Raw genomic sequence first — 115,343 nt, 5'->3', positions numbered from 1 at the left:
GATGTGCTTCTGCGCATCGGCGCCGAGCTTACCCATGCCGGGAAGCTTGTCCATCAGCCCACCCATGCCGCCCATCTTGAGCATCTGGTTGAACTGGTCGCGCATGTCCTCGAGCGTGAAGCCCTTGCCCGAACGCACCTTGTCGGCAAGTGCCTTGGCCTTGTCGGCATCGACGGTTTCCTGCGCCTGCTCGACCAGCGAGACGACATCGCCCATGCCGAGGATGCGCGAGGCGATCCGATCCGGGTGAAATGGCTCGAGCGCATCGAGCTTCTCGCCCACGCCAAGGAACTTGATCGGCTTGCCGGTGACGTGACGCACCGATAGCGCCGCCCCGCCCCGCGCATCACCGTCGGCCTTTGTCAGGATCACGCCGGTCAACGGCAACTGCTCGTGGAAGGCTTGCGCGGTGTTGGCCGCGTCCTGGCCGGTCATCGAGTCGACAACGAACAGCGTCTCGATCGGATCGACCGCGCCGTGGATACGGGCGACCTCGCCCATCATCTCCTCGTCGACGTGCAGGCGACCGGCGGTGTCGACGATCAGCACGTCGTAGAACTTGAGCTCGGCCTCCTTGCGGGCGGCCTTCGCGATCTCGACCGGATCCTGGTCACTCGAGGACGGGAAGAAATCGACGCCGACCTGCTTGGCCACCGTCTCGAGCTGGTCGATCGCCGCCGGGCGATACACGTCCGCGGAGACGACCAGCACCTTTTTCTTCTGGTTGTTCTTGAGCCAGCGGCCGAGCTTGCCTGCCGTGGTGGTCTTGCCCGCGCCCTGCAGGCCGGCCATCAGGATCACCGCTGGCGGACGCGCAGCCAGGTCCAGCTCGGCGTTCTCCGAGCCCATCAGGCGAGTCAGCTCGTCGTTGACGATCTTGACGAACACCTGCCCCGGCTGGAGGCTCTTGGCCACCTCGGCGCCCACGGCGCGCTCGCGCACGTCCTTGATGAACTCGCGCACCACCGGGAGGGCGACGTCGGCCTCCAGCAGCGCCATGCGCACCTCGCGCAGGGCATCCTTGATGTTGTCCTCGGTCAGGCGGCCCTGGCCCTTCAGACCATCGAGCAGCCCACCGAGTCGCTTGGAAAGGTTGTCAAACATCGCTTGCCTCTCTCACTGCGGTGCACTCCGGCTCAATGCGGCGCACCGTGGAGCCGGCCGGCTCCCGCAACCCGATCAGGAACCCCGGCTGGCGCGCTTGCGCTCGTTCTCGGTCAGGTACTTCTTGCGGATCCGGATCGACTCGGGCGTGACCTCGACCAGTTCGTCATCGTCGATGAATTCCAGCGCCTGCTCAAGCGTGTAACGAATCGGCGGGGTCAGGGTGAGCGCCTCGTCGGTACCGGCGGCACGGACGTTGGTCAGCTTCTTACCCTTGAGGACGTTGACGGTCAGGTCGTTGTCGCGGGCGTGGATCCCCACGACCTGGCCTTCGTATACCTCGTCACTGTGACCGATCATCAGGCGACCGCGATCCTGCAGGTTGTACAGGGCATAGGCCAGTGCCTTACCGGTATCGGAGGCAATCAGCACGCCGTTGTTGCGCTGACCGACCATGCCCGACTGGTAGGGGCCGTAGTGATCAAAGACCGAGAACAGCAGGCCGCTGCCCTGCGTGGCGGTCAGGAACTCGGTACGGAACCCGATCAGGCCGCGCGACGGGATGATGAACTCCAGACGCACGCGGCCCTGGCCATCGGGTTCCATGTTGCGCATCTCGCCACGGCGTAGGCCGAGCTTTTCCATCACGCCACCCTGGTGCTGCTCCTCGATGTCGACGACCAGCTGCTCGTAGGGTTCCTGCTTCTCGCCGTCGACCTCGCGGACGATGACCTCGGGGCGCGAAACGCCCAGCTCGTAGCCCTCGCGGCGCATGTTCTCGATCAGCACCGACAGGTGCAGCTCGCCGCGACCGGAAACGCGGAACTTGTCCGGATCGTCGCCCTGCTCGACGCGCAGTGCCACGTTGTGCACCAGCTCACGCTCGAGACGTTCGCGGATCTGACGACTGGTGAGGAACTTGCCCTCACGGCCGGCAAACGGCGAGGTGTTGACCTGGAAGGTCATGGAGACGGTCGGCTCGTCGACGGTGAGCGCCGGCAGTGCCTCGACGTTTTCCGGATCGCAGAGCGTGTCGGAGATGTAGAGCGGGTCGACGCCGGAGAAGGCGATGATGTCGCCAGCCTGGGCTGTGTCGACCTCGACACGGTCGAGGCCGTGGAAGCCCATGATCTGCAGGATGCGGCCACTGCGGACCTCGCCCTCGCGCCCGACGATCTTGACCTGGGTGTTGGTCTTGACCCGGCCACGCTTGATCCGGCCGACGCCGATCACGCCGACGTAGGAGTTGTAGTCGAGGCTGGAGACCTGCATCTGGAACGGGCCGTCCGGATCGACGTCCGGGGCCGGCACGCGCTTGGTGATCGTTTCGAACAGCGGGGTCATGTCGCCCTCGCGGACGTCATCGTTCAGACCGGCATAGCCGTTGAGCGCCGAGGCGTAAACAATCGGGAAATCGAGTTGGTCGTCGCTGGCACCCAGACGATCGAACAGGTCGAAGACCTCGTTGATGACCCAGTCCGGACGTGCGCCCGGGCGATCGATCTTGTTGATCACCACGATGGGCTTGAGGTCGTGCTCGAAGGCCTTCTGGGTCACGAAGCGCGTCTGCGGCATCGGGCCGTCGACCGCGTCGACCAGCAGCAGCACGGAGTCGACCATCGACATGACCCGCTCGACCTCGCCGCCAAAGTCGGCGTGTCCCGGCGTGTCGACGATGTTGATGCGCCAGTCCTCACCCTCGGGAGACTGCCACTTGATCGCCGTGTTCTTGGCCAGGATCGTGATGCCCCGCTCCTTCTCGATCTGGTTGGAGTCCATGACCCGTTCACCGTGGTCGGTGCGGGCATCGAGGGTGCCGGATTGCTGCAGCAAACGGTCGACCAGGGTGGTCTTGCCGTGGTCAACGTGGGCGATAATGGCGATATTACGGAGATTGGCGATCACAAAAAACGGTCCAAGGGATTGAAATAAGGCGCGCAGTATAAACACAAAAGCCAAACCAACCGAGGCGGAAAACCAAAAGTCGGCAACAACCCCGCCAACATGGCCCGAACAAACGGGGCGTGGCCGTGAAGATCAGCAAAAACACGCTCTAGGTGATATACCTACGGGGTCCTGGTCGCCGAGTCCCCCAACTCGGGCATTCCGCGACACCATTTATAAGAACGAACGAGAACGCAGGGAGCCCTCCATGAGCACCACCCCCACTATCGGCAAACGCACGACGCTGCTGATGCCGGTCTTTCTGCCCGCGGTGATCGTCATCGCACTGCTGGTCATTGGCACCGTGATCAACCCCGATCGCGCCGGGGATGTCTTTGCCAAGGTCCTGGAATGGATCACCAACGATTTCGGTTGGTTCTACATGCTGGCCGTGGCGATCTTCCTGATCTTCTTCATCGCCGTGGCCATCTCGCCCTGGGGGCGGATCAAGCTCGGCCCGGACCACTCCGAGCCGGAATACAGCTTCCCGGCGTGGTTCGCCATGCTGTTTTCGGCCGGCTACGGCATTGCGCTGCTGTTCTTCGGCGTGGCCGAGCCGGTGCTCCACTTCGCCAGCCCACCCAACGGCTCGGCCGAGACCATCGATGCGGCCAAGCAGGCGTTGCAGATCTCGTTCTTCCACTGGGGCTTTCACATCTGGGCGATCTACGGCCTGGTCGGCCTGGTGCTGGCCTACTTTGCCTTCCGCCACGGACTGCCGCTATCGATGCGCTCGGCGCTCTACCCGCTGATCGGTGAGCGTATCCACGGACCGATCGGCCACACGGTGGACGTTTTTGCCATCCTCGGCACCATGTTCGGCATCGCCACCACGCTGGGCCTGTCCGTTGCACAGATCAACGCCGGCCTGAACTACCTGTGGCCGAACATTCCGGTGAACACCACCGTGCAGATCATCGCGATCGCCGTGATTACCGCCGCGGCTACCGTCTCGGTGGTCGCCGGCATGGACAAGGGGATCAAGCGCCTGTCGCAGTTGAACATGATCATGGCGATCGCCCTGGTGCTGTTCGTGTTCCTGATGGGACCGACCGTCTTCCTGCTCGAGGCCTTCGTCGAGAACACCGGTTTTTACCTCTCGAACATCGTCGAGCGCACTTTTAGCCTGCAGGCCTACGAGTCGAGCGACTGGATCGGCAACTGGACGCTGTTCATCTTCGGCTGGACCATCGCCTGGGCACCGTTCGTCGGGCTGTTCATCGCGAAGATCAGCCGTGGGCGGACCATCCGCCAGTTCGTGCTGGGCGTGATGTTCGTGCCGACGATTTTCACCTTCTTCTGGTTCACCGTGTTCGGCGATACCGCGCTCAACGCGATCATGCACGAGGGGGCCGATGCCCTGATCGGCCAGGTACAGACGGACAAGGCGATCGCCCTGTTCAAATTGTTCGAGATGCTGCCGCTCACACCGATCATCTCCTTCCTGACGATCGTGCTGATCATCACCTTCTTCGTGACCTCTTCGGACTCCGGCTCGCTGGTCATTGATTCGCTGGCCTCGGGTGGCGCGATCCAGACCCCGGCACTCCAGCGGGTCTTCTGGGCCGTGCTGGAGGGCGTGGTCGCCTCGGTGCTGCTGCTCGCCGGCGGCCTGGGCGCCCTGCAGACGGCCTCGATCACCGCCGCCCTGCCGTTCGCGATCATCATGCTGATCGCCGCGGTGGGCATGTGGCGCGCATTGCAGATCGAGGGGCATCGCGAGGTGAGCCTGCAGCACCACATGAATGCCGGTCGCCACGGCAGCCTCGGCGGGGTCGACAACTGGCGCAAGCGGGTGACCAACATGGTCAGCTTCCCGAAGCGCGAGCCGGTGGCCGCGTTCATCCAGAACGACGTGGTCGAGGCAATGGCCCAGGTGAGCGAGGAACTCAACGGGCAGGGTTGGCCGGTCGAGACCGATTTCGACGAGGAGCGCTGCCGTGCCCACCTGAGCGTCACCAAGACGGACACCATGGCATTCATCTATGAAGTGCGCCTGCGCGGCTACGCCAAGCCGGGCTTCGCCTTCCCGGAACAGGACCGCTCGCTCGACGGCGACAGCCACTACTACCGCGCCGAGGTCTACCTGCGCCGTGGTGGCCGTTCCTACAACATCTACGGCTACGACCGCGAGACGGTCATCAGCGACATCCTCGACCAGTTCGAGAAGTACATGCACTTCCTGCACACCTCCCCGGCCATCCTGCCGTGGAAGATGGAAGAGCATGACGACGACCTCCACACCCAGCGAATTCGTCAGCTGGGTAACGGCAAGGCCGGGCCGACCACCGATAGCTGATCGCCCCGCCGGGACGACGGTCGGACCGACCCACCAACCCGTCACGAGAGTGGCGGGTTTTTTTCGTGCCCACCGGTCGGCAAGACCTGCCGACGTCACCCGGCCACACCCTCCGCTCGGCGGCAGCCGAATGATAGAATTGGGACAAGATCCCCCCCCTGATCACGACGAGGCATTTCATGGCCCAACGGCTGGCTTTCACCAAGATGCACGGACTGGGCAACGACTTCATGGTGGTCGATGCCGTCAGTCGCCGCTTGCCGGTCGCCGAATGGCTGACCCCAACGCGCATTCAAGGCTGGGCCGATCGCCATTTCGGCATCGGCTTCGATCAGTTGCTGTTGATCGAGCCGCCGAGCGGCACGAAGGCCGATTTTCGCTACCGCATCTTCAACGCCGATGGCGGCGAGGTGGAACAGTGCGGCAATGGCGCGCGCTGCTTCGCACGCTTTGTGGCCGAACGTGGGCTGACCGATCGGCGCGAGATTCGCGTCGAAACCGCCGGCGGGCCGATCGTGTTGCATCTGACCGACGATGACCGCGTCCGGGTCGACATGGGCAGGCCTCGATTCGGCCCTGAGGCCATTCCATTCAAGCCGCCGATCACAGCAAGCGAATCGCCCTACACCCTGATGCTCAGCGGACAACCCGGCGGTCTCGACCGAGTCACGCTGGAGGCGGTCTCGATGGGCAACCCGCACGCGGTCCTCCAGGTAAAGGATCTCGAGAGCTTCCCGGTAGAGGCCGTGGGCACTGCACTCGAGGCACACCCGGCCTTCCCCCGACGGGTGAATGTCGGCTTTGTCCAGCAACATCGCCCCGATCACATCGCCCTGCGGGTGTTCGAGCGGGGGGCGGGCGAGACCCTGGCCTGTGGCACCGGTGCCTGCGCAGCCGTCGCCGCCGGCATTCGTGCCGGGCGGCTGCACTCGCCCTGCCGGGTCGACCTGCGCGGCGGAGCATTATCGATCGAGTGGTCCGGCCGCGAGGACGACTCGCTGTTCATGACCGGGCCGGCTACCTTCGTCTTCGACGGCGAGGTCGCGATCGACTCCACCGAATGACGACCGTCGCCACCGCATTGCCGAGCCCGGCACGCGGGGGTAAGGTAGACGCCTGAAAGGTCTGCGCGAATTCGACTCCGTTCTGCGGGGCCCCGCCTAAGTGGCATCGGATTCGCGCAGATCTGCCCAAGCGCCCGAAGAGGCGCCTGCAGCCAATAACCATCAAGGGATTACGCATGAGCGAGAACGTGGCCTTCGAACTTGCCGACACGGACGCCGAGGTCGACAACCAGCAGACACCGAGCGCCGAGACGGTGCTCGCCTACCTGCGCACCCACCCGGACCTGTTCCTCGAGCACCCGGAAATTCTCGATCACATCGAACTGCCCGGCCCGCCACAGCCGGTGGTCTCCCTGCACCACTGGCAACTGCGACGCTGGCGCGGCCAGGCACTTCATAATCGTCATGCCCTGGATCAGCTCCACCAGGTGGCCGCCGACAACGCCGAGGCCGATCGCCTGTTGCACCGCTTCTGCGAAGGGCTGCTGAACGCCACGGATCGTTCCCCGGCCACGCTGGAAAAACAGATCCAGGCCGACTTCGAAATCGACACGTGTCGCGTCGTGCCGCTGGCCGATCTCGACGGCGAGACCCGCAAGCTGCTGGCCGGCTGGCTGGACAACCCCACCCCGTTCTGCGGCCGCCCGCATGACACGGTGCGTGAGAGCCTGTTCGGTGACACGCTGCCGCAAACCGGCTCGGCCGCTCTGATCGCCATTCCCTCGAAGGCCTCCGGCCCCGCCCGCTACATCGTCGCCCTGGGGCGCCACCTGCCGGACGGCTTCAACCCCGCCCAGGGCACGCACTTTCTCGAGCAGATCGGCGAGCTCGCCGGCGCGTTTCTCGGGCAGGCCGCGAGCGACCACGACCGTCACTGACCGACGTGCCCGCCGCCCCGCTGACAACGGCCTTCGACCGGGCGACCGAGGCACTGGCCGCCGATCACCGACTCAACCCGCTCACCCGCAAGGCCTACCAGGCCTCGTGGTCGCGGCTGGCCGACCACCTCAACACCCTTGGTATCGAATCGAGTGCCACGGTCGACGATCGGTCACTGCGCCGTTTCCTCGCCGAGCTGGCCCGCTCCGGGCAATCACCCCGCTCAATCGCCCGCCATGTCAGCGCGATCAAGCGCCTGATGGGCTTCTGGCAACGCCTTGGCCTTGATTGCCCGGCCGACCCGCTGTTGCTCAAGGCGCCAAAGGCGCCCAAACGCCTCCCCGACGCCCCGGATATCGAGACGCTGGCCCGGCTGCTCGACGGCCCGCGCGCGCCTGCGAGCAGCTCCACGGACGAGGCGCCGAAGACCCCGGCGCAACGCCGTGCCGCGGAAATCCGCGCCTTGCGGGATCGCTGCCTGTTCGAATGGCTCTACGGCAGTGGCCTGCGACTGGCTGAACTGGTCTCCCTCGACCTGACCGACATCGACCTGGCCGCCGGGCAGGCACGGGTCACCGGCAAACGGGACAAGACACGCATCGTGCCGGTCGGTCGCCAGGCCCGTACCGCGATGCAGGAGTGGCTGACCGCGCGCCGCGAATGGGATCGGACCGGCACCGCGGCCGTGTTCATCAACGATCGTGGCCGGCGCCTGTCGGCCCGCTCCGTGCAGTTGCGTCTCAACCGCGCCTCTCGCCAGGCCGGGCTTGACGCCCCACTGCACCCTCACCAATTGCGTCATGCCTTTGCCACGCACGTGCTCGAATCCTCGGGCGACCTGCGCGCCGTCCAGGAGATGCTGGGGCACGAAAGCCTCTCGACCACGCAGATCTATACCCACCTCGATTTCCAGCACCTGATGGGCGTCTACGAACGCGCGCATCCTCGCGCCATGCGCCACGGCCGGGACAAAACCAGGAACGACACCCAGGGCGACGATGAGCCGGGTTGAAAAGCCCATCCATCGCCTACACTGTCTTCCCTTCAGATCGCCCTCTTCGGCCCAACCAATCAACCGGACCCGATCGTTTCCATGGCTCACCACGAAGAAACCCTTTACGGCACCACCATCCTCTGCCTGCGCAAAAACGGCCAGACCGTCATCGGCGGCGACGGCCAGGTCACGCTCGGCCACACCGTAGTCAAGGGTAACGCGCGCAAGGTGCGCACCCTGTACGACGGGAAGGTGCTCGCCGGGTTTGCCGGCGCGACCGCCGATGCCTTCACGCTGTTCGAGCGCTTCGAGGCCAAGCTGGAAAAGTACAGCGGCAACCTGCTGCGCTCGGCCGTGGAGCTGGCCAAGGACTGGCGCACCGACCGGATGATGCGCCGGCTCGAGGCAATGCTGGTGGTCGCCGATCGCAACGCGATGCTCACCATCAGCGGTAACGGCGACGTGATCGAGCCGGAGGACGCGCTGATCGCCATCGGCTCGGGGGGCGCCTATGCCCAGTCGGCCGCCACCGCGCTGATGCGTCATTCGGACCTCCCGGCCCGCGAGACGGTGGAAACCGCCCTGCACATTGCCGGCGACATCTGCATCTACACCAATCACAAGCTCACCATCGAAGAACTCGACTGATGAACCTGACACCCGCACAGATCGTCTCGGAACTCGACAAGCATATCGTCGGCCAACATGCCGCCAAGAAGGCGGTGGCCATCGCCCTGCGCAACCGCTGGCGTCGCCAACAGGTCGACGAGCCCCTAAAGAGCGAGATCACGCCCAAGAACATCCTGATGATCGGCCCGACCGGCGTGGGCAAGACCGAGATCGCCCGCCGGCTGGCCAAGCTGGCCAATGCGCCGTTCCTCAAGATCGAGGCGACCAAGTTCACCGAGGTGGGCTACGTCGGTCGCGACGTCGAATCGATGATCCGCGATCTTGCCGAATACGCCCTGAAGATGGTGCGCCAGGAGGCCATGGTCGAGGTGCGCGACCGGGCCAAGGTCGCCGCCGAGGACCGCGTGCTCGATGCCCTGCTGCCTGCCCCGCGCGACCCGTGGCAGAACGACGACAGCCATGGCCAGGAGGCCTACCGCAACACCCGCGAGAAGTTTCGCGACAAGATCCGCCGGGGCGAGATGGACGACCGCGAGGTGGAGATCGAGCTGCGCCAGGCCCCGGCCGGTATCGACGTGATGACCCCGCCGGGCATGGAGGAGATGGCCAGCCAGCTGCGCTCGGTGTTCCAGAACATGAGCCAGGACAAAACCCAGACGCGTCGCATGACCGTGGCCGAGGCGCTCGCCGCGCTGACCGACGAGGAGGCCGCGAACCTCGTCAACGAGGAAGAGATCCGCGCCGAGGCCGCCGACCGCGTCGAGCAGAACGGCATCGTCTTCATCGACGAGATCGACAAGGTCGCCAAGCGCGCCGAGCACGGCGGTGGCGAGGTCTCCCGCGAAGGCGTGCAGCGCGACATGCTGCCGCTGATCGAGGGCTCGACCGTCAACACCAAGGTGGGCATGGTGCGCACCGATCACATTCTGTTCATCGCCTCGGGGGCCTTCCACGTGGCGAGCCCCTCGGACCTGATCCCCGAGCTACAAGGCCGCCTGCCGATCCGGGTCGAGCTCGAGGCGCTCTCCAGCGATGACTTCGTGCGCATCCTCACCGAGCCGGATGCCGCGCTCACGCGCCAGCACACGGCCCTGCTGGCCGCAGACGGGTTAACCATCGAGTTCAGCGACGATGCCATCCGCCGCATTGCCGAGATCGCCTACGAGGTGAACCACCGAACCGAGAACATCGGGGCCCGCCGTTTGCACACGGTGATGGAACACCTGCTCGAAGAACTGAGCTTCGAGGCGAGCGGCGAGAACAAGACGCTCTCGCTCGATGCCGAGTTCGTCGAAGAACGCCTGGGCGAGCTGGCCCGCGACGAAGACCTCAGCCGCTACATCCTGTAAGGAAAAATCGAGGTATCGCATGGCAACCAACCCACCCGCACCGAAACAGATTCGCCTGGCCAAGGACCGCAGTGCCCTGAGTCTCGTCTTCCCAGACGGGGCAGCCTTCGATCTGTCTGCCGAGTACCTGCGCGTGTTCAGCCCTTCGGCCGAGGTACGCGGCCACGGCGGTGGCGAGATGATGCTGGTGCTGGGCAAGGAGCGGGTGAAGATCCTCGACGTGCAACCGGTGGGTCGTTACGCGGTCAAACTCGTGTTCGACGATGGGCACGACAGCGGCCTGTACGACTGGGGGCTGCTGCGCGAACTGGGTGACCGTCGAGACGAGCACTGGAACTACTACCTCGAGCGCCTTACAGCTGCGGGCATCGAGCGCGATCCCGAGCGTGCGGAACCTGCCGCACCTTACGATGTATTATCACCAAGCAGCCCCGCAACCAGCACGGCAACCCAGGCCAACGATTCATCGGGGTCATCGACGCGCGACTGAGCGGTCGACCCCGCATCCCTGACGAGAGAACCGACCATGACCGAGAAGACGCACTTTGGCTACCGGGAAGTCCCGCGCGAGGAAAAGTCCCGGCTGGTGGGTTCGGTCTTCGACTCGGTCGCCGCTCGCTACGACCTGATGAACGATGCGATGTCGCTGGGCATCCACCGCATCTGGAAACGCGTCGCGCTCGAGTACACGGGCCTCCGGCGCGGCGGTCAGGCACTCGACCTGGCATCCGGCACCGGGGACCTCGCCGCGCGCATGGCGCGAATCGTAGGCGACACCGGGCTGGTGGTGCTCTCAGACATCAACGCCAGCATGCTCTCGATCGGCCGCGAAAAGCTCGACGAACAGGGCATCTTCAACAACGTCGAGTACAGCCTGGCCAACGCCGAGGACCTGCCCTTCGAAAGCAATCGTTTCGACTGCGTGACCATCGGTTTCGGCCTGCGAAACGTCACCGACAAGGCCCGCGCACTGGGCGAGATGGCACGCGTGGTCAAGCCCGGCGGTCGCGTGGTGATCCTCGAGTTCTCCAAGCCGACCAACCCGCTAGTCGAGCGGGTCTACGACGCCTACTCGTTCTCGGCCCTGCCGGTGATGGGCAAGCTCCTGGCCAATGACGCCGACAGCTATCGATACCTGGCCGAGTCGATTCGCATGCACCCCGACCAAGAGACGCTCGAGCGAATGATGCTCGATAACAGTTTCGATCACGTCGACGTGCATAACCTCACCTTCGGCGTGGTCGCGATCCACGTGGGCTTCAGGTTTTGACGATGCCCCCGCGGCAACGCGGGATCGGCCGCTGGCTGATCCCGCTGATCGGCGTGGGTGCCCTGTTTGCCGCCCCGGTGGCTTGGTGGATCCAGACCTGGACGCCCGCCGATCGCCCGGCCCGACTGGCCGCCATCGACGTCGCCGACACCTTTAAGCGCAGCCCGCAGCTTGAACAGGTGCGTGATCGCGGCGTTCTTCGCGTCGCCACCCTGATCGAACCAACCCTCTACATCCCCGACAGCTACCGACCACAGGGGCTGGAATACGACCTGACGGGGCGATTCGCCGAGCGCCTTGGCGTTGACGTGGAGTACGTGGTGGTGCCGACCATCGAGGCCGCCTACGAGGCCGTGGCCGATAATCGGGTCGATCTCGCCGCTGCAGGGCTGGCTGTCGACCCGGCACGTATGCAACGTTTCCGTTTCGGGCCGCCGTACCTAACGGTCAGTCGCAAGCTCATTCACGCCACTGACCGGCCCGCTCCCAAGGGGCTTGCCGATATCGACGGCGCGACCATCACCTTGCCGACCGGCTCGGCGAGTCGCTTCTGGCTCGAGCGTGTCATCGCACAGGACGACACCGTCCGCCTCGACGTGGTCGAGGCGCAGGACAAGCTGGCGATCCTCGAGGGTATCCGTCATGGCGACATCGACTACGCGTTGGCCCTGTCGCATATCGCCCTGTTGGCACACAAACTCTCCGACGAGGTGGCCATCGGCCCGATCGTCGGCCCACCGGTTGCTCTGGCGTGGGTGTTCTCGCGACAGGCGGACGAGTCATTGCACCGGGTAGCGCGCCGTTTCTTCGCCGAAGCCCGCAGCGACCAGCAACTAAAGATGCTGGTCGATCGTCATTACGCCCAGTTCGAGCGACTCGACGAGTCGCTCTCGAGACGATTCCTGCAGGATTTGGAGACGCATGCCCGCCCCTATCTGGCCACCTTTAGACGAGCCGGAGAGCGTTACGAAATCGATTGGCGCCTGCTGGCCTCGGTCGGCTACCAGGAATCGAAATGGCAACCGGGCGCCGTGTCGCACCAGGGCGCCTACGGGGTCATGCAGATTGTCCTGCCCACGGCACGGGATCTCGGCTTGACCGATCCCACCGACCCCACCACGAATATCATGAGCGGTGCGAAATACATCGCTCAGCTGCGTGAACTCGTCCCTGAAAAGGCGATTGAACCCGATCGCACCTACCTGGCGCTGGCCGCCTACAACGTCGGCATCGGCCATCTCAGCGATGCCCTCGAGCTGACACGCCGACAAGGTGGCGACCCCACCCAGTGGGCGGACGTGCGCGAGCGCCTGCCACAGCTCTCCGATCCGGAGATCTACCGGGACATGCGGTATGGCTATGCCCACGGCAACGAAACCGTCAACTATGTCGAGAACATTCGTGCCTTCCACGACCTGATGATTTGGGTGGCCACTCGCAAGGATCTCCTCGCCGAACGACCCTAAACCTTCGTCTTCGCCTCCAATGGCGATAAAAAACGAGCAACCATGAAAAACGCCCGTCTCGCCAAGCGACACGGGCGTTTCTCGTTTTGGCATCAGCCCTGAGTCAAAGCTCCGCGACAATCGCCTCTAGCGCCCTGCCCGGGTCTGCCGCCGCCGTGATCGGTCGACCGATCACGAGGCTGGTCGCCCCGTTTGCCAACGCATCAGCGGGCGTGACCACCCGGCGCTGGTCGTCGCGGGCACTGCCTGCCGGGCGGACCCCGGGGGTGACTACCAATCCTGTCTCGCCGGGAAAGAGTGCGCGCATCGAGGCCGCTTCCCGAGCCGAACACACCACCCCGTCGAGACCGACATCGGCGGCCAATCTGGCAAGGCGCCCAACCTGAGCCTCGGCACCATCAGTCACGCCAACCTCGGCCAGATCGGAATCCTCCATCGAGGTCAGTACCGTCACGGCTATCAGGGCCGGGGCGTCCCCGGTGCCCCCAATTGCGTCCCGAGCCGCCTCGAGCATCCGGCGGCCACCGCTGGCGTGAACATTCACCAGGGCGACGTCCAGGTCGGCCGCGGCCCGACAAGCCTGGGCCACCGTGTTGGGGATGTCGTGGAATTTCAGATCCAGGAAAACCGGAAATCCACACTGACGCGCCCATTCCACCGCCCGCGGCCCGTGGGCCGTGAAGGCTTCCTTGCCAATCTTGATCCCGCAGAGCGACGGGTCGAGCGTGGAGAGCAATTCCCTGACCCGACCCTCTTCGGCGGCATCCAGCGCCACGTAGATACGCGGTTGGGAGCGATGGCGAGCCAACCTCAGTCCCCCTGCTTCACGGCCGCATTGACACGCTCACGCAATTCCTTGCCCGGCTTGAAGTGCGGCACGTACTTAGCCCCCAGCGAAACGGTCTCGCCGGTCTTCGGATTGCGACCCAGACGTGGGCGGCGATAGTTGAGCGAGAAGCTACCAAAACCACGGATCTCGATCCGGTCACCGGCACTCAACGCATCCATCATCTCGTCGAGCATCAGGCGTACCGAGGTCTCGATATCGCGCATGGGCAGGTACTGCTGGCGATCGGCCAGCCGTTCGATCAGTTCCGACTTGGTCATCGGTCAATCTCCGTTGCCGCCACGTGGGGCGCACAGCTAAGGTTTGGCAGAACTCCCCGGTGAACCGGGGGATTCCAAGGGAATTCGTGGCTTCCCGCTCGCCAATGGGGCCAAGATCGACCACCGAGGCGGACCGGCGGGGATAGCCATAAAAAACGCCATCACAAAGGATGGCGTTTTTCGGACACGACAGTTCCGAGTTACTCGGAGCGGCCGAGCTGTTCCTTGAGCAGGTCACCCAGGGTCGGCGACGAGGTGCTCGGCGCCTTGCTGAGCTCGTCCATCGCCTCGGCTTCCTCGGCGTGATCCTTGGCGCGGATCGACAGGCTGATCATGCGGTTCTTACGGTCGATACCCATGAACTTGGCCTCAACTTCCTCACCTTCCTTCAGGACGGTGCGGGCGTCGTCAATACGCTCGCGAGCGATGTCCGAGGCACGGATGTAGCCGTCGATGCCTTCAGCCAGCTCGACCACGGCGCCGCGGGCGTCGACTTCACGCAGCGTACCCTTGACGATGCTGCCCTTCGGGTTGTCGGCCGCCCAGTTGGACAGCGGATCGTCCTCGAGCTGCTTGAGTCCCAGTGAGATGCGCTCGCGCTCCGGGTCGATCGCGATGACCACGGCCTCGAGCTCCTCGCCCTTCTTGAACTGGCGCACGGCGTCTTCGCCCGGCTCGCTCCAGGACAGATCGGACAGGTGAACCAGGCCATCGATACCGCCGTCCAGGCCGATGAAGATGCCGAAGTCGGTGATCGACTTGATCTGGCCGGAAACCTTGTCGCCCTTGGTGTGCGATGCAGCGAAGGCATCCCACGGGTTCGGCTGGCACTGCTTCATGCCCAGCGAGATCCGGCGGCGGTCCTCGTCGATATCGAGGATCATCACCTCGACCTCGTCGCCGACGTTGACCAGCTTGCCCGGGTTGACGTTCTTGTTGGTCCAGTCCATCTCGGAGACGTGTACCAGACCTTCGACGCCATCCTCGATCTCGACGAAGCAGCCGTAATCGGTGATGTTGGTGACCTTGCCGAACAGGCGGGTGGAGGTCGGGTAGCGACGGGAGATGTCGCTCCACGGATCTTCGCCCAGCTGCTTGAGGCCCAGCGAAACGCGGTTGCGCTCGCGGTCGAACTTCAGCACCTTGACGTCGATCTCGTCACCGATGTTGACCATCTCGGACGGATGCTTGACGCGCTTCCACGCCATGTCGGTGATGTGCAGCAGGCCATCGATGCCGCCGAGGTCCAGGAACGCGCCGTAGTCGGTGAGGTTCTTGACGATACCGCGCAGAACCATGCCTTCCTGCAGCTGCTCGAGCAGCGCTTCGCGCTCGGCGCTGTACTCTTCCTCGACAACCGCGCGGCGGGATACGACCACGTTGTTGCGGCGCTGATCGAGCTTGATGATCTTGAACTCGATGTCCTTGCCTTCGAGGTAGGTGGTGTCCCGGATCGGGCGCACGTCGACCAGCGAACCCGGCAGGAATGCACGGACGTCGCCGAGTTCGACGGTGAAACCACCCTTGACCTTCCCGGAAATGCGGCCGGTGACGATTTCGTCGTCGTCGAAAGCCTTCTCCAGCTTCTTCCACGCACGGGCACGCAGGGCCTTTTCACGCGACAGGCGGGTCTCGCCGAAACCGTCCTCGACGGCATCGAGGGCGACTTCGACCTCTTCACCAACGCTGATGTTCAGCTCGCCGTTCTCGTCACGGAACTGATCGGTGGGGATGATACCTTCCGACTTCAGGCCAGCGTCGACGGTGACGTAGTCATCGTTGATGTCCACGACCTTGCCGTAGACGATCGAGCCCGCCTGCATGACGGCATTCTGGAGGCTTTCTTCAAAAAGCTGGGCAAAACTTTCAGACATTAATCCGCATTTCCAAAGGGTTGACGACTGGACGTTCCAATTGCTGTCCGTCGTGGTAAAAAAACACTGGCGTATCCGATCCTTGGGTTTGCCAGACAAACGGGTTGTTGAGCGGGCGGAATTGCCCGTACAAAAACACGAGTCAATGGCCCCGCCGTGTTGCTACGCGTCCCGATCGGCGAGCCGATCCTGGATGTAGCGCCACAGCGTGGCCTCCACCTCGTCGATGGAAAGGTCGCTGGAATCAACGACTAACGCATCTTCCGCCGGTTTGAGTGGCGCAACCGACCGATTGCGATCCCGCTCGTCCCGTTGACGAATCTCCTCGACGAGGGCGGTAAAACTAGCATCGAATCCATTCTCGATCAACTGCTTATAACGTCGATCGGCGCGCACCTCGGCGCTGGCATCGAGAAAGATCTTGGCGGGAGCCTCGGGGAAGACCACCGTGCCCATGTCACGGCCGTCGGCAACCAGCCCCGGCAACTTGGCAAAGTCACGTTGCCGCTGCAGCAGTGCCTCGCGTACCTCGGGGCGTGCGGCGATCTGCGAGGCGATCGCGCCGGTGGTTTCGGTACGCAGCTCCCGGCTGACGTTCTCATCGTTGAGAAACACATTGCCCTCTTCGTCGAAACGGCAGGCAAGGTAGCGCGCGATATCGACGATCTCGGGCGCCTGCGGCGCCAGGCCAGCATTTTGGCTGGCCAGCGCGGTCAGTCGATAGAGCGCGCCGGAATCGAGCATGCCGAAGCCCAACCGGGCAGCAAGCCGCCGGGCGATCGTGCCTTTGCCCGAACCACTGGGGCCGTCGATAGTGATGACCGGTACCATTGAATTCTCCTGATATTGCTGCGTTAGGCGACGTGTCACGGCGATCGGCTACCCACGATCCGTTGCGCAACCTGGCCCTTCGGCAAGGAACCCACCTCAAACCAGCAGGTGGGATTTCGCACGCCAGCCAACTGTCGCCACTTTTCCGACTGCGGTGCCGGGCGCGCGAGGCAAGGCATAACGGGGACGCACCCTTCGATCAACCGCAGGCCACTCGCAAAAACCCCGCAGGCTTTCCAGCCTCAGTGCCGCGAAAGCTCCAGGCAGCCACCGAGTCGGTTGAACAACTCGGCAAACCCCGGAAACGAGGTCTCGACGAACTGGCAATCGTGGATGGTGACTTCGCCACGAGCCTTGAGCCCGGCGACGGCGAATGCCATCGCGATCCGGTGGTCACCCTGCGCGTAGATGGTCGCCGACCCGAACGGCGTCGGCTCGCCGCGCCCCTCGATGATCATGCCGTCCTCGGTGGGGGTCGCGTCGATGCCGAGCTTCTGCAGGCCATCGGCCATCACCGCGATGCGATCGGATTCCTTGACCCGCAACTCCTCTGCCCCCGTCAGCACCGTCCGACCCTTGGCGCAGGCGGCGGCGACAAAGATCACCGGGAACTCGTCGATCGCCAGCGGCACCAGCGCCTCGTCGATCTCGATGCCGTGGAGCTCGGCGCTTTTCACGCGCAGGTCACCGACCGGCTCGCCACCCACCTCGCGACGGTTCTCGATACGGATGTCCGCGCCCATCGCCTGGAGGATATCGATCACCCCGGTGCGCGTCGGGTTCAGGCCCACGTGGGTGAGCAGGATGTCCGAGTCGGGGACGATGCTGGCCGCGACCAGGAAGAACGCTGCCGAGGAGATGTCGGCCGGCACCTCGAGCGCACGCCCAACCAGCCGTCGCGCGCCGGCATCGCCCTGGTCGATGCAGACCCGCGCCCCCTCACGCTGCATGCCGACACCCAGCCCCGAGAGCATGCGCTCGGTGTGGTCTCGGGTCGGTGCCGGTTCGGTCACGCAGGTGCGGCCCTCGGCGTACAGGCCGGCAAGCAACACACAGGATTTCACCTGGGCGCTGGCCATCGGCATGGCGTAGTCGATCGCCTTGAGCGGCTGACCGCCGTGGATCTTGAGCGGAGAACGCCCCTCGGGGCCGGATTCGATCCGTGCCCCCATGGCGGTGAGCGGGTCGATCACCCGTTTCATCGGCCGGCGCGACAGCGAAGCATCGCCCTCGATTACCGAATCGAAGGCCTGCCCGGCGAGGATGCCGGACATCAGGCGCATCGACGTTCCCGAATTGCCGACGTAGAGTGGCTTTTCCGGCTGTTTCAGGCCATGCAGCCCCACGCCCTCGATGGTCACCCGCCCGGACTCGGGGTCGGTGATGGAGACACCCATTGCCCGGAAACAGCGCAGGGTATTGAGGCTGTCCTCGCCTTCGAGGAAACCGCTGATCTCGGTGGTGCCTTCGGCCAGTGAGCCGAACATGATCGAGCGATGCGAGATCGACTTGTCTCCCGGCACCCGCGCCTCGCCCTCAAGCGCTTGAGCGACGGTGCTGCGATAGATCAGGGAAGCGGAATCATGAACTACGGTCATGGCGCGGTCATCCGGGGTTGGGCTGAAAAAGGATTGGTTCGGACAAGCCGGCGGGTCAGTGGCCGGACGTGTCTGTCTGGCTAACTCCGTTGGCCCCGTTAGCGTGGGCCACGGGATACAGGGCGTCGCGCACGGCCTTCGCCTCGTGGAAATAATGCTCGATCTGCTCGCCATCGGCGGATTCCAGCATGCCCCGCAGGCAGTCGAGCTCGGCGCGATAGTGGTCGAGCATCACCAGGATCTCGTCGCGGTTGTCGAGGCAGATATCCCGCCACATGACCGGATCGGAGCTGGCAATGCGCGTGAAGTCACGAAAGCCGCCCGCAGCGTAGCGAAAGACCTCATAGCGCTCGGCCAGCCGGGCCAGTGCCGAGACCATCGCGTAGGCGGCCGCATGCGGGAGGTGGGATGTGGCGGCCAGCACGTGATCGTGATGGGCCACCTCAAGCCGTTCGATACGGGCCCCGGTCGCCTGCCACATCGCCTCGATGCGGGCGACGTCCTCGGCGCGGTTTTCCTTGATCGGCGTGAGGATCACGCGATGGCCGCGGTAAAGATCCGCGGTCGCCGCTTCCGGCCCGCTGCGCTCGCGCCCAGCAATCGGGTGCCCCGGGACGAATCGGGCAAGTTGCCCGGCCGAGAGATGCGCCCGCGCCCGCTCGACCACCGCCCCCTTGACACTGCCACCATCGGTTACCAAGGCGTCATCCGGCAGGCAGGCCGCCAACTCGCCAAGTACTGCGTCCATCGCCTTGACCGGCGTGGCCAGGAACACCAGGTCCGCCCCCTCGACCGCCTCGGCAATCGAATCCGCCGGTCGGTCGACGAGGCCCAGCCGCTCAGCGGCCAGGCGGGTGTCGAGTCGGCGCGAATATCCGACCACCTCGCCCACCTCACCGCGCTCGCGCAAGGCCAAGGCCAGCGAACCACCGATCAGGCCGGTGCCGATCAGTGCCAGCCGGCGAAACATCATGCGGAGGGACCCTCGTCGGCCAGACGCGCCAACACGTCCTTTAGAGCGTCGATGGCACGGGCGTTCTGCTCGGCCGTCCCGATGGTGATACGAAGCGCTTGCGACAACCCGCCGCGAGCCTCCATGCCACCGAGCGGGCGGACGATCACACCCTCGCGCAACAGGGCCTCGAATACGCGCCCGGCTGCAAACGGCGTGATCACCGTGATGAAGTTCGCCCGACTGGGAACGAACTGCCAGCCGTTCGCCTCGGCGGCGGTTGCCCACTGGGCCAGGCCGGCCCGGTTGACCTCGCGGCTTCGGGCGATGAACTCGCTGTCTTCGAGTGCCGCTTCGGCGGCCCGTAGGGCGAGCGCGTTGACGTTGAAGGGATGACGTACGCGATCGAGCAGGCTGGCAATCGCCGGCTCACTGACCGCGAAGCCCACGCGCAGGGCCGCCAGGCCGAAGATCTTCGAGAAGGTGCGCGTCACCACCAAGTTCGGGTAGTGCGCGAGCAGCTCGATGCCGTTCGGGAAGGCCAGATCGTCGACGTATTCGGTATACGCTTCGTCGAGCACCACGACCACGTGCGATGGCACGGCATCGAGTAGCGCGCGCAGCTCGGCGGCCTCTACCCAGGTCCCGGTCGGGTTGTTGGGGTTGGCGAGGAACAGCACGCGGGTGTGCTCATCGACCGCCGCGGCCATCGCCTCGAGATCGGCACCAAAGGGCATCTCCCGGTCGTCGGCCGGGCGCGCCGGCACGACCTTCGCCGCGGCGCCGGCGGCCTGGGTGGCCAGGGCGTAGACGGCGAAGGCGTGCTCGGAGAACACGGCATTCACGCCCGGTTCGAGATAGGCGCGCGCGACCAGTTCGAGCACGTCGTTCGAGCCATTGCCCAGCGTGACCTGCTCCGGATTTACGCCGAAATGGCTGCCGATCGCTCGCTTGAGGTGGAAACCGCTGCCGTCCGGGTAGACGTGCAGATCGGCCAGCCCCGCTTGAATCGCCTCGACGGCGCGCGGCGACGGACCGAGCGGGTTTTCGTTGGAGGCGAGCTTGAGAACCTCCTCGATACCGTACTCACGCGCGACCTCCTCGGCCGGCTTGCCCGGCACGTAAGGCCGGATAGCCGCGACACAGTCGCGAACCCGCCCGAATGACAACTCGGTCTCCTTCACGCCCATCATTCGCCCCCCGGATGGCTGATCACCGGCACCGGGTAGGACCCCAGCACCCGCAGTTGACCGCAATGGGGGCGCAACCGCTCGAGTGCCGCCGCCACCGCCGACTCGTCACGATGACCGGCGATGTCGATGAAGAACACGTAATCCCAGACACGGTCCCGCGCCGGGCGTGACTCGATGCGCAGCACGTCGATACCGGCTTCGGACAGCGGGAGCAACAGCCGCGTCAGTGCGCCGGGCTCGTTGGTCACCGATAGCAGCAAGGCCGTCTTGTCGTTGCCCGAGGGCGCAACCGGCTCGCGGCCGAGCACGGCGAAACGGGTGGTGTTCTGGACGTTGTCCTGGATGTTCGAGGCGCGGACCACCAGCCCATGACGCTCGGCGGCGAACCTCGGCCCGATGGCGAACACCTCGGGGTCGGCCGCCGCCTGCTGGGCGGCGGCGCTGTTGCTCGACACCGCCATGCGCTCGATGCCGGGGAAATGGGCATCGAGCCATTCGCGGCACTGGGCCAGCGACTGGGCATGCGAGACGATCACGCGGGGCGTGCTGCCGGCATCCGGGTGCGCCATCAACTGCTGGTCGATGCGCAGGGCCACCTCGCCGCAGAGCAGCAGGTCGCTGCCGGCGAGCGAGTCGAGCGTGACCGAGACACTGCCCTCGGTGGAGTTCTCCAGCGGCACCACGCCGTAATCGACACTACCGGCGGAGACCGCACGGAACACCTCGGGGATGCCCGGCTCGAACTGCAGCCGCCCGCCGTGACCGAAGGCCGCCACCGCCGCCAACTCGGAGAAGGTGCCCGACGGCCCGAGGGTTGCGATCGAGAGCGGGCGCTCGTGGGCCAGGCAGGCCGACATGATCTCGCGGAACAGCCAGGCGACGGTCTCATCGTCCAGCGGACCGGGGTTGAGATCACGGATGCGGGAAAGCACCTGCGCCTCGCGCTCCGGCCGATAGAACGATTGCCCGGAATGATGCGCGGGATCGCGCTCCTTGATGAACGCGACCTGCTCGGCCAGGCGCGCGCGCTGGCTGAGCAGGTCGAGAATCTGCCGATCGACCGAGTCGATCAGCACCCGCACCTCGTCCAGGCTCTCGGGCAGTGCCGCGTCAGCCGCGGACTTGGCTTTCATGCCGCCCATGGGCCCGAACGGGGATCAGAGCAGGCGCAGGCGCAGAACGCCGTCGATCGCGGCGAGCTCGTCGCGGGTCTCGGCCGGCACCTCGCGGTCGACGTCCAGCAGGGTGTAGGCCACCTTGTCACGCGACTCGTTGACCAGGTGCTCGATGTTCACGCCGGCCTTGCCAAGGATGTGCGAGATCTGACCGACCATGTCCGGACGATTGAGGTTGGCGATCGCGATGCGCTGGGCACCCGAACGTGCCATCTGCACGTGCGGCATGTTGACCGCGTTCTTGATGTTGCCGTTCTCGATGTAGTCGCGGATCTGATCGGCAACCATGATCGCGCAGTTGTCCTCTGCCTCGTCGGTGGACGCACCCAGGTGCGGCAGGGCCAGGCACTTCGGATGGTTCTTGGTCAGGTTGGTCGGGAAGTCGCAGACGTAGGACAGGGCCTTGCCGTTGTCCAGCGCGTCGACCATGGCCTGCTCGTTGACGATGCCGGCACGGGCGAAGTTCAGGACCACGACGTTGTCCTTCATGAACGCCAGACGCTCGGCGTTGATCAGGTCACGGGTCGCGTCGATCAGCGGCACGTGCAGGGAAACGAAGTCGGCCTTGGCCAGGACCTCGTCGACACTGCCCGCCTGGTGGACGTCCGGCGACAGCTCCCAGGCGCGCTCGACGCTGATACCCGGGTCGAAGCCGATCACGCGCATGCCCAACGCCTTGGCCGAGTTGGCCACGCGTACGCCGATGGCGCCCAAGCCGATGATGCCCAGGGTGCGGCCCGGCAGCTCGAAGCCCTTGAAGTTCTTCTTGCCGGCCTCGGTCGCCTTGTTGATCTCCTCATCGGATCCCTCGAGCTTGCGCGCGAAGTCCCAGGCCGGGCCGATGTTGCGGATCGACATCAGCATGCCGGCAATAACCAGCTCCTTGACCGCGTTGGCGTTCGCGCCCGGGGCGTTGAAGACCACCACGCCCTTGTCGGTCATGCGGTCGACCGGGACATTGTTGACGCCAGCGCCGGCACGGCCGATGGCCAGCAGCGACTCCGGCAGGTCCATGTCGTGCATCTTGGCCGAACGGACCAGGATGCCGTCCGCGTCGTTCAGGTCGGCACCGATGTCGTACTTGTCGGTCGGCAGGCGCTCGAGGCCCTTGTTGGAGATGGCGTTGAGGGTGTGAATCTTGTACATGACGGATTCCTTGAAAACAGTTGCTGGCAGCGAGGCGAGCGAGGCTCAGCCGTGGCGCTTGGCGAAGTCGTTCATGAAGTGGATCAGCGCATCGACGCCGGCCTCGGGCATGGCGTTGTAGATGCTTGCGCGCATGCCGCCGACCGAGCGGTGACCGTTGAGCGTGACCAGGCCCTGACGACCGGCCTCTTCGAGGAAGGTCTTGTCGAGCGAATCGTCGGCCAGCATGAACGGCACGTTCATCCACGAGCGATAGGCCGGATCGACCGGGTTGCGGTAGAAGTCATTGTCGTCGATGGCCGCGTAGAGCTTCTCGGCCTTGCGCTGGTTGATCTTGCCCATCTCCTCGAGACCGCCCTTGGCGAGCAGGTGCTCGAACACCAGGCCCGCCATGTACCAGGCGTAGGTCGGCGGGGTGTTGAACATGGAGTCGGCTTCCGCCTGGGTGGCCCAGTCGAGCATGGCCGGGGTGGTCTCGCGCGACTTGCCCATCAGGTCCTCACGGACGATGACGATGGTCAGGCCGGCCGGGCCGATGTTCTTCTGCGCACCGGCGTAGATGACACCGAACTTGGAGACGTCGATCGGGCGCGACAGGATGGTCGAAGACATGTCCGCGACCAGCGGCACGTCACCGGTGTCGGGGATGTAGGGGAACTCCACGCCCGCGATAGTCTCGTTCGGGGTGTAGTGGACGTAGTCGGCATCCGGGGAGAACTTGATCTCGCCCTCGGCCGGCAGCGTGGTGAAGTTATCCGGCTTGGTGTCGGCGACGACGTTGACGTCGACGAAGCGCTTGGCTTCCTTGATCGCCTTGACCGACCAGTGGCCGGTGTTGAGGTAGTCGGCCTTGCCCGAGCCGTTGCCCAGGTTCAGCGGGATCGCGCCAAACTGAGTCGAGGCGCCACCCTGCAGGAACAGCACCTTGTAGTTGTCCGGGATGTTCATCAGCTTGCGCAGGTTCGCTTCCGCCTGCTCGGCGATGCCGACAAAATGCTTGCCGCGATGGCTCATTTCCATGACCGACATGCCGGTCCCCTGGTAATCGACCATCTCGTCCCGTGCGCGGGTGAGGACCTCGGTGGGCAACATCGCCGGACCGGCGCTGAAGTTGTAAACGCGAGCCATGACTACTCCTGAACAGAAACGGAAAACAAGCGACCGGGCGATATCTCGCCCGGTCTTAAATTCAATCGAAAACAGCCCGATCAAGCGGGCTGATTAGGGTGGCGTCCTTGGCCCCCGCGGGGATCACTCCTCCGCGTCCTGGTCCTCGATTTCCTCGTCGCCTTCGTCTTCCATGGCCGCGACTGGTTCGATCTGAACCAGGCGCTCGTCCTTGCCCAGACGGATGAGGGTCACACCCTGAGTATTGCGCGACAGGGAGGAAATCTGGGACACCTCGGTGCGCACGAGTGTACCGCGGTTCGAGATCAGAATCACCTCGTCGGACTCGCGCACCAGGACCGCGCCGACCAGCTCGCCGTTGCGTTCACTGGTATTGATCGCGATCACGCCCTGCCCGCCCCGGTTGTAGACGGGGAACTCGTCGGTGGGCGTGCGCTTGCCGTAGCCGTTCTCGGTGGCGGTGAGCACCTCGCCTTCGTCGACCACGATCAACGAGACAACGAATTGCTTGTCCTGCAGGCGAATACCGCGCACGCCCGCCGCCGTGCGACCCATCGACCGCACGTCTTCCTCGGCGAAACGCGTCGCCTTGCCGGCGTTGGAGAACAGCATGATCTCGCGGGAGCCGTCGGTCAGCGCCGCACCGATCAACCGGTCGCCCTCGCGCAGGTCAATGGCGATGATGCCCGCCTGGCGCGGCCGGGAGAAGTCGACCAGCGGGGTCTTTTTCACCTGGCCATTGCGCGTGGCAAAGAAAATGTAGTGATCGTCGACGAACTCGCGGATCGGCAACATGGTGTTGATGTGCTCGCCATCCTGCAGCGGCAGCACGTTGACCACCGGTCGGCCGCGCGCACCGCGGGCACCCTGCGGCAACTGATAAACCTTGCGCCAGTAGACCCGGCCGTAGTTGGTGAACATCAGCACCCAGGCGTGAGTGCTGGCCACCAGCAGCTGTTCGATCACATCCTCGTCCTTCATCCGCGTCGAGGCCTTGCCCCGGCCGCCGCGACGCTGACTGCGGTAATCGGTCAGCGATTGGGTCTTGATGTAACCCTCGCGAGAGAGCGTGACTACGCGGTCTTCCTCGGCGATCAGGTCCTCCATCGAGAGATCTTCGTAATCGACGATGATCTCGGTGCGACGGGGATCGGCGTACTCGTCCCGAATCCGCATCAGCTCGTCGCGGATGACCTGCATCAGGCGCTCTTCCGAGCGCAGGATGTCGAGCAGATCGATGATGCGCTCGAGGAGGTTGGCGTATTCCTCGACGATCTTGTCTTGCTCGAGACCGGTCAGGCGGTTCAGGCGCATCTCGAGGATGGCCTGGGCCTGCTCGGCCGAGAGCCGGTAGCTGCCGTCTTCCTGCAGGCCGAAGGCGTCACCCAGCCCCTCGGGGCGCGAGGCGGCGGCATCGGCCTTCTCGAGCATGGTGCGAACCACGCCGGACTCCCAGGTGCCGTCAAGCAGCTTGGCCTTGGCCTCGGCCGGGGTCGGCGCCGCCTTGATCACGGCGATCATCGGGTCGATGTTCGCCAGGGCCACGGCCAGGCCTTCGAGGATGTGGGCGCGATCACGCGCCTTGCGCAGATCGTAGATGGTGCGGCGGGTGACGACTTCGCGGCGATGACGCAGGAAGACGTTGAGGATCTCGCGCAGCCCGACGGTGCGTGGCTGGCCATCGATCAGGGCGACCATGTTGATGCCGAACACGCTCTGCAGCTGGGTCTGCTGGTAGAGGTTGTTCAGGAGCACGTCGGGCATCTCGCCACGCTTGCACTCGATCACGACGCGCATGCCGTCCTTGTCGGACTCGTCACGCAGTTCGGCGATGCCATCGATCTTCTTCTCGCGCACCAGCTCGGCGATGCGCTCGATCAGGCGCGCCTTGTTGACCTGGTACGGCAGCTCGGTGATCACGATCGAGGTGCGATCGGTCTTCTCGCTGTCTTCGAACTCGGCACGGGCGCGCATCACGCAGCGGCCACGACCGGTCAGGTAGGCATCGCGCAGACCGGCCGCGCCATTGATGATGCCGGCGGTCGGGAAGTCCGGGGCCGGCACGTAGGCGAGCAGGTCGTCATCATTGATGACGGGGTCGTCGATCAACGCGACGGTGGCGTCGAGCACCTCGCCCAGGTTGTGCGGCGGAATGTTGGTCGCCATGCCCACGGCAATACCCGAGGAACCGTTGACCAGCAGGTTCGGGAACTGGGCGGGCAAGACCTGCGGCTCGGATTCCGAGCCGTCGTAGTTGTCGATGAAGTCGACCGTTTCCTTGTCGATGTCGGCGAGCAGTTCGTGGGCGATCTTCGCCATGCGCACTTCGGTGTAACGCATCGCCGCCGGGGCGTCGCCGTCAACCGAGCCGAAGTTGCCCTGCCCGTCGATGAGCATGTTGCGCATGGAGAAATCCTGCGCCATGCGCACCAGCGCGTCGTAGACCGCCGAATCCCCGTGCGGGTGATACTTACCGATGACGTCACCCACGACACGCGCGGATTTCTTGTAGGGCTTGTTCCACTCGTTGCCCAACTCGCGCATGGCGTAGAGGACCCGGCGGTGTACCGGCTTGAGGCCGTCACGGGCATCCGGCAGCGCACGCCCCACGATCACGCTCATGGCGTAATCGAGATAGGACTGCCGCATCTCGTCTTCGAGATTGACCGGGAAGATTTCTTGAGCGAACTGAGTCATTCGAGTGTCCTGGTACCCACGAGTGTCCTGATTCAACGGCACGGTCCTTACGACCGCTGCGGCGAGGCGCGAAGGCAACCACCCCCGAGCGTCACCCCTGCCGGGCCACCGCGACCCCGCGAGACCGCCGCAGAGCCCTTATGGCCGCGGTCGGACGGGTGCGTCGCCAAACCGGGGCATCGTACCACAGAGCGCCTCTTGACGCGGCGCCCCGGGCGGCCCCTCAATCGAACAGCCGCACAATACCGGCACGATTCGGGTGACGCACCACGCCGACCTCGGTAACCAGCGCATCGATCAGCCCGGCCGGCGTGACATCGAAGGCCGGGTTGTACACGTCGACCCCTTCGGGGGCCACCGGTTGCCCGGCGATTTCACTGACCTCGGACCCCGAACGCTGCTCGATCTCGATAGCCCCGCCATCGGGGCAGTCGCGATCGATCGTCGAACGCGGGGCGACCACCATGAATCTCACGCCGTGATGCCGCGCCAGCACCGCCAGCGCGTAGGTACCGATCTTGTTCGCCACGTCGCCATTCGCCGCGACTCGATCGGCCCCCACGATCACCCAACTCACACGGCCGGTGGCCAGCACGCTCGCCGCAGCACTGTCACAAATCAGCCGGTACGGAATCGATTCCTGTTGCAATTCCCAAGCCGTCAGCCTCGAGCCCTGCAGCCAGGGACGGGTCTCGTCGACATATACCCCTTCGAGCCGCCCGGCGGCCCAGGCATCACGGACGACACCCAGCGCCGTGCCCTGCCCCGCGGTAGCCAACGCGCCGGTATTACAATGAGTAAGCACCCAGCTACGTTCCGAGCCGGGCTCAATCAGGCCCGCCCCCAACTGACTCATAGCAAGGTTGGCCTCCACGTCGCGCGCCTCGATGGATTGCGCCTCCTCGGTCAGACGACGCAGCCGTTGACCACTCTCCAGCGATTCGACCGTACGCAGACAGGCGACCATGCGATCCAAGGCCCAGACCAGGTTGACGGCGGTCGGACGCGCGGCGGCCAATTCACCATACGCCGGCTCAAGCATCGCGACGGTGAGTTCGTCACCTCGTGCGGTTGCCGTGTGCGCGGCAAGCAGATACCCGTAAGCCGCCGCCACCCCGATGGCAGGCGCCCCGCGAACCGCCATCTCGCGTATCACTTTTGCCACGCACGTTGCATCTGTACAACACAGCCACTCGACCCGGTGAGGCAATAGCCTCTGATCGAGAACATGCAACTGTTTTTCCTTGTATGTCAGTGCCTTAAGCAAAACCAACCCCCACTTGAAAATGCGCTGCAATCACGAACCCACACCCCTTTTATCCAAGGGCTTAAGCGCCATTGAGCGATTTTGATGCCTAGTTTCGCAATCGATCGGCGCTATTTTTGCACTTTGCCGGAAGGGCCGGCTACTATTCCGGTGAGATTCAACCAATGCCGGATCTGAATCGCGCTATTCCTAGCGACACCAAAGTCATCTCTGACCTCATAAGAAACAAGGAGATTTCACAGATGAAGAAAATGACCGTGATCGCTGCCTCCGTTGCAGCCACGTTTGCCTTCTCTGGCCAGTCCCTCGCCGGGGGTGATTCCCCGTACGTGTTTGACAGCAACGGCGACCCGGTAATGACCGGCCATGGCACGTGCCTGTACAACAATCACGGCACGCTGAACAGCGAGACCGCGATCGAAGCGTGCAACCCGGAACTGATCACCAAGGCCGAGCCGGCACCGAAGCCGGTCGTCGAGCCGCCTCCGGCACCGGAAGCCAAGACCATCACGCTCGAGGCTGACACCTACTTCGACTTCGACAAGTCGAACCTGAAGCCGGAAGGCAAGGACACCCTGAACGCGCTGGTCCGCGACATGGGTGACCTGAACGCCGTCGCGAACATCGAAGCCGTCGGTCACACCGACAGCATCGGTACCGACGAGTACAACCAAGGCCTGTCCGAGCGTCGCGCTGCGACCGTCAAGGACTACCTGGTTGACCAAGGCGTTCCGGGCGACAAGATCGAGACCCAGGGCATGGGCGAATCCAACCCGATCGCCACCAACCAGACCCGTGAAGGTCGTGCCCAGAACCGTCGTGTTGAAATCACCGTACAGGGCACCGCCCAGTAAGGCGTTTCCAACGCTCGACGTGAAAAACACCGCCTCCGGGCGGTGTTTTTGTTTGCGGCCAACTCACGGTCACACTCGAAGCGAACGGGATGGCACCTATACTGTTTGCGCAATCCGTTCCACTCATAACGCACAACAAATCGCTTTCAAGAGGAACCGTCATGGAAGAAGCAGGCTTTTTCTCCCTGTATGTATTGCCTTGGATCATCAAGATCCTGATTGCCGTCGCGATCGCCGCCGGTGGCTACTTGATCGCCAAGATCGGCAGCCCCTGGCTCGCCAAGCTGCTGGGGCGAACAGGCATAGAGCCGATGCTGGTCGGCTTTACAGTCGCCTTGGCGCGCACCGCGTTCCTGTTGTTCGTGGTAATCGCGGCCCTGTCACAGCTAGGCCTTGATACGACCTCGCTGGTCGCCCTGGTCGCCGGTGCCGGCATTGCCGTTGGCCTGGCACTGAAGGACTCGCTGGGCAACTTCGCCGCCGGGGTGATGGTGCTGATCTTTCGTCCGTTCAAGGCCGGCGACTTCATCATTGCCGATGGAGTAATGGGCACCGTGAACGAGATCGGCATCTTCCACACCCGCATGAACACACCCGACAACGTCGAACTGATCGTCCCCAACGGCCAGCTCTACGCCTCGGCGATCACCAACTACAGCGTGCGCGACACCCGTCGCCTGGACCTGGCAATCGGCATCGACTACGCCGACGATATCGCCAAGGCCAAGGAGTTGATCATGCAGGTGTTCGAGAAGGAAGACCGCGTCCTCAAGGATCCGGCCCCGGCCGTGCTGGTCGACCAGTTTGGCGCCTCGAGCGTCGACCTGCTGGTACGCCCCTGGATTCGCTCAGCCGATATGCCGACGATCAAATCCGACCTGCAGCAGCAGATCAAGGAAGCCTTCGATGCAAACGGCATCACCATCCCGTTCCCGCAGATGGTAATCAGTTCCGCCGAAGGCGCCGACGAGGGCGCGAAGACAAGCAAGTCCTGATCAACTCGTCCCGCACGAAGAAAGCCCCGCAATTGCGGGGCTTTCTTTTGCTTGCCGGAGTGAAAGTCTCCGGGGAAGACGGGGGGACTTATCGGCCACCGCCGTAACCACCGCCCATGCCACCAGCGCCGGCACCGGGACCCATTCCGCCACCACCGACCGAAACGGTGCTGTCGTCATCCAGGAAGCGGTTGGTTGAATCGGCACCACCGCCACCTTGGACAAAGGCGAGGAAGGTATCGTTGTCATCCAACGTATCAACGCGGGTGTTGTGGATATCATTCGGCATGTTAGCCGTACCCTCGCCTGAGGGGCTGTTGTGATCGGCCAGCGCCACGCCAGACGCCAGAAAGGCCGCAAAAGCCAGGAAAGCGGGAACAATGGTCTTCAACTTGATCATGGTGTACCTCTCGTACAGTCACCGGACATTCATGCATGGGAATATAACTATATTCTTGCCATGCATAAATTCAGACCATGCCTCATTTGGAAAGTTTCCTGCCGGCGGACAGAACGCCCCGTAGGCCCTGTGGCAGGAGATCCACTGATCGGTTACGGAGTCGGCCACCACGTCGCCAGAGCGTCATCCAGACAGCAAAAAGCCCGGATGCACTGCACCCGGGCTTTAATGATTCCATCAACGATGTTTGGCGGAGAGGCAGGGATTCGAACCCTGGGACCCCGCGAGGGGGTCAACGGTTTTCGAGACCGCCCCGTTCGACCGCTCCGGCACCTCTCCAAACGGGAAAGACGCGACCGAGGTCGCGTCCACGCCCGGCTTTCAACCCCGGGCTACACAAAAACTGGCGGAGAGAGAGGGATTCGAACCCTCGGTACGGGGTTACCGTACACACGCTTTCCAGGCGTGCTCCTTCGACCGCTCGGACACCTCTCCGTTTTCTATCCGACGGGGCAGACCCGCGTCAGGAAGGGCGCAGAGTTTACCCAAACCGCCAGCCCATGACAATGGGCAGACGACCACGAGCATCCACACACGATATCAGCGCCCCGGTTCAAGCACCGCCATGGATTCGACGTGTGCCGTATGGGGGAACATGTCCATCACGCCCGCCGCCAACAGCCGCCAACCGTGATCGTTCACCAGCCGACCGACATCCCGGGCAAGCGTTCCCGGGTGGCAGGAGACGTAAACCACCCGGGCCGGCTTCATGCGCGCGATCACGGACATCATGGCCTCGGCGCCCGCCCGCGGTGGGTCGAGCAGGACGCGGTCGAACGACTCGTTCATCCAGCCGTGGCCAGCATCGGGATCGAACAGGTTGCCGACGACGTGGCGTGTGTTCTCGATGCCATTGCTCGTCGCACAGGCCGCGCCGCGCTCGACCATCGCCTGATCCGCCTCCACAGCGGTGACCGACCCCACCGGACCGGCCTGCCGGGCCAGTGGCAGACTGAAATTGCCAAGCCCGGCGAACAGGTCCACCACTCGATCGCCCGGTTTCACCGCCAGCCACTCCAACGCCTGGTGCACCATGCGGCGGTTGATCTCGGCATTGACCTGGGCGAAGTCCAGCGGCGAGAAGCGGATCTCGACATCGAACTCCTGGAGACGATAACTCGGGTAGACGTCGCGCGCCCCCTCTACCAATGGCTCGAGGCTGTCCGGGCCGCCGGGTTGCAGGAAGATCGCGAAACCGTGCGCGTCGGCAAAGGCATCCAGACGCGCCCGATCCGCCTCCCCGAGCGGCACCATGTGGCGGAAGGCCAAGGCGCAGTGCGCATCGCCACAGCCCACTTCGATCTGGGGAATGTCTCGCCGGGCATCCATCTCGCCGATCAGTTCGGCGATCGCCGGCAATCGCTCGCCCACCCGCGGGTCGAGCACCGGGCAGGTGTCGATATCGGCGAGCAGAGGCGAGCCGAGTTCGCGAAACCCCACCACCGCACGCCCCTTCTTGCGCACGAAGCGCACTCCCAATCTCGCCATGCGGCGGTAGCCCCAGATCGACCCCGTCAACGGCTCAAGCACCTGCTCCGGCGTTACCCGCCCGATCCGCGACAGTTGATCCAGCAAGGCCTGTTGCTTGTGGCGCACCTGCGCCTCAGGGGCCAAGTGCTGCATGGCGCATCCACCGCAATGATGGAAATGTGGGCAGCCCGGCTCGATCCGTTCTGGACTGGCCCGATCCACCGCCACCGCATCACCCAGATCGAAATGCCGGCGCTGGTCGCGATACACGAAGCGCACGTCCTCGCCCGGCAGCGCCCGACCGACGAAGGTCGCCTTGCCATCGACGTGAGCCACGCCGCGACCCTCGAGGGTGAGCGACTCGATATGAGCTTCGAACTCGCCCGGCGGCAGCGGCTTGGCATGCTTGTGCTTGTGGCGTTTCTTGCGGTTGGGGTTGCGGGCCATCGATTTCTCGATCAGAGGAAAGACAAAGGCCCTGCCGCACGGGGTGCATGGCAGGGCCGGCTCAGGGGCAATTAGGCCAATCAGCCCGCCGGGAAGACCCCGGTGGACAGGTAGCGGTCACCACGATCGCAGACGATAGTGACGATCACGGCGTTCTCCACCTCCGCGGACACCTTCAGGGCCGCGGCCATCGCGCCGCCCGAGGAGATCCCCGCCATGATGCCCTCCTCGCGCGCCAGCCGCCGGGTCATTTCCTCGGCTTCATCCTGGCCGATATCCAGGGTGCGATCCACCCGCGCCGGCTCGAAGATCCGGGGCAGGTATTCTTTCGGCCAGCGCCGAATCCCCGGAATTTGCGCGCCCTCGCCCGGCTGAACGCCGACGATCTGCACACCGAGGTTCTGCTCCTTGAGGTAGTGCGAGGTGCCCATGATCGTGCCGGTGGTGCCCATCGCGGAGACGAAATGCGTCACACGGCCCTCGGTGGCCGCCCAGATTTCCGGGCCGGTCGTCAGGTAATGCGCCCGCGGGTTGTCCGGGTTGGCGAACTGGTCCAGCACCGTGCCCTCGCCTCGCGCGGCCATCGCGGCGGCAAGGTCCCGTGCGCCTTCCATGCCCTCATCCCGGGAGACGAGCTTGAGCTCCGCCCCGTAGGCCGCCATCGACTGGCGCCGTTCGATCGACATGTGCTCGGGCATGATCAGCGTCAGGCGCAGGCCCAGCGTGGCAGCCACCATCGCCAGTGCGATGCCGGTATTGCCGGAGGTCGCCTCGACCAATCGATCGCCGGGCTTGATCTCGCCACGTTCCATGGCGCGTGCGATCATCGAATGGGCCGCGCGATCCTTCACCGATCCGGCCGGATTGTTACCCTCGAGCTTGCCGAGAATCACGTTGCCGCGCGCCGCACCCGTGGGGTCGAGGCGCTGGATACGCGCCAGTGGCGTGTTGCCGATCAATTGATCAAGACGGTGACCTAACATACGCTTTGCCGGCTCGCTCCAGTTACCAAATTCTTCCGGGGAAGGCGGGTTTGCCTCGCGCCCCGAGTATGCCACAAAGGCCTTCGGTGAACGCTCCGATCCGCAGTAAACAGACCGCCACACAACGTGGCCCCGCCGGCCGTCTTGCCGCCCTGGGAGCTATCCTGCCCTGGGCCCTGCTCGCTCTGGTCGCTCCCCCGCTGCTGCTCGCGATCGAGGCGCTCGTTTCCGGCCGAACCCTTCCCTCGCCCGCATTCTGGGCGGCAACCATCGGCTGGACCGGCATCTGGCTGCTCCTTGCCGGCCTGTCGATTACGCTCCTTTGGTTTCGGCGGCGATCCCATCCCTCGGAGACCAACGCAACCAGCAAGTCGGCGCCACCGATCCAGCGCACCGGACCGGAAAGCCAGCTTTCGGCCGCCACGGTACTCGAACTGGTCAACCAGCAATGGGTGACGCCGCTGGGGCACATCCGATCGGCGGTCGACAGCCTCGCCACGCTGGAACGTCGCCTGAGCCGCTGCGCGCCACCGGCCAAGGACGGCGAACAGGAACCGGCCCGATCACTCCAGCTGATGCGTCACGCCAGCCACCGCCTGCGCCTCTCGATCGAGAACATCATCGACTACCACGAGATCACCGCTGGCCGCATGACGCGCACCGACGGGCGGGTCAACCTGCGCACCACGGGCGAGGACCTGGTGACCGACTGGCAGACCACCGCCCAGCGCGACGGCGAGGTGTTGCAGTTCATCGGCTACCAGGACCTGCCGCGAGAGATCGTGTTCGATCCGCAGATGCTGCGCCGTCTGCTCGACCGTCTGCTCAACGAGATCCTCGGCATCGCCCACCTGCGCGAGCCGGCCATCACGCTGGAACTCGAGGATGACCACGAGAACGAGGGCGGCGACCGATTGGGACGCTTTCGCCTGACCATCGACGGGCAGGCCCGTGACGGTTCTCTCGATCGGGAACAACTAGCCGAACGCCTCGCGCAACCACTGCCCGAGCAACTCGAGGGCCTGCTGATCGACGATCTGATCGATCTCTGGATCCTGCGCTGCATCTCCCATCACCTCGATTCGGCACTCGAGGTGGTCGACACCGGCCCGGAGCGCTTCGGGATGACCGCGACCTTCAGCGCCCCCATCCTGATCGGCGAACCCGACAGCAGCGACCGGTTGGCGGGCCAACTGGCGGCCGTGGTCTGCGCCTCGGCGCAACATCGCCGTGCCTGGCAGGGCAACCTCGCCGCCCTCGGGGCGAACATCCAGGTCGAGCCGGATTTCGGCCAGCCAGTCGACCTGCTGTTCCTCGACGAGCGCATCGTCGAACGACACCACGAGGACCCGGCCTTCGGTCAGTGGGTCTCGCTGGCCGGGCGGGTCATCGGGCTATCCAGCCACCTGACTATTCGGGGACGGCCGGCCGCGGCGCTGCACTGGGCGGACTTCACCTTGCCACTGTTCATTCGAGCCCGGGCGCTGGCCGCCTCGCTCGAACGGGTATTGGGCGCCCCGACACCGGGACCGGGTCGCAGCCCAGCCCGTTTTGCCGCACCTCGCCAAGCCGACAGCCCCCCCGCTAGCGGTGGCAGCGACAAACCACGGCAGGGCAAGCCGGGTCGACACGCCCTGTATTCCTTTGCCGGCCGGACCGCACTGGTGATCGACGATGACCCGGTCTACCTCGCCCACCTGGGGCAAACGCTGCGTGAACTGGGATTCCACGTCCTCGAGGCCACCAACGGCAAGCAGGCGCTGGCACTGGCTGATCATGAAGACATCGACGTGGTGTTCACCGACATGCACATGCCGGACATCACCGGTGCCGGCGTCGCACGCATCCTGAAAAAGCGTCCGCGCCACCTGGAAACCCCGATAATCGCCATCACGGCCAACCGGCAGGGCAACGTGCACCAGGACCTGCTGCACAGCGGCATCGAACGGGTGCTGACCAAACCGGTCACCGCCGGCGATCTGCTCAGCTCGATCGGCGAATTCTTCCCCCTGGAGACTCACGGTCGTCCCGACCCGGAGACCACCCCGCCCGCCAGAAACGACCGCAAGGACGAACGCGACCCGTTCCTCACCCGGCTGCTCTGCGATGAGTTGCCGGGCTACCGGCGGCTACTGACCGAACAGGCCGACGATCACGAAACGCTGCGCCATGCCGCGCACAAGCTCCGGGGGGCCGCCGCCTGCTGTCGTGAAACCGAGTTGCAGACACTCGCCGGTGAGCTTGAGGATGCGCTCGACGCCAACGAAACGGCCGAGCGCATCGCGCCACGCATTGCCGCGCTGATCCGCTGCATCGACGGCATAAACGCCAACCCGCTCTGCGATACGAGGACCACCTGAATACGCCGCCTGGCGCGGCCGGGTTATATAAGACCGCGCTGATTCAGCTCGCACCAATTCGCTGCTAGGATGCCTTCATGGGCGTCACTCAGGAACGGGTGACAGGAACGACTGGCAGGGAAGGAACAAGGACGATGCAACTCGACAACGCCACGGCCGACGGAGGGACCGATTCGGGCATGGTCGTCTTTCTTTGCACTGCCGCCGGGCGCGTCCTCAGCGCCACACCCCGGGCGGACGAGTTGTTCCCGACAGACGGCGAGCAGACCCTTCGCGAACGCCTGGAACGCCGCCTGCGCATGAACCCCGGCCCGTCACTGGGCACCGCCCTGATCGATGGCGAGGAGACCTCGCTGATCGGACTGATGGACAACCGGGAGATCACGCTCGCCATCACCCCGCTGGACGAGCACCAGCGACTGGTCGTGCTACTGGAAAGCCTCTGCCCGCCCACCAGCCTGGATTCGCTCACCGGCCTGCCGGACCGCAGCGCGATGCTCGAACGGATCCGCGACATCCAGTCCGATGGTGACGGCGGCCATCGCCTCATGCTGGTCGACATCGACCGGCTCAAGACCGTCAACGACTACCTCGGCTATCACGTCGGCGACCGGGTCATCCGCGATCTGGCCGGCGCCATGCAGGCCGCCGTCCCCGACGACGTGATGGCCGCGCGCTGGAGCGGTCACGAGTTCATGCTCCTGATCCCGCCCCGCCAGGCAGAACACAGCCAGCAGATTGCCGAACGCATCCGCGCGTCTGCCGCCAGCGTCCGTTTCAACGGCGGCGAAGACGCCCCGCCGCTGGGTTCGGTGACCGTCAGCATCGGTCACGGCGCGCTCGGCCCGGGTGAAACGTCCCGCACCCAGCCCCGCGACCAGCTAAGCGCGCTCAATGCCGCGGTCTACGAGGCCAAGCGCACCGGCCGTGACCGCGTGGTCAACGCCGACCGGCTGCAGCAACCCTCGGTCTACACCACCGGCGGCGCGCTCGATCGCGCCATCCACGAAGGGCGCATCGTCGCCGCCAGCCAACCGATCGTCGATCTCAAGACCGGCGAGGTAGTCGCCGACGAGGCACTGGCCCGCATGATCACTCCCGAAGGCGACGTTATCCCGGCGGGCCTGTTCATCGATGCCGCCTCGCGGTTGCAGATGGCCCACCGGATCGACTTCGAGATCATTAACCAGACCATCAACAACTGCGTGGCCTCGATCGGTCATCGACCGATGGCGCATTTCGTCAATATCTCGGGGGACTTCCTGCAGCACCCGGAACTGATGGAACAGGTGATTACCAACGCCCAGGCCGCCTGCGAGTGCATCGGCGGTGAGATGAATGCGGGTCCCAAGCCCTTGGTCCTGGAGATGACCGAACGCGAGGTGCTTGAAGACACGTCAGATGCCTTCAGCGCACTCAGGCCCCTGATCGATTTCGGCCTGCGACTCGCCCTGGACGACTTCGGCAGCGGCTACTCTTCCTACCGCTACCTGCTCGACATGCCGTTCACGTTCCTCAAGATCGAAGGCGCACTGGTCCAGAACATGAGCGACAGCGTCCGGGCACAGAAGATCGTCCGCCATATCCAGGCCATGGCCAAGGACATGGGGCTGGTTACCGTCGCCGAGTTTATCGGTGATGAGCGCACCGCCGACTTGCTGCGCGAGATGGGGATCGACTGGGGCCAGGGCTTCCACTTCGGCCGGCCTGAGATCATCCGCCCGCTGAAAAACGAAAACCGCATCGCCATTCACGAAATCTAGCCGGACCCGCGCCACGGCCTTCCTCGACACGGAAAAGTGCGCTATCCTGCGCGCCCTGTTTCGGAGTGTAGCGCAGCCTGGTAGCGCACCTGCCTGGGGGGCAGGTGGTCGGGGGTTCGAATCCCTCCACTCCGACCAGATTTATCAATGACTTGCGGCAATTCTGACGCGGGTCAACTTCTACAAAAACGGCATCTTCTACAATGGCAGGCATGGATACGCCGACGCGGGGCATCGAGTACCCTCAGCACAGGAGGTGCCCGACATGAACAAGAACACACGCACATGGACATCGATCGCCCTGGGCGGAATCGCATTCCCTGCCCTCGTCTATTGGGGCTTCGGTGAGTACATCGCCGGGTGGGTTTTCGTGGTGCTAGCGCTGGGTGGATATGGAGCTGTCTACGCTGGGCTCACAGAGGCCCAGGCGAACGAGCGCATGGCTGACGGCGAGTAGTCAGATAATCGCCACCGGCTCCCTATAGATTCAAACAGTTAGGCCGCCTCACAAGGGCGGCCTTTCTGCGTTCTGGATCCATGTAACCGATCGGACACTCAATGGCCCTGCTCCTCGCTCGCGCCACGCGGCTACCTCGGCTCATAAACCTTTGGTTAGATCACTGCCGCGCCGGATAGAAGCCGGTGCCTATTTTAAACCGGGCTGGTCGATGAACTCGCGGCACTCAGCCGGGCTCATGTCCTTGGCACAGCGCTCGGCGCGATCGACGTTGCGATCCAGGTAATGGTTGTAGAACGCCGGGGCGGCGCCGGTGATCTCGCCGATCCGCTCGCCGCCCGGTGAGAAGAACAGGACGTAGGGCACGCCCCGCACGCCGAGTTCATCGGCAAACGCCGCCGGCTCCTTCAAGTTGCCATCGACACCGATGAAGCGATCGTCGGAGTCGATCTGCACGCGGCGGATGATCATGCGTCCCTGGTAGTCCGGATCAAGCCGCATCGGGATCAGGAATTCGTCGTCGATCTTCTGGCAGTAGCCGCAGTAGCTCGCGTGGAAGAACAGCATCATCGGCTTGTCGTGCTTCTGCATCCAGGCGAGATCCGCGGGGAGGTCGGCGAGGTGATCGACGAAGCGGACGTCGTCGTAGATGGCCATTGCCGAGTCATCGGCATTGGCGGCCAGCGCGGGCATGGCAGCACCCAGGCCGAGGGCCAGAAGCAATGCGCCCAGCGGGCGGCTCAGGACAGACAGGCTATGCAAAGGCAGGCGGCGGGATACGGTCATGGCGACACTCGCTGGTTGTGATTGGGCGTATATACCTAGCACCTACGATACGACCAACCGGACATGCAATCCATCGTGGTGCACCATCGGTGCACTCAGGGTCGGCGCCAGGACGAACGGCTTGAGCGTGGTTGTTTCGGCGGGCACACTTGCGGCCTTCCACGTTGAGTGCCAGACGCCAGCCACCCAGAACGCCTTCACGACACCTTCGCCACGATGACCACGCCTCACGCCCACACCTTCGCCCATCACCCCTCACTCGTGGTTCGTCACGCCCTGGCGATCGCTACCGAGGCCCACGAGGGCCAGGTGCGCCGCTACACCCATGAACCGTTCGTCACGCACCCGATTGCCGTCGCCCAGACGGTCGCCCCCTTCAATCCCGACCCGCTGGTACTCGCAGCCGCCCTGCTCCACGACGTCGTCGAGGACACGCCGGTTACCGCCGCCGATCTCGCCCGCGAGATGCCGAGTTCGGTGGTGCGGATGGTGCTCTCGCTGACCAATCAGGCCAGCGCGACCGACGGCGACCGATCGAGTCGCAAGCAGATCGATCACGACCATGTCGCCCGTGCCGAGCCGCGCGCCCAGACGATCAAGTACGCCGACGTCTTGCACAACGTGCAGTCGATCGCCCGGCACGACCCGAGCTTTTCACCCACCTATCTGCAGGAAAAGGCCAGCTTGGTTCGACGACTGAACCGTGGCCACCCGGTGCTGCGCCGGCACGTCTGGCATTGCATCGACACGCTGATCGCCGAGCTCGACTGACACTACCCCGTCAGCGGCTCACCCCAACGAGGCCAACATCCGTCGAAAACGTGCCAGCGAGAGCATGAACAGCACGCCGCCGATAGCCGCCAGCGCGGCGAATTGCGGCCAGACCACGTCGAATCCCGCCCCGCGGTAGAGCACCGCCTGCGCCATGGCGACGAAGTGGAGCGTCGGAGCGGCCTGCATCAACAGGCGTATCCAGTCGGGCAAGCTTTCGGCCGGGGTCATCCCGCCGGAAAGGATCTGCAGCGGCAGCAGTACCATCAGGATCAGCAGCCCGAACTGAGGCATCGAGCGGGCGATGGTCGCCAGAAAGATCCCCAGCGAGGTGGTCGCGAAAAGGTGCAGCAACGCCCCGGCAAGGAACAGCATCACGGACCCCTCGATCGGGATGGCCAACAGCCCCTGCACGACGATAGTCAGGGAGAACGTCGCGGCCACCAGCACGACCACCGTCATCGACCAAATCTTGCTGGCCATGATCTCGAACGGCGTGACCGGCATGACCAGCAGGTGCTCGACCGTGCCGTGCTCGCGTTCACGCAGCAGCGCCGCACCGGTGAGCACGATCGCCAGCATGGTGATGTTGTTGATCAGCTCCATCACCGCGCCGAACCACGATGCCTGCAGTTCCGGATTGAAGCGGGCCCGCCAGACCAGTTCGACCGCCGGGGCTGCGGCCTGGCGGGTCCCCGCCAGAAAGGTCTGGATCTCGCCCTGGACGATCGCCTGGATATAGCCACTGCCGACAAAGGCCTGACTCATGCGGGTGGCATCGACGTTCAACTGGATCGTCGGGCTCCGGCCGGCCAGCACGTCGCGCTGAAAGCCCGCCGGGATGTGCAGGGCGAAGGTGTCGAGCCCGGCGTCCATGCGCTCGTCCATCTCGACGGCGGAAATCAGGCGCGGGGGCAGGAACGACGGCGGGTAGAAGGCATCGGCAATGCGCATCGAAAGCGGCGAGCGGTCCTCGTCGACGATCGCGATCGGTGCCTTGTTGAGGGTTTCCGGCATGGCGGTGGCGGCGGTGTAGATCGCGAGCGAGAAGGCAAAGACGATCAGAACCAGCATGATGGTGTCGCGCCACAGGCTGCGAAATTCCTTCAGGCCCAGATACCAGATATTGCGCCACATGCCTTAGGGAGCCTCTATACGGATGCCATGCCACTCTGGCCTAGCGAGTCGTTCGTGATCAAGGCGCGATGTCGCCGGCGTGCCGGTGGCCACGTGAAGACATCGCAACGCGGAGCACGGGGGACTCGCCAGGCCCCGCAGGGCACGCCTTGAGCCGGGCATCTGCGGCGTTGCCGTCCTTGGAAAGAGAATAACTCTTCCGCGGCGGACGGTCGCCTTGCATCTACCCGGCTCAAGGCGCGCAGAGCGGTATGGCATCCGTATAGAGGCTCCCTAACGCTCCTGTTTTCTCAGCAAGAGGATGGCGATCGCGATCATCACCGGCCCGGCCAGCAACAACGGCAAAAACGAACCGGCCAGATCCTCGAAGCCCAGTGCCTTGGAGAACGTGCCGCGCGCGATGGTGACGAAGTGCGTCGCCGGAAACACCTGACCGATCACCGCGCCCAGCCCCTCCAGCGAGGTGACCGGGTCGATCAGCCCCGAATACTGCGCCGAGGGGATCATGGTGAGGATCGCTGTGCCGAAAATGGCCGCCAGCTGGCTCTTTACGAAAGTGGAGATCAACAGTCCCAGGGCCGTCGAAGCGAACACGTACAACAGGGCAGCCAGGCTCAGGGCAAGGAAGCTGCCGGTGATCGGCACGCCGAAGACGAACACCGCCAGCACGACCAGCAACAGGTAGTTGCTCATCGCGAGCACCACGTAGGGCAATTGCTTGCCGAGCAGGAACTCCAGACGCGTGACCGGGGTGACATAAAAATTCACGATCGACCCCAACTCCTTCTCGCGCACCACCGACAACGCACTCAGGATGGCGGGGATCAGCATCAGTAGCAGCGGGATCATTGCCGGCACCATCGCCGGCAGGCTTTTCACGTCCGGGTTGTAGCGAAAGCGCGGTTCGATCGACGCCGGAACGGCCAAGGCCGACTCGCCGAGACGCTCACGCGCCCGCATCGTCAGCCAGTGCTGATGCATGCCCTGGGCATAGCCCGCCAGGGTCTCGGCCCGGGTCGGCATCGCCCCGTCGACCCAGGCCCCTACCTCGACCGCCGTGCCTCGGGCGAGGTCACGGGCAAAGCCGGGCGGAATCTCGATCACCAGTCCCAGTTCGCCCGAGCGCATGCGGCGATCGAGCTCGGCGTAGCTGGCCACCGGCGCGTGTTCGGTGAAATAGCGCGACCCCGACAACCCGGCGACGTAGTCGCGACTGACCGTGGTGTTGTCGCGATCGAGCACGGCGAAGGTCAGATCCTCGACATCCATGTTCATCCCGTAGCCGAGCACCAACATCAACAACAGGGTGCCAACGGCAGCAAGGGTCAGGCGGATGGGGTCGCGCGTGAGCTCGCGCCCCTCACGGCGTGCGTAAGACGCCAGCCGCCGGGGACTGAACGCCACCGATCCGGCAGAGGCCTCGCCAACGGCCGTCTCCACCGATTCGTCGCCCGTTTGCGTTCCAGCCACGTCCTCCCGTTCGGAGGCCTCCTCGAGATAGCCGATGAAGGCCTCCTCCAGGTCGATCGCCCCGCGGGAGGCGATCACCTCATCGGGCGTGCCCGTGACCAACACGCGACCGGCATGCATGAGCGAGAGTCGATCGCAGCGCTCGGCCTCGTTCATGAAGTGCGTCGAAATGAAGATCGTCACCTGCTCGTCGCGGGCCAGCTCGATCAGGATGCGCCAGAAGGCGTCGCGGGCTATCGGATCGACGCCCGAGGTGGGCTCGTCGAGGATCAGGATCTCGGGCTCGTGCACCAGTGCCACGGCCAGCGACAGACGCTGGCGCTCGCCCAGGGGCAGCTCGTCCGGCAGCGCGTCCATGACACGATCGAGACCGAAACGACCGGCCACCGCGTCCACCCGCGCATCGACTGCCGAGCCGGCCAAGCCAAACAGCCGGGCATGCAGCTCGAGGTTCTGCCGCACGCTCAGCTCGCCGTAGAGGGAAAACCCCTGGGTCATGTAACCGACCCGGTGGCGGGTGGCGAGATCATGCGGGTCGAGGCGGTGGCCGAACAGCCGGGCCTCGCCCTCGCTTGCCGGCAGCAGGCCGGTAAGCATCTTCATGGTGGTGGTCTTGCCGCAACCGTTCGAGCCGACAAAGCCGAAGATCTCGCCGCGGGGAATGGAAAAACTGACGTCCTCGACCGCGGTGAAGGCACCGAAGCGCTTGGTCAGCCCCTGGGCCTCGATGGCCACCGGAGCGGTGTTCGTGTCCGGGTGCGCGCTGTGGTCGACCGGGCGATGCTCGTGATGAGCACCCGCCGGCAGCAGCGAAATGAAGGCCGCCTCCAGCGTCTCCCGTCCCGTCTGTTCCAGCAAGGCCTCGGGCGCCCCCGTCGCCAGCACCCGGCCGGCATTCATCGCCACCAGGCAGTCGAAGCGTTCGGCCTCTTCCATGTAGGCGGTTGCCACCAGCACGCTCATGCCGTCGTGCTGGGCGCGGATACGTTCGATCAGGCGCCAGAACTGGCGGCGTGAAAGCGGGTCGACGCCGGTGGTGGGCTCGTCAAGGATCAACAGATCCGGCGAATGGATCAGCGCACAGCACAGGCCAAGCTTCTGTTTCATGCCGCCGGAGAGCTTGCCCACCGGTCGGTCGGCAAACGGGGCCAGGCCGGTGGCCTCCAGCAGCTCGGCGATGCGCCGCCGGCGCTCTGCCGGGGCATGTCCGAACAACCCACCGAAGAAATCGACGTTCTCGAACACCGACAGGGTCGGGTAGAGATTGCGACCCAGCCCCTGCGGCATGTAGGCGATGCGCGGGCTGACCTGTCCACGAAAGCGCGCCCGCCCGATGTCGCCACCGAGCACCTCGATCGTCCCGGACTGGATCGCGCGGGCCCCGGCGACCAGCGCGAGCAGGCTGGACTTGCCCACACCGTCCGGTCCGATCAGCCCGACCATCTGCCCGGCGGGGATATCGAGGTCGATTCCGTCGAGCGCCACCGTCTCGCCGTAGCGCAGGCCGACCCCGCGCAACCGGGCAACCGGTGCGGGGCTTGCCATCAGTCGGGCACCCGTACCTTGAGATGCTCGGGCCAGGGCTGCTCGTCATCGAGGCGTACCCACGCCATCCCAGGCAGGCCGGTCTTCACCTGGACAATGTATCGTTCGAGCAGATCCACCGGCAGGCGGGCACGCACGCGGAACATCAGCTTCTGGCGCTCGACCCGGGTCTCTACCGTCTTGGGGGTGAACTGTGCCACGTCGCTGATGTACGAGATCCGCGCCGGGATGACGTATTGCGGGGCGGCATCGATCACCAGCCGTGCCTCGCTACCCAGCCCGATACGACCGACCACATCGGTCGGCAGGAAGAACGTCATATAGACGTCCTTGAGATCGACCATGTTCATCACCCGGCCACCGGCACCGACCACCTCTCCCGGTTGGGCGACGAGATATTGGATGCGCCCGTCGCGCGGGGCGTGGAGCGTGCTGTCGGCGATGTCGGCCTCAATACGTTCGATGGTCGCCCGCGCCGCGGAGACGGCTTCCTCGGTACCAACCACCTGCGCCCGGGCCGTGGCGATGCCCGCCTCGGCCGCGGCGATCTGGGCACGTGCGGCACTGACCGCGGCCGCCGCGCCCTTCACCCGCGCCTCGTCGTTGTCCACGTCCTGCCGGGAAACCGAGCCACTCTTGACCAACTGCGAGGTGCGCGCCAAGCGCTTCTCGGCGATATCCAGCTCCGCCTGGCGCTGGGCCAGCAGCGATTCGGCCGCGGCCTTCTCCGCCTCGCGCTGAGCCACCTGACTGCGCGCGGTCACCACGTCGCTACTCGCCTGACGCAGGCGTGCCTCGGCCTGATGGAGCTCGGCATCAAGCGTACGCGTATCCATGGCGGCGACCGGCTGTCCGGTGGTGACGAACTCGCCCTCATCGACATGGATCGATTCCACCCGTCCGGGCACCTTCGCCGCGATATCGATCTCCACCGCCTCGATCCGCCCATTGCCGCTGGCAAGACCGGGATACTCGTCCACCACGGTCAACTGCTGCCAGGCCCACCAGCCAAGGAAAGCCAACACCAAGGCAATGGCGATTATGCGGATTAGCCAGCGTCGACGAATCGGTGACATGCAACAGGCTCCTTGCCCTAAGGCGATTCAAGCATATCCATCATGCGCGAGGAGCTGATCCGACGGGCTTCCCCGTCAAAACGAGCCGGTTTGTCCGGCACGGACTCCTCTAGACGATAATCGCACGTTTCCCAGCCAGCAGGCATCAGGGCTCGCAGGCGAATGATCTGGGGGAGACGACTTGACTCCTTATCCTGTGGCGCAGCCTTGGGCCAGCAACAAAAAAACGCCCCGGGAAGGGACGTTTTCGCTACCCAATCACCCCACCGCGATGAGATGACGGGACAGGTGCCATGACGGTTGCTCTTAGAGCAGTTCGTCCTGGATTGCCTCGATACCGGCCGCGGCACACTCGTCATCGATGCTGCCGCTTGGCGAACCGGACACGCCAATCCCGCCGACGATACGCCCGTCGGAGGTAATCTGCTTGCCACCGCCAAGCACCGTCACCCCGTCAAGGTGCTGGATGCCGTAACTCTCGTCCCCGGGCTTGCTGGTCCCGTGCAACTCGATGGTATCGGTGCGGAAGCTCACCGCCGTCCAGGCCTTGCTCTGGGCCGTTTCCACCGAGTGCGGCCCGGCATAGCGGTCGCGCTTGAGTGCCTGGGCCGTACCGTCCGGCCCCACGACCACGGCGGTGACCTGGGCGTTCCGCTCACGACAGGCCTCCACGGCCGCCGCAACGGCCTTGACGGCCACCTCGGGAACCACGGCCGGCGTGTCGAACGTACCCTCGGCGGCATGCAGCGGCGTGGCGGTGATCATCAGTGCCGTGCCGGCAAAAATCGTATTGCGTACCTTGCTCATCTCGGGTTCCCCCTTTTTTATGTGGACATACCCCATTGTTATAGCCGGGAACGCCGGGATTACAACGCGGATACCTCCCCATAAATCAACAGGTTATTAGCTCGCCATTAGTTAATGAGGTGCGTTGGGAATTCAATATCACCCACAACGGAAACAGGGTTGTCCGCGAAGAGGGGACGGCCGGCCGCGCATCGACACGCCGTCACTGCCAGCGTTACCCGGTCGGCTGACGTTATTCTTTCTCCGAGCAAGGCAGTGGGGTAAATTGGCCCCGAAAACTGGTTCGTCGAACTATCGATAACCAACGGGCACGATTTTCCGGGGACATGGGATGGCGGAGTCGAGCGACTTCTATCGTAAAAGCTACGAGCGCATGCTCCGGGAATTCACCCGCCTGGAGGACCACGACCTGCGCCTGGTCAAGCTGTTCAAGCTGACCGTCAGCCGCACCCTGATCGCGGTGGAGAAGGCCTACCCCAGCCTCGTGCCGTTGTGCAATCGCATCCGTGGCCATGTCAGCCGCCAGGCCGATGCCGACTTTCCGCTCGACCGCCTGCAGGTCGACATCGAGCAGCTCTCGCAACGCCTGCGGGAGCTGGAAAGCGGCCGCGACAACGCGGCACCCGCCGACGAGAAACCCGACAACTCACGTGCCGAATACCAGCGCAAGCTGTTCGTCCGCGAGTTCGTTCCGCAGATGCTCGAGGGCATCGCCTTTATCGGTCCGCTGGAAAGCCACCGCCGCCAGCTACTCGATGCGATCGCCGCCCACCAGTTCGACGCCCACCCCAGCCTCGTGATCGACCGCACCGTGGCGTTGATCAACGAGATGCGCCAGATGATCGAGCAGGAGAAGACCGAGCTGACCCTGTTTCTCGACGAGATTAAGGCCTCGGTACAGCGAATCGAGGAGGACGCGTTTCACCAGGGCAAGCAGGCCGAGGAGCGCCGCGGCAAGCTCAGGCGCTTCGACAACATGCTCGGGCGCAGCGTCGGCAAGCTGAAAAAGCAGATCGAGGAGGCCGAGGACATCGACACCATCAAGCAGACCGTCCGCGACCAGATCGAACAGCTGCACGGCAAGGTGCGGGAATTCCACGAGACAGAGGGTCGACGACTGGCGGAATTCGAGAGCCAGAACCTGCGCCTGCGCGGTTACCTCACGACGGTAATCAAGCGGGCACAGATGCAAGAGAACAAGCTCAAAGAGCAGTGTGGCGATCGTAACCGCTGCACGCTGACCGCCCTGCCAAATGCCTTTGCCTTCGAGCAGCAGCTACGCAACGAAGTGGCGCGACTGCGGCCCGGTCGGCCACCCCTCTCGATGCTGTTCGTCGACATCGACCACCTGAAAAAAGTCGCCAAGAGCCACGGCCAGCAGACGGCCGACAAGATCCTGATCGTGCTGGTGCAGACGATCTCGCGGATGATCCACTACAGCGACTACTTCGCCCGCATCGGCCCCGACGAGTTCGCCATCCTGACCAAGGAACAGGACGGCGATGCTGCCTTGGAACTGGCCGAGGCGATCCGGACGCGCGTGATGCGCACGCGACTGCGCCATGGCAGCAAGAGCCTGTCGCTCACCCTATCCTGCGGTGTGACCGAACTGGAGATCGGCCAGACCTCCGAAGAAGCCTACCGCCACGCGCTGGAGGCCTTGCAGCACGCCAAGGCCCAGGGCGGAAACCGCTGCCAGAGAATCGGACCGACTTGAGCCTCAGTCCCAACCGTTCCTGGCCACCACCTCGGGATTGAGCAGGCGGATCTGCTGAACCACCGGGTCGGAGTGTTCCCGCTCGGGCTCGATCTGCATCAAACGCAACAGGTAAGGCAGCAATGCACGGCGCACGGTCACACGGCGCTCGCCATTGACCATGCCGTAATCCGCGGCGATCACCGCCTGCTGGGCCGGCGCCAGGTCGGGATGCACCCCGACCCGCAACGTCACTTCCTCGAACCAGTCGGCATCGTCGTCCCGCGGTGCGCCCGGCCGGTCCGGCAGGGCCTCGGCATTCCCCATCCGTGCCAATACAAAATCGCGGTACTCGCCGTGTTCGTGGCTGAACGCCCGCAGGTGCCAGCGAAAGCCGCTGTAGACCAGCGTGTGCGGGGATAACTCGATCGGTCGCGGATGCGGTCGGCGCATCGACTGGTAATCCACGCGCAGCCGGTGGCCGTTGCTGGCCGCCGCCGACACCACGCGCAGGATGCCCAGGTCCAGTTCGCGTTCGAGCGGCCGCAGCAGTTCCACGTTCGGCCCGGCCGCCGCCAGCGCGACTACCGGCCGGTCCTCCCCCGGCAAGGCGGCCAGCACGTCCAGCAACTCGGACGTCCGCCCCGATAGCAGCAGCGCGGCAAAGCGATCACCGGGCTCGTAGTACTTCTGCGAACGGTTGTAAACCAGGTTGTCCGGGGCGAGTGCCTGGTAGACGGCGAAATCCTTGGAGGCCTGCGCCCGGCTGATGCCGAAACTCTCCGTCAGCGCCTGGGTGCGCACCCAGCCGTTGAGCAGCACAGTGCACTCGAGCAGCTTGAGGCGCTGGCGCAGGTCCCATTTCAGGTCATCGATGGTAGTCGGGGTGATGCGGTTCATGCGGCCCATTCTCCGCCCCGCTTCTGGTGTGTCAATAAAAATGACGTGAGTTTGTTGACACGCCCAGATTGTATACCTACTATCTGGACATGCCTAGTTTGTAGGCAGTAAACGAAAGGAGCACCGCCATGCAGACCTACCACGACGACGTGATCGATTTCTGGGCCAACATCTTCCGCGCCTGCCGCCTGTCGACGGCCGGCCTCGACCTGGAGACCTTCCTCGAGGCACCCAGCCAGCATCTCGATCGATTGGGGCTGTCCGATGCCGTCGAGATGCTCGCCAACGGCCACCTGCCGCTGCTGCCCGAACAGGCCGCGGTGCGCCGCGAGATCGACGCCCGCTTCCGCCAGCCGGCGGCACCGCAACCGGCCGTGCCGGCCACCGTACGGGCCTTTCTCCCGCCACCGGCCTTTCTCGCCACCGCGAGCTGAGCCCGCCCGCGCCGGGCTCGGCCCGGCACGCCTGCAGCTCGCGTGAACAGGCCCGCTCGATGGTCCGCCTCGCGTATAGTTATGAGGAGTCTCTGCACGAATGCCATACCGCTCTGCGGGGCCTGGCATTCGTGCAGAGATTCCTTAAACCACCCACGCCGGATTCGAGGCCATGGACGCGACCAACTCGTTTATCTTGCTCGGCGCCCTGCTGCTGTTCACCAGCATCCTTGCCGGCATGGCCTCGTCGCGGTTCGGCTTCCCGCTGCTGCTGATCTTTCTCGGCGTCGGCATGCTTGCCGGCCAGGACGGCGTCGGCGGCGTGGTGTTCGACGATTTCCAGACCGCCTTCCTGATCGGCAACCTCGCGCTGGCGATCATCCTGCTCGACGGCGGCCTGCGCACGCATATCCGCACCTTCCGCGTCGCCCTCAGGCCCGCCGTGTCCCTGGCGACCGTCGGCGTCATGATCACCGCCGGGGCCATGGGCGCGCTGGCCACCTGGCTGATGGGCTTCGACTGGTACTACGGGCTGCTGATGGGGGCGATCATCGGCTCGACGGATGCCGCGGCGGTCTTCTCGTTGTTGAAGGGCAGCGGCACGCGGCTGAACGAACGGGTCGGCTCGACGCTCGAGATCGAGTCGGGCATCAACGACCCGATGGCGATCTTCCTCACCATCACCCTGCTCGAGGTGATCTCGGCCGGCCAATCCCTGCTCGACCCGTGGATCCTGGTCTTCCTGGTCCAGCAGTTCGGCATCGGCGCGGTGCTGGGCGTGGCCTTCGGCTTTCTCCTGCGCGAGGTGCTGCGGCGGATCGAACTGGCCGAGGGGCTCTATGCGCTCTTGATCGCCTCGGGGGGCTTGCTGTCGTTCGCGCTGATCAACGAGCTCGGCGGCAGCGGGTTCCTCGGCGTCTATCTCACCGGGCTGGTGATCGGCACGGCACGCAACCGTGGCACCTTCCACGTCCTGCGCATCATGGACGGGCTGGCCTGGCTGGCGCAGGCGGGCATGTTCCTGATCCTGGGTCTGTTGGTCACGCCCACGGCGGTGCTCGACCAGATCGTCCCGGCGCTGATCCTCGCCTTCGCCCTGCTGCTGGTCGCCCGCCCGATCGCGATCTGGATCGGGCTGTGGCCGTTTCACTTCAACTGGCGGGAGACCACCTTCATCGCCTGGGTGGGCCTGCGTGGCGCGGTGCCGATCGTGCTGGCCCTGTTCCCGATGATCTACGGCATCCCGGATGCCGAACGCTTCTTCGAGATCGCCTACGTGGTGGTGATCACCTCGTTGTTGATCCAGGGCAGCACGGTGCCGTTGGCCGCGCGCCTGCTCAAGGTCGAGGTGCCGCCGCTGGCCGAGCCACGCCAGCGCGCCGATCTGAACCTGCCGATCGAACCGCGCCTGGAGATGGTGCAGTTCGTGGTGGGCGAGCACACGGACGCCGACGGCGCCGGCCTCGACCGGCTGCCGTTCGGCGAATCGGTCACGGTCGCCGGCGTGGTGCGCAACCTCGCGTTGCGCAAGGCAGAGCGCGGCTTTCGCTTCCAGGCCGGCGATATCGTGCTGACCATCATCCCCGAAGACATGATCAACGACCTCAACCGCTTCTTCACCGGCGAACGGCGCAAGAAGGCGGCGCTCGCCGAGCAGACGTTCTTCGGTGCCTTCTCGCTGCGTGGCGGGGCGCGGATCGCCGATCTCGCCCAGGTCTACGGCATCCAACCGCCCGAGGCGTTGCAGGAGGCGACCCTCGACGAGGCGATCAAGTCGCTGTTGCGCAACCCGCCGGTCGTGGGCGATTCGGTCGACCTCGATCGCGTCAGCCTGACCGTGCGCGAGATGGACGGACCCACGATCACGCAGGTGGGCCTCAAGTTCCGCGAAGAGACCTGATCATCCGGCTTCGAGCAGCCGCGCGACGCGCTCGCGCAAGGCCGGGACCACCTCGGCCTCGAACCAGGGGTTGTTGCGTAGCCAGCGATTGTTGCGCGGGCTGGGATGCGGCAGCGGAAAGTGTGTCGGGGCAAGCCGGCGCCAGTCGGCGACGACGTCGGTCAGCCGCTGACCACCCTTGAGTCCCAGGTGCCAGGCCAGCGCGTAGCGGCCGATCACGACCGTGGTTTCCACCTCCGGCATGGCCGCCAGCAACGGCCGGCGCCAGGTCGGGGCGCACTCGGGTCGCGGCGGCAGGTCCCCGCCCCGGCCGGTGCCGGGAAAGCAGAAGCCCATCGGCACGATGGCGATCGCCGGGTGGTGGTAGAAGGTCTCGCGGTCGACACCAAGCCAGTCGCGCAACCGGTCACCGCTGGGGTCGTTGAACGGCAGGCCGGTCTCGTGCACCCGCCGCCCCGGGGCCTGGGCGGCGATCAGCAGGCGGGCCTCGCGGCGGGCGATGAACACCGGCCGCGGGCCGAGCGGCAGATCGGCCGCGCACAGCCGGCAGGCGCGTATCTCGGCCTCGAGCTCCTCGAGTGCGACCGGCTCAGCCGGCATCCCCGTCCAGGGCCTTGAGGTGCGCGAGCACCGAGTCTTCCAGGCCCTCCAGGTCGTAGCCACCCTCCAGCAGGGAGACCACCGGCAGGTCGTCCCCGCCGGCCGCGGCGATCACCTCGCGGGTGATCCAGGCGAAGTCCTCGTCCTCGAGGATCCAGCCGCCCAGTGGATCGTTCTTGTGGGCGTCGAAACCCGCGGAGAACAGCAGCAGCTGCGGGCGGAACTCGCGCAGCGTCTCGAACCAGACCGAGTCGCGCACCCCCTGTCGGAACGCCTTGCCATCGGTCATGTTGGGCAGGCCGATCGGGAAGCAGTTGTCGGCGATCGGCGGGATGCCCGCGTACGGGTAGTACGGGTGCTGGAAGATCGAGAAGAAGCGCACCGCGTCGCTGTTGGCGACGATCTCCTCGGTGCCGTCGCCGTGGTGGACGTCGAAATCGACGATCGCCACCCGCTCGAGGCCATGGTGACGGATGGCGTAGTAGGCCGCGATCGAGACGTTGTTGAACACGCAGAACCCGCGCGGCTGGCAGGGCCCGGCATGATGGCCCGGCGGGCGGGTGGCGAGAAAGGCGCGGCGCTCGGGCCCCGGCAGCACGGCATCGATCGCCGCCTTGGCCGCGCCCACCACCCGCCGACTGGCCTCGATGGTGTACTCGTTGAGCGAGGTGTCGCCATCGACCCGCAACGCCTGGAAATCGCCGGCTGTCGGCGCCTGGCTGAAGATCGCCTCGACGTAGCGCGGGTCATGGGCCAGCTCGTAGTCGCTCTTGTCGCCCAACGGGGCCTCGACCCGCGTGTGCCGATCGGCCGGAAAGCGGTCGATGGCCGCCATCACGGCATCCAGGCGCTCGGGGCGCTCCGGGTGCGGCAGCATGACGTCGTTCTCGTTTACGTGCTTCCAGCAGACCGGGTGGCTGTAGATCAGCATGGGGGATTCCTCGTCGACGGGTGGGCGGGCATCGGTCAAATCAAGCACCCGACCCGGCCGTTGTAAAGGAAATCCCGCCGGTATCGAGTGCTGTAGCTACCGATTGGGCGACCGACTGGGCCGCCGATCAGCCCGTTGTACCACCGGCGCGCACGGTCAGCACGTCGCCCTTGGATTCGCGCAGGATGTGCTGGGCGACGCTGCCGAGCAGCAGGTGACGCAGGCCGGTCTCGCCCTGCGTGCCACAGACGGTGAGATCGGCATGGGCATTCACCGCGGCATTTGCCACGGTGGCGCCTGGTGGGCCGGGAAGCACGCGATAATCCGGCTCGTGTTCGCTGTGCACCCCCGCCTCGTGGGCAAATTGGCGCAACCGGTCACGTAGCAAACCCTCTTCTTCGCGCTGAAGGCGCTCGTAGGTCGACGCATCAACGTGGGTGGGCAACCAGGTCTCGTAGGCATGCACCAGGGTGAACTGCGCCCGTGGTACCCAGGCGAGTGCTTCCCGCAGGGCGGCACGACTGGACTCGGAGAAGTCCACCGCCACCACCACCTTCTGGTAACTGTGGGTGGGCTCGACCCGGGCGACCAGCACCGGCACGTTGCCGGCACGTACCACCTTCTCCGCGGTGGTGCCGATGAACCAGTCGCGCACCGCGTGACGACCGTGGGCCCCCACCACGATCAGACACGCCTCGATAGACGACGACATGTCGTTGATGACGGCGGCCGGCTTACCCAATCGCACTTGGGCTTCTGACTCGGGCGGCTCGATGGCCAACTGCCCCGCCGCGCCCTCAAGTTGCAAGTCGAGCTCGGCCAGCGCCTCGCGCAGCAGCTCGCCGCGTAGCTCATCTGGGTCAACGTCGCGGCTCTTGACCAACCACCACAACGGCTCCTCCCGGATTACGTGCAAGACGGTCAACGAGTGGCCATGACCCGACGCCATCTGCATCGCTCGGGTCACCGCGACCTCGCTGGCATTGGACAGATCGCTGGCGACCAGTATCGGCGGGTGCTTGGCCATAAGATGCTCCGTGTCTCGGCATTGTCATCTCACAAAAGGTACCATTGCTCGACCCGCCTGACACCAGCGAGACGCAACGTCAGGCCACCCTGCGGCACTGTGACCGCCTACGCCCACCGTTGGAGCCGACGTCGTTTTGCAGGACATCAAGATATTCTGGAACACCCTGTTACACGCCGGCCGTAACCTGCTGCCGATCATTCTGGTGGTCGCGGCGTTCCAGCTTTTCGTACTGCAATCGGTGCCCGAAGGGTTGACCGGCATCCTGATCGGTTTGGGGGTCGTCGTCGGGGTGGCGCTGTTTCTCCAGGGCCTGGAGATGGGCATTTTCCCAATCGGCAAAAGCCTGTCGAACGCCTTTGCCCGGCGCGGCTCCCTGCCCCTGCTGCTGGGCTTCGGCTTTTCGTTCGGCTTTGCCGCCGTCATCGCCGAGCCAGCCCTGATCGCGGTGGCCGAGCAGGCACAGACCATCAGCCAGGGGCACATCGATGCGCTGACCCTGCGACTGATAATCGCCACCTCCGTGGGGCTGGTGGTGGCCTTGGGGGTGTTGCGCACCCTGCTCGGCTGGCCCATCCACTGGTTCATGATCGGCGGCTACATCGCGGTGGTCAGCGTCACCTGGTTCGCCCCGCCCGAGATCGTCGGGCTGGCCTACGACTCAGGCGGCGTGACCACCAACATCGTCACCGTGCCGTTGATCGCCGCGCTGGGCATGGGGCTGGCCGCCTCGATCAGCGGCCGCAACGTCCTCTCAGACGGCTTCGGCCTGGTGGCGCTGGCGGTGATGGTGCCAATGATCACCGTGCAGGCCTATGGGATCTACGTGTTCGAGATCGTCGGCGTCGACCTGGCGGCCGATGCCCTGGACCTCGGCGAACCGGACGACGCCAAGTCGGCCAACCTCGACCCAATGGGCATACTCATGGGGCTCCTGGTGACGGTCCGCGACGTGCTGCCGATCATCGCCGCCGTACTGTTCTTCCAGCTGGCCATCCTCCGCCAGCGCATCCCACACCTCAAGCGCGTGGTGATCGGCTTTCTGCTGGTCATCCTGGGCCTGTACGCCTTCGTGATCGGTCTCAAGCTAGGCCTGTTCCCGATCGGCGAGCGCATGGCCGACCAGCTGATCGCCCGCGACAACGTGATCTTCCTCTACCTGTTCGCCTTCGCCATCGGCTTTGCCACCACCATGGCCGAGCCGGCCCTGATCGCGATCGGCGACCAGGCCGAACAGGCCGCCCAGGGGCAGATCCGTGCCAACGTGATCCGGCTGCTGGTCGCGGCCGGGGTGGCCATCGGCATCACCATTGGCGTACACCGGATCATCGCGGGCGACTCGATCCACTATTACGTGATCGGTGGTTACGCGCTGGTGATCCTGCTGACCTTCCTCGCCCCACGCTACATCGTGGCGCTGGCCTATGATCTCGGCGGGGTGACCACCTCTGAGGTAACCGTGCCGCTGGTCACCGCGCTGGGCATTGGCCTTGCCACCCAGATCGAGGGGCGCGATGCACTGATGGACGGTTTCGGTTTGATTGCCTTTGCCTCGATCTTCCCGATCGTGACCGTGCTCGGCTATGCAACCGTGGCCGACTACACAAACCGCTGGCAGGCGAAGCGTCGGGCGGCCGACTCGCCACCCGACATATAGACAGACTGAAGAGGACCTACTGCGATGAGATTTTCCGTACTGGCCGCAATGGTTGCCGAGGACATGGAGGAAAAGGCTATCGAGGTAGCCAAGGCCGCCGGTGCCGGCGGGGTTACCCTGCTCGATGCACGCGGCATCGGCGCCGAGGAGAAGAAGACCTTCTTCGGCCTGACCTACGAGGGCAGCCAGTCGGTACTGCTGTTCGTGCTCGAACGCTCACTGTCGCTCAAGGTAATGAAGGCGCTGACCCGCGAACTGGAGCTCAACGAGCACTCCAAGGGCGTGGTGTTTACCATGCCGATAGAGCACATTGCCGGCATAGAGACCGGACAGGTGAAACGCTTCCAGGAGAATGTAAAAGATGACCTCTGAGCACCAACCGCAACTCGTCGAACAGCTGATGAACCGCGAGGTGGTCACCATCTCGCCCATGGCGAGCCTGCGTGAGGCATTGCGGCTGATGCGCCAGAAGCGTGTGAAATCGCTGGTGGTCGAGAAGGCCCACGAACACGACGCCTACGGCATCCTGACCTACACCTCGATTCTCAAGGCCATCGTCGCCGAGGACGGCGATATCGACATGGCCAACGTCTACGACGAGATGAACAAGCCGGCGATCTCGGTCCCCGGCAACATGGAGACTAAGTACGCGGCACGTCTGATGGTCTCGCAGGGCATCCGACGAGTGATCGTGCTCAAGAACGACGAGCTCGTCGGGCTGATCACCATGAGCGATATCGTCGGGGCGATCCTGGAGCAGGCCGACGAATAGGCACGCGGTATCGAAGGACTTGACGAACAAAGGGCGGACCCGTTGGGCCCGCCCTTTTTTACTGGATGCGCCGGCCTCCCGCGGCCGGCATGTCACGCCTTACTACCAACCGATGAACGCGGTGGCGGCATCGGCCGCGTCGTAGAGGAACAGGTCGCGGAACATGTGATCCGCGCCGGAGACGACCGTCATCTCGACGTGATCGTCCTCGACCCGCTCTTCCATCTTCTTCTCGAGGTCGGTGACCGTGTCATCGGCGCCGGCGACCACGACCAGGGTCTCGATCGAGGTTTCACCCAGCACGGTGGGCGTGTTCATCCGCGGGTCCTCGCGGTAGTAGCTGACCACGCTCGAGGCGGCGGCACGGGTGTCCGGGCAGTAGATGAAATCCATTTCCATGATCTCGTCACCCTTGCCCTCGTCGACCAGTGCCTCGGCCTTCTCCAGCAGCGGGGCGAGCTCTGTGTCGTAGTTCGACTTGTAGTCCTTGGCGTAGTAGCCCTCGGACCAGGTCTGCGGTGCCAGCAGGACCGCCTTCTCGACCATCGGGTCGGCCTGATCGGCGAGATAGCGCGCCACCTGGTTGCCGCCGCGCGAGTGCCCCATGACGGCCAGTCGCTCGGCACCCTCGCCCTTGAGCCACTCGGCCCAGGCAGCGATCTCGTCGACCGCATCCTCGTGCTTGTGACGATGGGTGGAATCGCAGTCGTACATGCCTTCACGAGCGTTCTGTCCGAGGCTCAAGTTGATGGCCAAGGAGTTGTAACCGGCATCACGCAGCAATTCCTGCATGCTGCTCATGATCTCCATCTGCCCGTGGGCAAGGGTACCGTGGACCATCAGGACCACGCCGTCCTCGACCGAGCTGCCATCCGCCATTTCCATGTGCCCGAGCAGGGTCATGTCGTCATGCTCCAGCTCGACCCGATCAGCCGCTTGAGCCAAGCCGAGCCCGCCGACCAGCGGCAGGCAGATCGCTGCCGCAGCAAACTGCTTCAACGTGCTTTTCATTGTTATCTCCCCTTTGGTGGACGAGTCATTGGACGTCGACGTCGGAGTGTAGCCCGCGCCGACTGGTCATGCCCAGCCGTATATGTCGTCAAACGATTTCTTGGCTAATGACTCCCCGCTAACGCAGACAGTCCCGGGAGGCCGGTTGAGGTGACGGCAATTCTCTTTCGAACAGGCAAAAAAATGGGCAGGTCGCTCCCCGTGGGAACAGACCTGCCCGCAAAACTCACCGCAGGAGGAGTCGATGAAAACGAAGAAGCATCTCAACGCGACTCATGGCCTATGACCGGGACGAGATTCAGGAGTTCCCCAAATCACGATGAATCGCTGGAATCAATGCGCTGCGCTGGTCGATTCCTGGGGTTTGGCCGACTCGACCGCCCCTTCGTTCTCAAGTGACGAGACGAGTATATCGCCCCATTATGCGAATGCAAACGTTTCGCATTGCCGTTTGCATAACAAGTTGATGACAGCCCGCCAGACCCTCGGGTGACCTAATGAAAATCCCGCGAGCGGGTGGGCAACTCGCCCAGCCACTCGCTGTGATCGACCAGCATGCGCGCGACGAGATGGGCGACGCCGTCGCGGTGCTGCCATTGGCCGCGCACCTCCAGCAGACGGGCATTGACCACCACCTGCTGGTATTCGGCGACACGATCCGGCCAGACGATCACGTTGACCGTGCCGACCTCGTCTTCGAGCGTGAGGAACACCGTGCCCTTGGCCGTGCCGGGACGCTGGCGCATGGTCACCAGCCCGCAGTAGCGCGTGTGCGCGCCGTCGTGACGGGTCGCCAGCTCATCGCTGCGCCGCAGCCGCAGACGCCGCAGCCGCTCGCGCAGCAGGCCCAGCGGATGGCCGTTCAACGACAACCCCAGTCGCTGGTAGTCGGCGACGATGGTCTCGGCCTGGTTCGGCGCGGGCAGGTCGACGGACGGTTCGGCCACCATTCGGTCGGCCGGCAAGCCGGCCTCGAGGTCCATGTCCGCGGGGATGCCGCTCGCCGACCAGTGCGCCACGTATCGATTACCTTCCAGCGCGGCGAAGGCGCCGGCATGGGCCAGCGCGCGGCGGTCACGGGCATCCAGGCGCGCCCGGCGCACGCAGTCAGCCACGTCGCGAAAGGCCGCCTGGTCCCGGGCGGCCAGCAGCCGCTCGATTCCGGCGGCGGAGAGGCCGTGAATGCGTCCCAGGCCTAGGCGCAGGGCATGGGTCCGAACGGCATGCTCCGCGTCTTCCAGCGGTTCCAGCGTGCTCTCGCCGTCACTGGCCATCACGCAGGGCGGGCGCACGACCACGCCGTGGCGGCGGGCGTCCTGCACCAGTTGCGAGGGGCCATAGAAGCCCATCGGCTGGCTGTTCAACAGCGCGCAGTAGAAGGCCACCGGCTCGTGGCACTTGAGCCAGGCCGAGGCGTAGGCGATCACGGCGAAGCTCGCCGAGTGCGACTCGGGAAAGCCATACTCGCCGAAACCGAGGATCTGGCGGTAGACGCGATCGGCGAATTCGGCAGCAAAGCCGCGCGCGGTCATGCCGTCGAATAGCTTCTTGCGAAAATCTTCCAGCGTGCCGCGCTTGCGCCAGGCACCCAGCGCCCGGCGCAACTGGTCGGCCTCGCCGGCGGAAAACCCCGCGGCCACCATCGCCAGCTCGATCACCTGCTCCTGGAAAATCGGCACGCCCAACGTGCGCCCCAACACCCGCCGGATTTCCTCGTTGGGATACTCCTCGGGTTCGAGCCCCTGCCGGCGCTTGAGATAGGGATGAACCATCTCGCCCTGGATGGGACCGGGACGGACGATGGCGATCTCGATCACGAGATCGTAGAACGAGCTCGGCTTGAGGCGCGGCAGCATGCTCATCTGTGCCCGCGATTCGATCTGGAACACGCCGACGGTATCCGCCCGACTGATCATCTCGAAGGTAGCCGGGTCCTCGCGCGGGATGGACCACAGCGCCAGTTCCTTATCGCGTGGACGATGACGATTGACCAGCTCCATCGCCCGGCGAACCGCCGAAAGCATGCCCAGTGCCAGTACGTCGATCTTCATCAGCCCCACGGCGTCGAGATCGTCCTTGTCCCACTGGATCACCGTGCGATCGGCCATCGAGGCGTTCTCCACCGGCACCAGGTCGGCCAACTGGCCGCGGGCGATGACGAAACCGCCGACGTGCTGGGACAGGTGCCGCGGCATGCCGGTCAGCTGCCGGGCGATCGCCAGCCACCAGCGAATCTGGCGCAGGTTGCCGTCGATTCCGGCAGCGGCGAGCTTCTCGTCGCTGACCTCCCGGTCCCACCAGGCCAGCTGCTCGTTGACGCGCTCGGTGACGTCCTCGCCCACATCCAGCGCCCGGGCGGCGTCACGCAGCGCGGACTTGCGCCGGTAGCGGATCACCGTGGCCGCCAGCGCGGCGCGGTCGCGACCGTAGCGGCGGTAGATGTACTGCATCACCTCCTCGCGGCGGTGATGTTCGAAGTCGACGTCGATGTCGGGCGGCTCGGCGCGCTCCTTCGAGATGAAGCGCTCGAACAGCATCGAGGACTCGGCCGGATTGACCGCCGTGATCCCCAGCGCGAAACACACCGCCGAGTTGGCCGCCGAACCGCGTCCCTGGCAGAGAATGCTGCGCGAGCGGGCAAAGCGCACGATGTCGTGCACGGTCAGGAAATACGGCTCGAAGGCCATCTCGTGGATGATCGAGAGCTCGCGCTCGATCTGGACGACCACGCGCTCGGGAATGCCCTCGGGCCAGCGCACGGCCGCGCCCTCGAAGGTCAGCCGGCGCAATTGCTCGCGCCCAGTCATGCCTGGCGGGATATCGTCCAGCGGGTACTGGTAGGAAAGCTCGTCAAGCGAAAAGCGGCAGGATTCCGCGAGTCGTAGTGCCTCGGCGCGCCACTCGTCCGGGAAGAGTACGGCGAGCGCCTCGACCGGGCGCAGGTGGCGCTCGGCGTTCGACGGCAACCGGTCGGCCGCCTCCATCACGCTCAGGCGATGCTGCAGGGCCGTGACCACGTCCAGCAGCGGCTTTTCCTCTCGATCGGCCATCAGCGTGTCGCCCAGCGCGGTGATCGGCAGGCCATGGGCCGAGGCCAGGGCCCGGACGTGGGCCGCCCGACGCCCGTCCAGCCCGTCGAGCCACGCCACCACGCCCAGCCACGGGCGGATGCCGCCGGCGAGCAGCCAGTGCGGCGAGCGGCTCTCGCCGGCCGGCACCTGCCAGATCACGCGTACGCCGGCGCCCATGCCATCTACCGGGCCCTCCATCAGGCCTTCCAGCACGTCCGCCCGCTCGAGCCGGTACTCGCCCTTGGCCGCCGCGCGCCGCCCGCGGGTGATCAGCTGGCTGATCGTGGCGTAACCCGCCCGGCTCGCGGCGAGTAGTACCAGCTCGTCGCCCTCCTCGAGCACCAGCCGCGTACCGATGACCAACTGCGGACGCCCATCCTCCGGCAACGCCCGCCACCCCTGCTGGGCCCGCACCACCCCGGCGAGCGAGCACTCGTCACACAGCGCGATGGCCGCATAACCGCGCTCGGCCGCCACCTCGACCAGCCGCTCGGGGTCGGGAGTGGCGGTGAGGAAGCTGAAATTGGAACGGGCGGAGAGCTCGGCATGGGCGTTCATGCCGATACTGTATATAAATACAGCTTACGATATCCAGTCACTGATCACGTCGATCTGTACCAAGCCGTATGACCGACTCGAATCATCGATCAGGATCCCCGCCCCCGGCGGCAAGGCGGTTGGTCAGCCGGCATGGGCCACCAGGATGCGCAGGAAACCCTCGCCGTATTTCTCCAGCTTGTGCTCGCCCACCCCGGAGACTGCAGCCATCTCCTCGAGCTGGGTCGGACGGATCTCGAGCATGTGCTTGAGCGTGGCATCACTGAACACCATGTACGGCGGAATGCCCTGCTCCTCGGCCAGCCGCTTGCGATGGGCGCGCAGCGAATCCCAGAGCGGCTCGTCTTCCGTGGGGACCGGGGCGCTACCCGGCTTCGCCCCGCGCCTTCCGGCCTGGCGCTTTTTCTCGGGACGCAGGTGCAGACGCTCCTCGCCGCGCAGGACAGCCCGGGCACTGGGGTCGAGGTGCAGGCCACCGTGGCCTTCGGCATCGACCGCGATCAGCCCGCGCGCGATCAACTGGCGGAACAGGCCCCGCCAGGCGGTGGCGGAAAGCTCCGTGCCGATACCGAAGGTGGATATCTGGTCGTGGCCGAAGCGGCGCATCCGATCGTCCGCCTCGCCGCGCAGCACGGAAACCAGGTAGTTGACGCCAAAGCGCTGCCCGGTGCGGTGAATGCAGGACAGCGCCTTCTGCGCGGCCTCGGTGGCATCCCAGGTCTCCGGTGGCTCGAGGCAGTTGTCGCAGTTGCCGCAGGGTTCAGCCAGCGTCTCGCCGAAATAGCCCAGCAGGGACTGGCGACGACAGCGGGTTTCCTCGGTCAGCCCGAGCATGGCGTCGAGCTTGGCGCGCTCGATGCGCTTGATGCGCTCGTCGGCCTCTGAGCCGGCCATCATCTGGCGCAGGGTGAGTACGTCCTGCAGGCCGTAGTCCATCCAGGCATCCGCCGGCTGGCCGTCACGCCCGGCCCGACCGGTCTCCTGGTAGTAGGCCTCGATGCTCTTGGGCAGGTTCAGGTGCGCGACGAAGCGCACGTCGGGCTTGTCGATCCCCATGCCGAAGGCGATGGTCGCGACCACGATCACGCCTTCCTCGGCGAGAAAGCGCTCCTGGACGGTCCGACGGTGCTCGGCCGACAGCCCGGCGTGGTAAGGCAAGGCGACCAGGCCCTGTGCCGTCAGCCAGTCGGCGGTCTGCTCGACCTTCTTGCGTGACAGGCAGTAGACGATGCCGGCCTCACCGTCGTGTTCCTCGCGGATGAAACGCAGCAGCCGGTCGCGGCTGCCACCACTGCCTTGGCTGATCCGGTAGCGGATATTGGGTCGATCGAAGCCGGAAACGAACCGCCGCGCATTCGTGAGCCGCAGGCGATTGACGATCTCCTCGCGGGTCGCCTCGTCGGCCGTAGCCGTCAGGGCGATGCGCGGCACGGTCGGGAAGTGGTCAGCCAGCTCGCCCAGACGGATATACTCGGGGCGGAAGTCGTGGCCCCACTGCGAGACGCAGTGCGCCTCGTCGATGGCGATCAGGTTCACCGGCAGGCTCGACAGTCGGTCGAGGGCCGCCGGGGTCATCAGCCGCTCCGGTGCCATGTAGAGCAGATCGAGCTCACCGGCGTGCAGTTGCCGGATCACCTCGCGGGACTCCTCGGCCGAGAGGCTGGAATTGAGAAAGGCGGCCGCCACCCCCAGTTGGCGTAGCGCGGCAACCTGGTCCTGCATCAAGGCGATCAGTGGCGAGACCACGATGGCCGTACCGGGGCTCGACAGCGCCGGCACCTGGTAACACAGCGACTTGCCGCCGCCGGTGGGCATCAGGACCAGGGCATCGCGGCCCGAGGTGACCGTCTCGATCACCTCGCCCTGCGGCGGGCGGAAGTCCTCGTAGCCGAAGACGCTGTTCAGGATTTCGCGGGGGGTTTTTGACATGGCGCGTATTGGGCCAGATTCGGCCTCGGAAGGAAACCGCGCACGGTCAAACACGCGCGCTCAAGACCGACTCCAGAACTCGGGAAATGGACGAAGCGGCGCTGGTCCGCTAACGTGCCGTTTTTCATGACATTGTGACAGGCATATTCGACATGGATCTCAACGAGGTGGACGCGTTCGACAAGGTTGCCCAACCCGCTCGCCGGGAGCTGTTCCGCTTTGGTGTGGCCTTGCTGTTCGTCATCGGCGTGGCACTGTTCACCTGGCTCACCCAGGGGCACGTCAGTCTCGTGATGGTGGTCGCCGCGGTGATCGGTGCCTACATGGCCATGAACATCGGCGCGAACGACGTCGCCAACAATGTCGGCCCGGCGGTGGGCTCCAAGGCCCTCACACTGGGCGGGGCAATCGCGATCGCCGCGATCTTCGAGGCGGCCGGCGCGATCATCGCCGGTGGTGACGTGGTCAGCACCATCAAGGGCGGCATCATCGACCCGGCCGCCATCGGCGATCCGATGACCTTCGTCTGGCTGATGATGGCCGCCCTACTGGCCGCGGCGATCTGGCTCAACCTCGCCACGGCACTGGGTGCCCCCGTCTCGACCACCCACTCGATTGTCGGCGGGGTGATGGGCGGCGGCATCGCCGCGGCCGGCTGGGGCATCGCCAACTGGGGCACGGTCGGCCAGATCGCGGCCAGCTGGGTGATCTCGCCCCTGCTCGGCGGGCTGCTCGCCGCCGTCCTGCTGTACCTGATCAAGCGCAGCATCACCTATCAGGGCGACCTGATCGAGGCGGCGAAAAAGCGCGTTCCCTGGTTCCTCGCCCTGATGGCCTGGGCCTTCGGCACCTACCTCGTGGTCAAGGGCCTGAAAAAGATCGTCGAGATCCCGTTCCTGGGCGCCGCACTGATAGGCCTGGTGATCGCCGCGATCGTGTTCTTCATCGTCCGTCCCATCGTCGCCCGGGCCGCCGACGGCATGCAGGAAAACAACAAGGCGAGCGTCAACCGCCTGTTCATCCTGCCGCTGATCTTCGCCGCCGCCCTGCTGAGCTTTGCCCATGGCTCGAATGACGTGGCCAACGCCGTCGGTCCGCTCGCGGCCATCAACGACGCGCTGACGCAGGCGGGCACCGCCAGCAAGGCGGCCATCCCGCTGTGGGTGATGCTGATCGGTGCACTCGGGCTCGCGGTGGGTCTTGCCCTCTACGGCCCGAAGCTGATCCGCACCGTCGGTCACGAGATCACCGACATCGATCCGATGCGGGCCTACTGCATCGCGATGGCCGCCACCCTGACCGTCATCCTCGCCTCGCAGCTGGGCCTGCCGGTCTCCACCACCCACGTCACCATCGGTGCGGTGTTCGGGGTGGGCTTCCTGCGCGAGTACCTCAAGTCCAATTACGACCGTCTCGAGCAACAGGTCCGCGATCTCCACCCGGAGAGCGACGACGACGAGGTGATGCAGGAATATCTCGAGCGCTTCCGGGCCGCGCCGCTCAAGCACAAGAAGGTGATGCTCCAGGAGCTCAAGGACAAGGACACGCGCCGCGAGGCACACATCAGCAAGCGTCAGCGCAAGGGCCTGAAGAAGATCTACAAGCGTGAACTGGTCAAGCGCTCGCTGCTGCTCAAGGTCATTGCCGCCTGGGTGATCACCGTACCGGCAGCCGCCCTGCTGGCCGCGCTGTTCTTCTTCGTGATCCGCGCGCTGTTCGCCGGCGGGTGATCGCCGTCGCTGGCCAAGGAACCTAGAATCCTCCCCATGCCAGCGCACCCGACCGACCCGACCCTTCGCCACACGCTCGACGCGACCCTGCCGGCATGGCAACGCGCCGGGCATCGGTTGGCGGTGCTCATCAGCGGCACGCGCGACTGGGCGATCGCCCACGCCCAATCCCTGATCGACGAGGACAGCCTCTGGGTCGGCCCGGACGGCCCCACCGGCGTGCCGTCACTCGGCTTTCGTCGGGCGGGTGAAGCGCTCGGCGGCGAGAACGGCCGAGTGGTCGTCAATGCCCTGTCGGGCTTCGATCCCGATGCACTCGGCGCGGCGGCCGGGCGAGTCCGCGGTGGCGGCTGCCTGATCCTGCTGACCCCGCCACTTGCCGACTGGCCGTCGCAAACCGACCCCGACATGGCGCGGCTGGTGCCGTACCCCTACCAGGCGAGCGACGCCGGGCCGACCTACCGTGAGCGACTGGTGCGTTGTCTCGGCGAGGCCACCCACCTGTGGCAGGTTGCGCAAGATCAGCCCATTGCCGCGCCGCCGCAGCCTGACCACACCCGGACTATCGGCACGGACACGCCCGCCCCCTGCCGCACCGACGACCAGGCCCGCGCCATCGACCGCATCCTCGCCGCCGCCCGCGGGCGCCCGCGCCGCCCGCTGGTGCTGCGATCGCATCGTGGCCGCGGCAAGACCTCGGCGCTTGGCCTGGCCGCGGCGCGAGTGCTGGAGGAAGGGCTGGGCGACGTGCTGGTGACCGCCCCGCGGCGCGAGGCGGTCGCCCCGCTGTTCGACCGCCTGCGTGAAACGACCGGCTCGACGACAGACAAGGACGGGACCGTCCGGGTCGGCGACCACCAGCTGCGCTTCCTGCCGCCCGATGTGCTGATCGAGCAAGGTCCCGAGCAGCGCCCCGAGCAACAACCTGCGGCCCGCCTGCTGCTGATCGACGAGGCCGCCGCCCTGCCGTCTGCCATGCTCGAGGCACTGTTCGCCGCCTACCCGCGCTGTGTCTTCGCCACCACCGAGCACGGCTACGAGGGCAGCGGGCGCGGATTTACCCTGCGCTTTCTGCCCCGCCTTGAGGCCATGGCCGTCTCCGTGCATCACCACTGGCTGACCACGCCCATCCGCTGGGCGCCGGGCGATCCGCTCGAACGGTTGGTCGACCGCCTGTTGCTGCTGGATGCGGACCCCGCAGAGTCCCTGTCATCCCGAGCGCTACAGACGGCCCACCCGCCGCAACGTCTCGATCCCCGGGAGCTTGCCGCCGATGAGCGCCGCCTGGGCGAATGGTTCGGCTTGCTGGTCAGCGCGCATTACCGCACCACCCCCCAGGACTTGCGCCAGCTGCTCGACGGCCCGGCCAGCCAACTCTGGACCACCGAGACCGATGACGGGGGGATCGCGGCCGCCGCCACCCAGGACGAAGGCAACCTGCCGGCCGACCTCGCCGAGGCCGTCTTTCACGGCGAGCGTCGCCTGCGCGGCCACCTGCTGCCCCAGACACTGGCGGCCCACGCCGGGCTGCCCGACTGGCCGGGACGGCGTGGGCGGCGTATCCAGCGCATTGCCGTTCACCCGGCGGCCCGACGACAGGGGGCGGGGAGGCGACTGGTGAGCGCGATCGCGGCGACCGCCCGCACCGAGGGCCAGGATTTTCTCGGCGTAAGTTTCGGTATGGAGGACGATTTGATCGCCTTCTGGGCGGCATGCGGCATGCAGGTGCTGCACCTGGGCCAGCATCGCGACCACGCCTCCGGCAGCGAGGCCGTGGTGATGGCGATGGGGCTCACCGCCGATGGCACGGCGGCCGTCGAACACGCCGCCGGGTCTTTTGTCCGCCAGCTTGCCGCGCGCGCCGCCGGGCCTTTGCGACACGTCGATCCCGAGCGGATCGCCGCACTGCTGGCCGCGAGCCAGCCGCATCCCCTCCCCTCACTAACTACGGTTGAGCGGCATCAACTGATGGCCTGCGCCCGGCACAGGCACCACCTCGATGCCGCTCTCGAGCCGCTACGCCGCTGGCTGACGCCGGCCCTGACTCACGCGGCGGCCGTCCGGACGCTGGATATCGAACAGCGCGCGCTGCTGATTGGTCGTATGCTGCAATTGCAGGACGGGACTCGGCTCGCCCAACGCTCCGGCCTGTCCGGTCGACGCGCGGTCGAGGCCACCTGCCGACAGGCGCTTGCCGAGATGCTCGCTGCACTCGACACACCCGGTGAGGCGGCCAATCCGGGTTTCACGAACGGGCAACAGGGATCACGGACATGAAAGTCGCACTCTTTTCCACCAAGCCCTATGACCGCGAGTCCTTCGAGGCGATCGATCACAGCCACGAGATCGACTTCTTCCCCCAGCGACTGACCGAGGACAGCGTCCATCTTGCACGTGGTTATCCGGCCGTCTGCGCTTTTGCCAACGACGTGCTTGGCGCCCCGGTGATCCAGGCACTGGCCGAGGGCGGCACCGAGGTGCTCGCCCTGCGCTGTGCCGGCTGCAACCACGTCGACTTCGATGCGGTCGCCGAGACCGGCATGCGCGTCGTCCACGTACCGGCCTACTCGCCCAACGCCGTCGCCGAACACGCCGTGGCGCTGATGCAGGCGGTCAACCGGCAAATCCCGCGGGCAACCGCGCGGTTGCGCATGGGCAACTACGCCCTGCACGGGCTGGCCGGCTTCGACGTGGTCGGCAAGACGGTGGGCGTGATCGGCACAGGCAAGATCGGCACGGTGTTCGCCCGGATCCTCAAGGCGGGCTTCGGCGCGCGAGTGATCGCCCACGACCCCTACCCCAACCCCGACTGCCAGGCGATGGGGGTGGAGTACGTCTCCCGGGAGGTGTTGTTCGAGCAGGCGGATGTGATCAGCCTGCACTGCCCACTGACCGAGGACAGCCATCACCTGATCGATGCGGCCGCCATCGCGCGGATGAAACCCGGCGTGGTGATCGTCAACACCGCCCGGGGCGCGGTGATCGACACGCCGGCGGTCATCGAGGGCCTCAAGGCCGGGCGGATCGGCGGGCTGGGAATGGACGTCTACGAGCACGAGGGGCCGCTGTATTTCGAGGATCGCAGCGACGAGGTCCTCACCGACGACCTGTTCGCCCGGCTGCTGGGTTTTCACAACGTGGTGATCACTGGCCACCAGGCCTTCCTCACCCACGAGGCACTCGACCAGATCGCCAGTCAGACCCTCCAGAACCTGACCTGCATCGAGACCGGCACGGCCTGCGAGCGCGAGATCACCCCAACCGACGAACAGGCCGACTGATCGGCCCGCCCCTCTGGGGCGCTACAATCCCCCGTTTTGCCCCGAGCGCCCATGGACCTGATCACCCCCCTAGAACTCTCCTCCCTCGAACCGGTTGGCCAAGGCGCGCAGAAACTGGTCTTTCGCCACCCGGATGACCCGCGCGTGCTGGTCAAGGTGGTCAATCCGCGCTTTATCGAGCGCCGGGACAAGCGGGACCGCTTCTACCAGAAGCGCCGTCGCATCGGGCATCACCGCGCCTTCGCCCGGGAAATGATCGAACATCTGGTTTCCCGGGCCTGGCATCCGGGCCAGTGCGCACCCTGCCCGCACATCCAGAACATTCTCGGCGTGGTCGACACGGACATGGGCGCCGCCCTGCTGGTCGAGGCGGTACTCGATGAAAACGGTGAGTTGGCGCCCACCCTGCGCGACCTGGTGGAATCCGGGCGCTACGGGGGGCGCGAGCAGCGGGCACTCGAGACCTTCCTCGACTGGGCGCTGACCTCCAACGTGCTGATCAACGACCTGTCGGCGGACAACCTCGCCCGGCATCCGGACGGGCACTTCGTGATGATCGACGGGCTGGGCGACCGCGCCGGCATCCCGATCCGCGCGGTCAGTCCCTGGCTTAACCGCCTCTACAAGCGCAAGAAAATCCGTCAACTGCGTGAGGAAATCGAGTCTCTCCGGCAAGCCGAGTGATTCCGCGGCTCGGGTGCTCGGTTCCCTGCTAATCTCGGTACTGACGGACACTGGGAGGAAACCATGCGCCCCGAAACCATCGCCCTGCACACGGGCTACGAACCGGACGACCAGCACGCCGTGGCCGTGCCGATCCACCAGACCACCTCCTACAGCTTCGACAGCGCCCAGCACGCCGCCGACCTGTTCGATCTCAAGGTCCAGGGGAACATCTACTCGCGCATCATGAACCCCACCTGCGGGGTGCTCGAGGCGCGCATGGCCGCCCTCGACGGCGGCGTGGGTGCGCTGGCCACGGCCACCGGCATGGCCGCGATCACCTACGCCATCCAGACCATCGCCCAGGCCGGCGACAACATCATCTCGATCAGCGAACTCTACGGCGGCACCTACAACCTGTTCGCGCACACCTTCCCGCGACAGGACATCGAGGTGCGGATGCAGGACAAGGACGACTTTGCCGGCATCGAGGCGGCGATCGACGAGCGCACCCGCGCGATCTACTGCGAATCGATCGGCAACCCCTCGGGCAGCGTCGCCGACATCGAGCGACTTGCCGACATCGCGCACCGTCATGGCCTGCCGCTGATGGTCGACAACACGGTGGCCACGCCCTTCCTGTTGAAACCCATCGATTACGGTGCCGACATCGTCATCCACTCGGCGACCAAGTACATCGGCGGGCATGGAACCACGCTTGGCGGCGTGATCGTCGACTCGGGCAACTTCGACTGGGCCGCGCACCCGGAACGCTTCTCGTTGCTGATCGAGCCCGACCCGTCCTACCACGGCGTGAGCTACACCAACGACGTCGGTGAGGCTGCCTTCATCACCCGCGCCCGCGTGGTACCCCTGCGCAACACCGGCGCGGCCCTGTCGGCCCAGTCCGCCTGGAACCTGCTTCAGGGTCTGGAAACACTTTCGCTGCGCATGGACCGCATTTGCGAGAACACCCAGGAAGTGGCCGAGTTCCTCGAAGGCCATCCGCAGGTCAGTTGGGTCCAGTACGCCGGCCTACCCGAACACAAGGACCACCGGCTGGCGCAGAAGTACATGGACGGCCGCGCCTCCGGCATCCTCAGCTTCGGCCTCAAGGGCGGTCGCGAGGCGGGCGTGAAATTCTACGACGCGCTCAACCTGATCCTGCGGCTGGTCAACATCGGCGATGCCAAGAGCTGCGCGGCGATCCCCGCCTCGACCACCCACCGCCAGCTCAACGACGAGGAGCTGCGCGCCGCGGGGGTGCCGCCGGACATGGTGCGCCTGTCGATCGGTATCGAGCACGTGGAGGATCTGATCGAGGATCTCGACCAGGCGCTAAAGGCGGCACGCTGACGTAATCGAGGACGGACGCGAACACTCGCGCTGCCCAGCGAACGAGCGACACCACTGTAGGTCGGGCTTCAGCCCGACAGCCGCCCAAGGCGCCCCTCCCTGCCGAAACCGAATCACCTGTCATCCGGGTGGAATGTCGGGCTGAAGCCCGACCTACGGATGACGGTGATCATCTGGTAAGGGGCTTGGCCGCCTCAGGCCAGCAGCACGGCGATGATGCCGGTGATGAAGATCCCGTCGAAGGTCCCCGCCCCGCCGATGGAGGCCACCGGCGATCCCATCTTGCGCACGTCCTTCAGGCGCAGCAGATCCGCGCCGATCAGGACACCGATCGTCCCACCCACGTAGGCCAAGGCCGCACTATGCGCCGGGTCAAGCAGCAGACCGAAGCCCGCCGCGGCCAGTGGCGCGACCAGGACCGGCATGCCGATGCCCAGCCCCGGTATTGGACGGCTGGCCACGTAGGCCACCGTCGAGACCAGGCCGACGGCCAGCAGGTAGTTTTCCAGCGAAGCGCCCGCATTGAGCACGAGGTAAGCGGCAAAGGTGACCGGTAACAGGCAGCCACCCAGGTTCACGGCCACCGTCGTGAAGCCCTCGAAGGGCACCTGGCGGTGTTTGAGCAGGCCGCGGAACGGTTCGGGGGGCGGCTCGGCCGGCTCCTCGGCTTCGATGCGGAACAACGGCACGTTGACGAGGCTGCCCATCAGGGAGACGAACAGGAGCGTCATTCCCGCTTGCGGGTCGAGCCCCAGCTTGTGGAAGGCGACCTGCAATGCCCCGACCTGGATCAGGACGAAGAGGAACATCAACCCGAACAGGGCGAACAGGAACGGACCGCCCGGCATCAGTATCAGCCCCCGTTGATGGCCGAGACGACCACGAAGGCACAATCGCCGTGCCCGGGCCGCAAGGGCTCGATCTCCCGCGTCGAGGCAAGGGAGTGGGCCAGTGTCTGGCCCCAGGCATCCACGCGGAAACCACCGCCCTCGAGGAAATTCGCCACCTCGTCGGCCGAGTAGAACGTGGCGTCCCGATAAAACACGCTCTCCTGCTGGTGTGTCGCGTAGACCTGCCCGAGCGGACTCTCGCGATCGATGAAACCGATCACCAGCCGCCCACCCGGTCGCAGCACACGACAGGCCTCGGCGACCATCGCCTCGGGCGAATCCAGAAAACAGATCGTGGTGACCAACAGCACGTAGTCGAAGCGGTCTGACGCAAACGGCAGATCCTCCGCGACCCCCTCGACCACCTCAATGCCACGCCGGGCGGCATATTCCAGCATGGCCGGGGACGGGTCGAGCCCCACCCGCACGCCCAGTGGCCCGGCAAAGCGGCCGCTGCCCACGCCGATCTCCAATCCTTCGCCCTCGCGGGGCAGGAACGCCCGCAGGGCGAGCAGTTCGGAGACATAGGCGGCCTTGTGGCGCTCGAACCAGTCTTCATAGCGCCGGTGATGGGCCTCAAAGGCGGCTTCTCTGGCCATTGCGCGTCTCCTGTCTGCGGTGGAGCCGGTCGTTTGCGATGCGTCAGCGCGCCTCGGCGACGACCGACGGCGGCCGCTCTCGGCCGCCGAGGACCCGACCGAGTGTCGCGAGTCGATCGACCGGCACGTAAGCCCGGCCAGCGGCACGCGGCAGGCTGTCATCCCCGGGCGTCATCGCCACCTGATCCAGCGCACGCCAGACCAGTTCGGAGCAGTACAGGCTCGGATCGTCGTCCAGCCGGAAACGCGTGTCGAAAGCGGTTCCTTGCGCCAGGTGGTCGGCAAGCCAACCGCCGACCTGCGCGCGCTGGCGGGGGTCGAGTGCCGGGCGCACCACCTTGACATGCCGAGCTTCCGAGGTGAACGCGGCTACCGACTCACGCCGGATCCGCCCTCCCAGGGGCGAGCCGTCCATGTGGACCACGGCGACTCTCTCCCCGTCTCGGATCACCATCCCGGCATGGCTCCAGCGGCTGTCGCCATCGGCGAACCGGCGGGCGACAAAGCCCCAGGCGCTGTCATTGCCCAGCAGAACGATGTCGCCAGTCTCCAGGGAATGCGGCGGGGACGGAGGTTGCGCGTGGGCCAGCGGCGCAACCAGGATGAAAGCGAGCGCAACGGCGCGGGCGATCAGGGGCGCGTCTCGCACTGCTTCGCGGCGATCATCAGTTCCTGGAAGGTGTTTTCCTCAAGACGGCCACCCACCTCCTCGAGAGACGCTTCCTCGTCACCCATCAGCTTGACCAGTTCACCCAACTGCTCCTCGCTGAGGTTGTTTTCCAGCCGCTCGCCCATGCAGGCGCAGCCCTCGGCATCACCGGAGTTCTTCTCGCAGGCGGCCTCGAAATCGGCCCTGGGACCTGAGCACCCGGCCAGCATCACCGACAACATCCCGGCCAGTGCGGTCAGGCCGATGACCTTCCCTGTCTTCATGACATCCATCATGCGTTGTATTCCTCATCGAGTGATTCTTGCTGGAGATCGCACGGGGCGCGGAGGACGCCTCCGACCGGCACAAGTCTACCCGAGCCGGAAACTGCCCAGCGACAGGCCGAGACACTCACCCTTCGGCCGGGCTACCGCTGGATCGGCGGTGCGGGCCATAGAGTGCGGCCAGTGCCAACACCAGGCCGGACACCGTGGCAATCATGCCCGCAGCGCTCACGGCATCGTCGGCCCCCAACCACAACGGCCCGTAACCTGCCAGCACGTAGCCCATGACTGCCGAAAAGACGGCAAAGGCCACCGACCAGAGCACCTGGGCCTCGAGGCGGTTGGTCATCAGGCGAGCTGCCGCCGGCGGGCAGATGAACATGGCGATGACAATGATCGAGCCCACCGCGTCGAAGGCCGCGACCGCGGCGATTGCCGCCATGATGACCAATCCGAAGCCGATCAGGTTGGTGCGCATACCCAGCACACGAGCAAACCCCTCGTCGAAGGTCGAGATCTTGAGCGGCCGCCAGAAAAGCACCGTAAAGACCAGCATCAACAGCGCCACGATGGCGATCCGCGGCAGTTCGGGCGGCAACCCGGCCAGGGCGACCGGATCGAACAGCGAACTCCAGCCCTTGGCCTCCACCCAGATCAGGCTCTCGAGGTTGCCATAGAGCGCATGCTGCACGTCCAGGTGCACCGAAGAGGTGTCCGACTGCTCGAGCAGGAGCACGCCGAAGGCGAACAGTGCAGTGAAGGCCACGCCCATGGCCGCGCCCGGTTCGATGCGCCCCAGCCGCCGAATCAGCTCGATCAGGAGCACGGCCACCACCGCCGCGCCGGCGGCACCGGCCATCATCGCCCAGGAACTGACCGTGCCGCTCAAGAGAAAGCCAACCACGATCCCCGGCAGAACGACATGACTGATGGCATCGCCGATCAGGGCCTGACGGCGCAGGACGAGAAAGTTGCCCGGTAGCGCGCAGGCAATGGCAGCGAGCACGCCGATCAGGATCGGCACCAGCGAGAGCATCACGAATTCGCCACCCATCAGGCGCACTCCCCGCCGACATCGGCGATCTGGCGATCGATTTCACGGATCTCGTCACGGGTCAGCACGTCCTCGATCGGCAACAAGCCGTCGTAGCGCGACACGGCCGATTCGTGCGAGTGCATGCGCCGGGCAACCGCCCAGCGCGATTCGTCGCGGCAGGCCTTCTCGGCACGTCGGCGTCCGAGCTCGGTGGGCACCCCGTCGGCGCGCGCCAGCCCCGCGCGCACCAGCAATTGCAGGGTGTAGCGCTCGTAGATGGGCAAATCCTGGGCAATGGCCAGTAGCCCCTGGCGCAGGTGGATGCGTCGTTGCTGACGCCGGTGCCTCATCCACGCGGCCAGCACGCCCCGGCCGGGGGCAAACAGCATCGAGACGGCAAACAGGACGAACGCGGTCAGCACGATGATCGGTCCGGTCGGCAGTGACGGTGCCGTCGCGGAGATCGCCGCGCCGACAAAGCCCGACAGCCCGCCGAACAACCCGGCGATGACCACCACTCGGTCGCTGCGATTAGTCCAGAAACGAGCGGTCACCGGCGGGATGATCAGCAGCGCGACGATCAGCACCAGGCCGACGACCTTGAGCCCGATGATGGTCACCGCCAGCACCAGGCCCATCATGGCCAGATCTACCCGCCGGACGTTGACCCCCGCGGCGGCCGCAAAACCGGCATCGAAGGCCACCAGGGTCATCGGTCGGCACAAGGCCCAGACCACCAACACCGCCAGTGCCCCGGCCACGGCAATCAGGACGGCATCCTGATAGAGCATTCCCGCCGTGGCACCGAGCAGAAAGTCCTCCAGCCCCGCCGGTCGACCAACCGAGACGGTCTGGATGACCGTCAGCAGCACCACCCCGAAACCGAAGAACACCGACAGCACGGCCCCGATGGCGGCATCCTCGGCCAGTCGAGTGTGACGGGTCAGCCCGTGCATGATCCACAGCCCGAAGGCCGCGGTCAGCGACGCCCCGATCAACAGCCCGACCAGGTGACGCCCGTCACCGCCAAAGGCCGTCATGACCAGAAACGCCAGCCCCACGCCCGGCAGGGTGGCGTGACTGATGGCATCGGAGACCAGTGCACGCTTGCGCAGGAACAGGAACGTGCCGGAGGCGCCGGCGGCAATCCCCAACAGGGCCGCGCCGATCGCCACCAGCGTGGCGTTGTAGCCCAGCTGCAATGTCACGGCATCGATCAACATCAGAGTGCCTCGAAAAACCGTCGCGAGCCGCCCGAGCGCAAGGAACCGCGCAACGAGCGACGAGACATATCAAGACGATAGGCGAGGAGCGAATGAGCACGTGACGCCGCGATCGGGGGGCGCAGCAGGTTTGTCGAGGTACCCATTAATGGCCGCCGAGCTGCAACTGATTCATGAGGTTCGCCGCCAGTCGGCCACCATAGGCGCGTTGCAGGTTTTCCTCGCTGAAGGCTTCGGCGACCGGCCCTTCGGCGACCTTGTGCACGTTGATCATCATGACGTGATCGAAGTAGTCGCGCACCGTGGAAAGATCGTGATGAACGGCCACCACCGTGCGCCCCTCGCTGCGCAGCCCCTTGAGCACGTCGATGATGGCCCGCTCGGTAGCAGCATCCACTCCGGCGAACGGCTCGTCGAGCAGGTAGAGATCCGCGTCCTGCGCCAAGGCCCGGGCAAGAAAGACCCGTTGCTGCTGCCCGCCGGAAAGCTGACCGATCTGCCGCTCGGCAAAATCACGCATGCCGACTCGCTCGAGGCAATCGGAGGCCCGCTGTCGGTGGCTCTCGCGCACCGGCCGCAACAGACCCAGTTCACGTGAGAGCCCCATAAGGACCACATCGATCACGCGCGTGGGGAAATCCCAGTCGACCGACGCCCGTTGCGGGACATAGGCGATGCGGGGGCGGCTTTTTGCCAACGGCTGACCGAACACCGACACCACCCCTGACAACCGCGGCACGATGCCCAGAACGGCCTTGAGAGTGGTCGACTTGCCCGCACCGTTCGGGCCGATTATCGCGGTCATCGAACCATCCTCGACCGTCATGTCGAGCGAGAACACGGCGGGCTTGTCGCCATAGGAGACCGTCAGGCCCCGCACCGCCAGCGGCTTGTCCGACAAGGTATCGAGCGGATCACCGATCGGAGATCGTCCCATCGCTGTTTGTAGCGCCCGGATCACGGTGCAGCCTCCGTCAGGCGGCCCTGCATGCCACCGGCGGGTGCCTCGCCACCGAGGGCACGGACGATGGTGGTGATGTTGTGGTCGATCATGCCGATGTACGTCCCCTCGTAACGATCCGCCGGACCCATGGCATCGGAGTAGAGTGTGCCGGCGATGCGCACCTCGTGCCCGCGTGAGGCCGCTCCCTCCACGAGGGCGCGGATATTGCGTTCCGAAACCGAGCTCTCCACGAACACCGCCGCAATCTCGCGCTCGACCAACAGGTCGACCAGGTCGCGAATGCGGCGCAGCCCGGCCTCGGATTCGGTCGATATGCCCTGGATACCGATCACCTCGAAGTCGTGGGCGCGACCGAAATAGGCAAAGGCGTCGTGAGCGGTCAGCAGCACGCGCGACTCGACCGGCACGCTCGACGTGACCTCGGTGGCCCACTGGCCCAACCGCTCGACTCGCTCGATGTAATCGGTCGCCCGCGCGCGGAAAATCGCTTCGAGATCGGGGCGCGCCTCGATCATGGCATCACGCACCGTGGCAACCACGTCGGCCCAGAGCGCCGGGTCCATCCAGACGTGCGGATCGCGCTTGTCGTCATAATCCTCGTGACCGAGCAACCGGTCCCGATCGAGCTCCTCGGCCACGGCGACCACGGTCTGACGCTTGATCAGTCGCTGCAGGAATTCCTCCATCTGCGCCTCAAGGTACAGGCCATGCCAGAGAACCAAGTCGGCGCGTGTCATGGCGACGATGTCACTGCGGGTCTGACGGTAGCTGTGCGGGTCGATGCCCGGGCCCATCAGGCCATCCACCTGGACCTGGTCGCCCCCGATTTCACGTACCGCATCAGCGATCATCCCGGTGGTCGCCACCACCGACAGGCGCTGGTCGGCGCCACTCGCCGAGGGGGGCATCAGCAGCAAGGCGAGCGCCGCCCCGAGGGCCAGCACCGCCGTGAGCACGCGTTGCATGGCCACTTCTCGGCATGTCGTCCGCCAGGCCAACGGCCGAACCGCTGCCCCCTCGTCTACCCGCATGAAGCCGTCCCCGTCAAAGTTAGTCAAGACTAACTTTCAACTTTATCCGCTCGGCCCGCGCGCCGTCAATCCGGTCGGTTGCACCATCACGGGGCAAGGGCGGTAGAATCCGCGCGTCTTTTCCCCCCGCCACTGGTTGCAGGTAACAGCCGCATGACACGAGAGTCCCCAGTCAGGCGCGCCCTGACGCAAATGCAGAACTTCATCGGCCCCGGCACGACACGAGTCGGCTGGCGCGAAGTGGTGATTGCCGGGATCGCCGCCCTGGTGGGAATCTGGGCGGTCTACGCCCTCACCAGTTGGGTCGCCGGTCCGTGGGCGGCAGTCCTGATGGTCGGCTCGATGGGCGCGGCGGCGGTGCTGCTGTTCGCCGTCCCGCACGGGGCGCTGTCACAGCCTTGGCCGGTGTTCGGCGGCCAGATCGTCTCCGCGATGGTCGGGGTCAGTGCCGCCATTTGGATCCCCGACCCGGCTCTGGCCGCCGGTGTCGCCGTCGGTGGTGCGATCGCGGCGATGCAGCTGCTGCGCTGCGTACACCCGCCCGGTGGGGCGACCGCCCTGATCGCCGTGATCGGCGGTGCGCCGGTACATGAGCTGGGGTATCTCTACCTGGCCGTGCCGGTGCTGGCGAACACCGCGATCCTGTTTCTGATCGCTGTGATCGCGAATTACCCGTTCCCGTGGCGGCGCTACCCGATCGGCCTGGCCCGGTGGGACGAGCCCCCGGCTCCGCCGCTGACGTCCAAGCACCTGCAGGCCGCGGTGCGTGATCTCAATGTGGTGGTCGACATCACGCCGGCCGAGCTGGATGCCATCGCCCGCAGCGCAATCGCACACGCCACGCAGGATACCTCGCCATTGCAGGTTCCTATTGGTGAGCGCTACGTGCATGCCGAAGCCGGTTCCACGGCCGAGGAATCCGTGACGATTCACAAGCGTTTCGAGGGCGATGAAGCCTCACAGGGCCGCGGACGGATCACGCTCAACGTGGTGCGGCGTAAGAATGAAGCCGATCCCGAGGCGCGCGACACGTCGACCGACTGAGCTCGACCAATGGATGCAAGCAGGATGGGCCTGGGAAGACCGGGCTGAGCCGACCCTACTTGACCGGCTCACGCACCCGCAGCGCCGCCCGACCATTCTCGGTGGAGAGCCGGTTGGTAATGTGGCAGAACAGTTCGGCGGTCTTCTGCGCGTCGTAGAGCGCGCCGTGGGCGCGACTGTTGTCCCAGTCGAAGCCCGCGGCGGTGCAGGCCTTGGCCAGCACGGTCTCGCCGATGGCCACGGCAGCGGCCGTGACCGTGTCGAGCGTGGAGAACGGGTGGAAGGGGTTGCGCTTGTAGCCGGTGCGTTCGCAGGCGGCCTTGACCACCGCCAGGTCGAACGGCGCGTTGTGACCGACCAGGATGGCGCGGCGTGCATTCAGTGCTTTCACCTGCCGACGGATCGGGCGGAAGAAGGCATCCAGCGCGGCTCGCTCTTCCACCGCTTCACGTTCCGGATCCGAGGGATCGATTCCGTGGATCTTGATCGAGACGGGGTCGACCACCGTCAAGGCGCTGGGATGCACTGAGACGGCAATCTCCTCGGTGGGATAGAGTCGACCGTGCTCGTCGACATCCAGTAGCACGGCCGCCAGTTCCAGCAGGGCGTGCCCCTGCGGGTCCAGCCCACCGGTCTCGACGTCGACGACCACCGGCACGAAGCCACGAAAGCGGCGCGCGATGGTCCAGTCGGGCTGTTCGGTAGAAGCCTCGCTCATCGGGCGCTCAATCCAGCCCCAGCCGACCACGCCAGGACGTGACCGTGTTGTGCATCAGCATGGCGATGGTCATCGGCCCCACCCCGCCAGGCACCGGCGTGATGAATCCAGCCCGCTCGGCGGCTGCCTCGAAGTCGACATCGCCATGCAGCGTGCCGTCCTCACGACGATGAATGCCGACATCGATCACGATCGCCCCGTCCTTGATCCACTCGCCCTTGACCAGTCCCGGCTTGCCGGCGGCAACCACCACCAGGTCGGCACGGCGCACGTGCGCGGCCAGATCCTGCGTAAAGCGATGACACACGGTGACAGTCGCCCCGCCCAGCAGCAATTCGAGCGCCATCGGCCGCCCGACGATGTTCGAGGCGCCCACCACCACGGCCTCCATGCCGTGCAGGTCGCGACCGGTCTCCTCGAGCAGCCGCATCACCCCGTAGGGCGTGCAAGGGCGCAGACCGGGCTGACGGATCGCGAGCCGGCCGATGTTGGTGGGGTGAAAGCCATCGACGTCCTTGTCCGGGTCGATGCGGTTGATGATCGAGTCGGCGCTCAGGTGCTCCGGCAGCGGCAGTTGCACCAGGATGCCGTCGATGCGCTCGTCGGCATTGAGCTCGTCAACCAGCGCATCGAGTTCGCCCTGACTGATCGTCTCGTCCAGGTCGTGCGAGAACGAGGCGATGCCGAGCTTGGCGCAGGCCTTGCGCTTGTTGGCGACGTAGACCGATGAGGCCGGATCACCGCCCACCTGCACCACCGCCAGACCGGGCGGCCGGTGGCCATTCTCGGTGAAGGCGGCGATCGTCTCGGCAAGCCCGGCGCGCACGGTGGCGCCGACGGCTCGCCCGTCGAGGATTCTTGCAGTCATGGGACGTGTCACGTGCGGGGAAAGGCGCGATTGTCGCATGCGCCCCAGACCGACTCAACGGCCGCCTCAACCAGGCCGCTCACCAAGCCACTCACCAGGCTGACTCGATCGCGCCCGGCGCCGCCACCCTACTCAGCCGTCGCCGGCAGGTAGCGCATTGGTGAAGGGGCCGGTCGGCCGATCAGAAAACCCTGTGCATAGTCGATGCCGAGTGCGCGCACCTGCTCGAGTACCTCTTCGCTTTCCACGAACTCGGCGACCGTGTGGATCTTGAGCTCGCGCGAGAGTTCGGCGATCAGGCGCACGAAGGCGCGGTCGCGCGAGTCCTCCAGCAGATTGAGCACAAAGTCGCCCTCGATCTTCAGGAAATCGATCGGGAAGTGCTTGAGATAGTGGAACGAGGAGAAGCCCGAGCCGAAGTCGTCGATCGCGAACTTGAAGCCCTCCAGCCGCAGTTCCTGGACGAATTTCTCCAGCAGCTGGATGTTCTTGACCGTGTCGCGCTCGGTCAGCTCGAAGACGATGCGCGACTTTTCCACACCGGCCTCCTCCACGATCTTGCGGACGGTCGGGATGAACTCGGAGAGCACCAGCGCCCGCGGCGAGAGGTTGATGAACACCATGCCGTCAAAGCCGCTGGCACTTACCTCGGCTAGCGTCTTCTCGATCATGATGTAATCGATGCGGTCGATTACGCCCATCTTCTCGGCGATCTCGATGAACTCGGAAGCGCCCATGATGGTGTCGCCCAAATCGATGCGCGAGAGCACCTCGACCGCCTCGATACGATCCGGCCCGGTGGCGAGGATCGGCTGGAAGTACGGCACGATGCGCTTTTCCTCGACCGCACGCAGGATGGTCAGCCCCTTCTCGCTGATCGAGCGGAACACGTCCATGACGTCCTCCTCGCTCGGCACCGCCACCCGCGCCTTACCCTCGGCCTTGGCCTTGTACATCATGTTGTCGGCGAACAGGAACAGATCCTTGGGCTCACGCGCGTGTTCCGGGTAGACCGCGATGCCGATGGACACCGAGGCCGACACCGGCTCGCCATCCGGCGCGAACAACACGATGCCGTCCGTCTCGGCGAGCACACGGTTCGCCGTCACGCAGGCCTTTTCCAGGTCGGTTTCCGGCAGCACCACCACGAACTCGTCACCACCGTAACGGGCGAAGATGTCACCGCGCTTGAGCCCCTTGCCGATGGCATCGGCGAAGGCCTTGAGGAAGGAATCGCCGAAGGCGTGACCGTAGCTGTCGTTGATCAGCTTGAAGTTGTCCAGGTCGATCAGCAGCAACGCAAAGCGCTGGTCGTGGCGCTGGGCCCGGTCGATCTCGTAGCCGATCAGCTCCCAGAACACGCGCTGATTATAGAGGTTGGTGAGCGGGTCACGGGTCGCGTAGTACTCGAGATCCCGCGTGTACTTGAAGATCGCCTTTACCGAGCCGACCACGTTCAGCAACGTCGAGAGCACGCTCTCGATCACCAGCAGACGCGTTTCGTCGTTGACCGTCTCGGCCTGCACGCCGATGCCAACGATGCCGCCGATCTTGGGCGAGTCCACCAGCAGGGATTTCACCTGCACCCGCACGTCAGATTCGTCGAGCTCGATCGGTGGACCATCGTGATCGGCGACGTGGTGGTTGATATGCACCAGCGTCGCGTCGCTTAAGTTGGGGTGGTCGGCCATGTGTTCGCGCACCGCCCGCTCGAGCAGCTTGCGGCTATCCTCCGAGGGTGGCGACCGCCAGAACACGTCCAGGTCGAACAGCTCGTCGTCGACCTTGAAGATCGAGAACAGCGTATAGGTCTCGATCACCTCGTTGATATCCGTCATCAACCGGCAGATGTAGTCGTGCCAGTCGCGCACCACCTCCGAGGTGATGATGAACTTCTCCAGGAGCTTGATCTCGAACTCGAGCAGGTCGCGATCGACCGCCACGCTACGGAACTTGCCCACCAGCTCCTCGAAGCTCCGGAACACGCGGTTGAGCTCGTCGAAACCCAGGTCGGTGTCGCCGAGCGAGAGATTGCGCAGGTCAGCGACGCGGTTGACCTTCGCGGCGTTCTCTTCGAGCAGCTCGACCGAGCGGGTAATGCGCCGGTTGACGAACACCGTGATCAGCCCGGCGCCGATGATCGGCAGCGGGGCGAGCAGGATCAGCCAGAAGAAAAAGTTGTCCCGCGCCTCGGCGATCGCGGCAGAGAAATCCTGCTCGACGTCGATCACGCCCAGCACGTCGCCTTCCTCGGCCGTGGCATGGCAGGCCAGGCACTTGGCCTCGGCAGTAAGCGGGAAGGTATAGCGCACCGAATGTTCCTCGACGTGCTCGAGGGTGCGCCCGGAATCGAAAACCGCCGCCACCGAGTCGTCGATCGGGGCCTGGTCGATCTGGCCGTACTGCTCGGCGACCACGGGGCCACGGTAGATCTCGAGATCGTAGCCGCTGCCGGCCAGCGCCTGGCGATTGGCCTCGACGAAGCCCTCAAGCTGCTCGCGGGTCCAGCCGGTGCTCATCAGCTGGTACATGGAGGCGAAGGTCGAGCGAGCCAGCAGATCCGAGTCCTTGAGCGCGCTCTGCTGCACGGACTGGTTGAAGATACCGGAGACGATCAGGTAGGCCCCGCCGAAGAACAGCAGCGAGACGAGCAGGGACATCGCGAGGATGAACGACTTGATGGTGCGCATGCGAGACATTTCGCGATAACCGTGAACCAATCCGCTGCGCCTCCCTGGCTGGGACGAATGGGCGGATGGTATGCAGCTGGGCCGATACACGCAACGCAGTGGCGCACTCAGTTAATGTAAGACTGATACACCAATCACGCCGATGTGGCGGCGTCGAGTGGCGTCAAATCGTGTTTTCGCTACCCTCGGCCAAGGATTCAGTCGGTGTTTCGCTCGGGTCTTTGATCGGGGGTTCCACCGGGCGAAGCAGCATGTCGCGCGCCACGCGACCATCACGGGTACGTCGCATCGGCGGCAGGGCATCGAGGATGGTGCGGCCATAACCCTTGGACTGCAGGCGCGGATCGCACAAGACCATCACACCGGTATCGGCGGTGTCACGGATCAACCGGCCGACGCCCTGCTTGAGTGTGATGATCGCCTCCGGCAGTGCCATGTGCATGAACGGCACCAGCCCCTTGTCCTTCAGGCGTTGCTCGCGGGCGGCGCGCACGGGATCGCCGGGTGCAGCAAACGGAATGCGGTCAATCATCACCAGCGACAGCGCCTCGCCGCGCACGTCCACCCCTTCCCAGAAGCTCTGCGTGCCGAGCAACACACCGTTACCGGCCTCGCGAAACGCCTCCAGCAAGGCCGACTTGGCCTGTGTGCCCTGCACGAACAGTGGCAATTCGGTCAGATGCTCGCCGAGCGTCTCGGCAGCGAGCTTCAATGCCCGGTGGGAGGTGAACAGCAGAAAGGCCCGCCCTCCGCTGGCCTTCAAGAGCGGGTAGACCGCCCGCAATGACGCGAGCGTGTGCTCGCGCGCCCCGCCCGGCCCGACAGGTTCGGGCAGGTTCGGCGGCAGGTAGAGCACGGCCTGGTTGGGGAAGTCGAACGGCGACTCGACCTGCTCGCAGCGGGCGTCATCGAGGTTCATGCGGCGGGTGAAGTGGCTGAAGTCCGAGCCGGCGGCAAGCGTCGCCGACGTCATGATCCAGGCTCGCGGCGCCGATTCGACATGCGATTTGAGCTGCCCGGCGGCGTTGACCGGCGTGGTGTGCAGGGTGAACGAGCGGGTGCGGCGTTCCACCCAGCGCACCGCGTGGCCTTGGGTCTCCGCCTTGCCCTCGCGGAAGGCGGTGAGTTCATCGCGCAGACCCTGTGCCCGGCCAAGCAGTGCCTGCAAACCCTTGCCCCGCGGCGCGGCAATCTCCAGTTCCTTCACCAGCCCGTCGAGAGCGTCACCCAGGCGATCGAGTGCCTCGGTAACGCTTGCCTCGTCGGCCAGCTCCGCCCAGGGAAGGCGCTCGTTGTCGATGCGTGCCAGGGCCTCTAGCACCGGGTCGGTCGTCCCCTTGAGGGTATCGGCCGCCTCGGCCAGCCCCGGCTGGTCGCGGGCCTCGTGTTTCTGCTCGGCACGGGTATCGGCGGCCAGATCGCGCAGCTGGCGCGATCCGATCGCCTCGCCGAAAAACATCGAGGCGATTTCCGGCACCTGGTGGGCCTCGTCGAGCACCACCACGTCGGTCTCGGGCAGCAGTTCGGCAAAACCGGTCTGGCGCAGGGCCAGATCGGCGCAGAACAGGTGGTGATTGATCACCACGATGTCGGCCTTCTGTGCCTTCTCCCGTGCCTTGACTACGAAGCACTCGTCGTACAGCGGGCATTCGCGACCCAGGCAATTGTCGTTGGTCGAGGTGACCAGTGGCCAGATCTCGTGATCGTCGCCGACGCCGGCGCAATCGGCGCGGTCGCCATCGATGGTGCGGGTCGCCCAGTCCCGGATGCGGGCAAGTGCCCGGGCATCATCGCGTCGCGGCAGACGGGCCTGCTCGTCGGCCAGTTCGAGGCGATACTTGCACAGGTAGTTCGCCCGCCCCTTGAGCAGCGCCACCTTGGCCTTGACTCCCAGCAGGTCGCGCAGACGCGGCAGATCACGGTCGAACAGCTGATCCTGCAGGTGCTTGGTGCCAGTGGAAATCAGCGCGCGCTTGCCCGAAAGCAGCACCGGCGCGAGATAGCCGAAGGTCTTGCCCACGCCGGTGCCCGCCTCAAGGACCAGCGTGTGCTGATCATTGATCGAATCACGGATCAGCTCGGCCATCCGCCGCTGACCCGCGCGGGGTTGATAGCCCTCGAAGGCCCCGGCCAGCCTCCCCCCGGGGCCGAAGACGTCATCGAGCCCCAGCTGACTCCGGCGGCTCGCCTCGGTCATGCCGCGCGGGCACCCTCGGCACGTCGGGCCGACTCGCTTCCGGCACGTTCTTCGGCCTCACGGGCACCGGCCTCGTCGCCCTGAGCACGACGGGCCTTGGCCACCAGTTGCCAGGCGGCCGACAGGGTGCGGTTGTCCCGGGCGTGCTCGACGGCCCGCAGGGCCAATTGCTCGGCCTGCTCGGGCTGGTTCTGCGCCAGACGCAACTGGGCGAGATCCAGCCACAGTCGTGCATTGCTGGGTTCGATCTGCACGGCCCGCTCCAGGGTCGATTGTGCCCCGGCCAGATCGCCCGATTCACGGCGCTGGTCGGCCTGCTCCACCAGGGCGAGCACAGCCGGCGAGGTAGCCGGTTCACTCGATTCCTCCTGGCGATCCGTAGGCAGCGCCTCTTCCTGGATATCCGGTGTGGACAGGGGGGTCGAGCGCACCTCTGGTTCAGGCGCGGGCGCCGGTTCAGAGCGCGGCTCGGAAGAGCCCGGCGGCGGGGTCATCGGGGCACAGGCGGCCAGGAATAGCCCGGCTGAAACCACGGCCATGACGCGAAACGAGGGAAATGAGCGGATAAACGGGCGACTCATCGGTTTGCTGATGTCCATTGGGTGCTACCTGAATTGTCTTGGGGCTGCGCTCCATCGTAACCCGTCATGCCCTGTCCGGGGAGCCGACCAAGCCGACGAGCGGTCTCACGCCGGGTCAACGAAACCAGTCCCAGATCGTACTCGAGTCCTTGTCCTCGCGGCGGCCGCCTTCGCAATCGGCGGCCGGTTCGGGCCGATGCGAGGTGATGAACGGCAGGGATTCGCCCGGGCAACGATCCGGGACGACGAACTGTCGCTCTGGATCGACGCGGGCAAAACGCACCCCGCGTGGCGGATGCATGTCGCGCGGCTGGTTGTCGAGCTCGGCAAAGGTCGCGCCCCACAGCGGCAGGGCCGCGCTCGACCCGGTCAGGTTGGACGGCCGGTCATCGTCACGCCCCACCCAGATCACGCCGACCCGATTGCCGGTAAAGCCGGCGAACCAGGCGTCGCGGCCATCGTTGGTGGTGCCGGTCTTGCCGGCCACGCCCACCGCCGGCGAGACCATCTGGTTCAGGCGCGTCGAGGTCCCCTCGGCCACCACCGTCTGCAGACCGTATTGCAGCAGGTAGAGCGGCTCGCGCTCGGCGGCCCGGCGCACGTCGAGCGAGTAACGCGACAACGGCTCGCCATCGCGGTCCACCACGGTGCGGATGGCACGCAGCGGCGTCATGAACCCATCGGCCGAAAGCGTCTGGTACATCTGCGCGACCTCGAAGGGCGTCATGCCCATCGAACCGAGCAGCATCGAGGGATAGAACGGCGACGGACGCGGTCCCCCGAGCTGCTCGATGGTCTCGGCGACCGACTCCAGCCCGACATCCATCCCCAGCCGCACGCTGGGCACGTTCCGCGAATGCGCCAGCGCCTCGATCAAGGGGGTCGGGCCATGGAATTTGCCGCTGTAGTTTTTGGGCTCCCAGTCGGCCGATCCCTTCTGCTCCACCGTGATCGGCTCGTCCTCCAGCGAGGTGATCAGGTTGTACTCGGCCGGGCGCGACAAGGCGGTGAGATAGATCGCCGGCTTGATCAGCGAGCCGATCTGCCGACGTGCATCCAGCGCGCGATCGTAGCCCTCGTAATGGGTATCTCGCCCGCCGATCATTGCCTCGATCTCGCCGGTACTCACCGAGGCGATCACGCCGGCGGTCTCCAGGGTGCCGGACTCGAGCCCACGACTGGCCTCGACCTCGTCGAGACGGGCCGTGCTCTGCTCGAGCGCCTCCTGCACGCGCGGGCGCAGGGTAGTGAAGATATTCAGCCCACGTGTCTGAAGGTCTTCGGGATCGTACTGCTCGGTGAGCTGACGACGGACCAGGTCGACAAACGCCGGGTGGCGCGCGCGCGAGCCGGCCGTCTCGAGCACGCCCAGCGGCCGTCCCTGCCATTCGGCAGCGGTGGTCTGGTCGACCAGGCCCAGATCGATCATCACGTCGATGACAACATTGCGGCGATCCAACGCGCGCTCGGGATGACGCCGCGGGTTGTAGTAGTTGGCCCCCTTGGCCATCCCCACCAGCAAGGCGATCTGCTCGGGCTGAAGCTCATCGATCGGTCGACCGAAATAGAAACTCGCGGCCAGCCCGAAACCGTGAATCGCCCGCCCACCGTCCTGACCGAGGTAGACCTCGTTGAGATAGGCCTCGAGGATCTTGTCCTTGGGATAGTGCCACTCCATCTCGAGCGCCATGATCATCTCGGCGAACTTGCGCCGGTAGGTCCGATCGTGGGTAAGAAAGAGGTTCTTGGCCAGCTGCTGGGTGATGGTGCTGCCGCCCTGAACCCGCTCGCCCGAGACCAGGTTGGTCAGGAAGGCCCGCAGGATGGCCGTCGGCACGACGCCGTGGTGTTCGTGGAACGCGCGATCCTCGACGGCCAGCAGGCTATCGAGCAACAAGGGTGCCTCCTCGCGCACCTCCTCGATCGCCAGCAGTACTCGGTCTTCGGCCCGATTGGGATAGAGCGTGCCGATCGAGCGGGGTTCGAGCCGGACGATACCGAGCGACTCGCCATCCGGCCCGTCGAGCTCGGTCACCTGGCCGCCGACGATACGCACGTCGACAAGGCGGGACGGCTGCTCACCGTCGGGGAAATCGAACGCCCGCCGGTGGAACGACACCTGATTGCCGCGGCGACGGAACGTACCGGTCTCGTCGAGAGAATCGACAGCGAGGTAATTCAGACGCTCCAGAGCCGCAATCAGGCTGTCGATATCCATCGACTGGCCGATGTAGATTTCATCCGGCGCGGCATAGACGGTCGCCGGCATGGTGAACAGCGCCCCCTCGAAGCGTTCGGTCACCCGCTCATTGAGATACCACGCCCAGGCACCCAGCAGGGGCAAGCCGATGGCCGCCGCAATCAGCAGCCCCCGCATCACCCAGCCGAACAGCCGTGCCCGCCAGCCGCGCCGAGACGCCCCGGTACCGCGTGATGCGCCCTGACGCGCCCCTTGACGTCGCGACGGAGCGGACTTGCCGCTCGCCGCACGGCGTGTGCGTCCGCTACGCCCCTTGCCGGCCGTGGCCGCCCCCTTGGTTTTTGTGTTGCCGCTGCCCTTGCTGGATGCCACGTTCAACCCACGCTGTTACACTTTTGAAAATGAATCCGACCGCAATGTGGCGCGGTCGGGCCGCCAGTCTATCAGGCCCGAAGGTGAGGCGAGCGGCCGTTACCAGGCGCGTCAACACTCGTCCACCACCCGGTCCATATCCCCGATTCGACCTAACCAGGAGCGCCCATGGCCGAGCACCCGCAAGAGCGATTGATCGAACGGTTCAAGGAGAACCTCGCCGAGAGCGATTCCTCCCTCGAGCACCTGCAGACCCATATCTCGCACGTGTTCCTGACCGGCCCCTGGGCCTACAAGATCAAGAAGCCGATGAACTTCGGCTTCCTCGACTTCTCCAGCCTCGACCGTCGGCGCCACTTCTGCGAGGAGGAGCTACGGCTCAATGCCCGCCTGGCCCCCGAGCTCTATGACTCGGTACTGGGCCTGGATGCCGACGGCAAGCTGATCGAGGCGGATGACTCGGCCGAGGAATTCGTCATCCGCATGCGGCGCTTCGACCAGGCCGACCGACTCGATCACGTCGCCCGCCGCATCGGCCTGGACGAGGCCCTAGTCGAACAGATCGCCGACCAGATCGCCGCCTTCCACGCCAAGGCCGAGGTCGCCACCGCCGAAACGCACTTCGGCGAGCCCGACACCGTCTGGGCGCCCATGCAGCAGAACCTCGAACAGATCGCCCCCTTGCTGGAGACCGATGCCGACCGCGAGCGGCTGGCCGAGATGGAACGCCTGTCGCGCGCGGCCTTCGAAGCCATCCGCCCCACCCTTCAGCAGCGCAAGCGCGAGGGGCACATCCGCGAATGCCACGGCGACATGCATCTGGCCAACATGGCGCTGCAAGACGGAGCTGTGACCATCTTCGACGGTATCGAGTTCAACGATGATTTCCGATGGACCGACACGGCCAACGATCTGGCCTTCGCGCTGATGGATCTGCACAAGCGCAAGCTGATCGGTCCTGCGCGCCAACTGCTCAACCGGTATCTGGAGATCAGCGGGGACTACGAGGCCCTGCCGACCCTGCGCTTCTACCAGGGCTACCGTGCCGCGGTGCGCGCCAAGATCGCCCTGCTCGGCCTGCGCGATGGCATGCCCGACGAGGAACGCGACGCGGCCTGGGCCGATTTCCGCGACTACGCCGATCTTGCCAACGCGTTCTTCACCCCGGCCCAGGGCGAGCTGTTCATCACCATGGGCGTGAGCGGCAGCGGCAAGTCGCTGGCCAGCCGCGAACTGGTGCTCGCCCGGGGCGCGATCCGGGTGCGGTCGGATGCCGAGCGCCAGCGGATGTTCACCGATCCGGCCGAGCGATACACCGAGATGGCGAGCGATAGCACTTACAATCGACTGGCCGAAATCGCCCGGCTGGGTGCGCAGAGCGGCTGGCCGATGGCCATCGACGCCACCTTCCTCGAGCGAGCCCGCCGCCAGCAGTTCGAGACACTGGCCGACGAGATCGGCGTGCCCTACACGATCCTGTTCATCGAGTGCGACAACGAGCAGTTGCTCGACTACCTGCGCGAGCGCCAGGCACACGGCGGCGATATCTCGGAGGCCGACGAGCAGGTGCTGCAGCAGCAGTTGCAGAAACTCGAGTCGCTTGGCCCCGACGAGGCCCGGCATTGCGTGCGCCTCAAGTGCGATACGCCCTTCGGGCCGCAGATCGCTGAACGGTTGGGGTGATCGGCGGCAGGATCGCCCCCCATTCGGCGAACCTCAGCTGACATCGGGCTGCCGCTTGATATTTCGCGGCTAAAGCCGCTCCTACGGTTTCCCGTAACTTGTGTAGGAGCGGCTTTAGCCGCGAATCGCGTCGGTTGGCCCATCGACCGAAACGATTAGCCCGCCCGACTCACTCCACCGGCTCGACCTTAGCCCCGCCGCGGATGGCATCCACCGCCAGCCGGTACATGTCCATGTCCAGCGGATACTCGTCACCGCCCTCCAGCAACTCGGCCAGCTCCCCCTCGGAACGCGCCGTGCCGAGATAGCGCCAGTGGCGGAAAAGATGACGCTCTTCCCTGCCGTCGCGCACCTCACGAATCGCAATCGCGCCGGGATAGGGCCAGGCCTGGAGCGCCAACGGCCCAAGCGCCTGCTTGAGGCGCAATCGGTGGGCAATCTCGGACTCCCGCCCGGCACACAGGCCACCGCATTGCCCGATCTGGTGGGCAAAGCAGGCACGTCCAGCGCCCTGCTCCAATCCGAGGTATTGCGGGCAAAGGCGGTGTTCCTTGGCCAGTTCCCTGAGGCGCTCGCTGGCCTTCATCCGCGAACGGAACACCCCGTGGGCACGCCCCAGATCCGACGGCGCCAGCTCATCGATCCGCACCAGCGCCGGTGGCTCGGCCGACTCGTCGTCCCAGTCCCAGGCGAGCAGGCCGCGCTGCGCGCGCAGGCGGCGATTGAAGATTGGCTGTTCTCGCTTGACCAGTCGGGCCTCGGTGAGCAGCGCCCCGATCTCGCCGGCCGTCTCGATCCAGTCGATGTCATGCGTCTGCTGGGCGATTCGCATTTCCCGATCATTACGGTGATCGTCGGCAAAGTGCGAGCGCACCCTTGCACGCAGGTTGACACTCTTGCCCACATAGAGCAGCGCCCCCTCCTCGCCGAAAAAGCGGTAGACACCCGGGACGGCAGGCACCTCGTCGAGTCGGGTGGGGTCGAGATTGGGCGGCGTGCTTGCCCGTTTGATCTGGCGGGCGAGCGCGTCGAGCACGACCTCGAGGCCGTCGCGTTCGACAAAGCGGGACAGCAAGGCTGGCAGGGCCTGACAATCGCCCATCGCCCGGTGGCGATCACCCACGGGCAGCGCGTGGCGTGCAATCAGGCTGTCGAGGTTGTGGCGGCGCTCGCCGCGATCGAGCCGTCGCGAGAGTTTGACCGTGCACAGTTCCCTCAGCGTGACCACCTGACCGGCCTCACGGAATGCATTGCGCAGAAAGCCGGCATCGAAACGGGCGTTGTGGGCGACCAGCAGGCGGCCGTCGAACAGGTCGCGCACCTCGTCGGCCAGACGGGCGAATACCGGCGCGCCCGCCACCATGTCATCGCTGATGCCGGTCAGGCGGGTGATGGTCGGTGGAATCGCCACGCCCGGATCGAGCAGGGTCTGGAATGGCTCGCCCACTACGCCGTTGTCGACGGGAATGATCGCGACCTCGGTGATCCGGTCACGCGTCGGCCGCGTGCCGGTGGTCTCGACGTCGACAAAGGCCAGACGATCGAAAGGCGCTGGCAATGACGCCAGCGCCTCGATGCATTCGCCGGGCTGTAAGAGGTTCGTCACCGTCAGGCGTCGAGCGTCTCCACGCGCATGCGCACGACCGGGGCCCGGACGGTATCCAGCGCCTCGATCTCGGCGAGCGCATCATCCATGTCCTTCTCGCGCACCTGGTGGGTCAGCATGACGATCGGCAGCGTGCGCTCGTCCTCGGTCATCTCCTTCTGCATCATCGCCTCGATGGAGATCTCGTGGTCGGCGAGGATCTGGGCGATCTTGGCGAGCACGCCGCGCTTGTCCTCGACGGCAAAGCGCAGGTAGTAGGCCGTGGCAATCGAGTCCATCGGCACGACCGGCATGTCGCTGATCTGGTCCGGCACGACGGCGAGATGCGGCACGCGGTGGGTCGGGTCGGCGGTAAGCGTGCGCACCACGTCGACCAGATCGGCGACCACCGCCGAGGCGGTCGGCTCGGCCCCGGCCCCGGCGCCGTAGTACATCGTTGGGCCGACCGAGTCGCCCCAGACCAGCACGGCGTTCTGCACGCCGTCGACGTTCGCCAGCAGGCGACGCTCGGGGATCAGGGTCGGGTGGACGCGCAGTTCGACACCATCGTCGCGCTGGCGCGCGATCCCCAGGTGCTTGACCTGGTAGCCGAACTCGCCGGCATACCGCACGTCATCGGTCTCGATGCCCGAGATGCCTTCCGTGTAGACCTCGTCGAACTTGAGCGGCATGCCGAAGGCGATCGCGGCAAGGATGGTCAGCTTGTGTGCCGCGTCGATCCCCTCGACGTCGAAGGTGGGGTCGGCCTCGGCGTAGCCCAGGTACTGGGCCTCGGCGAGCACCTCGGCAAACGCCCGGCCCTCGTCGCGCATGGCGGTAAGGATGTAATTGCCGGTGCCGTTGATAATGCCGGCCAGCCACTCGATGCGATTGCCCGCCAGACCCTCGCGGATCGCCTTGATGATCGGGATGCCACCGGCCACGGCCGCCTCGAAGGCCACCATGGTGTGGTGCTTCTGCGCCAGCTCGAACAGCTCCATGCCCTCGTGGGCAATCAGCGCCTTGTTGGCCGTGACCACCGGCTTGCCGAGCTCGAGCGCCCGGCGCATCAGGTCGCCCGCTGGCTTCATGCCACCGATCAGCTCGACCACCACGTCAACTTCCGGGTTCTCGACCACTTCCATCGGATCAGTGGTCAGCAGGATGCCTTCAAGCGGGCAGATGCGCGGCGCGTCGAGATTGCGCGCCGAGGCGTGCACCACCTCGATGCGACGACCGGCACGGCGGGCGATCTCCTCGGCATTGCGGGTCAGGACATTGACCACGCCCCCGCCGACGGTACCCAGCCCCAAGAGGCCGATGCGCACCGGCGGAAATTGTTCGTGTTGATTCGTCTGCATGTCGCTCATTGTCCTCCCTCCGACGGCACGGGCACTCCGTGGGCACGGAACATCGCCTTGATGCCACGGATGGCCTGCCGGGTGCGGTGTTCGTTCTCGATCAGGGAGAAACGCACGTGATCATCGCCGTAGTCGCCGAAGCCGATGCCCGGCGAGACGGCCACCTTGGCTTCCGCCAGCAGCAGCTTGGTAAATTCCAGTGACCCCATATGGGCAAAGGCCTCGGGGATCTTCGCCCAGACGAACATGGTCGCCTTGGGCGGCTCGACCGGCCAGCCGGCCGCGTTCAGTCCCTCGCAGAGCACGTCGCGGCGACGCCGGTACATGTCGCAAATCTCGTGCACGCAGGTCTGGTCGCCCTCGAGCGCGAGGATCGAGGCCACCTGAATGGGCGTGAAGGTGCCGTAATCGAAGTACGACTTGATCCGCGCCAGTGCGTTGACCAGCGTCGGGTTGCCCACCATGAAGCCCACGCGCCAGCCAGGCATGTTGTAGCTCTTCGAGAGCGTGAAGAACTCCACCGCCACGTCCTTGGCGCCCGGCACCTGCATGATCGACGGCGCCTTGTAGCCATCGAAGACGATGTCGGCGTAGGCCAGGTCATGCACCACCCAGATGCCCGCCTCGCGGCAGATCTCGACCACCTTCTCGAAGAACTCCAGGTCCACGCACTGCGTGGTCGGGTTCGCCGGGAAGTTGAGGATCAGCATTTTCGGCTTGGGCCAGGTCTCCTTGATCGCCCGGGTGAGCTCCTCGAAGAAATCCACCTCCGGCGTCAGGCGCACGTGGCGGATGTCGGCATCCGCGATCACCGAACCGTAGGGGTGGATCGGATAGGCCGGGTTGGGCACCAGCACGGTATCCCCGGCCGACATGGTCGCCATCGCCAGGTGGCCGAGGCCCTCCTTGGAGCCGATGGTGACGATTGCCTCGGACTCGGGATCGATATCGACGTCGTAGCGCGAGCGATACCAGTTGGCGATCGCCCGGCGCAGGCGCGGAATCCCCTTGGATTGCGAGTAGCGATGCGTGTCACCGCGCCGGGTGGCCTCGACCATCTTTTCGACGATATGCGGCGGCGTCGGCTGGTCGGGATTGCCCATGCCGAAATCGACGATGTCCTCGCCGGCGGCACGCGCCTTCGCCTTGAGCTCACCAATGATATTGAAGACGTAGGGCGGCAGTCGCTTGATGCGGGCGAAATGTTCGTTCACTTGGATTCTGATGCGTCTTGGAAAGGTGGACAAAACGACGCCGGATCGGCGGAAGGGCCGGGCGCAGGCAAAGGGTACAAACAGTAAGGAGCGGGGCCCATCCTGTCAATCCGCGCGGCCCTCGACACCGCCGCTTCCGGGGACGAGTCCAGCCCGGGGAGCGCGCCCCTCTCCGCCGGAGCATCAATCGAACACTGGAAGCAAAGAATTAGCTTATTGGCAGATAACGACACGCTGAACTAAGTTGGCCGACGTCGATAAAACCACACAAAACCAAGGGGTTTAGTCGGGTTTAGCGCGACGTCACGAGAAACGATCCGCGGGTTCGTGGCCGTTCGCCCCCGGCAGATCCCTTTCCAGGGAGGAGCGCAACACCATGAAGGTCAATCTTCCGGTCACGCAGAAGGACGTCGATTACCCCGCGGACATGCAACTAATCTCGACCACGGACCTCAAGGGACAGATCACCTACGTCAACCAGGACTTCATCAAGGTCAGCGGCTACGCGTGGGACGAATTGATCGGCCGCCCGCACAACCTCATCCGCCACCCGGACATGCCGCCGGCGGCCTTCAAGGACCTCTGGCAGACCATCAAGGCCGGTCGCGTCTGGCACCAGCTCGTCAAGAACCGCTGCAAGAACGGGGATCATTACTGGGTGGATGCCTATGTCACCCCGGTCTACGCCGGCGACGAGATCGTCGGCTACCAGTCGATTCGCACCAAGCCCAGCAAGGAGGCGATCGCCAAGGCCGAGAGCCTGTATCGATGGATGAACGAGAAGAAGGTCGAGACGTTGCCATCGAAAAAGCGACTCGCCGACCTGAGCCTGGCGCACGTCTCGCTCACGGGCCTGGCCGCACTGGGCTTGATCCAGTTGCTGGAAATCATCGATCCAAGCTGGCTTGCCGCGCGGGGCGGGCTTGGCCTGGAATGGTTTGGCATCCTGCTGACCGTGGCGTTGGCGTGGCTGCTCTGGCGTGCGGTATTCCGACCCGTCGAGCAAACCGGCGAGGTGCTGCGCCGGATGGCCGGCGGCAAACTCCGCCAGCCCATCCACGTCCAAGGTGAGAACGAGATCGGCCAGATCAACCAGTCCGCCAAGCTGTTGCAGGCTCGCCTGAGCACGGTGTTTGGCCAGTTCACCGAGTCGGCGCTGTCGCTCACCGCTTCGGCCGACCAGCTCTCTGCCACCGGTGCGCAGACCTCGCAACGCATGGACCAACAGACCCGCGAGGTCGAACAGGTCGCCACGGCCATGAACGAGATGGCGCAAACAGTCGAGGAAGTCGCCCACAGCGCCGCGCGCACCGCGGAGACCGTCGAGCGCGCCGATCGCGAGGCCCACGGCGGCAAGGAACAGGTGCGACGCACCCACGCGGCCGTCGGGGAACTCTCCGGCCAGTTCGAACGCACGGCCGGGTCGATCGAATCCCTGCGGGCCCACGGCGACCGGATCGACAGCATCATCCAGGTGATCGGCGGCATTGCCGATCAGACCAACCTGCTCGCCCTCAATGCGGCCATCGAGGCGGCACGGGCCGGGGAACACGGTCGCGGCTTTGCCGTCGTTGCCGAAGAGGTCCGCTCGCTCGCCAGCAAGACACAGGACTCGGCCGGAGAAATCCGCGACATGATCGAGACCCTGCGCCACGGGATTCAGTCGGCGGTGGAAAGCGTCGAGCAGGGACGCGGCCGGATGAACGACGTCGAACATCAGGCAGAGGCCACCGACCGCGCGCTCGACTCGATTACCGAGGCGGTCGACGAAATCAGCCAGATGAGCACCCAGATCGCCACGGCCACGGAAGAACAGAGCGCGGTAGCCGAAGAGATGAGCCGCAACATCACCTCGATTTCCGGCGAGACCGAGGAAACCACCGAGAACAGCCGCGATGTCGCCAAACTCGGCCAGTCGCTCTCGACGATGGCAACCGAGCTGCAAGCCCTGCTGGCCCAGTTCAATACGGACAACCGACAGGGCGCCAGCGATTGAGCCAAACGCGACCCGGCATGCCCCGGGCTCGGCACCCCGCCCTTACCTTCCGCACCCAAGGCATCCGAGCCCACGCATGCTATCTTTCGCGGAATTCACCTGAATTCACCCGGTCACGGATGACCCGCCCCGCGGGAAGTCCGTCACCACGAGGGACTTCCCAATGAGCCAACCGTCGTCCTCCCGCCAATCGCCCGAGACCGGGCTCGCCCGCTTCGGCGACCCGCTGGTCCTGATCCTGACCATCGGCTTCGTGATTGCCTTCATCGGCCTGTCCTTGTGGGACATGGACCGGGTAGCCGACGGCATCGGCACCGGCTTTGCCTGGACCGCCCGGGTGCTGGGCTCCTATTTCCAGATCTTCCTGCTGCTGACCTTTTTTATCGGCATCGGGGTGGCCCTTTCGCCGGCCGCCAAGGCCCGCGTCGGTGATCTGGAAACGCCCGAGATGAGCACGTTCAAGTGGCTCTCGATCATCATGTGCACCCTGCTGGCCGGTGGCGGCGTGTTCTTCGCGGCCGGCGAGCCGGTGTACCACTTCTTGGTCACCCCGCCGGCCTTCGATACCGAGGCCGGGACGAGTGAGGCGGTCGCCGGCGCCCTGGCGCAATCGTTCATGCACTGGGGCTTTCTCGCCTGGGCGGTGCTGGGTTCCCTGACGGCCGTGGTGCTGGCCTACGCGCACTACATCAAGGGCCAGCCGCTACGCCCACGCACCCTGCTCTACCCGGTATTCGGCGAGCGCATCATGCGCGGCTGGTTCGGCGGCGTGGTCGATTCGTTCTGCGTAATCGCGGTGGTCGCCGGCACGGTCGGGCCGATCGGCTTTCTCGCCACGCAATTGAGCTTCGGCCTGTCCGAGCTATTCGGCCTGCCGGAAACCTTCGCCACCCAGCTGGGCATCCTCGCCTTCCTGGGCCTGATCTACATCTCCTCGGCGGTGACCGGCGTGCATCGCGGCATCCAGTTGCTCAGCCGTTTTAACGTGCTGCTGGCGATCGCGATCGGCGCGGTTATCTTCGTCTTCGGCCCGACCCTGTTCCTGGCCAACGCCTACGTGCAGGGCATGGGGACCTACGTCTCGTCGTTCTTCACCATGGCCACCATGACCGCCGAAACCGCGCCGGGCTGGTGGATGCAGTGGTGGACGGTGTTCTTCTTCGCCTGGTTCATCGGCTATGCGCCGCTGATGGCGGTGTTCGTCGCACGCATCTCGCGCGGGCGCACCATCCGCCAGATGATCCTCGCGGTCGCCGTGATGGCGCCGATCGCGACCACCATCTGGTTCACGCTGCTGGGCGGCTCGGGCATCTACTACCAGCTCAACGACGTCTTCGACCTGACCGAACCGCTGAACAACTTCCAGTTCGACGTGGCGACACTCACCGTCGCCCAGGCTCTGCCGGGCGGCACCTGGATGGCCGCGGCGATCATGCTGCTCACGCTGATCTTCGTCGCCACCACCGGCGATTCCATGAGCTATTCCATCGCCATGGTCGGCTCGGGTCACGATGCGCCCCACCCGCTCATCCGCGCCTTCTGGGGCGGCGTGATGGCCGTGATGGCCGCCATGCTCCTCTACATGGGCTCCGGCCAGATCAGCGTCCTGCAGCAGTTCATCGTCATCACCGCCATTCCAGTGTCGCTGATCCTGCTGCCCTCGCTCTGGACCGGGCCGAAAACGGCCTATTCCATGGCCCGCGCGCAGGGGCTGCTCCGAGAGGACTGAACCGGCGTGGGACGGTCGGCCTGCCTATACTCCCTGCCGTTGCCTTTGGGAACCTCAGCAGGAGCCAATGATCATGAAAACCAGAACCACCAAGATGCGGTTGCCGACCACCGTGCTGCCCGCGACGATGCTGGCCGCCGGGCTGGTCTTCCAGACCCCCACCCTGGCCGACAACCACGGCGGCACCTGGGAGCCCAGCGGCGAGGACATCGGCTACCAGGTCGACGGTGAGTCCTTCGAGGGCTACCTGGCGCCGGCCGACGGCGAGTCGCGCGGCACGGTGCTGGTCATCCACGACTGGGACGGCATCGACGACTACGAGCGCCAGCGCGCCGACATGATCGCGGCGATGGGCTTCGATGCCTTTGCCGTCGACCTGTACGGCGAGGGCAACCGTCCGCAGGAAACCGGCGCCAAGAAGGCCGAGACCGAGCGCCTGTACAAGGATCGCGAGCGCATGCAGTCGCTCACGCGCGCCGGGCTGGAATTCGCCCGCGAGCAGGGCGTGGCCGAGGAAACCGTCGTGATGGGGTACTGCTTCGGCGGTGCGGTGGTACTGGAGGCAGCACGCAACGGGCTGGTCGACCAGGCAGCGGGCTTCGCCACCTTCCACGGCGGGCTGGGCACGCCCGAGGGACAAAGCTGGTCGGATCCCGGCGCGCCGATCCTGATCGCCCACGGGGCAGCCGACTCGATGATCTCGATGAACGATGTCGCCACGCTGTCAGGCGAACTCGAGGACGCAGGGGCGACCTACACCATCGAGGTCTACTCCGGCGCCCCGCATGCCTTCACGGTGTTCGGCACCGGGGCCTACCAGGAACGGGCCGACGAACAATCCTGGGCGGCATTCACCGAGTTGCTCGACCAGGCCTTCTGAGCCCGACCCCGGCTGCAACGAGAAAGGCCCGACATGGTGTCGGGCCTTTTCTGTATCCGGTCGCGCAGCACTACGGGTCAGGCCCGCTGCCACCACGCGGTCCGCGACTTGAGCTTCTCGATGTGCTGGCGAACGGCCCGGGAGGCCGCCGTCTCGATCACCGATTCGCGCTGGAGCCTCGGCACCCCCTGGGCGTGATCCCAAACCTTCATCTGCGCGGCCAGGGCCGATTTCAACGGCTCGATCTCGACCCGGTTTTCCTCGAGCCAATCGAGTGCGAACTTGATGGCATCACTGGTCAGTATCTCGCGGTTGGTCATGGGGCAGGTCAACTCGTCTGGTCGGGTGAGTGAATGGAGCCTGTCGGGCTCATTGGTGGCCCCGGCGGCAAAACGGTTCGCATCCTACCGAATTCGATAGCGAGACACACCCGCTCGATGACCGTTTCCTGACGTCGAGGGCCTTCAACCGGGCTAGACTCATCTAACAAATCGCCACCCCACTCGGCCACGGAGGAGCCCCTGTCAGCCATGTTTGGCCTACCCACACATCTGCCCCGGAAAGCGCCCCCCTCGCGAGTTACCGCGTTGATCGCCGCCGCATTCCTGCTGTTCGGCGTGGCGGTGGTTGGCAAGCCGGCAGGGGCCGATGACGCCTCGCCGCCCACCACCGAACAGATGCGCGACTGGATCGAGGCGATGAAAACCGCCCCGCGCGGGCCATTCGAGCGGATTCGCTGGTTCTGCGAGGACGGGGCCGTCCTGCCACCGAAACCGTATGCCTGCGGCGACCATGGCGGCGGCATCCAGCACGGGGAATGGAACGAGCGCACGCAGACCATACGCGCCCAGGGGTACCCGTTGGCCACCCTGCTTGCGGAACTCGAACCCGCCGACTACCCCGGCCCCAACGGGCAACACCAGGTACTACGCCAGATCCTGATCGAACGCTTCCTGGTCCGGGCCGATGACGGCTGGGTCTTCCGCCGAGCACGCTATTACCGCGGGGCGATCCAGATCGAGGACGAGGAGCGCCAGGCGCGCGCCCTGATGCTCGCCCTCGCCGGGGATCCCTGGTGGCACGACCCGGATCGCTTCCTGCTGCTGCGCGAGGCGACCCGCCTGTTGCCGGTCGATGGCGACCACCCGGCGGCAAGCCAGGCGCGCGATCTCGCCATCGAGATCGCCGAGGCCGCCCCGGACTTTCAGGACCTGCGAATCAAGTTGCACGGCATGCCGGATGCCGGTGACATCCAGCGGGTAACCGAGTTCGCCCGACAGAACGACGACCCGGCCCTAAACGCGCCACTGCAGAGGCTGGGCCGGGCACTCGAAGCCCTTTACGCCCCCCAGGCCGCCGTGGATCGCCTGCGGGCACTGGGCGGCCGCAGCCCCGATGCTGAGCTGCGCCGCTCTCTGCTCGAGGCCGCCGACCGTCTCGAGCAGAGCCAGACACTCACCGATCGGCTGACCACGACCGGGCAACTCGCACACCAGGTCCGCCAGCGCATCGAAGCGCCCACCAGTTCGCCGGAACAGAAGCTGCGCCTCCTGCAAGCCAGCCTGGCGCTCGAGCAGGAAGCCTTCGCGGTGGCCAGCCACCTGTTCGAGCGCAACCAGACCGATCCGGCCAGCCGCCACGAGCAGTTGACCTGGCTGCGCGCCCTGGGCGAAAGCTTGTATGGCACCGGCCTGCTGTCCGCCCGGCAATGGCAACAGCTCTCGGCGTCCATCGACGGACTCCTCGACGCCCCGCCCGTGGCGGCGTCGCGCTATGCCACCGAACTGGCCTACCTGGCGCGCACGCCCGGCTGGGCACAGCGAGCACTCGGGTTTCATTTCGATCTCGCCATCGACCGCTGGGCGGATCTCACCCCGCTGGTCGAACACTTCATCCCCGACCGGCTGCGTGACAGCCCGTTGCTGTTCTACAGCCGCCTGCTCGACGGACTGCGCAATGACGCCGGGCACCTGACCGACACACGGCATCACCTGTTCGGCCAGCCCCTTGCCACCGGGCTGCGACCGCTCAACCCCGGCCTGAGCCGTGGCGTGTTGCGCCCGGCACCGGCCGATGGCGAGCCGTTCGACCCCGAAGGCATCTACCTGCTACCCGAGACTACCGCCTCGCTCCCGCCGGTGGCCGGCATTCTCACTCGCGGAGCGGGCAACTCGCTCTCGCACGTCCAGCTACTGGCCCGCAATCTGGGCATTCCCAACGTGGTGGTCGACGAGGCGCTGCTCGATCGAATCGAGGCACATGTCGGCGAGCGGGTCGTGCTTGCGGTGAGCCCGGGTGGGCGCGTTGAACTGTCCACCGACGGCCCAAAGTGGCAGGAGGTTCTCGGCCGAGGGGAAGGCGAGCCGGAGCAGCGACCGGGGCAGCGAATCGAGCCGGACTGGAACAAGCTCGACCTGGAAAACGACACCCTGCGTGGACTCCACGGGTTGCGGGCCGACGCCTCCGGGCGCCAGGTTGGCCCCAAGGCGGCCAACCTGGGCGAGCTCGCGCACCACTACCCCGGGCAAGTAAGCGCCGGGCTGGCAATCCCGTTCGGCGTCTTCCGCCAACTGGTCGCCCGACCGTTCCGCCCCGGCGGCCCGACGGCCTTCGAGTGGCTCAAGCAGGAGTACGAACGCCTGGGCCGCATCGAGGATGCCCAGACCCGCACCGCGGCCACTACCGAGACGCTGGCCCGAATGCGGCACTGGATCGCGACGGCCGAATTGCCCAGCGGTTTTCGCGAGCGCTTGCGTGAGCGGCTGACCGAGACCTTCGGGTCGGCCGACACCACCGGCGTGTTCGTGCGCAGCGACACCAACGTCGAGGACCTGCCGGGTTTCAGCGGGGCTGGGCTCAATCGCACCGTCGCCAACGTGGTCGGCTTCGAGGCCATCATCGAGGCTATTCGCGAGGTGTGGGCCTCACCGTTCACCCAGCGCGCGCATGCCTGGCGCCAGGCACACATGGATGCCCCGCAACACGTCTACCCGGCGGTGTTGCTGCAGGCGACGGTGGCGGTGGACAAGTCGGGCGTGCTGGTCACCACCGACCTGGATACCGGCGACCGGCAGTGGCTGAGCATCGCGACCAGCGAGGGACTGGGCGGTGCTGTCGATGGACAGGCGGCCGAGGAGTTGCGGGTCCACCGGGAAAGCGGCGCCGTGCGGCTGCTCAGTCAGGCCACGGCCCCCACGCGACTGGCTGCGCGACCGGGGGGCGGTGTGGAGCGGATCGCCGCCGAGGGACCCGCCACCCTCCTCTCGACGGCGAATATCGACCGGCTGCGCCACCTGGCCGACGACGTCGAAGCCAGGGATATGCTGCCGGTCGACGACGCGGGGGACCGACCGGTGGCCGACATCGAATTCGGCTTTGTCGACGATCGACTGGCCCTGTTCCAGATTCGTCCGCTGGTGGAAAATCGATGGGCCCGGGCCAACGAACACCTCATCGCGCTGGATCGACCGCTGCGTGACGCCGATGTCCCGGCCGTCGACCTATCGCGACCACCCGGTCGATAGGCTCACCAGCCCTCCTTTCGCCTCCGACTGGCCTATGCTCGAATCATGAGTCCCTTTACGCGACAACCCCCTCCCCGCCCGGCCTTGGCCCCGGTGCTCTCCGTGGCACTGACTGCCCTGATCGGCTTGCTGCTGCCCACTACCCTGCCAGCCTATCCCCTCGATGCCGCCGAGGAGACCGGCATCGAACGCCTGGAGGGCTACCGCCTGGCCAACCAGGGGGAGATCGCCGGCAACCGGGTGCCGCCGGGGGCCCTGCTTGATAGCGAGCAGATCCGCCTGCGCCTGGCCGACCGTCCGGGCTTCGAATTGCCCGACACCGATGCCGCCCTGACGCGTCGCGTGATTGGCCTGCTGGGCCCCGAGGCATCCCGCTACAGCGTCAGCGTGCTCGACATCAGCGACCCGGATCGTCCCCGCTACGCCGAACACAACGGCCTGACCCGCCGCACGCCCGGCAGCGTCGGCAAGGTCATGCTGGCCACCGCGTTGCTGCAGGCGATTGCCGACCGCTACCCCGACGACATCGAGGCCCGACAGCGACTGCTGCGTGATACCCAGGTCACCGCGGACGAATTCATCCAGTGGGACAGTCACACGGTGCCCTTTTGGGATGGGGAGAATCGGCGTTTCAAGCGCCGCCCGCTGCGTGTCGGTGACACCGCGAACCTCTGGAGCTACCTCGACTGGGCGATGTCGGCCAGTTCGAACGCCGCGGCCAGCGCGGTGATGAAACAGCTGATGCTGCTGCACCACTTCGACGAGGACTATCCGGTGGCGCCGGAGCGAGAGGCCGAACTGTTCGACCGGCCACCCGCCGAGCGGCGCGACATCCTGCTCGAAGCCCTGGTCGAGCCCATCGCCCGCAACGGTCTGGATACCGAGCAGTTGCGCCAGGGGGCGTTCTTTACCAGCGGTGGCAAGGCGCGGGTCTCGGGCACCAACAGCCTGGGCACCACCCGGGAGTTGATGCGTCTGCTGGTCAAGATGGAGAAGGGGGAACTGGTCGACGAATGGTCGAGCCGGGAATTGAAGCGATTGCTGTACATGACCCAGCGGCGTATCCGCTACGCCTCGTCGCCGGCACTGAGCGATGCGGCGGTGTTCTTCAAGTCAGGATCACTCTACAAGTGTGACCGGGAGGCGAATCCGGACTGCGGCAAGTACCGCGGCAATGTGTACAACTACATGCACTCGGTCGCGATCGTCGAGCACCCGGCCGGCCACCCGGAACAGGTCTACCTGGTGACGATGACCTCCAACGTGCTCAACAAGAACTCGGCGGTGGCGCACCAGAGTTTCGCCACCCGCCTGCATCGCGTGATGGAGGCCAGGGAGGACTGATCGCTCAGCGCGCCGAGACCGATTCGAGTCCGGCCGTGCGGAGCGGTGCGTCCATGATCAAGCCATCAAGCTCGACGATCAGCCGCTTGAGCCACTCGCCACCGCTGGGATTCTGCGCCAGGCCCACGGCGATGTAGGTGCGACCGTCGTGCTCGACGATGGCGCTGTCGGCATGCCAGTCGCGCCAGGAACCAGACTTGCGGTAGATCTGCGCCTGCGGCGCCTCGGCGAGCAGGCCACCGACGAACTTGTGCGAGATGGCGGGTTCGCCGAGGATGCGCTTCATCTCGCGGGAGGATTGCGGCGAGACCAGCTCGCCCTTTTCGAGCAGGTAGTAGAACCGGGCGACCTGGAAGGCCGTCGCCCCGTGGGAGAGATGATGCAGCGGGTCGCGCTGATAGGCCGAACCCCGACCATATTCCTTGCCGACCCATAGACCGCCGTTGAGTGATTCGTCGTAGAGGCGATAGCGCGGCGAACGCAACAGCTCGTTGATGTAATCTCGACCCACCTTGCCGATCATGGCGGTGGCTGCGGTGTTCGACGAGTTGCGGATCATGCGGGTCATCAGGTCGCGGGTCTCGTCATCGAGAGTCAACGCGCCCTCGTCGACCCGCTGGAAGGCGGCGAGCAGGATCGCGATCTTGGGCAGGCTCGCCGCGTAGAGCATGGCATCGCCATTGACCTCGGCCAGTCGCGGCTGGTCCGGGTCAGTGACGTCCACCAACGCAACCGACAACTGGCCGGCCTCGACCGACTGGCCCAGGTGTAGGGCGTCCAACCGCTCTTCCAGTTGTGCCTGCAGGGCAGGATCGGTGGCCTCACGCAGTGCGACGGCATCCGCCGGCAGGGCGGCCTGCCCGACGCCTGCCCCGACCGACCAGAACAGAAAAACCAACGCCAACTGTCGCCACATGGCCACCTCCTGATCCGGCACATCCGGATGGAAAACAAAATTGCTCGGAACAATAACGCATTAATGCCGTAAAGTCATGGAGATAGTCCCGTCAAAGGAAGCACGTGAACCTGCTGACACGATCGAAACACCCTGACCCCGGTGGCCCCGGAGCCGAAAGCCCAGAGCCGACGGGTGGCGGTTCACGCCACCCGTGGCTGATGCGACGCGTTCTGCTGTTCACGAACTTCTTCCTGATCATCGCCGCGGTCTACCACCTCAAGCCGGCGAGCCGTTCGCTGTTCCTGACCGCGCTGGGTGCCGATGCCCTGCCCTACGTCTGGATTGCCACGGCAACGGCCCTGGCCCTGACCATCGGCATTTACCACCGCCTGATCGCACGCTATTCGCGCATCCACGTGGTTCTGGGCACCTGTGCGGTGGTGATCACGATACTGCTGGGGTTCTACCCGTTTCTCAACGGCAGTGGTTTCGCCGGGGCATTCGCCTTTTACGTGTTCGTCGACATGGTCAGCGTGATCCTGGTGGAACAGTTCTGGAGCCTGACCAACACGATCTTCTCCACTCGCGAGGGCAAGCGCTGGTACGGGTTCATCGCTACCGGCGGGCTGGTGGGCGGGGTCGCGGGCGGCATGGCCTCCAGTGCATGGATACGCCAGGCCGGACTGGAAACGATGGACCTGCTGCCGATCGCCGCGGCCATCATCGGCCTGATCGCCGGCCTGACCCTGCTGATGGGCCGCACTGGCCTCTACCGCGAGAAACCCGGCGTGACCAATCACGCCGCCCATACAACCGGCGACTGGCGGGCGATCCTGCGTCATCCCTACCTGTTGCTGATCGCGGGAATCCTGCTGCTGGCGCAGATCGCCGAGCCGATCATCGAATACCAGTTCATGAAGGTGGTCGAGGCGACCGTCACCGATCGCGACGCGCGCACAGCATATCTGGGCGCGTTCTTCGGCGTACTCAGCGCCGTGGCGATCGGCATCAATCTGCTGATCACGCCACTGGTGCATCGCTGGCTGGGGGTGCTCGGCGGCCTGTTCGCCCAACCGATCGCGGTCGTGGTCGGCAGTTTCGTGTACCTGTCGCAGGCCACCCTGCAGGCCGGGGCGTTTCTCAAGATCGCCGATCGCGGCCTCTCGTATTCGATCAACCGCGCCTCCAAGGAACTCCTGTACGTCCCCATCGAGCCATTGCTGATGTTCCGGGCCAAGGCCTGGATCGACATGTTCGGTTACCGGCTGTTCAAGGTGGCCGGCTCGCTGCTGATCCTGTTGCTGACTCAGTGGCTGCCATGGCCATTGGAGGCCACGCAACTCGCCTGGGTGGTCGTCGCCATCTGTCTGCTGTGGATGGCCGCCCTCACCCAGTTGGGGAGCCGGTATCGCAACATCCTCGACCGGGCCGAGGCACTGGGGGAGACCCGCTGAAATTGGCGCCCCAGTAAAAAGCCCGACGACTGGTAAGTCGTCGGGCCTGTGGGGAATCCGGCATTGCCCGCGAATCGACGCAACGTCCCTACCGATCAGCCCTCGGGTCGTTTCTGCGCGAAATGGCCGGTGAACTCCTGGAAGGCGTTGGTCAGCTCGATCGGCAAGGGGAAGAAAACCGAACTGGTCTTGCCGTTGGTGGACATGTCCGCCATGGTCTGCAGGTAGCGCAACTGCAGCGCCGCCGGGCTGTCCTTCATCATGTCGGCGGCCTGCACCAGCTTCTCGGCGGCCTGCAGTTCGCCCTCGGCGTGGATAACCTTGGCCCGCCGCTCGCGCTCGGCCTCCGCCTGGCGGGCGATCGCGCGGATCATGGACTCGTCGAGGTCGACATGCTTGATCTCGACGTTGGCCACCTTGATGCCCCAGGCATCGGTCTGCTGATCGAGGATGCCCTGGATATCGTTGTTGAGCTTGTCGCGCTCGGAGAGCATCTCGTCGAGATCATGCTTGCCGAGCACCGACCGCAACGTGGTCTGAGCCAGCTGGCTGGTGGCCTGGTTGTAATTCTCCACCTGGATCACGGCGCGCTCGGGGTCGACGACGCGGAAGTAGAGCACCGCGTTGACCCGGACGGTGACGTTGTCCTGCGAGATCACGTCCTGGCTCGGCACGTCCAGCGTGATGATCCGCAGGTCGACCTTGACCATCTGCTGGATCACCGGAATGACGATGATCAGGCCCGGCCCCTTCACGCGCTGGAACCGGCCCAGGAAGAACACCACGCCACGCTCGTACTCGCGCAGCACGCGCAACGACATGGCGATGAGCGCGACCAGCACGATCAGCGGTACGATCAGAAATCCGAAATTGCCCAGCATCTGTCTTCCCTCCATGGGCCCGACGGCCCGTGATAATGGCCTACTCGATTGGTTCGACGGTCAGGCGCAGGCCGTCAATCGCCACCACCCGCACGGCCTGACCGGCTCGTACCGGGCGGCGGCTGTCCGCCGTCCACAACTCGCTGTGGACGAACACCCGGCCCGTGCTCTCGAAATCTTCCTTGGCGATCCCCTGCATGCCGATCATCTCCTCGTAACCGGTCGCCGGGCGTCTGCGTCGCACGTCGAGAAAACGTCCCAGCACCCAGATCGAGAAACCGGCGATCGCAATCGCGACGCCGATGATCAAGGGCAATGCCACATTCAGGTTGGGGTCGTCCCAAAGCATGATGGATCCTGCGGTGAAGGCGGCGAGACCGCCGATGCCGAGCGCGCCGAAACTGGGCACGAACGCCTCGGCGATCATGAAGATGATACCGAGCAGGATCAGCGCCAGACCGGCATAGTTCAGCGGCATGACCTGCAGGGCGAAGAAGGCCAAGATCAGGGCAATCGAACCGATCGTCCCCGGCACGATCGCGCCGGGGTTGGCCAGCTCGAAGATGATGCCGTAGATCCCGATCAGAAGCAGGATATAGGCGATATTGGGGTTGGTGATCAACGCCAGGAGCTTGGCGCGCCAGTCCGGGTCCTGGCGGACCACCTCGATGTCCTGCGTCGACAGCGTCCGGCTCGTGCCGTTGACCATCACCTCGCGGCCGTCGAGCTGCACCAGGAGGTCGGAAAGGTCCTCGGCCACCACGTCGATGACATTGCGCTCGAGCGCCTCGCGCGCCCCGAGGTTGAAGCCTTCACGTACTGCCGACTCGGCCCAGTCGGCATTGCGATCGAAACGTTCCGCCAAGCCGCGAATGTACGCCACCGCATCCTCTAGCACCTTGCGCTCCATGGCATCGCCACCGCGACGCGGGGTATCGCCAGCATCCTCGCCACCGTCACTCGACTCGGCAGCCTTCTCGTCGCCACCCTCACCCGCGTCCTCGGGCGGTGTCATGCCGGGCAATCCGCCACCACCCATCTGCACCGGTGTGGCCGAACCGAGATTAGTCGACGGGGTCATCGCTGCAATATGCGAGCCGTAGAGGATGTAGGTACCGGCACTGGCGGCGCGCGCGCCGGCCGGATGGACATAGCTCACCACCGGCACATCCGATTGCAGGATGGCCTGGATCATCGAACGCATGCTGGTATCGAGCCCGCCGGGGGTGTCGAGCTGCAGCACGACCAGCTCGGCACGGCGCTCTTCGGCCGACTCGATGCCGCGGATCACGTAGTCGGCAGTCGCCGGGGTGATCGCGTCCTGCACCGTCAGTAGCACGGCCTCGCGTCCCCCTTGCTGTGCCGCGGCCACCGCCAGCCAGATCAACCCGGCCAGGATGAACAGCGGCCATTCCAGCCGGCGCAAGGCAACGCGAGATGGACGTTTTGGAAGCGCAACCTGCATGGGGACTCCCCCTTCCCATCCGGCAATGGACGGCGTCTACTGCCGGGGCATGCCAACAGCATAGGTCATTGGCCGGCCCCGAACAGCCCGGGCAGCCGGGTCGGCACCCACCACGAGAAAGGCCGCCCCATGGGCGGCCCTCGCAGGTCACGGCGGGCTGGTCTCGGTCGCTCGGCTCGGCGATCAGCCGCCGGTCATCGACATGAAGCGGATCACCTTCTCCGGCTTTTCCGTGAACTCGTGACGTTCGGGCTTCAAGGCGATCGCCTGCATCAGCGCCTCCTTGAGCTCGTCGTCGGGAATGCCCTTTCGCAGAAGCGGGCGGAAGGAGAAGCTCTCTTCCTGGCCGAGGCACATGTACATGGTGCCGTCGCAGGACAGGCGCACGCGGTTGCATGTCTCACAGAAATGCTCGGACATCGGGGTAATGAAACCGACCATGGTGTCGGTACCGGCCACCTGCAGGTAGCGCGCCGGGCCGGCGCCGGTGACCGAGTTGACCGCCGGGATCAGGTCGTACTTCGCCTTGAGACGCTTTTTGACGTCCTGCAGGCTGACGTAGTGATCAATCGCGTCACGGCCGGTCTCGCCCATCGGCATGGTCTCGATCATCCGCAGGGTAAAGCCGTTGTCGATGCAGTAATCGAGCAGGTCCTCGACGTCGTACTCGTTGATGCCCTTCATCACGACCGCGTTGATCTTGATCGGCGAGAATCCGGCGGCCTTCGCGGCGGCCAGTCCATCGAGGACCTTGTCCACCTTCCCCTTGGTGATCGACTTGAAGCGCTCGGGGTCGAGGGTATCGAGACTGACGTTGATGCGGTCGGCGCCGGCGGCCTTGAGGGACTCGGCCATCTTGTTCATGCGCGTGGCATTGGTCGATAGTGAGACGTCCTCGATGCCGGGCAACGCCGCCACCCGACCGACGATATCCTCGATGCCTTTGCGCACCAGTGGCTCGCCGCCGGTAATGCGCACGTGGGACAGACCCATGTCCGCCATCACTCCCAGCAGGCGCTCGATCTCGTCGGGCGTCAACCAGTGCTCTGGCACCTCGAAGTCCTTGAAGCCCTCGGGCATGCAATAGAAACAGCGCAGGTCGCAACGGTCCGTTACGGACAGCCGCAGGTAGTTGATGGAGCGGCCAAACGGGTCGGTCAACTGCTGCATTTTCTCGTCAGCCCTTGCCTGGACCATGCCGACATCCGAGTGGCATGGGTGTCTTCAACGTGCGCGGCGGGCGTGGCAGCCCGCCGCGCGGGAAATGGGGCCCGGTCGGGACCGAGGGGTCGGAATCGCCCTCGACCGGGGCCTGCTCTGCAGGAGCAAGTGAAGCGTGCGTCATGTTCACTTGGACATAACGGTATCAGCCGCGCTCGAAAATGCAAGCGTTATGGCGGGAAAAACCGAACGCATCTACCGCCATCGCACCCAGCACGGGCATCGGGCGTCAGGACGCGGCGCCCACCTGCCAGTGACCGCTCTTGCCGCCGCGCTTTTCCAGCAGACGCGTCTGCTCGATCACCATGCCGCGATCAACCGCCTTGCACATGTCATACAGGGTCAGCGCGGCCACCGATGCCGCCGTCAGCGCCTCCATCTCCACGCCGGTCTGACCGGTCACCGCGCATTCGGCCGTGATGTGAACGGCGTGCCGATCGGGTTCGGGGGTGAGCTCGACCTTCACCTTGGTCAACATCAGCGGGTGGCACATCGGGATCAGATCACCGGTGCGCTTGGCCGCCATGATCCCGGCGATCCGCGCCGTGGCCAGCACGTCGCCCTTCTTGTGACCGCCCGACAGGATTAGCTCCAGGGTCTCCGGCTGCATGACGATACGCGACTCGGCCACGGCGACTCGCTGGGTGTGCGCCTTGTCGCCGACGTCGACCATGCGGGCCTCGCCCTTCTCGTCCAGGTGCGTCAGTGTGCGGCTCATAGGCCAATCTCCTTGAAGGCGGTGTATTCGACCGGATCGCCGGCGGCTAGACGCTCATCGGGCGGGATCAACGCGAGGCCATCGGCCCAGGCAAGCGAACTGAGCAACCCCGAGTTCTGGTCCGGGTAGGGTTCGAGCATCAATCGGCCCTCGACCTCGATGCGGCGCACCCGGATGTACTCCGGTCGATCACCGCCCTGACGTGCAGCGACCAGCGGCAACCACTGCGTCGGCCAGGCACCCGGATCGGCCTGGCCGGCCAACCGGTCAATCGCCAGGCGCACGAATCGCAGGTAGGTAACGAAGGTGGAGACCGGGTTACCCGGTAGACCAAGAAACGGCGTGCCCCGCACCTCGCCAATCGCCAGTGGCTTGCCCGGCTTGAGGAAAATGCGCCAATGATCGATGCGCCCCAGCGCTTCGACGCCGGCACGCACCAGGTCGGCCTCGCCCACCGACACGCCGCCGGAGGTGACGATCAGGTCGGCCTGTGCCGCCTCCCGCAATTGGGTATCGATCACCTCGCGGTCGTCCGGCAGGCAGGCACGCTGGACGATCTCGACCCCGGCGGCACGCAGCAGCGCCTCGAGCATCGGCCCGTTGGCGTCATAGATCTTGCCCGGTGCAAACGGGTCACCCGGTGCCAACAGCTCGTCGCCGGTGGTCAGCAGCGCAACCCGCACCCGCCGGCGGACCGACACCGTGGCTTCGCCAGTGCTGGCGATCAGCCCCATCTGCGGGACGCTGATGCGCGTGCCGGATTCGAGCAGCACCTGCCCTTCGCGCGTATCGGCCCCGGTGGCACGCACGCCGGCACCGATCGACAGATCCTCGAGCCAACGCGCCTGACCCGCATTGATCTCGACCGACTCCTGCGCAATCACGGTGTCCGCGCCCTTCGGCAACAGGGCGCCGGTGAAGATGCGCATGGCGGTGCCGGACTTGAGGGTTGCCGGCGCGTCGCCGGCGAACTGTTTGCCTTCCACGGGCAACGACTCGCCGGTCACCAACGGCCCGGCCACCGCGTAACCGTCAAACAGGCTCAACGGCGCAATCGGGACGTCACGGGGGGCGGCCAACGATTCGGCTAGGACGCGGCCAACCGACTCGAGCACGCGCACCTGCTCAACCTCTGCCAGTGGCTCGATCCACTCGCTCAGCCGTTTAATGACGTCCTCGACGGATTCCACGCAACCTTCTCCTCAGTCGAAATCGGCAAACCAGCGCCGGCGGGCAGCCTCGTCGCTCTCGCGCGCATCCACCCAGCGGGTGTTGCCCTCGGGGTCGACCTCCTTCTTCCAGAACGGCGCGTGGGTCTTGAGGTAGTCCATGATGAAGGTACAGGCATCGAGCGCATCGGCTCGGTGGGCACTGGCGACCGCGACCAGCACGATCTGATCCGTGGGCCGAAGATGACCCACGCGGTGAACGATGCTCACGCCGGCTAATGGCCAACGCGAAATCGCCTCATCGGCCACGCGCTCAAGGGCGCGCTCGGTCATGCCCGGGTAATGCTCGAGGACGAGATCGCTGACCTCCAGGTCATCGTTTATATCGCGCACGGTGCCGAGAAAACTGGCAACCGCCCCGACATGGGCGCATTGCGAGCGCAATTCGCCTAGGACACCGCCAATGTCGAAATCGGCTTCTTGGACACGGATGGAACGGAACACGGTGGAGGTCGCTGCCCTATTGGATATTTCCAGCAAACTATAACGACCCAGATGCCTAGCGCCAAGGATGAAACACGTCAGCCGCATGCGGGCGCGGTCCCCAATCCCTTTGGCAACACGCGAACCGATCGGGCTGATACCCCATTAAATGTTCGAACCCGCACGCGGTTGTTAATTAGAACCCTCTGATGTAGATTGCTGCCGGTTCAATTTTTTGATCGGGCCATCGATCGGGGAACCCTGTTCGGATTGACCCGGCTTGAAGACCCATGAACAATAGCGGGTCATTGTCGACATCGGCGAGCCGCCGGCATGTCCTCAAAAACACGCGTCTTTCGGTTGTCGGAGAACCGGGGGGCACGGAATGGATCGAATTTACGTTGATCCGACCAATTGCCTACGATGCAGGAGTGAGCAATGTCAGAAACCACACTTGATCAGACGCCGCAGAGCGATGCCCGCGAGGGCGTGGCTTCCAGCGACCGTCGCAAATTCCTCCGCAAGAGCGTCGCGCTCGCGGCAACCGGCGCTGCAGCTGCAGCCGCCGGCAATGCCTACGGCGACGTCGACCTGGAGACCGTGAAGGAGCCGCTGGAAGACGGTCCGACTCGCAACATTCTCGGCCGTGGCGTCGTGTCCGTTCCTTACGGCATGCCGTCCAAGTTCGAGAAGGACGTGGTTCGCCGCAACGTCAGCTGGCTGACCGCCGACACCGTCGCGTCGATCAGCTTCACCCCGTGGCAGGATCTCAACGGCATCATCACGCCGAACGGTCTGCACTTCGAGCGTCATCACGCCGGTGCCGTCGACGTCGACCCGGAGACCCACCAGCTGGTCATCCACGGCATGGTCGACAAGCCGATGATCTTCTCGATGGATGATCTGAAGCGCATGCCGTCGCACACCGCCATCCACTTCCTCGAGTGCCCGGCCAACGGTGCAATGGAATGGCGCGGCGTCCAGATGGACTCCATGCAATTCACCCACGGCATGATGAGCTGCTCGGAGTGGACCGGCGTCAAGCTGACTGACCTGATGGAATACGTCGGCGTCGATCCGAAGTCGACCTGGCTGTACGCCGAAGGCACCGACGGCTCGGCCCTGCAGCGCTCCATCCCGATGGAAGGCGCCAAGGACCAGTTCGGCGAGCCGCTCCCGGCCGACAGCTGCGAGATGTACAAGGACGCCATGATCGCCTACGCCCAGAACGGCGAAGCGCTGCGTCCGGAAAACGGCTACCCGATCCGCTTCCTGCTCCCGGGCTGCGAAGCGAACATGTCGATCAAGTGGCTGCGCCGCATCAAGTTCGTCGACAAGCCGCTGGTTACCTACCAGGAGACTCGTCACTACATCGAGCCGCTGCCGGATGGCACCATCCGCCAGTTCACCCTGGTCAACGAAGCCAACTCGGTCATCAACTACCCGTGCCCGGATTACCAGATGAAAGGCAAGGGTGCCTACGAGATCCGCGGCATTGCCTGGTCGGGCCGTGGCAAGGTCGCTCACGTCGACGTCTCCGTCGATGGCGGCAAGAACTGGCAGGAGGCCGAACTGGTCGAGCCCGTACTGAGCAAGTGCGTGACCAAGTTCAAGCTCCCGTTCGAGTGGAAGGGTGACGAGCATCTGATCATGAGCCGTGTCACCGACGAGACTGGCTACGTTCAGCCGACCCTGATGCAACTGCGCAAGGTTCGCGGCTTCAACAGCATCTACCACAAGAACTCCATTCAGGCCTGGAAAATCGAGAAGACCGGCGAGGTGAAGAATGTCCAAATTGAAAACTTCTAAGTTCGGGCTGGGTCTCGCGGCCGGTGCCATGGCCCTTGGCCTGAGCACCGCCGGCATCGCAGCCGAGCACGCCAGTGGCTTTAACGGCATCGGCAAGAACATTACAGACAAGGCCATCGAGCCGTGGGACATCAGTGTGTTCTACGACGGCACCAACCTGCCGAAAGGCTCCGGTTCGGTCGCCGACGGTGAGCAGCCGTACCAGGCCCAGTGCGCCATGTGTCACGGTGACTTCGGCGAAGGTGCCGAGGGCTACCCGAAGATGGCCGGCGACCCGATGCCGCAGTTCATCAACTCCCTCAAGCAGGGTCTGGACGGCGTCGGCAACCGTGGTGTCAACAACGCTTGGGGCCACGCCCCGACGCTGTTCGACATGATCAAGCGTCACATGCCGTTCTACGCACCGGGCACCATGGGCGTTGACGAGTCCTACGCCGTCACCTGCTACGTGCTGAACCTGGGCGGCATCGTCGACATGGACTTCACCTGCAGCGACGAGACGCTGGCCGACGTTGAAATGCCGTCCGCTGAGTACTTCGTGACCGACACCCGTCCGGACACGAACAATCAGCGCTGCATGAGCGACTGCACCGACGAAGAGCCGGAAGTCGTCTACTCTGCTGTCGAGGGCGTGAGCGGCTAAACACCGCACCGACCTTCTGCCCAAGCAGAAACGACCAGCCCCGCCATCCGGCGGGGCTTTTTTGTGGCTGACGGATAATCCAGTGGCTCTTGTCTCCATGGAGGCGCTATCGACATCCCCGACGCACCACAGTGATGCGCGAAACCTACCGGCTCACTGCCGGATGCTTTGGCCATCCACAACGAAAAAGACCTCGCCTAGGCGAGGTCTTCGGGAGGGCTCCGTAATCGGGAGCTTACTTCATGAAGCCGAGAATCGCGTTGCGCACCGAGTCGATGTCGGCATCGATGGTCACCATCGTCGCCTTCTCGACACCCGGCATGTCACCGGTGCACTGCGCGATGGCCGTATCCGGGTCCTTCAGGCCGTTACCGGTCAAGGTCAGGACGATGCTCGAGCCGTCCTGGATCTTGCCGGCCTCGAGGTCATTGATCAGGCCAGCCAGTGAGGCGGCCGACGCCGGCTCGCAGAAGATGCCCTCGTGCTGGGTCAGCATGCGCTGGGCGGCCAGAATTTCGGCGTCGGAGACCTCGGCGAACCAACCGCCGGACTCCTCCATCACCTTCCAGGCACGATCCCAGCTCTGCGGGTGGCCGATGCGGATGGCCGTGGCAACCGTGTCCGGATCGTCGACCATCTCGCCACGCATGAAGGGTGCCGAACCGCTGGCCTGGTAGCCGACCATCTTGGGCCGATTGCCACCCGAGCCGCCGCCAGCAAACGGGCATTTGCCGTTGCAGTAGGCACAGGATTCGGTCACGTGGTCTCCCGACGTGGCCGAGAACTCGCAGTAACCGATCCAGTGCGCGGTAATATTACCCGCGTTGCCTACCGGCAGGCAGTGGTAATCGGGTGCGCGCCCCAGCTCCTCGATAATCTCGAAGGCGGCGGTTTTCTGGCCCTGCAGGCGGTACGGGTTCACCGAGTTAACTATGGTCACCGGCGCCTCTTCGGCGACTTCCTTGACCAGACGCATGCCGTCATCAAAGTTGCCGCGGATCTGCAGGATGGTCGCGCCATACATCATGGCCTGCGCCATCTTGCCCATGGCGATCTTGCCATCGGGGATGATGACGAAGGCGGTGATGCCGGCACGCGCGGCGTAGGCGGCAGCTGCCGCCGATGTGTTGCCGGTCGAGGCGCAGATAATGGCCTTGGAGCCCTCTTCCACCGCCTTGGTGACCGCCATGGTCATGCCGCGGTCCTTGAACGAGCCTGTCGGGTTGAGCCCCTCGTACTTGACGTAGATATCGACAGAGCGCCCCAGAACCTTCGGCAGGTTGTGCAGGCGGATCAGCGGGGTGGCGCCCTCGCCCAGGCTGATCAGGCGGGTGTCGTCGGACAGCGGCAGACGGTCACGGTACCGGTCCAGCAGACCGGTGTAGCGGCTTTGATGCGTCATGGGAATCTCACTTGGAATGACGCGCCGCCTGGCTGGCCCCTGATTCGGGCCACGGCCTGGCGGCGAGCAGATGATTTGCTGGCATTTTACCCTGCCAACCCGCAACTGTCAGGGGGCGGGTTGGCGATGAGGCGCCTTGGTAACGCGAAGGTCGCCCTTGATCGAGCCGAGGCCGGCCCCGGGCCGAGCGGGGCCCTGCCCCTAGCCCGCCTTGGTCCGGCAGAGCATCTGATCCTCGCCACTGAGGATCTGCTTGAGGATCCGGCGCGCCTGACGCATCGAGGTGGAAAGCGTCTTCTCGATTTCCTTCATCGAGACGGTCTCGCCGTCGTGCACCCCGGCTGCCCAGTTGGCGACGACATTCAGGCTGGCGTAATCGATGCCGGCCTCGCGCGCCAGCACCGCCTCGGGCATGCCGGTCATGCCGACCACGTCGCAGCCGTCGCGCTCCAACCGCCGGATCTCGGCGGCGGTCTCCAGCCGCGGTCCCTGTGTCGCGCCGTAGGTACCGCCATCGACCATCGGCAGGTCCAGCGCTCGACCGGCCGAGAGAAACGCCTCGCGCAGGGAGGCATCGTAGGGATAAGTAAAGTCGACGTGAGTCACCGAGTCGAGGTCGCCTTCATAGTAGGTCGACGGACGTCCCCAGGTGTAATCGATCAGCTGATCGGGCACCACCAGCGCACCCGGCCCCATGTCCGGGTGAATCCCGCCGACGGCGGCCACCGCCAGAATGCGGCTAACCTCGAGCTCTCGTAGCGCCCAGATGTTCGCGCGGTAATTGACCTGGTGCGGTGGGATACGGTGGTTGTAGCCATGACGCGGCAGGAAGACCACCTGGCAGCCCTGCATCCGGCCAATGGTCACCGGCCCGGAAGGCTCACCGAATGGTGTGGGAACCACCTGGTGGCGCACCTCGTCGATCCCCTCGATCTGGGAGAGTCCTGTCCCGCCGATGATTGCCAGATGCACGTCCGTCCTCCCGTCGATTCAAGTCACCCGCCGGCTCACTCCCCCTCGGGAAGGGCATGAATGCCCGGCAGGTTGCGAAAGTAGCCATGGTAATCCATGCCCTCGCCGAAGATGTAGCGATCGGGCACCGGGACGCCACAGAAATCCGCGGCTAGCCCCGGCACCTTGCGATCATGCTGCTTGTCGGTTGCCACTGCGATCCATACCCGGGCCGCACCCGCATCGAGGCACCATTCTCGCACCGCCGCCAGGGTATGCCCCTCGTCGAGGATATCGTCAACTAGCAACACCTCGCGACCGGCCAACTCGATGTCTGGCTGCGCGAGCCACTTGAGCGCCCCGCCGGTGGTCGCCCCTCGGTAGCGGGTGGCGTGCAGGTAGGAAAGCTCGAGCGGGAAATCCAATCGCGGCAGAAGTTGCCCGGCACTGATCAATCCGCCATTCATCACCGCAAGCACCACCGGCACTCGCCCGGCCAGTTGCTGGTTGACCTCCCCGGCCAGGCGCGCGTAAGCCGACTGCATTGCCTCGGCGCTCACCAGGCATTCACAGCGCGCCAGCAGCGCATCAAGCGCGTCGGACTGCTGGCGAAGGTTAGCGCTCACTTGCATGGCGTTCTCCGGTGGGCGGGGTTCAGGCACGGTCGGGAAAAAGGTCGGGCTCGTCCACGCCAAGCCGTTCGATCCACCGCAGTGCCTCGGC

Annotated in this window: 94 protein-coding genes and 3 tRNA genes (2 of these 97 running past the window's edge); 37 read left to right on the top strand and 60 right to left on the bottom strand. The window is 65.4% G+C overall.

Annotated features, from left to right (window positions below):
- Positions 1-1,104, bottom strand: the 5' portion of a protein-coding gene (ffh, locus tag D5687_RS01270) for a signal recognition particle protein (RefSeq protein ID WP_125197927.1). 252 nt of this gene lie to the left of the window's left edge; only the first 1,104 of its 1,356 coding nucleotides appear in the window; it begins with the start codon at positions 1,102-1,104; its stop codon lies beyond the left edge, outside the window.
- Positions 1,105-1,179: 75 nt separating this feature from the next.
- Positions 1,180-3,009 (bottom strand): translational GTPase TypA, encoded by a 1,830-nt coding sequence (gene typA / locus D5687_RS01265; protein ID WP_125197926.1) that lies wholly within the window; start codon positions 3,007-3,009, stop codon positions 1,180-1,182.
- 247 nt (positions 3,010-3,256) lie between these two features.
- Here typA and D5687_RS01260 point away from each other — a divergent pair, with 247 nt between their 5' ends.
- From D5687_RS01260 to mltF, 9 genes are all read left to right on the top strand, one after another.
- On the top strand, positions 3,257-5,347 hold the full coding sequence (locus D5687_RS01260) for a BCCT family transporter (RefSeq protein ID WP_125197925.1): 2,091 nt from the start codon (positions 3,257-3,259) through the stop codon (positions 5,345-5,347).
- 179 nt (positions 5,348-5,526) lie between these two features.
- Positions 5,527-6,411, top strand: a complete 885-nt coding sequence (gene dapF / locus D5687_RS01255) for a diaminopimelate epimerase (protein WP_125197924.1) — start codon at positions 5,527-5,529, stop codon at positions 6,409-6,411.
- A gap of 176 nt (positions 6,412-6,587) precedes the next feature.
- Positions 6,588-7,289, top strand: coding sequence for a DUF484 family protein (locus D5687_RS01250; RefSeq protein WP_125197923.1), 702 nt, complete (start codon positions 6,588-6,590; stop codon positions 7,287-7,289).
- Between the two features lie 5 nt (positions 7,290-7,294).
- Complete coding sequence (locus D5687_RS01245) at positions 7,295-8,302, top strand: tyrosine recombinase XerC (RefSeq protein WP_240031380.1); 1,008 nt, start codon at positions 7,295-7,297, stop codon at positions 8,300-8,302.
- Between the two features lie 81 nt (positions 8,303-8,383).
- Positions 8,384-8,932, top strand: a complete 549-nt coding sequence (gene hslV / locus D5687_RS01240) for an ATP-dependent protease subunit HslV (protein ID WP_125197922.1) — start codon at positions 8,384-8,386, stop codon at positions 8,930-8,932.
- A complete protein-coding gene (gene hslU, locus D5687_RS01235) occupies positions 8,929-10,263 on the top strand; it encodes an ATP-dependent protease ATPase subunit HslU (RefSeq protein WP_125197921.1) in 1,335 nt (444 codons plus the stop codon). Before hslV ends, hslU begins: the two co-directional genes overlap by 4 nt.
- 19 nt (positions 10,264-10,282) lie before the next feature.
- Positions 10,283-10,753, top strand: coding sequence for a gamma-butyrobetaine hydroxylase-like domain-containing protein (locus D5687_RS01230; protein WP_125197920.1), 471 nt, complete (start codon positions 10,283-10,285; stop codon positions 10,751-10,753).
- Between the two features lie 36 nt (positions 10,754-10,789).
- A complete protein-coding gene (gene ubiE, locus D5687_RS01225; RefSeq protein ID WP_125197919.1) occupies positions 10,790-11,533 on the top strand; it encodes a bifunctional demethylmenaquinone methyltransferase/2-methoxy-6-polyprenyl-1,4-benzoquinol methylase UbiE in 744 nt (247 codons plus the stop codon).
- A 2-nt stretch (positions 11,534-11,535) separates the two neighbouring features.
- A complete protein-coding gene (gene mltF, locus D5687_RS01220; RefSeq protein WP_125197918.1) occupies positions 11,536-12,999 on the top strand; it encodes a membrane-bound lytic murein transglycosylase MltF in 1,464 nt (487 codons plus the stop codon).
- 103 nt (positions 13,000-13,102) lie between these two features.
- Here the strand turns inward: mltF and pyrF are convergent, their stop codons facing one another.
- From pyrF to mtnA, 12 genes are all read right to left on the bottom strand, one after another.
- Entirely contained in the window at positions 13,103-13,807 is a 705-nt protein-coding gene (pyrF, locus tag D5687_RS01215) for an orotidine-5'-phosphate decarboxylase (protein WP_192894141.1), read from the bottom strand.
- 2 nt (positions 13,808-13,809) lie between these two features.
- On the bottom strand, positions 13,810-14,106 hold the full coding sequence (locus tag D5687_RS01210) for an integration host factor subunit beta (RefSeq protein ID WP_125197917.1): 297 nt from the start codon (positions 14,104-14,106) through the stop codon (positions 13,810-13,812).
- Positions 14,107-14,306: 200 nt separating this feature from the next.
- The gene (rpsA, locus tag D5687_RS01205) at positions 14,307-15,980 is read right to left on the bottom strand and encodes a 30S ribosomal protein S1 (RefSeq protein ID WP_125197916.1); all 1,674 of its coding nucleotides are present in this window, start codon (positions 15,978-15,980) and stop codon (positions 14,307-14,309) included.
- Between the two features lie 162 nt (positions 15,981-16,142).
- On the bottom strand, positions 16,143-16,811 hold the full coding sequence (gene cmk, locus D5687_RS01200; RefSeq protein WP_125197915.1) for a (d)CMP kinase: 669 nt from the start codon (positions 16,809-16,811) through the stop codon (positions 16,143-16,145).
- Positions 16,812-17,053: 242 nt separating this feature from the next.
- On the bottom strand, positions 17,054-18,409 hold the full coding sequence (gene aroA / locus D5687_RS11340) for a 3-phosphoshikimate 1-carboxyvinyltransferase (RefSeq protein WP_192894140.1): 1,356 nt from the start codon (positions 18,407-18,409) through the stop codon (positions 17,054-17,056).
- Positions 18,410-18,464: 55 nt separating this feature from the next.
- Complete coding sequence (locus D5687_RS11335; protein ID WP_192894143.1) at positions 18,465-19,379, bottom strand: prephenate dehydrogenase/arogenate dehydrogenase family protein; 915 nt, start codon at positions 19,377-19,379, stop codon at positions 18,465-18,467.
- Positions 19,379-20,554, bottom strand: coding sequence for a histidinol-phosphate transaminase (gene hisC, locus D5687_RS01190; protein ID WP_240031379.1), 1,176 nt, complete (start codon positions 20,552-20,554; stop codon positions 19,379-19,381). The genes D5687_RS11335 and hisC overlap by 1 nt, the downstream gene beginning before the upstream one ends.
- Positions 20,551-21,687 (bottom strand): prephenate dehydratase, encoded by a 1,137-nt coding sequence (gene pheA, locus D5687_RS01185; RefSeq protein WP_125197914.1) that lies wholly within the window; start codon positions 21,685-21,687, stop codon positions 20,551-20,553. The genes hisC and pheA overlap by 4 nt, the downstream gene beginning before the upstream one ends.
- 24 nt (positions 21,688-21,711) lie before the next feature.
- Positions 21,712-22,875, bottom strand: a complete 1,164-nt coding sequence (locus D5687_RS01180; protein ID WP_125197913.1) for a 3-phosphoglycerate dehydrogenase family protein — start codon at positions 22,873-22,875, stop codon at positions 21,712-21,714.
- A gap of 45 nt (positions 22,876-22,920) precedes the next feature.
- Positions 22,921-24,003, bottom strand: a complete 1,083-nt coding sequence (serC, locus tag D5687_RS01175) for a 3-phosphoserine/phosphohydroxythreonine transaminase (RefSeq protein WP_125197912.1) — start codon at positions 24,001-24,003, stop codon at positions 22,921-22,923.
- A gap of 123 nt (positions 24,004-24,126) precedes the next feature.
- Positions 24,127-26,700 carry a DNA gyrase subunit A gene (gene gyrA / locus D5687_RS01170; RefSeq protein WP_125197911.1) on the bottom strand — a complete coding sequence of 858 codons (2,574 nt, stop codon included), beginning with the start codon at positions 26,698-26,700 and terminating at the stop codon, positions 24,127-24,129.
- A 223-nt stretch (positions 26,701-26,923) separates the two neighbouring features.
- Positions 26,924-27,988, bottom strand: a complete 1,065-nt coding sequence (mtnA, locus tag D5687_RS01165; protein WP_125197982.1) for an S-methyl-5-thioribose-1-phosphate isomerase — start codon at positions 27,986-27,988, stop codon at positions 26,924-26,926.
- Between the two features lie 221 nt (positions 27,989-28,209).
- Between mtnA and D5687_RS01160 the strand changes: the two genes are divergently transcribed.
- Entirely contained in the window at positions 28,210-28,821 is a 612-nt protein-coding gene (locus tag D5687_RS01160) for an OmpA family protein (RefSeq protein ID WP_125197910.1), read from the top strand.
- Positions 28,822-28,982: 161 nt separating this feature from the next.
- Entirely contained in the window at positions 28,983-29,816 is an 834-nt protein-coding gene (locus D5687_RS01155; protein ID WP_125197909.1) for a mechanosensitive ion channel family protein, read from the top strand.
- An 88-nt stretch (positions 29,817-29,904) separates the two neighbouring features.
- Here D5687_RS01155 and D5687_RS01150 read toward each other — a convergent pair whose 3' ends face one another.
- The 5 genes from D5687_RS01150 to cysM form a co-directional block, all read right to left on the bottom strand.
- A complete protein-coding gene (locus D5687_RS01150) occupies positions 29,905-30,216 on the bottom strand; it encodes a hypothetical protein (protein ID WP_125197908.1) in 312 nt (103 codons plus the stop codon).
- A 248-nt stretch (positions 30,217-30,464) separates the two neighbouring features.
- Positions 30,465-30,555: transfer RNA gene (locus D5687_RS01145), tRNA-Ser, on the bottom strand.
- Positions 30,556-30,620: 65 nt separating this feature from the next.
- A tRNA-Ser gene (locus tag D5687_RS01140) sits at positions 30,621-30,711 on the bottom strand.
- Between the two features lie 105 nt (positions 30,712-30,816).
- Positions 30,817-32,193 (bottom strand): 23S rRNA (uracil(1939)-C(5))-methyltransferase RlmD, encoded by a 1,377-nt coding sequence (gene rlmD / locus D5687_RS01135; RefSeq protein ID WP_125197907.1) that lies wholly within the window; start codon positions 32,191-32,193, stop codon positions 30,817-30,819.
- An 80-nt stretch (positions 32,194-32,273) separates the two neighbouring features.
- Positions 32,274-33,176: a cysteine synthase CysM gene (cysM, locus tag D5687_RS01130; RefSeq protein WP_125197906.1), complete on the bottom strand. Its 903-nt coding sequence runs from the start codon at positions 33,174-33,176 to the stop codon at positions 32,274-32,276.
- 86 nt (positions 33,177-33,262) lie between these two features.
- Between cysM and D5687_RS01125 the strand changes: the two genes are divergently transcribed.
- The 4 genes from D5687_RS01125 to D5687_RS01110 all read left to right on the top strand — a co-directional run bounded on the left by D5687_RS01125 (position 33,263) and on the right by D5687_RS01110 (position 37,756).
- On the top strand, positions 33,263-35,536 hold the full coding sequence (locus D5687_RS01125) for a response regulator (RefSeq protein ID WP_158611705.1): 2,274 nt from the start codon (positions 33,263-33,265) through the stop codon (positions 35,534-35,536).
- A 134-nt stretch (positions 35,537-35,670) separates the two neighbouring features.
- The gene (locus D5687_RS01120; protein ID WP_158611704.1) at positions 35,671-37,299 is read left to right on the top strand and encodes a bifunctional diguanylate cyclase/phosphodiesterase; all 1,629 of its coding nucleotides are present in this window, start codon (positions 35,671-35,673) and stop codon (positions 37,297-37,299) included.
- Positions 37,300-37,360: 61 nt separating this feature from the next.
- Positions 37,361-37,437, top strand: a tRNA-Pro gene (locus tag D5687_RS01115).
- 127 nt (positions 37,438-37,564) lie between these two features.
- Entirely contained in the window at positions 37,565-37,756 is a 192-nt protein-coding gene (locus D5687_RS01110) for a hypothetical protein (protein WP_125197903.1), read from the top strand.
- A gap of 189 nt (positions 37,757-37,945) precedes the next feature.
- Here D5687_RS01110 and D5687_RS01105 read toward each other — a convergent pair whose 3' ends face one another.
- Positions 37,946-38,542 carry a thioredoxin family protein gene (locus D5687_RS01105; protein ID WP_125197902.1) on the bottom strand — a complete coding sequence of 199 codons (597 nt, stop codon included), beginning with the start codon at positions 38,540-38,542 and terminating at the stop codon, positions 37,946-37,948.
- 216 nt (positions 38,543-38,758) lie between these two features.
- On the opposite strand from D5687_RS01105, the gene D5687_RS01100 reads away from it, so the two are divergent.
- Entirely contained in the window at positions 38,759-39,313 is a 555-nt protein-coding gene (locus tag D5687_RS01100; RefSeq protein WP_125197901.1) for an HD domain-containing protein, read from the top strand.
- An 18-nt stretch (positions 39,314-39,331) separates the two neighbouring features.
- On the opposite strand, the gene D5687_RS01095 is transcribed toward D5687_RS01100, so the two are convergent.
- The 4 genes from D5687_RS01095 to D5687_RS01080 form a co-directional block, all read right to left on the bottom strand.
- Entirely contained in the window at positions 39,332-40,450 is a 1,119-nt protein-coding gene (locus D5687_RS01095; protein WP_125197900.1) for an ABC transporter permease, read from the bottom strand.
- A gap of 273 nt (positions 40,451-40,723) precedes the next feature.
- A complete protein-coding gene (rbbA, locus tag D5687_RS01090; protein ID WP_125197899.1) occupies positions 40,724-43,465 on the bottom strand; it encodes a ribosome-associated ATPase/putative transporter RbbA in 2,742 nt (913 codons plus the stop codon).
- A complete protein-coding gene (locus tag D5687_RS01085) occupies positions 43,465-44,541 on the bottom strand; it encodes an HlyD family secretion protein (RefSeq protein ID WP_125197898.1) in 1,077 nt (358 codons plus the stop codon). Before D5687_RS01085 ends, rbbA begins: the two co-directional genes overlap by 1 nt.
- Positions 44,542-44,847: 306 nt before the next feature.
- A complete protein-coding gene (locus D5687_RS01080) occupies positions 44,848-45,348 on the bottom strand; it encodes a heme-binding protein (protein ID WP_125197897.1) in 501 nt (166 codons plus the stop codon).
- 331 nt (positions 45,349-45,679) lie between these two features.
- Here D5687_RS01080 and D5687_RS01075 point away from each other — a divergent pair, with 331 nt between their 5' ends.
- Entirely contained in the window at positions 45,680-47,065 is a 1,386-nt protein-coding gene (locus D5687_RS01075; RefSeq protein ID WP_125197896.1) for a GGDEF domain-containing protein, read from the top strand.
- 3 nt (positions 47,066-47,068) lie between these two features.
- Here D5687_RS01075 and D5687_RS01070 read toward each other — a convergent pair whose 3' ends face one another.
- Positions 47,069-47,944: a YafY family protein gene (locus D5687_RS01070; RefSeq protein ID WP_158611703.1), complete on the bottom strand. Its 876-nt coding sequence runs from the start codon at positions 47,942-47,944 to the stop codon at positions 47,069-47,071.
- A 128-nt stretch (positions 47,945-48,072) separates the two neighbouring features.
- On the opposite strand from D5687_RS01070, the gene D5687_RS01065 reads away from it, so the two are divergent.
- Together D5687_RS01065 and D5687_RS01060 are read left to right on the top strand one after the other, a co-directional pair.
- A complete protein-coding gene (locus D5687_RS01065; RefSeq protein WP_125197894.1) occupies positions 48,073-48,378 on the top strand; it encodes a hypothetical protein in 306 nt (101 codons plus the stop codon).
- Between the two features lie 172 nt (positions 48,379-48,550).
- Positions 48,551-50,278: a potassium/proton antiporter gene (locus D5687_RS01060; protein ID WP_125197893.1), complete on the top strand. Its 1,728-nt coding sequence runs from the start codon at positions 48,551-48,553 to the stop codon at positions 50,276-50,278.
- On the opposite strand, the gene D5687_RS01055 is transcribed toward D5687_RS01060, so the two are convergent.
- The 3 genes from D5687_RS01055 to D5687_RS01045 all read right to left on the bottom strand — a co-directional run bounded on the left by D5687_RS01055 (position 50,279) and on the right by D5687_RS01045 (position 52,836).
- The gene (locus tag D5687_RS01055; protein ID WP_125197892.1) at positions 50,279-50,878 is read right to left on the bottom strand and encodes a uracil-DNA glycosylase family protein; all 600 of its coding nucleotides are present in this window, start codon (positions 50,876-50,878) and stop codon (positions 50,279-50,281) included.
- Positions 50,868-51,809: a histone deacetylase family protein gene (locus D5687_RS01050; protein WP_125197891.1), complete on the bottom strand. Its 942-nt coding sequence runs from the start codon at positions 51,807-51,809 to the stop codon at positions 50,868-50,870. The genes D5687_RS01055 and D5687_RS01050 overlap by 11 nt, the downstream gene beginning before the upstream one ends.
- A 127-nt stretch (positions 51,810-51,936) precedes the next feature.
- Complete coding sequence (locus D5687_RS01045) at positions 51,937-52,836, bottom strand: universal stress protein (RefSeq protein WP_125197890.1); 900 nt, start codon at positions 52,834-52,836, stop codon at positions 51,937-51,939.
- A 145-nt stretch (positions 52,837-52,981) separates the two neighbouring features.
- Between D5687_RS01045 and D5687_RS01040 the strand changes: the two genes are divergently transcribed.
- From D5687_RS01040 to D5687_RS01030, 3 genes are read left to right on the top strand one after another with little or no spacing between them, the layout of a single operon-like run.
- A complete protein-coding gene (locus tag D5687_RS01040) occupies positions 52,982-54,493 on the top strand; it encodes a DUF1538 domain-containing protein (RefSeq protein WP_370271287.1) in 1,512 nt (503 codons plus the stop codon).
- 24 nt (positions 54,494-54,517) lie between these two features.
- Positions 54,518-54,865: a P-II family nitrogen regulator gene (locus D5687_RS01035; protein ID WP_125197888.1), complete on the top strand. Its 348-nt coding sequence runs from the start codon at positions 54,518-54,520 to the stop codon at positions 54,863-54,865.
- Positions 54,855-55,265 carry a CBS domain-containing protein gene (locus tag D5687_RS01030; RefSeq protein ID WP_125197887.1) on the top strand — a complete coding sequence of 137 codons (411 nt, stop codon included), beginning with the start codon at positions 54,855-54,857 and terminating at the stop codon, positions 55,263-55,265. Before D5687_RS01035 ends, D5687_RS01030 begins: the two co-directional genes overlap by 11 nt.
- Positions 55,266-55,367: 102 nt before the next feature.
- Here the strand turns inward: D5687_RS01030 and D5687_RS01025 are convergent, their stop codons facing one another.
- The 3 genes from D5687_RS01025 to recQ form a co-directional block, all read right to left on the bottom strand.
- Entirely contained in the window at positions 55,368-56,276 is a 909-nt protein-coding gene (locus D5687_RS01025; protein ID WP_125197886.1) for an alpha/beta hydrolase, read from the bottom strand.
- A 494-nt stretch (positions 56,277-56,770) separates the two neighbouring features.
- Positions 56,771-59,905: an error-prone DNA polymerase gene (locus tag D5687_RS01020; RefSeq protein WP_125197885.1), complete on the bottom strand. Its 3,135-nt coding sequence runs from the start codon at positions 59,903-59,905 to the stop codon at positions 56,771-56,773.
- A 123-nt stretch (positions 59,906-60,028) separates the two neighbouring features.
- Positions 60,029-61,834: a DNA helicase RecQ gene (gene recQ, locus D5687_RS01015; protein ID WP_125197884.1), complete on the bottom strand. Its 1,806-nt coding sequence runs from the start codon at positions 61,832-61,834 to the stop codon at positions 60,029-60,031.
- 152 nt (positions 61,835-61,986) lie between these two features.
- Between recQ and D5687_RS01010 the strand changes: the two genes are divergently transcribed.
- The 5 genes from D5687_RS01010 to D5687_RS00990 all read left to right on the top strand — a co-directional run bounded on the left by D5687_RS01010 (position 61,987) and on the right by D5687_RS00990 (position 68,864).
- Positions 61,987-63,564: an inorganic phosphate transporter gene (locus D5687_RS01010; RefSeq protein WP_125197883.1), complete on the top strand. Its 1,578-nt coding sequence runs from the start codon at positions 61,987-61,989 to the stop codon at positions 63,562-63,564.
- Positions 63,565-63,600: 36 nt separating this feature from the next.
- Positions 63,601-65,841, top strand: a complete 2,241-nt coding sequence (locus D5687_RS01005) for a tRNA(Met) cytidine acetyltransferase TmcA (RefSeq protein WP_125197882.1) — start codon at positions 63,601-63,603, stop codon at positions 65,839-65,841.
- The gene (locus tag D5687_RS01000; protein ID WP_125197881.1) at positions 65,838-66,845 is read left to right on the top strand and encodes a 2-hydroxyacid dehydrogenase; all 1,008 of its coding nucleotides are present in this window, start codon (positions 65,838-65,840) and stop codon (positions 66,843-66,845) included. Before D5687_RS01005 ends, D5687_RS01000 begins: the two co-directional genes overlap by 4 nt.
- A 51-nt stretch (positions 66,846-66,896) precedes the next feature.
- Positions 66,897-67,529, top strand: a complete 633-nt coding sequence (locus D5687_RS00995) for a YrbL family protein (RefSeq protein ID WP_125197880.1) — start codon at positions 66,897-66,899, stop codon at positions 67,527-67,529.
- A gap of 63 nt (positions 67,530-67,592) precedes the next feature.
- Complete coding sequence (locus D5687_RS00990) at positions 67,593-68,864, top strand: O-acetylhomoserine aminocarboxypropyltransferase/cysteine synthase family protein (RefSeq protein WP_125197879.1); 1,272 nt, start codon at positions 67,593-67,595, stop codon at positions 68,862-68,864.
- 194 nt (positions 68,865-69,058) lie between these two features.
- Here the strand turns inward: D5687_RS00990 and D5687_RS00985 are convergent, their stop codons facing one another.
- From D5687_RS00985 to D5687_RS00950, 8 genes are all read right to left on the bottom strand, one after another.
- Positions 69,059-69,712, bottom strand: a complete 654-nt coding sequence (locus D5687_RS00985) for a DUF1614 domain-containing protein (protein ID WP_125197878.1) — start codon at positions 69,710-69,712, stop codon at positions 69,059-69,061.
- A 5-nt stretch (positions 69,713-69,717) separates the two neighbouring features.
- Complete coding sequence (locus D5687_RS00980; protein WP_125197877.1) at positions 69,718-70,353, bottom strand: class I SAM-dependent methyltransferase; 636 nt, start codon at positions 70,351-70,353, stop codon at positions 69,718-69,720.
- A 43-nt stretch (positions 70,354-70,396) separates the two neighbouring features.
- Positions 70,397-71,002 (bottom strand): YiiX/YebB-like N1pC/P60 family cysteine hydrolase, encoded by a 606-nt coding sequence (locus D5687_RS00975; RefSeq protein ID WP_125197876.1) that lies wholly within the window; start codon positions 71,000-71,002, stop codon positions 70,397-70,399.
- Positions 70,984-71,298, bottom strand: a complete 315-nt coding sequence (locus tag D5687_RS00970; protein WP_240031378.1) for a hypothetical protein — start codon at positions 71,296-71,298, stop codon at positions 70,984-70,986. Before D5687_RS00970 ends, D5687_RS00975 begins: the two co-directional genes overlap by 19 nt.
- Positions 71,299-71,413: 115 nt before the next feature.
- Positions 71,414-72,340 (bottom strand): metal ABC transporter permease, encoded by a 927-nt coding sequence (locus D5687_RS00965; protein ID WP_192894139.1) that lies wholly within the window; start codon positions 72,338-72,340, stop codon positions 71,414-71,416.
- Positions 72,340-73,545 (bottom strand): metal ABC transporter permease, encoded by a 1,206-nt coding sequence (locus D5687_RS00960; protein WP_125197875.1) that lies wholly within the window; start codon positions 73,543-73,545, stop codon positions 72,340-72,342. The genes D5687_RS00965 and D5687_RS00960 overlap by 1 nt, the downstream gene beginning before the upstream one ends.
- A 145-nt stretch (positions 73,546-73,690) precedes the next feature.
- Complete coding sequence (locus D5687_RS00955) at positions 73,691-74,482, bottom strand: metal ABC transporter ATP-binding protein (RefSeq protein WP_125197874.1); 792 nt, start codon at positions 74,480-74,482, stop codon at positions 73,691-73,693.
- A gap of 20 nt (positions 74,483-74,502) precedes the next feature.
- Positions 74,503-75,474, bottom strand: a complete 972-nt coding sequence (locus D5687_RS00950) for a metal ABC transporter solute-binding protein, Zn/Mn family (protein ID WP_192894138.1) — start codon at positions 75,472-75,474, stop codon at positions 74,503-74,505.
- Positions 75,475-75,693: 219 nt separating this feature from the next.
- Between D5687_RS00950 and D5687_RS00945 the strand changes: the two genes are divergently transcribed.
- Positions 75,694-76,584 (top strand): HPP family protein, encoded by an 891-nt coding sequence (locus tag D5687_RS00945; RefSeq protein WP_240031377.1) that lies wholly within the window; start codon positions 75,694-75,696, stop codon positions 76,582-76,584.
- Positions 76,585-76,639: 55 nt separating this feature from the next.
- On the opposite strand, the gene rnt is transcribed toward D5687_RS00945, so the two are convergent.
- The 6 genes from rnt to mrcB form a co-directional block, all read right to left on the bottom strand.
- Complete coding sequence (rnt, locus tag D5687_RS00940; protein ID WP_125197872.1) at positions 76,640-77,302, bottom strand: ribonuclease T; 663 nt, start codon at positions 77,300-77,302, stop codon at positions 76,640-76,642.
- A gap of 7 nt (positions 77,303-77,309) precedes the next feature.
- Positions 77,310-78,170: a bifunctional methylenetetrahydrofolate dehydrogenase/methenyltetrahydrofolate cyclohydrolase FolD gene (gene folD / locus D5687_RS00935; protein ID WP_125197871.1), complete on the bottom strand. Its 861-nt coding sequence runs from the start codon at positions 78,168-78,170 to the stop codon at positions 77,310-77,312.
- A 128-nt stretch (positions 78,171-78,298) separates the two neighbouring features.
- Positions 78,299-80,869 carry a putative bifunctional diguanylate cyclase/phosphodiesterase gene (locus tag D5687_RS00930; RefSeq protein ID WP_370271285.1) on the bottom strand — a complete coding sequence of 857 codons (2,571 nt, stop codon included), beginning with the start codon at positions 80,867-80,869 and terminating at the stop codon, positions 78,299-78,301.
- A 154-nt stretch (positions 80,870-81,023) separates the two neighbouring features.
- A complete protein-coding gene (locus D5687_RS00925) occupies positions 81,024-83,057 on the bottom strand; it encodes an ATP-dependent DNA helicase (RefSeq protein ID WP_125197869.1) in 2,034 nt (677 codons plus the stop codon).
- Positions 83,054-83,656, bottom strand: a complete 603-nt coding sequence (locus tag D5687_RS00920; RefSeq protein ID WP_125197868.1) for a lipopolysaccharide assembly protein LapB — start codon at positions 83,654-83,656, stop codon at positions 83,054-83,056. Before D5687_RS00920 ends, D5687_RS00925 begins: the two co-directional genes overlap by 4 nt.
- A gap of 97 nt (positions 83,657-83,753) precedes the next feature.
- The gene (mrcB, locus tag D5687_RS00915; RefSeq protein WP_125197867.1) at positions 83,754-86,210 is read right to left on the bottom strand and encodes a penicillin-binding protein 1B; all 2,457 of its coding nucleotides are present in this window, start codon (positions 86,208-86,210) and stop codon (positions 83,754-83,756) included.
- Between the two features lie 168 nt (positions 86,211-86,378).
- Here mrcB and D5687_RS00910 point away from each other — a divergent pair, with 168 nt between their 5' ends.
- A complete protein-coding gene (locus D5687_RS00910; RefSeq protein WP_125197866.1) occupies positions 86,379-87,893 on the top strand; it encodes a bifunctional aminoglycoside phosphotransferase/ATP-binding protein in 1,515 nt (504 codons plus the stop codon).
- 169 nt (positions 87,894-88,062) lie between these two features.
- Here the strand turns inward: D5687_RS00910 and D5687_RS00905 are convergent, their stop codons facing one another.
- From D5687_RS00905 to alaC, 3 genes are read right to left on the bottom strand one after another with little or no spacing between them, the layout of a single operon-like run.
- Complete coding sequence (locus tag D5687_RS00905; RefSeq protein WP_204742098.1) at positions 88,063-89,499, bottom strand: exonuclease domain-containing protein; 1,437 nt, start codon at positions 89,497-89,499, stop codon at positions 88,063-88,065.
- A gap of 2 nt (positions 89,500-89,501) precedes the next feature.
- Entirely contained in the window at positions 89,502-90,839 is a 1,338-nt protein-coding gene (locus D5687_RS00900; protein ID WP_125197865.1) for a homoserine dehydrogenase, read from the bottom strand.
- Positions 90,840-90,844: 5 nt separating this feature from the next.
- Positions 90,845-92,053 carry an alanine transaminase gene (gene alaC, locus D5687_RS00895; protein WP_125197864.1) on the bottom strand — a complete coding sequence of 403 codons (1,209 nt, stop codon included), beginning with the start codon at positions 92,051-92,053 and terminating at the stop codon, positions 90,845-90,847.
- A gap of 376 nt (positions 92,054-92,429) precedes the next feature.
- On the opposite strand from alaC, the gene D5687_RS00890 reads away from it, so the two are divergent.
- The 3 genes from D5687_RS00890 (at position 92,430) to D5687_RS00880 (ending at position 96,658) form a co-directional block, all read left to right on the top strand.
- The gene (locus tag D5687_RS00890) at positions 92,430-94,049 is read left to right on the top strand and encodes a PAS domain-containing methyl-accepting chemotaxis protein (protein ID WP_125197863.1); all 1,620 of its coding nucleotides are present in this window, start codon (positions 92,430-92,432) and stop codon (positions 94,047-94,049) included.
- Positions 94,050-94,212: 163 nt separating this feature from the next.
- On the top strand, positions 94,213-95,778 hold the full coding sequence (locus D5687_RS00885) for a BCCT family transporter (protein WP_125197862.1): 1,566 nt from the start codon (positions 94,213-94,215) through the stop codon (positions 95,776-95,778).
- Between the two features lie 73 nt (positions 95,779-95,851).
- Complete coding sequence (locus D5687_RS00880) at positions 95,852-96,658, top strand: dienelactone hydrolase family protein (RefSeq protein WP_204742097.1); 807 nt, start codon at positions 95,852-95,854, stop codon at positions 96,656-96,658.
- Positions 96,659-96,735: 77 nt separating this feature from the next.
- Here D5687_RS00880 and D5687_RS00875 read toward each other — a convergent pair whose 3' ends face one another.
- Positions 96,736-96,978, bottom strand: a complete 243-nt coding sequence (locus tag D5687_RS00875; protein ID WP_125197861.1) for a hypothetical protein — start codon at positions 96,976-96,978, stop codon at positions 96,736-96,738.
- 267 nt (positions 96,979-97,245) lie between these two features.
- On the opposite strand from D5687_RS00875, the gene D5687_RS00870 reads away from it, so the two are divergent.
- Both D5687_RS00870 and D5687_RS00865 read left to right on the top strand, forming a co-directional pair.
- Positions 97,246-100,182, top strand: a complete 2,937-nt coding sequence (locus D5687_RS00870; RefSeq protein WP_158611702.1) for a PEP/pyruvate-binding domain-containing protein — start codon at positions 97,246-97,248, stop codon at positions 100,180-100,182.
- Between the two features lie 102 nt (positions 100,183-100,284).
- A complete protein-coding gene (locus tag D5687_RS00865) occupies positions 100,285-101,526 on the top strand; it encodes a serine hydrolase (protein ID WP_240031376.1) in 1,242 nt (413 codons plus the stop codon).
- A 4-nt stretch (positions 101,527-101,530) separates the two neighbouring features.
- Here the strand turns inward: D5687_RS00865 and D5687_RS00860 are convergent, their stop codons facing one another.
- The gene (locus D5687_RS00860; RefSeq protein WP_125197859.1) at positions 101,531-102,442 is read right to left on the bottom strand and encodes a serine hydrolase; all 912 of its coding nucleotides are present in this window, start codon (positions 102,440-102,442) and stop codon (positions 101,531-101,533) included.
- Between the two features lie 200 nt (positions 102,443-102,642).
- On the opposite strand from D5687_RS00860, the gene D5687_RS00855 reads away from it, so the two are divergent.
- The gene (locus D5687_RS00855; RefSeq protein ID WP_125197858.1) at positions 102,643-103,878 is read left to right on the top strand and encodes an Npt1/Npt2 family nucleotide transporter; all 1,236 of its coding nucleotides are present in this window, start codon (positions 102,643-102,645) and stop codon (positions 103,876-103,878) included.
- 95 nt (positions 103,879-103,973) lie between these two features.
- Here the strand turns inward: D5687_RS00855 and D5687_RS00850 are convergent, their stop codons facing one another.
- The 6 genes from D5687_RS00850 to D5687_RS00825 all read right to left on the bottom strand — a co-directional run bounded on the left by D5687_RS00850 (position 103,974) and on the right by D5687_RS00825 (position 109,836).
- A complete protein-coding gene (locus D5687_RS00850) occupies positions 103,974-104,759 on the bottom strand; it encodes a slipin family protein (protein WP_370271284.1) in 786 nt (261 codons plus the stop codon).
- A 40-nt stretch (positions 104,760-104,799) separates the two neighbouring features.
- Entirely contained in the window at positions 104,800-106,224 is a 1,425-nt protein-coding gene (locus tag D5687_RS00845; protein WP_125197857.1) for a nodulation protein NfeD, read from the bottom strand.
- 183 nt (positions 106,225-106,407) lie between these two features.
- On the bottom strand, positions 106,408-107,421 hold the full coding sequence (moaA, locus tag D5687_RS00840; protein WP_370271283.1) for a GTP 3',8-cyclase MoaA: 1,014 nt from the start codon (positions 107,419-107,421) through the stop codon (positions 106,408-106,410).
- A 253-nt stretch (positions 107,422-107,674) separates the two neighbouring features.
- Positions 107,675-108,163 (bottom strand): cyclic pyranopterin monophosphate synthase MoaC, encoded by a 489-nt coding sequence (gene moaC / locus D5687_RS00835; protein WP_125197855.1) that lies wholly within the window; start codon positions 108,161-108,163, stop codon positions 107,675-107,677.
- Entirely contained in the window at positions 108,160-109,353 is a 1,194-nt protein-coding gene (gene glp / locus D5687_RS00830; RefSeq protein ID WP_125197854.1) for a gephyrin-like molybdotransferase Glp, read from the bottom strand. Before glp ends, moaC begins: the two co-directional genes overlap by 4 nt.
- A 12-nt stretch (positions 109,354-109,365) precedes the next feature.
- Positions 109,366-109,836 (bottom strand): molybdenum cofactor biosynthesis protein MoaE, encoded by a 471-nt coding sequence (locus tag D5687_RS00825; RefSeq protein WP_240031375.1) that lies wholly within the window; start codon positions 109,834-109,836, stop codon positions 109,366-109,368.
- 417 nt (positions 109,837-110,253) lie between these two features.
- Here D5687_RS00825 and soxC point away from each other — a divergent pair, with 417 nt between their 5' ends.
- Both soxC and D5687_RS00815 read left to right on the top strand, forming a co-directional pair.
- Positions 110,254-111,624 carry a sulfite dehydrogenase gene (gene soxC, locus D5687_RS00820; protein WP_125197852.1) on the top strand — a complete coding sequence of 457 codons (1,371 nt, stop codon included), beginning with the start codon at positions 110,254-110,256 and terminating at the stop codon, positions 111,622-111,624.
- Positions 111,602-112,267 (top strand): c-type cytochrome, encoded by a 666-nt coding sequence (locus D5687_RS00815; protein ID WP_125197851.1) that lies wholly within the window; start codon positions 111,602-111,604, stop codon positions 112,265-112,267. The genes soxC and D5687_RS00815 overlap by 23 nt, the downstream gene beginning before the upstream one ends.
- 235 nt (positions 112,268-112,502) lie before the next feature.
- Here the strand turns inward: D5687_RS00815 and thrC are convergent, their stop codons facing one another.
- The 4 genes from thrC to nagZ all read right to left on the bottom strand — a co-directional run.
- The gene (gene thrC / locus D5687_RS00810) at positions 112,503-113,669 is read right to left on the bottom strand and encodes a threonine synthase (RefSeq protein WP_125197850.1); all 1,167 of its coding nucleotides are present in this window, start codon (positions 113,667-113,669) and stop codon (positions 112,503-112,505) included.
- Between the two features lie 201 nt (positions 113,670-113,870).
- Positions 113,871-114,641: an S-methyl-5'-thioinosine phosphorylase gene (locus tag D5687_RS00805; protein ID WP_125197849.1), complete on the bottom strand. Its 771-nt coding sequence runs from the start codon at positions 114,639-114,641 to the stop codon at positions 113,871-113,873.
- A gap of 35 nt (positions 114,642-114,676) precedes the next feature.
- The gene (locus D5687_RS00800; protein WP_125197848.1) at positions 114,677-115,252 is read right to left on the bottom strand and encodes a hypoxanthine-guanine phosphoribosyltransferase; all 576 of its coding nucleotides are present in this window, start codon (positions 115,250-115,252) and stop codon (positions 114,677-114,679) included.
- A 22-nt stretch (positions 115,253-115,274) separates the two neighbouring features.
- Positions 115,275-115,343, bottom strand: partial view of a beta-N-acetylhexosaminidase gene (gene nagZ / locus D5687_RS00795; RefSeq protein ID WP_125197847.1) — the 3' portion only. Its footprint extends 993 nt past the window's final position; the window shows 69 of its 1,062 coding nt (coding positions 994-1,062); the start codon falls outside the window, past its right edge; the stop codon is at positions 115,275-115,277.

Origin of the sequence: Guyparkeria sp. SCN-R1, from assembly GCF_003932495.1 — a bacterium.
In the GTDB taxonomy this organism is placed as follows: Bacteria; Pseudomonadota; Gammaproteobacteria; order Halothiobacillales; family Halothiobacillaceae; genus Guyparkeria.
This window is presented reverse-complemented; position numbering and strand designations above follow the sequence as displayed.

Bases quoted from the DNA above. Each gene is read 5' to 3' on its own strand.
- D5687_RS00855 (WP_125197858.1), top strand. From the start codon at position 102,643: ATGCGACGCGTTCTGCTGTTCACGAACTTCTTCCTGATCATCGCCGCG.
- D5687_RS00950 (WP_192894138.1), bottom strand. From the start codon at position 75,474: ATGCAACGCGTGCTCACGGCGGTGCTGGCCCTCGGGGCGGCGCTCGCC.
- D5687_RS00845 (WP_125197857.1), bottom strand. From the start codon at position 106,224: ATGCAGGTTGCGCTTCCAAAACGTCCATCTCGCGTTGCCTTGCGCCGG.
- D5687_RS00930 (WP_370271285.1), bottom strand. From the start codon at position 80,869: ATGTCTCGCATGCGCACCATCAAGTCGTTCATCCTCGCGATGTCCCTG.
- pheA (WP_125197914.1), bottom strand. From the start codon at position 21,687: ATGAAAGCCAAGTCCGCGGCTGACGCGGCACTGCCCGAGAGCCTGGAC.
- D5687_RS01005 (WP_125197882.1), top strand. From the start codon at position 63,601: ATGCCAGCGCACCCGACCGACCCGACCCTTCGCCACACGCTCGACGCG.
- hslV (WP_125197922.1), top strand. From the start codon at position 8,384: ATGGCTCACCACGAAGAAACCCTTTACGGCACCACCATCCTCTGCCTG.
- D5687_RS00960 (WP_125197875.1), bottom strand. From the start codon at position 73,545: ATGTTGATCGATGCCGTGACATTGCAGCTGGGCTACAACGCCACGCTG.
- D5687_RS01095 (WP_125197900.1), bottom strand. From the start codon at position 40,450: ATGTGGCGCAATATCTGGTATCTGGGCCTGAAGGAATTTCGCAGCCTG.
- D5687_RS01000 (WP_125197881.1), top strand. From the start codon at position 65,838: ATGAAAGTCGCACTCTTTTCCACCAAGCCCTATGACCGCGAGTCCTTC.
- D5687_RS01065 (WP_125197894.1), top strand. From the start codon at position 48,073: ATGCAGACCTACCACGACGACGTGATCGATTTCTGGGCCAACATCTTC.
- D5687_RS01080 (WP_125197897.1), bottom strand. From the start codon at position 45,348: ATGAGCAAGGTACGCAATACGATTTTTGCCGGCACGGCACTGATGATC.
- D5687_RS00880 (WP_204742097.1), top strand. From the start codon at position 95,852: ATGAAAACCAGAACCACCAAGATGCGGTTGCCGACCACCGTGCTGCCC.
- D5687_RS00800 (WP_125197848.1), bottom strand. From the start codon at position 115,252: ATGCAAGTGAGCGCTAACCTTCGCCAGCAGTCCGACGCGCTTGATGCG.
- D5687_RS01085 (WP_125197898.1), bottom strand. From the start codon at position 44,541: ATGTCACCGATTCGTCGACGCTGGCTAATCCGCATAATCGCCATTGCC.
- serC (WP_125197912.1), bottom strand. From the start codon at position 24,003: ATGGCTCGCGTTTACAACTTCAGCGCCGGTCCGGCGATGTTGCCCACC.
- D5687_RS01100 (WP_125197901.1), top strand. From the start codon at position 38,759: ATGACCACGCCTCACGCCCACACCTTCGCCCATCACCCCTCACTCGTG.
- D5687_RS01055 (WP_125197892.1), bottom strand. From the start codon at position 50,878: ATGCCGGCTGAGCCGGTCGCACTCGAGGAGCTCGAGGCCGAGATACGC.
- moaC (WP_125197855.1), bottom strand. From the start codon at position 108,163: ATGAGCCGCACACTGACGCACCTGGACGAGAAGGGCGAGGCCCGCATG.
- D5687_RS01075 (WP_125197896.1), top strand. From the start codon at position 45,680: ATGGCGGAGTCGAGCGACTTCTATCGTAAAAGCTACGAGCGCATGCTC.
- thrC (WP_125197850.1), bottom strand. From the start codon at position 113,669: ATGACGCATCAAAGCCGCTACACCGGTCTGCTGGACCGGTACCGTGAC.
- D5687_RS01025 (WP_125197886.1), bottom strand. From the start codon at position 56,276: ATGAAAAGCACGTTGAAGCAGTTTGCTGCGGCAGCGATCTGCCTGCCG.
- rnt (WP_125197872.1), bottom strand. From the start codon at position 77,302: ATGAGCGAGGCTTCTACCGAACAGCCCGACTGGACCATCGCGCGCCGC.
- D5687_RS01160 (WP_125197910.1), top strand. From the start codon at position 28,210: ATGAAGAAAATGACCGTGATCGCTGCCTCCGTTGCAGCCACGTTTGCC.
- D5687_RS01110 (WP_125197903.1), top strand. From the start codon at position 37,565: ATGAACAAGAACACACGCACATGGACATCGATCGCCCTGGGCGGAATC.
- mltF (WP_125197918.1), top strand. From the start codon at position 11,536: ATGCCCCCGCGGCAACGCGGGATCGGCCGCTGGCTGATCCCGCTGATC.
- rpsA (WP_125197916.1), bottom strand. From the start codon at position 15,980: ATGTCTGAAAGTTTTGCCCAGCTTTTTGAAGAAAGCCTCCAGAATGCC.
- D5687_RS01035 (WP_125197888.1), top strand. From the start codon at position 54,518: ATGAGATTTTCCGTACTGGCCGCAATGGTTGCCGAGGACATGGAGGAA.
- folD (WP_125197871.1), bottom strand. From the start codon at position 78,170: ATGACTGCAAGAATCCTCGACGGGCGAGCCGTCGGCGCCACCGTGCGC.
- D5687_RS00860 (WP_125197859.1), bottom strand. From the start codon at position 102,442: ATGTGGCGACAGTTGGCGTTGGTTTTTCTGTTCTGGTCGGTCGGGGCA.
- D5687_RS00995 (WP_125197880.1), top strand. From the start codon at position 66,897: ATGGACCTGATCACCCCCCTAGAACTCTCCTCCCTCGAACCGGTTGGC.
- cysM (WP_125197906.1), bottom strand. From the start codon at position 33,176: ATGTTAGGTCACCGTCTTGATCAATTGATCGGCAACACGCCACTGGCG.
- aroA (WP_192894140.1), bottom strand. From the start codon at position 18,409: ATGACCGTAGTTCATGATTCCGCTTCCCTGATCTATCGCAGCACCGTC.
- D5687_RS01250 (WP_125197923.1), top strand. From the start codon at position 6,588: ATGAGCGAGAACGTGGCCTTCGAACTTGCCGACACGGACGCCGAGGTC.
- D5687_RS01050 (WP_125197891.1), bottom strand. From the start codon at position 51,809: ATGCTGATCTACAGCCACCCGGTCTGCTGGAAGCACGTAAACGAGAAC.
- soxC (WP_125197852.1), top strand. From the start codon at position 110,254: ATGTCAGAAACCACACTTGATCAGACGCCGCAGAGCGATGCCCGCGAG.
- moaA (WP_370271283.1), bottom strand. From the start codon at position 107,421: ATGGTCCAGGCAAGGGCTGACGAGAAAATGCAGCAGTTGACCGACCCG.
- D5687_RS00910 (WP_125197866.1), top strand. From the start codon at position 86,379: ATGGCCGAGCACCCGCAAGAGCGATTGATCGAACGGTTCAAGGAGAAC.
- D5687_RS00850 (WP_370271284.1), bottom strand. From the start codon at position 104,759: ATGCTGGGCAATTTCGGATTTCTGATCGTACCGCTGATCGTGCTGGTC.
- D5687_RS00815 (WP_125197851.1), top strand. From the start codon at position 111,602: ATGTCCAAATTGAAAACTTCTAAGTTCGGGCTGGGTCTCGCGGCCGGT.
- D5687_RS01180 (WP_125197913.1), bottom strand. From the start codon at position 22,875: ATGTACAAGATTCACACCCTCAACGCCATCTCCAACAAGGGCCTCGAG.
- D5687_RS01070 (WP_158611703.1), bottom strand. From the start codon at position 47,944: ATGAACCGCATCACCCCGACTACCATCGATGACCTGAAATGGGACCTG.
- D5687_RS01230 (WP_125197920.1), top strand. From the start codon at position 10,283: ATGGCAACCAACCCACCCGCACCGAAACAGATTCGCCTGGCCAAGGAC.
- D5687_RS01030 (WP_125197887.1), top strand. From the start codon at position 54,855: ATGACCTCTGAGCACCAACCGCAACTCGTCGAACAGCTGATGAACCGC.
- rlmD (WP_125197907.1), bottom strand. From the start codon at position 32,193: ATGGCCCGCAACCCCAACCGCAAGAAACGCCACAAGCACAAGCATGCC.
- ubiE (WP_125197919.1), top strand. From the start codon at position 10,790: ATGACCGAGAAGACGCACTTTGGCTACCGGGAAGTCCCGCGCGAGGAA.
- gyrA (WP_125197911.1), bottom strand. From the start codon at position 26,700: ATGACTCAGTTCGCTCAAGAAATCTTCCCGGTCAATCTCGAAGACGAG.
- D5687_RS00920 (WP_125197868.1), bottom strand. From the start codon at position 83,656: ATGGACATCAGCAAACCGATGAGTCGCCCGTTTATCCGCTCATTTCCC.
- D5687_RS01210 (WP_125197917.1), bottom strand. From the start codon at position 14,106: ATGACCAAGTCGGAACTGATCGAACGGCTGGCCGATCGCCAGCAGTAC.
- D5687_RS00900 (WP_125197865.1), bottom strand. From the start codon at position 90,839: ATGCAGACGAATCAACACGAACAATTTCCGCCGGTGCGCATCGGCCTC.
- D5687_RS00885 (WP_125197862.1), top strand. From the start codon at position 94,213: ATGAGCCAACCGTCGTCCTCCCGCCAATCGCCCGAGACCGGGCTCGCC.
- D5687_RS00890 (WP_125197863.1), top strand. From the start codon at position 92,430: ATGAAGGTCAATCTTCCGGTCACGCAGAAGGACGTCGATTACCCCGCG.
- D5687_RS01150 (WP_125197908.1), bottom strand. From the start codon at position 30,216: ATGATCAAGTTGAAGACCATTGTTCCCGCTTTCCTGGCTTTTGCGGCC.
- D5687_RS00990 (WP_125197879.1), top strand. From the start codon at position 67,593: ATGCGCCCCGAAACCATCGCCCTGCACACGGGCTACGAACCGGACGAC.
- D5687_RS01045 (WP_125197890.1), bottom strand. From the start codon at position 52,836: ATGGCCAAGCACCCGCCGATACTGGTCGCCAGCGATCTGTCCAATGCC.
- D5687_RS11335 (WP_192894143.1), bottom strand. From the start codon at position 19,379: ATGTTTCGCCGGCTGGCACTGATCGGCACCGGCCTGATCGGTGGTTCG.
- D5687_RS00955 (WP_125197874.1), bottom strand. From the start codon at position 74,482: ATGGGACGATCTCCGATCGGTGATCCGCTCGATACCTTGTCGGACAAG.
- D5687_RS00985 (WP_125197878.1), bottom strand. From the start codon at position 69,712: ATGCCGGGCGGTCCGTTCCTGTTCGCCCTGTTCGGGTTGATGTTCCTC.
- D5687_RS01105 (WP_125197902.1), bottom strand. From the start codon at position 38,542: ATGACCGTATCCCGCCGCCTGCCTTTGCATAGCCTGTCTGTCCTGAGC.
- D5687_RS00925 (WP_125197869.1), bottom strand. From the start codon at position 83,057: ATGACCGAGGCGAGCCGCCGGAGTCAGCTGGGGCTCGATGACGTCTTC.
- D5687_RS01060 (WP_125197893.1), top strand. From the start codon at position 48,551: ATGGACGCGACCAACTCGTTTATCTTGCTCGGCGCCCTGCTGCTGTTC.
- D5687_RS01155 (WP_125197909.1), top strand. From the start codon at position 28,983: ATGGAAGAAGCAGGCTTTTTCTCCCTGTATGTATTGCCTTGGATCATC.
- hisC (WP_240031379.1), bottom strand. From the start codon at position 20,554: ATGATGGGCGTGAAGGAGACCGAGTTGTCATTCGGGCGGGTTCGCGAC.
- D5687_RS00875 (WP_125197861.1), bottom strand. From the start codon at position 96,978: ATGACCAACCGCGAGATACTGACCAGTGATGCCATCAAGTTCGCACTC.
- cmk (WP_125197915.1), bottom strand. From the start codon at position 16,811: ATGGTACCGGTCATCACTATCGACGGCCCCAGTGGTTCGGGCAAAGGC.
- D5687_RS00980 (WP_125197877.1), bottom strand. From the start codon at position 70,353: ATGGCCAGAGAAGCCGCCTTTGAGGCCCATCACCGGCGCTATGAAGAC.
- rbbA (WP_125197899.1), bottom strand. From the start codon at position 43,465: ATGGCAAGCCCCGCACCGGTTGCCCGGTTGCGCGGGGTCGGCCTGCGC.
- recQ (WP_125197884.1), bottom strand. From the start codon at position 61,834: ATGTCAAAAACCCCCCGCGAAATCCTGAACAGCGTCTTCGGCTACGAG.
- D5687_RS01120 (WP_158611704.1), top strand. From the start codon at position 35,671: ATGCAACTCGACAACGCCACGGCCGACGGAGGGACCGATTCGGGCATG.
- D5687_RS00965 (WP_192894139.1), bottom strand. From the start codon at position 72,340: ATGGGTGGCGAATTCGTGATGCTCTCGCTGGTGCCGATCCTGATCGGC.
- D5687_RS01260 (WP_125197925.1), top strand. From the start codon at position 3,257: ATGAGCACCACCCCCACTATCGGCAAACGCACGACGCTGCTGATGCCG.
- D5687_RS01020 (WP_125197885.1), bottom strand. From the start codon at position 59,905: ATGAACGCCCATGCCGAGCTCTCCGCCCGTTCCAATTTCAGCTTCCTC.
- dapF (WP_125197924.1), top strand. From the start codon at position 5,527: ATGGCCCAACGGCTGGCTTTCACCAAGATGCACGGACTGGGCAACGAC.
- D5687_RS00970 (WP_240031378.1), bottom strand. From the start codon at position 71,298: ATGATGGATGTCATGAAGACAGGGAAGGTCATCGGCCTGACCGCACTG.
- D5687_RS00945 (WP_240031377.1), top strand. From the start codon at position 75,694: ATGACACGAGAGTCCCCAGTCAGGCGCGCCCTGACGCAAATGCAGAAC.
- D5687_RS01010 (WP_125197883.1), top strand. From the start codon at position 61,987: ATGGATCTCAACGAGGTGGACGCGTTCGACAAGGTTGCCCAACCCGCT.